Source organism: Streptomyces fradiae (genome assembly GCF_041270065.1).
In the GTDB taxonomy this organism is placed as follows: Bacteria; Actinomycetota; Actinomycetes; order Streptomycetales; family Streptomycetaceae; genus Streptomyces.
This window is the reverse complement of sequence record NZ_CP065958.1, coordinates 7,216,032-7,327,117: the sequence shown is the minus strand read 5'-3', so window position 1 is coordinate 7,327,117 and position 111,086 is coordinate 7,216,032. Positions and strand designations below refer to the sequence as shown.

At 73.0% G+C, this 111,086-nt stretch carries 106 protein-coding genes and 2 pseudogenes (2 of these 108 cut by a window edge); 44 read left to right on the top strand and 64 right to left on the bottom strand.

Annotated elements, in window-relative coordinates:
- A protein-coding gene (locus JAO84_RS33300) for a LacI family DNA-binding transcriptional regulator (RefSeq protein ID WP_370416936.1) crosses the window boundary here: on the bottom strand, positions 1-556 show its 5' portion. It extends 455 nt beyond the left edge of the window; 556 of the gene's 1,011 nt are visible here — the first part of the coding sequence; the start codon lies at positions 554-556; its stop codon lies beyond the left edge, outside the window.
- Positions 557-839: 283 nt separating this feature from the next.
- Between JAO84_RS33300 and chvE the strand changes: the two genes are divergently transcribed.
- The 3 genes from chvE to mmsB all read left to right on the top strand — a co-directional run bounded on the left by chvE (position 840) and on the right by mmsB (position 4,863).
- The gene (gene chvE / locus JAO84_RS33295; RefSeq protein ID WP_370416177.1) at positions 840-1,949 is read left to right on the top strand and encodes a multiple monosaccharide ABC transporter substrate-binding protein; all 1,110 of its coding nucleotides are present in this window, start codon (positions 840-842) and stop codon (positions 1,947-1,949) included.
- Between the two features lie 98 nt (positions 1,950-2,047).
- Entirely contained in the window at positions 2,048-3,619 is a 1,572-nt protein-coding gene (gene mmsA / locus JAO84_RS33290) for a multiple monosaccharide ABC transporter ATP-binding protein (protein WP_370416176.1), read from the top strand.
- The gene (mmsB, locus tag JAO84_RS33285) at positions 3,616-4,863 is read left to right on the top strand and encodes a multiple monosaccharide ABC transporter permease (protein WP_370416175.1); all 1,248 of its coding nucleotides are present in this window, start codon (positions 3,616-3,618) and stop codon (positions 4,861-4,863) included. Before mmsA ends, mmsB begins: the two co-directional genes overlap by 4 nt.
- Positions 4,864-4,986: 123 nt before the next feature.
- Here the strand turns inward: mmsB and JAO84_RS33280 are convergent, their stop codons facing one another.
- The 5 genes from JAO84_RS33280 to rpmG all read right to left on the bottom strand — a co-directional run bounded on the left by JAO84_RS33280 (position 4,987) and on the right by rpmG (position 7,745).
- Positions 4,987-5,691, bottom strand: a complete 705-nt coding sequence (locus JAO84_RS33280) for a DUF6445 family protein (RefSeq protein WP_370416174.1) — start codon at positions 5,689-5,691, stop codon at positions 4,987-4,989.
- Between the two features lie 167 nt (positions 5,692-5,858).
- The gene (rpsR, locus tag JAO84_RS33275; protein WP_370416173.1) at positions 5,859-6,095 is read right to left on the bottom strand and encodes a 30S ribosomal protein S18; all 237 of its coding nucleotides are present in this window, start codon (positions 6,093-6,095) and stop codon (positions 5,859-5,861) included.
- Between the two features lie 44 nt (positions 6,096-6,139).
- Complete coding sequence (locus JAO84_RS33270; protein ID WP_370416172.1) at positions 6,140-7,291, bottom strand: GTP-binding protein; 1,152 nt, start codon at positions 7,289-7,291, stop codon at positions 6,140-6,142.
- Entirely contained in the window at positions 7,291-7,536 is a 246-nt protein-coding gene (locus JAO84_RS33265) for a type B 50S ribosomal protein L31 (RefSeq protein ID WP_370416171.1), read from the bottom strand. The genes JAO84_RS33270 and JAO84_RS33265 overlap by 1 nt, the downstream gene beginning before the upstream one ends.
- 44 nt (positions 7,537-7,580) lie before the next feature.
- Positions 7,581-7,745, bottom strand: a complete 165-nt coding sequence (rpmG, locus tag JAO84_RS33260; RefSeq protein ID WP_099198435.1) for a 50S ribosomal protein L33 — start codon at positions 7,743-7,745, stop codon at positions 7,581-7,583.
- A gap of 86 nt (positions 7,746-7,831) precedes the next feature.
- Here rpmG and rpmB point away from each other — a divergent pair, with 86 nt between their 5' ends.
- The 4 genes from rpmB (at position 7,832) to JAO84_RS33240 (ending at position 9,833) form a co-directional block, all read left to right on the top strand.
- Entirely contained in the window at positions 7,832-8,068 is a 237-nt protein-coding gene (gene rpmB, locus JAO84_RS33255; protein ID WP_370416170.1) for a 50S ribosomal protein L28, read from the top strand.
- Positions 8,068-8,373, top strand: a complete 306-nt coding sequence (rpsN, locus tag JAO84_RS33250) for a 30S ribosomal protein S14 (RefSeq protein WP_265863675.1) — start codon at positions 8,068-8,070, stop codon at positions 8,371-8,373. The genes rpmB and rpsN overlap by 1 nt, the downstream gene beginning before the upstream one ends.
- Before the next feature lie 122 nt (positions 8,374-8,495).
- Positions 8,496-8,666, top strand: a complete 171-nt coding sequence (gene rpmF, locus JAO84_RS33245; protein WP_189853091.1) for a 50S ribosomal protein L32 — start codon at positions 8,496-8,498, stop codon at positions 8,664-8,666.
- Between the two features lie 6 nt (positions 8,667-8,672).
- Positions 8,673-9,833 (top strand): GTP-binding protein, encoded by a 1,161-nt coding sequence (locus JAO84_RS33240; protein ID WP_370416169.1) that lies wholly within the window; start codon positions 8,673-8,675, stop codon positions 9,831-9,833.
- 170 nt (positions 9,834-10,003) lie between these two features.
- On the opposite strand, the gene JAO84_RS33235 is transcribed toward JAO84_RS33240, so the two are convergent.
- The 7 genes from JAO84_RS33235 to JAO84_RS33205 form a co-directional block, all read right to left on the bottom strand.
- Positions 10,004-10,882: an anchored repeat-type ABC transporter permease subunit gene (locus JAO84_RS33235; protein ID WP_370416168.1), complete on the bottom strand. Its 879-nt coding sequence runs from the start codon at positions 10,880-10,882 to the stop codon at positions 10,004-10,006.
- On the bottom strand, positions 10,879-11,634 hold the full coding sequence (locus tag JAO84_RS33230; protein ID WP_370416167.1) for an anchored repeat-type ABC transporter ATP-binding subunit: 756 nt from the start codon (positions 11,632-11,634) through the stop codon (positions 10,879-10,881). Before JAO84_RS33230 ends, JAO84_RS33235 begins: the two co-directional genes overlap by 4 nt.
- Complete coding sequence (locus tag JAO84_RS33225; protein ID WP_370416166.1) at positions 11,631-13,151, bottom strand: choice-of-anchor M domain-containing protein; 1,521 nt, start codon at positions 13,149-13,151, stop codon at positions 11,631-11,633. Before JAO84_RS33225 ends, JAO84_RS33230 begins: the two co-directional genes overlap by 4 nt.
- Entirely contained in the window at positions 13,148-14,692 is a 1,545-nt protein-coding gene (locus JAO84_RS33220; RefSeq protein WP_370416165.1) for an anchored repeat ABC transporter, substrate-binding protein, read from the bottom strand. The genes JAO84_RS33225 and JAO84_RS33220 overlap by 4 nt, the downstream gene beginning before the upstream one ends.
- An 87-nt stretch (positions 14,693-14,779) precedes the next feature.
- Positions 14,780-16,486: a choice-of-anchor M domain-containing protein gene (locus JAO84_RS33215; RefSeq protein ID WP_370416164.1), complete on the bottom strand. Its 1,707-nt coding sequence runs from the start codon at positions 16,484-16,486 to the stop codon at positions 14,780-14,782.
- An 83-nt stretch (positions 16,487-16,569) separates the two neighbouring features.
- Positions 16,570-17,229, bottom strand: a complete 660-nt coding sequence (locus JAO84_RS33210) for a choice-of-anchor M domain-containing protein (RefSeq protein WP_370416163.1) — start codon at positions 17,227-17,229, stop codon at positions 16,570-16,572.
- 134 nt (positions 17,230-17,363) lie between these two features.
- Positions 17,364-19,991: an RICIN domain-containing protein gene (locus JAO84_RS33205; protein WP_370416162.1), complete on the bottom strand. Its 2,628-nt coding sequence runs from the start codon at positions 19,989-19,991 to the stop codon at positions 17,364-17,366.
- 322 nt (positions 19,992-20,313) lie between these two features.
- Between JAO84_RS33205 and JAO84_RS33200 the strand changes: the two are divergent.
- Positions 20,314-20,439 (top strand): annotated as a pseudogene (locus JAO84_RS33200) (RICIN domain-containing protein); the annotation flags it as partial.
- A gap of 71 nt (positions 20,440-20,510) precedes the next feature.
- The gene (locus tag JAO84_RS33195) at positions 20,511-21,476 is read left to right on the top strand and encodes a glycoside hydrolase family 6 protein (protein ID WP_370416161.1); all 966 of its coding nucleotides are present in this window, start codon (positions 20,511-20,513) and stop codon (positions 21,474-21,476) included.
- A 40-nt stretch (positions 21,477-21,516) separates the two neighbouring features.
- Here JAO84_RS33195 and JAO84_RS33190 read toward each other — a convergent pair whose 3' ends face one another.
- Positions 21,517-22,482, bottom strand: coding sequence for a pirin family protein (locus tag JAO84_RS33190; RefSeq protein ID WP_370416160.1), 966 nt, complete (start codon positions 22,480-22,482; stop codon positions 21,517-21,519).
- Between the two features lie 153 nt (positions 22,483-22,635).
- Between JAO84_RS33190 and JAO84_RS33185 the strand changes: the two genes are divergently transcribed.
- Positions 22,636-22,983 (top strand): tetratricopeptide repeat protein, encoded by a 348-nt coding sequence (locus tag JAO84_RS33185; protein ID WP_370416935.1) that lies wholly within the window; start codon positions 22,636-22,638, stop codon positions 22,981-22,983.
- 468 nt (positions 22,984-23,451) lie between these two features.
- On the opposite strand, the pseudogene JAO84_RS33180 reads toward JAO84_RS33185, so the two are convergent.
- A pseudogene (locus JAO84_RS33180) lies at positions 23,452-24,465 on the bottom strand (right-handed parallel beta-helix repeat-containing protein); the annotation flags it as partial.
- Between the two features lie 622 nt (positions 24,466-25,087).
- Positions 25,088-26,599, bottom strand: coding sequence for a hypothetical protein (locus tag JAO84_RS33175; protein ID WP_370416159.1), 1,512 nt, complete (start codon positions 26,597-26,599; stop codon positions 25,088-25,090).
- A gap of 1,141 nt (positions 26,600-27,740) precedes the next feature.
- Here JAO84_RS33175 and JAO84_RS33170 point away from each other — a divergent pair.
- Together JAO84_RS33170 and JAO84_RS33165 are read left to right on the top strand one after the other, a co-directional pair.
- Positions 27,741-28,199, top strand: a complete 459-nt coding sequence (locus tag JAO84_RS33170; RefSeq protein WP_370416158.1) for a DUF6153 family protein — start codon at positions 27,741-27,743, stop codon at positions 28,197-28,199.
- 101 nt (positions 28,200-28,300) lie between these two features.
- The gene (locus JAO84_RS33165; protein WP_370416934.1) at positions 28,301-28,951 is read left to right on the top strand and encodes a DUF305 domain-containing protein; all 651 of its coding nucleotides are present in this window, start codon (positions 28,301-28,303) and stop codon (positions 28,949-28,951) included.
- A 61-nt stretch (positions 28,952-29,012) separates the two neighbouring features.
- Here JAO84_RS33165 and JAO84_RS33160 read toward each other — a convergent pair whose 3' ends face one another.
- The 4 genes from JAO84_RS33160 to JAO84_RS33145 all read right to left on the bottom strand — a co-directional run bounded on the left by JAO84_RS33160 (position 29,013) and on the right by JAO84_RS33145 (position 35,864).
- Positions 29,013-32,762 (bottom strand): choice-of-anchor D domain-containing protein, encoded by a 3,750-nt coding sequence (locus tag JAO84_RS33160; RefSeq protein WP_370416157.1) that lies wholly within the window; start codon positions 32,760-32,762, stop codon positions 29,013-29,015.
- Positions 32,763-32,940: 178 nt separating this feature from the next.
- Entirely contained in the window at positions 32,941-33,345 is a 405-nt protein-coding gene (locus tag JAO84_RS33155) for a VOC family protein (protein ID WP_370416156.1), read from the bottom strand.
- 81 nt (positions 33,346-33,426) lie between these two features.
- On the bottom strand, positions 33,427-34,395 hold the full coding sequence (locus JAO84_RS33150) for a hypothetical protein (RefSeq protein WP_370416155.1): 969 nt from the start codon (positions 34,393-34,395) through the stop codon (positions 33,427-33,429).
- On the bottom strand, positions 34,392-35,864 hold the full coding sequence (locus tag JAO84_RS33145; protein ID WP_370416154.1) for an NAD(P)/FAD-dependent oxidoreductase: 1,473 nt from the start codon (positions 35,862-35,864) through the stop codon (positions 34,392-34,394). The genes JAO84_RS33150 and JAO84_RS33145 overlap by 4 nt, the downstream gene beginning before the upstream one ends.
- Positions 35,865-35,986: 122 nt before the next feature.
- Between JAO84_RS33145 and trxA the strand changes: the two genes are divergently transcribed.
- Positions 35,987-36,361 (top strand): thioredoxin, encoded by a 375-nt coding sequence (gene trxA, locus JAO84_RS33140; protein WP_265867704.1) that lies wholly within the window; start codon positions 35,987-35,989, stop codon positions 36,359-36,361.
- 94 nt (positions 36,362-36,455) lie between these two features.
- On the opposite strand, the gene JAO84_RS33135 is transcribed toward trxA, so the two are convergent.
- The 3 genes from JAO84_RS33135 to JAO84_RS33125 form a co-directional block, all read right to left on the bottom strand.
- Entirely contained in the window at positions 36,456-37,643 is a 1,188-nt protein-coding gene (locus tag JAO84_RS33135; protein ID WP_265867703.1) for a thiolase family protein, read from the bottom strand.
- 175 nt (positions 37,644-37,818) lie between these two features.
- Positions 37,819-38,112, bottom strand: coding sequence for a hypothetical protein (locus JAO84_RS33130; protein WP_370416153.1), 294 nt, complete (start codon positions 38,110-38,112; stop codon positions 37,819-37,821).
- 114 nt (positions 38,113-38,226) lie between these two features.
- A complete protein-coding gene (locus tag JAO84_RS33125) occupies positions 38,227-39,297 on the bottom strand; it encodes a LacI family DNA-binding transcriptional regulator (protein ID WP_370416152.1) in 1,071 nt (356 codons plus the stop codon).
- Between the two features lie 139 nt (positions 39,298-39,436).
- Here JAO84_RS33125 and JAO84_RS33120 point away from each other — a divergent pair, with 139 nt between their 5' ends.
- From JAO84_RS33120 to JAO84_RS33110, 3 genes are all read left to right on the top strand, one after another.
- Complete coding sequence (locus JAO84_RS33120) at positions 39,437-40,675, top strand: MFS transporter (protein WP_370416151.1); 1,239 nt, start codon at positions 39,437-39,439, stop codon at positions 40,673-40,675.
- Positions 40,676-40,771: 96 nt separating this feature from the next.
- The gene (locus JAO84_RS33115) at positions 40,772-40,975 is read left to right on the top strand and encodes a hypothetical protein (protein WP_370416933.1); all 204 of its coding nucleotides are present in this window, start codon (positions 40,772-40,774) and stop codon (positions 40,973-40,975) included.
- Positions 40,976-41,058: 83 nt separating this feature from the next.
- A complete protein-coding gene (locus JAO84_RS33110; protein ID WP_370416150.1) occupies positions 41,059-42,486 on the top strand; it encodes a flotillin family protein in 1,428 nt (475 codons plus the stop codon).
- Positions 42,487-42,541: 55 nt separating this feature from the next.
- On the opposite strand, the gene JAO84_RS33105 is transcribed toward JAO84_RS33110, so the two are convergent.
- Complete coding sequence (locus JAO84_RS33105; RefSeq protein ID WP_370416149.1) at positions 42,542-42,925, bottom strand: hypothetical protein; 384 nt, start codon at positions 42,923-42,925, stop codon at positions 42,542-42,544.
- Between the two features lie 71 nt (positions 42,926-42,996).
- Positions 42,997-43,167 (bottom strand): hypothetical protein, encoded by a 171-nt coding sequence (locus tag JAO84_RS33100; RefSeq protein WP_370416148.1) that lies wholly within the window; start codon positions 43,165-43,167, stop codon positions 42,997-42,999.
- Between the two features lie 122 nt (positions 43,168-43,289).
- On the opposite strand from JAO84_RS33100, the gene JAO84_RS33095 reads away from it, so the two are divergent.
- Complete coding sequence (locus JAO84_RS33095; RefSeq protein WP_370416147.1) at positions 43,290-43,706, top strand: type II toxin-antitoxin system PemK/MazF family toxin; 417 nt, start codon at positions 43,290-43,292, stop codon at positions 43,704-43,706.
- A 70-nt stretch (positions 43,707-43,776) separates the two neighbouring features.
- Here the strand turns inward: JAO84_RS33095 and JAO84_RS33090 are convergent, their stop codons facing one another.
- Positions 43,777-44,613, bottom strand: a complete 837-nt coding sequence (locus JAO84_RS33090) for a TIGR02452 family protein (protein WP_370416146.1) — start codon at positions 44,611-44,613, stop codon at positions 43,777-43,779.
- Between the two features lie 151 nt (positions 44,614-44,764).
- Here JAO84_RS33090 and egtA point away from each other — a divergent pair, with 151 nt between their 5' ends.
- From egtA to egtD, 4 genes are read left to right on the top strand one after another with little or no spacing between them, the layout of a single operon-like run.
- Positions 44,765-46,033 carry an ergothioneine biosynthesis glutamate--cysteine ligase EgtA gene (gene egtA / locus JAO84_RS33085; protein WP_370416145.1) on the top strand — a complete coding sequence of 423 codons (1,269 nt, stop codon included), beginning with the start codon at positions 44,765-44,767 and terminating at the stop codon, positions 46,031-46,033.
- Positions 46,030-47,346 carry an ergothioneine biosynthesis protein EgtB gene (egtB, locus tag JAO84_RS33080; RefSeq protein ID WP_370416144.1) on the top strand — a complete coding sequence of 439 codons (1,317 nt, stop codon included), beginning with the start codon at positions 46,030-46,032 and terminating at the stop codon, positions 47,344-47,346. The genes egtA and egtB overlap by 4 nt, the downstream gene beginning before the upstream one ends.
- Complete coding sequence (gene egtC, locus JAO84_RS33075; RefSeq protein ID WP_370416143.1) at positions 47,346-48,098, top strand: ergothioneine biosynthesis protein EgtC; 753 nt, start codon at positions 47,346-47,348, stop codon at positions 48,096-48,098. Before egtB ends, egtC begins: the two co-directional genes overlap by 1 nt.
- Complete coding sequence (egtD, locus tag JAO84_RS33070; protein WP_370416142.1) at positions 48,095-49,060, top strand: L-histidine N(alpha)-methyltransferase; 966 nt, start codon at positions 48,095-48,097, stop codon at positions 49,058-49,060. Before egtC ends, egtD begins: the two co-directional genes overlap by 4 nt.
- On the opposite strand, the gene JAO84_RS33065 is transcribed toward egtD, so the two are convergent.
- The 3 genes from JAO84_RS33065 to JAO84_RS33055 form a co-directional block, all read right to left on the bottom strand.
- Positions 48,955-50,202, bottom strand: a complete 1,248-nt coding sequence (locus tag JAO84_RS33065; protein ID WP_370416141.1) for a lysophospholipid acyltransferase family protein — start codon at positions 50,200-50,202, stop codon at positions 48,955-48,957. The genes egtD and JAO84_RS33065 overlap by 106 nt on opposite strands.
- Entirely contained in the window at positions 50,199-51,044 is an 846-nt protein-coding gene (locus JAO84_RS33060) for a GNAT family N-acetyltransferase (protein ID WP_370416140.1), read from the bottom strand. The genes JAO84_RS33065 and JAO84_RS33060 overlap by 4 nt, the downstream gene beginning before the upstream one ends.
- Positions 51,045-51,419: 375 nt before the next feature.
- Positions 51,420-52,664 (bottom strand): extracellular solute-binding protein, encoded by a 1,245-nt coding sequence (locus tag JAO84_RS33055; protein ID WP_370416139.1) that lies wholly within the window; start codon positions 52,662-52,664, stop codon positions 51,420-51,422.
- Between the two features lie 269 nt (positions 52,665-52,933).
- On the opposite strand from JAO84_RS33055, the gene JAO84_RS33050 reads away from it, so the two are divergent.
- Positions 52,934-53,149 (top strand): dodecin, encoded by a 216-nt coding sequence (locus tag JAO84_RS33050; RefSeq protein ID WP_265867684.1) that lies wholly within the window; start codon positions 52,934-52,936, stop codon positions 53,147-53,149.
- Positions 53,150-53,194: 45 nt separating this feature from the next.
- On the opposite strand, the gene JAO84_RS33045 is transcribed toward JAO84_RS33050, so the two are convergent.
- Complete coding sequence (locus JAO84_RS33045; protein WP_265867683.1) at positions 53,195-53,683, bottom strand: hypothetical protein; 489 nt, start codon at positions 53,681-53,683, stop codon at positions 53,195-53,197.
- Positions 53,684-53,851: 168 nt separating this feature from the next.
- Here JAO84_RS33045 and JAO84_RS33040 point away from each other — a divergent pair, with 168 nt between their 5' ends.
- Together JAO84_RS33040 and JAO84_RS33035 are read left to right on the top strand one after the other, a co-directional pair.
- Entirely contained in the window at positions 53,852-54,910 is a 1,059-nt protein-coding gene (locus JAO84_RS33040) for an LLM class flavin-dependent oxidoreductase (protein ID WP_370416138.1), read from the top strand.
- Between the two features lie 9 nt (positions 54,911-54,919).
- Entirely contained in the window at positions 54,920-57,322 is a 2,403-nt protein-coding gene (locus tag JAO84_RS33035; protein ID WP_370416137.1) for an ATP-binding cassette domain-containing protein, read from the top strand.
- A 53-nt stretch (positions 57,323-57,375) separates the two neighbouring features.
- On the opposite strand, the gene JAO84_RS33030 is transcribed toward JAO84_RS33035, so the two are convergent.
- Positions 57,376-57,939, bottom strand: coding sequence for a YceI family protein (locus tag JAO84_RS33030; RefSeq protein WP_370416136.1), 564 nt, complete (start codon positions 57,937-57,939; stop codon positions 57,376-57,378).
- Between the two features lie 131 nt (positions 57,940-58,070).
- Between JAO84_RS33030 and JAO84_RS33025 the strand changes: the two genes are divergently transcribed.
- The 4 genes from JAO84_RS33025 to JAO84_RS33010 all read left to right on the top strand — a co-directional run bounded on the left by JAO84_RS33025 (position 58,071) and on the right by JAO84_RS33010 (position 61,726).
- Positions 58,071-58,925: a helix-turn-helix domain-containing protein gene (locus tag JAO84_RS33025; protein WP_370416135.1), complete on the top strand. Its 855-nt coding sequence runs from the start codon at positions 58,071-58,073 to the stop codon at positions 58,923-58,925.
- Between the two features lie 137 nt (positions 58,926-59,062).
- Positions 59,063-59,842: a lysostaphin resistance A-like protein gene (locus JAO84_RS33020; RefSeq protein ID WP_370416134.1), complete on the top strand. Its 780-nt coding sequence runs from the start codon at positions 59,063-59,065 to the stop codon at positions 59,840-59,842.
- A gap of 16 nt (positions 59,843-59,858) precedes the next feature.
- Entirely contained in the window at positions 59,859-61,130 is a 1,272-nt protein-coding gene (locus tag JAO84_RS33015) for a sensor domain-containing protein (RefSeq protein ID WP_370416133.1), read from the top strand.
- Positions 61,082-61,726, top strand: a complete 645-nt coding sequence (locus JAO84_RS33010; RefSeq protein WP_370416132.1) for a response regulator — start codon at positions 61,082-61,084, stop codon at positions 61,724-61,726. Before JAO84_RS33015 ends, JAO84_RS33010 begins: the two co-directional genes overlap by 49 nt.
- 17 nt (positions 61,727-61,743) lie before the next feature.
- On the opposite strand, the gene JAO84_RS33005 is transcribed toward JAO84_RS33010, so the two are convergent.
- Genes JAO84_RS33005 through JAO84_RS32995 form a run of 3 tightly spaced genes read right to left on the bottom strand, consistent with a single transcriptional unit; the run spans position 61,744 to position 65,167 of the window.
- Entirely contained in the window at positions 61,744-62,493 is a 750-nt protein-coding gene (locus JAO84_RS33005; RefSeq protein WP_370416131.1) for a succinate dehydrogenase/fumarate reductase iron-sulfur subunit, read from the bottom strand.
- Complete coding sequence (locus JAO84_RS33000) at positions 62,490-64,445, bottom strand: fumarate reductase/succinate dehydrogenase flavoprotein subunit (RefSeq protein WP_370416130.1); 1,956 nt, start codon at positions 64,443-64,445, stop codon at positions 62,490-62,492. Before JAO84_RS33000 ends, JAO84_RS33005 begins: the two co-directional genes overlap by 4 nt.
- 2 nt (positions 64,446-64,447) lie before the next feature.
- Positions 64,448-65,167 carry a succinate dehydrogenase gene (locus JAO84_RS32995; RefSeq protein ID WP_370416129.1) on the bottom strand — a complete coding sequence of 240 codons (720 nt, stop codon included), beginning with the start codon at positions 65,165-65,167 and terminating at the stop codon, positions 64,448-64,450.
- A gap of 95 nt (positions 65,168-65,262) precedes the next feature.
- Between JAO84_RS32995 and JAO84_RS32990 the strand changes: the two genes are divergently transcribed.
- Positions 65,263-66,159: a LysR family transcriptional regulator gene (locus tag JAO84_RS32990; protein WP_370416128.1), complete on the top strand. Its 897-nt coding sequence runs from the start codon at positions 65,263-65,265 to the stop codon at positions 66,157-66,159.
- Between the two features lie 69 nt (positions 66,160-66,228).
- On the opposite strand, the gene JAO84_RS32985 is transcribed toward JAO84_RS32990, so the two are convergent.
- Both JAO84_RS32985 and JAO84_RS32980 read right to left on the bottom strand, forming a co-directional pair.
- On the bottom strand, positions 66,229-68,400 hold the full coding sequence (locus JAO84_RS32985) for a putative bifunctional diguanylate cyclase/phosphodiesterase (protein WP_370416127.1): 2,172 nt from the start codon (positions 68,398-68,400) through the stop codon (positions 66,229-66,231).
- Positions 68,397-69,209 carry an SAM-dependent methyltransferase gene (locus tag JAO84_RS32980; protein WP_370416126.1) on the bottom strand — a complete coding sequence of 271 codons (813 nt, stop codon included), beginning with the start codon at positions 69,207-69,209 and terminating at the stop codon, positions 68,397-68,399. Before JAO84_RS32980 ends, JAO84_RS32985 begins: the two co-directional genes overlap by 4 nt.
- Positions 69,210-69,740: 531 nt before the next feature.
- Here JAO84_RS32980 and JAO84_RS32975 point away from each other — a divergent pair.
- The 3 genes from JAO84_RS32975 (at position 69,741) to JAO84_RS32965 (ending at position 71,886) form a co-directional block, all read left to right on the top strand.
- A complete protein-coding gene (locus JAO84_RS32975) occupies positions 69,741-70,337 on the top strand; it encodes a hypothetical protein (protein WP_370416125.1) in 597 nt (198 codons plus the stop codon).
- A gap of 51 nt (positions 70,338-70,388) precedes the next feature.
- The gene (locus tag JAO84_RS32970) at positions 70,389-71,153 is read left to right on the top strand and encodes a DUF4239 domain-containing protein (RefSeq protein WP_265867663.1); all 765 of its coding nucleotides are present in this window, start codon (positions 70,389-70,391) and stop codon (positions 71,151-71,153) included.
- Positions 71,154-71,322: 169 nt separating this feature from the next.
- Positions 71,323-71,886 carry a hypothetical protein gene (locus JAO84_RS32965; RefSeq protein ID WP_370416124.1) on the top strand — a complete coding sequence of 188 codons (564 nt, stop codon included), beginning with the start codon at positions 71,323-71,325 and terminating at the stop codon, positions 71,884-71,886.
- A 124-nt stretch (positions 71,887-72,010) separates the two neighbouring features.
- On the opposite strand, the gene JAO84_RS32960 is transcribed toward JAO84_RS32965, so the two are convergent.
- Positions 72,011-72,544 (bottom strand): hypothetical protein, encoded by a 534-nt coding sequence (locus JAO84_RS32960; RefSeq protein ID WP_370416123.1) that lies wholly within the window; start codon positions 72,542-72,544, stop codon positions 72,011-72,013.
- A 344-nt stretch (positions 72,545-72,888) separates the two neighbouring features.
- Here JAO84_RS32960 and JAO84_RS32955 point away from each other — a divergent pair, with 344 nt between their 5' ends.
- Entirely contained in the window at positions 72,889-73,548 is a 660-nt protein-coding gene (locus JAO84_RS32955) for a class F sortase (RefSeq protein WP_370416122.1), read from the top strand.
- Between the two features lie 74 nt (positions 73,549-73,622).
- Here the strand turns inward: JAO84_RS32955 and JAO84_RS32950 are convergent, their stop codons facing one another.
- Entirely contained in the window at positions 73,623-74,519 is an 897-nt protein-coding gene (locus tag JAO84_RS32950; RefSeq protein ID WP_370416121.1) for a polysaccharide deacetylase family protein, read from the bottom strand.
- A gap of 90 nt (positions 74,520-74,609) precedes the next feature.
- Between JAO84_RS32950 and JAO84_RS32945 the strand changes: the two genes are divergently transcribed.
- Positions 74,610-75,056 (top strand): universal stress protein, encoded by a 447-nt coding sequence (locus JAO84_RS32945; protein WP_265867658.1) that lies wholly within the window; start codon positions 74,610-74,612, stop codon positions 75,054-75,056.
- 9 nt (positions 75,057-75,065) lie between these two features.
- Here JAO84_RS32945 and JAO84_RS32940 read toward each other — a convergent pair whose 3' ends face one another.
- Positions 75,066-76,265 (bottom strand): CapA family protein, encoded by a 1,200-nt coding sequence (locus tag JAO84_RS32940; RefSeq protein WP_370416120.1) that lies wholly within the window; start codon positions 76,263-76,265, stop codon positions 75,066-75,068.
- A gap of 229 nt (positions 76,266-76,494) precedes the next feature.
- Here JAO84_RS32940 and JAO84_RS32935 point away from each other — a divergent pair, with 229 nt between their 5' ends.
- From JAO84_RS32935 to JAO84_RS32925, 3 genes are all read left to right on the top strand, one after another.
- Positions 76,495-77,082 (top strand): sigma-70 family RNA polymerase sigma factor, encoded by a 588-nt coding sequence (locus JAO84_RS32935; protein ID WP_370416119.1) that lies wholly within the window; start codon positions 76,495-76,497, stop codon positions 77,080-77,082.
- Positions 77,083-77,102: 20 nt separating this feature from the next.
- A complete protein-coding gene (locus JAO84_RS32930; protein ID WP_370416932.1) occupies positions 77,103-77,516 on the top strand; it encodes a PaaI family thioesterase in 414 nt (137 codons plus the stop codon).
- A gap of 191 nt (positions 77,517-77,707) precedes the next feature.
- The gene (locus tag JAO84_RS32925) at positions 77,708-78,172 is read left to right on the top strand and encodes a hypothetical protein (RefSeq protein ID WP_370416118.1); all 465 of its coding nucleotides are present in this window, start codon (positions 77,708-77,710) and stop codon (positions 78,170-78,172) included.
- 30 nt (positions 78,173-78,202) lie between these two features.
- On the opposite strand, the gene JAO84_RS32920 is transcribed toward JAO84_RS32925, so the two are convergent.
- From JAO84_RS32920 to JAO84_RS32905, 4 genes are all read right to left on the bottom strand, one after another.
- Positions 78,203-78,961 carry a LytR/AlgR family response regulator transcription factor gene (locus JAO84_RS32920; protein WP_370416117.1) on the bottom strand — a complete coding sequence of 253 codons (759 nt, stop codon included), beginning with the start codon at positions 78,959-78,961 and terminating at the stop codon, positions 78,203-78,205.
- Positions 78,962-78,982: 21 nt separating this feature from the next.
- Positions 78,983-79,855: an Fpg/Nei family DNA glycosylase gene (locus JAO84_RS32915; protein ID WP_370416116.1), complete on the bottom strand. Its 873-nt coding sequence runs from the start codon at positions 79,853-79,855 to the stop codon at positions 78,983-78,985.
- A gap of 67 nt (positions 79,856-79,922) precedes the next feature.
- Positions 79,923-82,043: a SpoIIE family protein phosphatase gene (locus JAO84_RS32910; protein WP_370416115.1), complete on the bottom strand. Its 2,121-nt coding sequence runs from the start codon at positions 82,041-82,043 to the stop codon at positions 79,923-79,925.
- Between the two features lie 105 nt (positions 82,044-82,148).
- A complete protein-coding gene (locus JAO84_RS32905; protein ID WP_370416114.1) occupies positions 82,149-83,327 on the bottom strand; it encodes a DUF6777 domain-containing protein in 1,179 nt (392 codons plus the stop codon).
- Between the two features lie 208 nt (positions 83,328-83,535).
- Here JAO84_RS32905 and JAO84_RS32900 point away from each other — a divergent pair, with 208 nt between their 5' ends.
- The 4 genes from JAO84_RS32900 to JAO84_RS32885 are packed head-to-tail and all read left to right on the top strand — an operon-like array spanning position 83,536 to position 86,639.
- Positions 83,536-84,420 (top strand): YndJ family protein, encoded by an 885-nt coding sequence (locus JAO84_RS32900; protein ID WP_370416113.1) that lies wholly within the window; start codon positions 83,536-83,538, stop codon positions 84,418-84,420.
- Positions 84,417-84,962, top strand: a complete 546-nt coding sequence (locus tag JAO84_RS32895) for a DUF1990 family protein (RefSeq protein WP_370416112.1) — start codon at positions 84,417-84,419, stop codon at positions 84,960-84,962. Before JAO84_RS32900 ends, JAO84_RS32895 begins: the two co-directional genes overlap by 4 nt.
- 51 nt (positions 84,963-85,013) lie before the next feature.
- On the top strand, positions 85,014-85,181 hold the full coding sequence (locus tag JAO84_RS32890) for a hypothetical protein (protein ID WP_370416111.1): 168 nt from the start codon (positions 85,014-85,016) through the stop codon (positions 85,179-85,181).
- Positions 85,182-85,199: 18 nt separating this feature from the next.
- The gene (locus JAO84_RS32885; protein ID WP_370416110.1) at positions 85,200-86,639 is read left to right on the top strand and encodes a lipase maturation factor family protein; all 1,440 of its coding nucleotides are present in this window, start codon (positions 85,200-85,202) and stop codon (positions 86,637-86,639) included.
- Between the two features lie 96 nt (positions 86,640-86,735).
- Here the strand turns inward: JAO84_RS32885 and JAO84_RS32880 are convergent, their stop codons facing one another.
- The 3 genes from JAO84_RS32880 to JAO84_RS32870 all read right to left on the bottom strand — a co-directional run bounded on the left by JAO84_RS32880 (position 86,736) and on the right by JAO84_RS32870 (position 89,509).
- A complete protein-coding gene (locus JAO84_RS32880) occupies positions 86,736-86,906 on the bottom strand; it encodes a hypothetical protein (RefSeq protein ID WP_370416109.1) in 171 nt (56 codons plus the stop codon).
- Positions 86,907-87,214: 308 nt separating this feature from the next.
- Positions 87,215-88,708 (bottom strand): SDR family NAD(P)-dependent oxidoreductase, encoded by a 1,494-nt coding sequence (locus JAO84_RS32875; RefSeq protein ID WP_265867645.1) that lies wholly within the window; start codon positions 88,706-88,708, stop codon positions 87,215-87,217.
- A gap of 51 nt (positions 88,709-88,759) precedes the next feature.
- Entirely contained in the window at positions 88,760-89,509 is a 750-nt protein-coding gene (locus JAO84_RS32870) for a (2Fe-2S)-binding protein (RefSeq protein ID WP_370416108.1), read from the bottom strand.
- A gap of 266 nt (positions 89,510-89,775) precedes the next feature.
- Here JAO84_RS32870 and JAO84_RS32865 point away from each other — a divergent pair, with 266 nt between their 5' ends.
- On the top strand, positions 89,776-90,780 hold the full coding sequence (locus tag JAO84_RS32865) for a DMT family transporter (protein WP_370416107.1): 1,005 nt from the start codon (positions 89,776-89,778) through the stop codon (positions 90,778-90,780).
- Here the strand turns inward: JAO84_RS32865 and JAO84_RS32860 are convergent.
- From JAO84_RS32860 to JAO84_RS32830, 7 genes are all read right to left on the bottom strand, one after another.
- Entirely contained in the window at positions 90,661-92,016 is a 1,356-nt protein-coding gene (locus JAO84_RS32860; protein WP_370416106.1) for a transglycosylase family protein, read from the bottom strand. The two genes, JAO84_RS32865 and JAO84_RS32860, sit on opposite strands and share 120 nt — an antisense overlap.
- Positions 92,017-92,107: 91 nt before the next feature.
- On the bottom strand, positions 92,108-92,272 hold the full coding sequence (locus JAO84_RS32855; protein ID WP_265867640.1) for a hypothetical protein: 165 nt from the start codon (positions 92,270-92,272) through the stop codon (positions 92,108-92,110).
- Between the two features lie 144 nt (positions 92,273-92,416).
- Complete coding sequence (locus tag JAO84_RS32850) at positions 92,417-92,767, bottom strand: GNAT family N-acetyltransferase (protein ID WP_370416105.1); 351 nt, start codon at positions 92,765-92,767, stop codon at positions 92,417-92,419.
- Between the two features lie 23 nt (positions 92,768-92,790).
- Positions 92,791-93,216, bottom strand: coding sequence for an aspartate 1-decarboxylase (gene panD / locus JAO84_RS32845; RefSeq protein WP_370416104.1), 426 nt, complete (start codon positions 93,214-93,216; stop codon positions 92,791-92,793).
- Between the two features lie 201 nt (positions 93,217-93,417).
- Positions 93,418-94,473, bottom strand: coding sequence for an ArsO family NAD(P)H-dependent flavin-containing monooxygenase (locus tag JAO84_RS32840; protein WP_370416103.1), 1,056 nt, complete (start codon positions 94,471-94,473; stop codon positions 93,418-93,420).
- Positions 94,474-94,509: 36 nt separating this feature from the next.
- Positions 94,510-95,700 (bottom strand): MFS transporter, encoded by a 1,191-nt coding sequence (locus JAO84_RS32835; protein WP_370416102.1) that lies wholly within the window; start codon positions 95,698-95,700, stop codon positions 94,510-94,512.
- A 6-nt stretch (positions 95,701-95,706) separates the two neighbouring features.
- Positions 95,707-97,068 (bottom strand): NAD(P)-binding domain-containing protein, encoded by a 1,362-nt coding sequence (locus tag JAO84_RS32830; RefSeq protein WP_370416101.1) that lies wholly within the window; start codon positions 97,066-97,068, stop codon positions 95,707-95,709.
- 111 nt (positions 97,069-97,179) lie between these two features.
- Here JAO84_RS32830 and JAO84_RS32825 point away from each other — a divergent pair, with 111 nt between their 5' ends.
- Positions 97,180-97,536: an ArsR/SmtB family transcription factor gene (locus JAO84_RS32825; protein ID WP_370416100.1), complete on the top strand. Its 357-nt coding sequence runs from the start codon at positions 97,180-97,182 to the stop codon at positions 97,534-97,536.
- 72 nt (positions 97,537-97,608) lie between these two features.
- A complete protein-coding gene (locus tag JAO84_RS32820) occupies positions 97,609-97,980 on the top strand; it encodes an ArsR/SmtB family transcription factor (RefSeq protein ID WP_370416099.1) in 372 nt (123 codons plus the stop codon).
- A 66-nt stretch (positions 97,981-98,046) separates the two neighbouring features.
- On the opposite strand, the gene JAO84_RS32815 is transcribed toward JAO84_RS32820, so the two are convergent.
- The 11 genes from JAO84_RS32815 to JAO84_RS32765 all read right to left on the bottom strand — a co-directional run.
- On the bottom strand, positions 98,047-98,967 hold the full coding sequence (locus JAO84_RS32815) for a GNAT family N-acetyltransferase (RefSeq protein WP_370416098.1): 921 nt from the start codon (positions 98,965-98,967) through the stop codon (positions 98,047-98,049).
- An 11-nt stretch (positions 98,968-98,978) separates the two neighbouring features.
- Positions 98,979-101,315, bottom strand: a complete 2,337-nt coding sequence (locus JAO84_RS32810; RefSeq protein ID WP_370416097.1) for a heavy metal translocating P-type ATPase — start codon at positions 101,313-101,315, stop codon at positions 98,979-98,981.
- Positions 101,316-101,469: 154 nt separating this feature from the next.
- Positions 101,470-101,697, bottom strand: coding sequence for a heavy-metal-associated domain-containing protein (locus JAO84_RS32805; protein WP_370416096.1), 228 nt, complete (start codon positions 101,695-101,697; stop codon positions 101,470-101,472).
- Positions 101,698-101,727: 30 nt separating this feature from the next.
- Positions 101,728-102,903: a pyridoxal phosphate-dependent aminotransferase gene (locus JAO84_RS32800; RefSeq protein ID WP_370416095.1), complete on the bottom strand. Its 1,176-nt coding sequence runs from the start codon at positions 102,901-102,903 to the stop codon at positions 101,728-101,730.
- 5 nt (positions 102,904-102,908) lie between these two features.
- Positions 102,909-103,394 (bottom strand): FixH family protein, encoded by a 486-nt coding sequence (locus tag JAO84_RS32795; protein ID WP_370416094.1) that lies wholly within the window; start codon positions 103,392-103,394, stop codon positions 102,909-102,911.
- A 34-nt stretch (positions 103,395-103,428) separates the two neighbouring features.
- The gene (locus JAO84_RS32790) at positions 103,429-103,746 is read right to left on the bottom strand and encodes a hypothetical protein (RefSeq protein ID WP_370416093.1); all 318 of its coding nucleotides are present in this window, start codon (positions 103,744-103,746) and stop codon (positions 103,429-103,431) included.
- A complete protein-coding gene (locus tag JAO84_RS32785; RefSeq protein ID WP_265864249.1) occupies positions 103,739-105,667 on the bottom strand; it encodes an ABC transporter ATP-binding protein in 1,929 nt (642 codons plus the stop codon). The genes JAO84_RS32790 and JAO84_RS32785 overlap by 8 nt, the downstream gene beginning before the upstream one ends.
- Positions 105,664-107,355, bottom strand: a complete 1,692-nt coding sequence (locus JAO84_RS32780; RefSeq protein ID WP_265864250.1) for an ABC transporter ATP-binding protein — start codon at positions 107,353-107,355, stop codon at positions 105,664-105,666. The genes JAO84_RS32785 and JAO84_RS32780 overlap by 4 nt, the downstream gene beginning before the upstream one ends.
- Positions 107,356-107,644: 289 nt before the next feature.
- Positions 107,645-108,892, bottom strand: a complete 1,248-nt coding sequence (locus JAO84_RS32775) for an ATP-grasp domain-containing protein (RefSeq protein ID WP_265864252.1) — start codon at positions 108,890-108,892, stop codon at positions 107,645-107,647.
- The gene (locus JAO84_RS32770; protein WP_370416931.1) at positions 108,889-110,103 is read right to left on the bottom strand and encodes an acetyl-CoA carboxylase biotin carboxylase subunit family protein; all 1,215 of its coding nucleotides are present in this window, start codon (positions 110,101-110,103) and stop codon (positions 108,889-108,891) included. Before JAO84_RS32770 ends, JAO84_RS32775 begins: the two co-directional genes overlap by 4 nt.
- Positions 110,103-111,086, bottom strand: partial view of a GNAT family N-acetyltransferase gene (locus JAO84_RS32765; RefSeq protein ID WP_370416092.1) — the 3' portion only. It continues 144 nt past the right edge of the window; only the last 984 of its 1,128 coding nucleotides appear in the window; its start codon lies beyond the right edge, outside the window; its stop codon occupies positions 110,103-110,105. Before JAO84_RS32765 ends, JAO84_RS32770 begins: the two co-directional genes overlap by 1 nt.

Sequence of the window (111,086 nt, the reverse complement as noted above, 5' to 3'; positions counted from 1 at the left end):
GCCAGTCCTCGGGCCCGGCCACGTGCCAGACCGTGCGGTGCCCGGCGGCGAGCAGATGCTCCGTGACCATACGGGCACCGCGCTCCTGGTCCAGGGAGACCCCGGGCAGATCGAGCCGGTGGCCACCCTCCACCGTCACCACCGGAAAGGGCGCGTCCAGCTCGGCGAGCGCCTGCACGTGCGAGCGCTGCGGGGTGATCGCGACGACCCCCTCCACACCCCAGGCCGCGAGATGGTCGATGGCATCCTTCAGCGCCTGCCCCTCCCCGGTACGCAGACTGACCGTGGAGACCAGATAGCCCTCCTCCCGCGCCGCCTCCTGCAGACCCGTCATCGTGCTCGCCGGGCCGTACAGGGCGGTGTTGACCGCGATCACACCCAGCGTCCTCGTCCGGCGCGTCACCAGAGCCCGGGCAGCGGAATTACGACGGTAGCCCAGCCGCTCGATCGCCACGGTCACCTGCTCACGCGTGGCCGCACGCACATTCGGGTGACCGCTCAGCACCCGCGAGACGGTCTGATGAGAGACCCCCGCCTCCCGTGCGACATCGGCCATCGTCGGCGGGCGGACGTCTTCCGCGGGATGCCCCACGTTCGCCTCCCCTCTCCCTGATCACGGCTGTGCGCCGATATTGCGGCTGTGCATCGATGCGAGAAAAACCTTATCGCCTCTTGTATCACCCAGTTGTGAGCGCTAACAATCTAGCTCGACCGGGGCGCCGACGCCCTGGCCACCCCGCCGGAACGGTGCCGTCCCGGTGGCGCGAGGACACGCGCCGCCGCCGTGCCCGTCCCCCGGCCGGAGCCGCCCTCGACGACGGGATTGCCAGGTAACGCCCATGAAGAAGTTCCGATCCGTATCCGCCCTCCTGGCCGTGACCACCAGCGGTGCCCTGCTCCTGACCGGCTGCGGGCAGAACAGCGAGGGGGGCAGCCAGGAGTCGAAGGACAAGAAGGACCTCACCATCGGCATCGCCATGCCCACCAAGTCCTCCGAGAGGTGGATCGCCGACGGCCGGAACATGACCGCGAGCCTGAAGAAGGCCGGTTTCGCCACGACCCTGCAGTACGGCGAGGACGACCCCGACCAGCAGGTCGCCCAGATCGAGAACATGATCACCCAGGGCGTCGACGCCCTGGTGGTGGCCGCCATCAACGGCGAGGCCCTGTCCAACGTCCTCCAGCAGGCTGCGGACGCCCACATCCCGGTGATCTCCTACGACCGGCTGATCCTGGGCTCCCCGCACGTCGACTACTACGCCTCCTTCGACAACGAGAAGGTCGGCGAGCTCCAGGCCACGTACATCGTCGACAAGCTGGGGCTGAAGGGCGGCGCGAAGAAGGGCCCCTTCAACATCGAGCTGTTCGCCGGCTCCAACGACGACAACAACACCAAGTACTTCTTCAACGGCGCCATGAAGGTGCTGAAGCCCTACCTCGACAAGAAGCAGCTGGTCGTACGGTCGAACCAGACCCAGCTCAACCAGGTCACCACCCTGCGCTGGGACGGCGGGACGGCGCAGAAGCGCATGGACGACCTGCTGACCTCCTCGTACGCCACGGCCCGGGTCGACGCCGTGCTCTCCCCCTACGACGGCATCTCCATCGGCATCCTCTCCGCCCTGAAGTCCGACGACTACGGGAGCGCCGCCAAGCCGCTGCCGGTCGTCACCGGCCAGGACGCGGAGGTCGCCTCCGTGAAGTCGATCATCGCGGGCCAGCAGACCCAGACCGTCTACAAGGACACGCGCGCCCTCGCGCAGGTCGCCGCGGACATGGTCTCCGCCGTCCTCGCCGGCAAGAAGCCCGAGATCAACGACGACACCACCTACGACAACGGCAAGAAGGTGGTCCCGGCCTTCCTGCTCGACCCGGTGAGCGTGGACAAGTCGAACTACCAGAAGGTCCTGGTCGACTCGGGCTACATCGACGCCGGGCAGCTGCGATGACGCCCGCGGCAGTCCCTGCCCAGGCCCCGGGTCCGGACCCGAACCCGGCCCCGGACCGGAGCCCGGACCGGGACCCGGCCGCCGGGCCCATCCTCCAGATGCGCTCCATCGTCAAGACCTTCCCCGGCGTCAGGGCGCTCTCCGAGGTGACCCTGTCCGTGGCGCGCGGCGAGGTGCACGCGCTGTGCGGGGAGAACGGCGCCGGGAAGTCGACCCTCATGAAGGTCCTCTCGGGCGTCCACCCGCACGGGAGCTACGAGGGCGAGATCCTCTTCGACGGCGAGCCGTGCCGTTTCAAGGACATCCGGGCCAGCGAGCAGCACGGCATCGTGATCATCCACCAGGAGCTCGCCCTCGTCCCCTATCTGTCGATCGCCGAGAACATCTTCCTCGGCAACGAGCCGTCCCGGCGCGGGATCATCGACTGGCACGAGGCGCTGCGCCGGGCCGCCGAACTGCTCCGGCGGGTCGGGCTCGACGAGCACCCCGAGACCCGGGTCGCCGACATCGGGGTCGGCAAGCAGCAGCTCGTCGAGATCGCGAAGGCGCTGGCGAAGAACGTCCGGCTGCTGATCCTCGACGAGCCCACGGCGGCGCTCAACGACGAGGACAGCGCGAAGCTGCTGCGGCTGATGGGCGAGCTGAAGAGCCAGGGCATCACGTCGATCATCATCTCGCACAAGCTCAACGAGATCGCCCGGATCGCCGACTCCGTCACCATCCTGCGCGACGGGCGCTCCATCGAGACCCTCGACGTCAGGGACCCGGCCACCACCGAGGAGCGGATCATCCGCGGCATGGTGGGGCGGGACCTCGACAGCCGCTTCCCCGAGCGCACTCCGTACGAGGGCCCGGCCGACGCCGAACCCGTCCTGGAGGTCCGGGACTGGACCGTGCGCCACCCGCTCGACCGCGGCCGCAAGGTCGTCGACGGGGTCTCGCTCCGGGTCCGCCGCGGGGAGATCGTCGGCGTCGCCGGCCTCATGGGGGCCGGCCGCACCGAACTCGCCATGAGCGTCTTCGGCCGCTCCTACGGCCACTACGAGCGGGGCACCGTGCTCAAGGACGGCCGCGAGGTGCGCACCCGTACGGTGCCCGAGGCGGTCGCCCACGGCATCGCGTACGTCACCGAGGACCGCAAGCACTACGGGCTCAACCTCGGCGAGTCCGTGAGCCGGAACATCTCGCTCGCGTCGCTCGGCGCCCTCGCTCGCCGCGGCGTCGTCGACGGGCACGAGGAACGCAAGGTGGCCGAACGGTACCGGCGGACCATGAACATCAAGACGCCGAACGTCCTCGAACCGGTCGGCCGCCTCTCCGGCGGCAACCAGCAGAAGGTCGTCCTCAGCAAGTGGATCCTCGCCGGTCCGGACGTGCTGATCCTCGACGAGCCCACCCGGGGCGTCGACGTGGGGGCCAAGTTCGAGATCTACACCGTGATCGACCGGCTCGCCGCCGAGGGCAAGGCGATCGTCTTCATCTCCTCCGAGCTGCCCGAACTGCTCGGCATGTGCGACCGCGTCTACACCATGGCGGCCGGACGGCTGACCGGCGAGGTCTCCCGCGCGGACGCCACGCAGGAAGTGCTGATGCGGCACATGACGCAGGACACCCCCGCACCACCGGCGGCCGCCGCGGGCGCCGCCTCCAGCGAAGGACACCGGACATGAGCACCGACATCACCATGGACAAGAGCGCCCCGGCGCCCCCGGGCGGCGCGGCACCCGGGCCGCACGGGACACCGGTGGTCCGGGTGCTCCTGGACGGCGTCCGGCGGAACATGCGCCAGTACGGGATGCTCTTCGCGCTCGGCCTGATCGTGCTCCTGTTCCAGATCTGGACGGGCGGCGACCTGCTGCTGCCGCGCAACGTCTCCAACCTGGTGCTGCAGAACAGCTACATCCTCGTCCTGGCCATCGGCATGATGATCGTCATCATCTCCGGGCACATCGATCTGTCGGTGGGCTCCCTCATGGCCCTGGTCGGCGGCATCGGGGCGGTGCTCATGGTGCAGCACCATGTCTCCTGGCCGGTCGCGGTGCTGCTCACGCTGCTCCTCGGCGCCGTCGCCGGAGCCCTCCAGGGCTTCTTCATCGCGTACGTCGGCATACCGTCGTTCATCGTGACGCTCGCCGGCATGCTGCTGTTCCGCGGGCTCACGGAGATCTTCCTCAAGGGCCAGACGCTCGGCCCCTTCCCGGAGGGCCTGCAGAAGATCGCCAACGGCTTCCTGCCGGAGGTGGGGCCGCAGACCAACTACCACAACGTGACCCTGCTCCTCGGCCTGGGACTGACCGCCTATGTGATCTTCCAGGAGGTACGGGACCGCCGCCGCCAGCGGGAGTTCGCCCTGGAGACGCTCCCCACCGGCCTGTTCGCGCTCAAGGTCACGGCCCTCGTCGCCGCGGTCCTGGTCACCACCCTGCTCCTCGCCAGCTACAAGGGCGCGCCCGTGGTGCTGCTGATCCTGGCCGTACTGCTCGTCGGCTTCGGTTACGTGATGCGCAACGCGGTGATCGGACGGCACGTGTACGCGATCGGCGGGAACCTGCCGGCCGCCAAGCTGTCCGGGGTCAAGGACCGCAAGGTGACCTTCGCGGTGTTCCTCAACATGGGAATGCTCGCGGCGCTCGCCGGACTCGTCTTCGCCGCCCGCTTCAACGCGGCCTCGCCGAAGGCGGGCGTGAACTTCGAACTGGAGGCCATCGCCGCCGCGTTCATCGGCGGGGCCTCGATGACCGGCGGTGTCGGCACCATCCTGGGCGCCATCATCGGCGGCCTGGTCCTCGGCGTGCTCAACAACGGCATGAACCTGGTCGGGGTGGGCACCGACTGGCAGCAGGTCATCAAGGGCCTGGTGCTGCTCGCGGCGGTCGGCTTCGACGTGTGGAACAAGCGGAGGGCGGGCGCCTGAGCCCTCCGCGGGCGACGGTTGTGCCCGTCGGCTGTCGAGCCGACGGGCACAACCGTCGCCGCTTTATTCAGCTCTCGCCCTTCGACGGCCCAACGTCGAGGGTGCGGGGGCCACCGTCTGCGGTCACCTGGTGCCGCCGGCGGCCATCCAGAAGAAGACGGCCGTCATCCGCTTGTCCTCCAGGGTGGTGCCGGTGTACCCGGTCGCCGTGTGGATGAGGTTGGCCGAGTACAGCAGCAGGCGGTTGTAGCGGGGCGGGACGCGCAGGTCCTCGGTGAAGGAGTCCTCGGGCACGAAGCGGGTGCCGAGCGCGTCCACCAGGTTGTTGTGCGGGGCGAGCACCTGATTGCCGCCGAGGACACCGCCGGGCAGGTTCTGGCGGTAGAAGCTGGTGCCGCAGTCCTTGGGGAGGTCCGGGCTGAGGTACAGCACCGCCGCGTAGCGGCACAGGCTGCGGGAGTCGGTGTGCGGGCGCGGCTCGCACTCGTCCTTGCCGACGACCTGGACGCAGTTGTGGTTGAAGGTGCCACCGCCGGCCGGGTCCACGGCCCAGATCCGCTGGGCCCCCGTGGCCTTGCGGACCAGCTTCTCCACGTGGGCCAGCTCGGCCGGTTCGAGCCCGGGCATCGTGCGCAGCCCCGGCCACGGCTCGGGCTTGTGCGGGTAGCCCTGCACCCAGTCGTCCCGCTCCAGCATGCGCGCCCGTACGGCGTCGGGGTCGGGCAGGACGTCGTCCAGGATCCAGTAGTCCCGGCCGCGAGTCGGCTTGCGGTACGGGAGGGCCCGGGGCGCGGCCGGGCGTGCGGGGTGCGAGGGCAGAGGCGGCATGACGGGAACGCTAGGCGCCGGAGCGGACGGCGCCTGCCATCGCGCCGCCAAGACTGCGGCAAGACATCGTCATGCAGGCAATCCGGAGGAAAAGAAGGCGCCCGCCGCCGCCGTCGCCGCGCCCACTCCCCCACTCCCCCCCGCTCCCCTCCCTTCCTGGGAAGCGGTCAGCGACCGGCGTACGGCAGCAGGGCCATCTCCCGGGCGTTCTTGACGGCGGTGGCGAGGGCGCGCTGCTGCTGGGCGGTCACGCGGGTGACGCGGCGGCTGCGGATCTTGCCCCGGTCGGAGATGAACTTCCGGAGCAGGTCGGTGTCCTTGTAGTCGATGTACGTGATGCCGGCCGCGTCGAGGGGGTTGGGGCGGGACTTCACGGGCTTGCGGGGGTCGGGGCGTCGGGCCATGTCACGGTTCCTTCGGGTGAGCGTTTCAGTGGGGTCGTACGAGGTCAGGCGGCGTCGAGCAGCGAGTCGAACGCGGCGGGCAGGTGCTTCCACGCCTCGCGGCCCGCCTGGTACTCGGCGTCCGTCAGCAGACAGGAGTCGAGGAGCACTTCGAGCCCCTCCCGGTCGAGGCCGGGCGAGGTGAAGACGAGGTGCTGGCAGCAGTCGCCGTGCTCGGGGTGCCAGTCGAGGGCGGCCGCCGCGCGGCGGACGGGCGGGACCATCTCCCAGGCGGCGTCGGGCAGTGACGCCAGCCAGGGGCCGGCGCTCTCCACGCACAGCGCTCCGCCGGCCGCGTCCCAGGCGAGCAGGGTGTCGGGGCGGTCGGCGAGCCAGAACCGCCCGCGGCTGCGGGCCGCCGCGCAGCACAGGTCCTCCAGTGCCTCGTACAGCCGCCCCGGGTGGAAGGGCCGGTGGCGGCGCCAGACGAAGGTGCTGACGCCCGCCTCGTCCGCGTCCTGGGGCAGCAGCGCGCAGGCGGGGTGCTGGGCGGCCGCCGCGGCCTCGACGTCGAAGCCGGCGAACGCGGCTGCGGCGAGTTCGCCGGAGCCGGCCGGCACGAGCCGTGCGGTGGGATGGAGTTGCGCGAGGAGGGCGCGGTCCTCGTCGTCCGCGTCCGCGCTGTCGACGACGGCGAGGACGGGGGCGTACTCCAGCTGACGGGCCCAGGTGTCCCCGACCGTCCGCTGGTCGGTCGGGGCGGCGGCCAGGCCGGCCTCGGCCAGGTCGTCGCCGTTGCCGAGATACGGCAGGACGAGCGCGGGGTCCACGGCGGTGATCACGTTCGTGAGCGCCAGGCGGTCTCCGCCGTGGGCGGCGATGACCTCCGCCATCGCCTTGGGCTCGACCGAGTCCCACAGCTCGACCACGGCGAGACGGGTCAGACGGCTGTCCGCCAGCCGTTCCAGCTCCGGGACGAGGTCCTCGCGCAGCGCGCAGCAGGCGCAGTCGTTGACCAGGGGCGTATCGCCGGAGGAGAGGGTGCCGGTGGCGTCGCGGATCAGCCGCAGGACGTTGCCGTCGGATGCCCCCGCCAGGTCGTGATGCAGGGCCACGCTGCCGGGGACGGTCTTCAGGAGTCGTTCGACGACCTCCTTGCGGGCGTCGGCGTGCAGTCCGCCGACGAGTACGACGGGGAGCCGGTGATCGCCACGCATCAGCGGGCTCCGTAGCGGCGCTGGAACTTCTCGACGCGGCCGGCGGTGTCGAGGACGCGGGCGGTGCCCGTGTAGAAGGGGTGGCTCGCCGAGGAGATCTCGACGTCGACGACCGGGTAGGTGCTGCCGTCCTCCCACTCGACGGTCTTGTCGCTGGTCATCGTGGACCGGGTGAGGAACGCGGTGCCGGAGGCGGAGTCGCGGAAGACGACGGGCTCGTAGGCGGGGTGGATTCCGGGCTTCATGGCAGGACCTTTCGATGGTCGGGGGTCGGGCGGGGTGGGAGTGGTCAGCGCTCTTCGCGGAAGTCGACGTGGCGGCCGACCACGGGGTCGTACTTGCGGAGCACCAGGCGGTCGGGGTCGTTGCGCCGGTTCTTGCGCGTCACATAGGTGAACCCGGTGCCCGCGGTGGAGCGGAGCTTGATGACGGGGCGGATCTCGTTGCGTGCCATGCCGCAGAGTATATGGGAACGATTTTCATTTTCGATACCGCTACAGTGGTGACCCCACCCCAGCCAGCAGGAAAGGCGCACCACCCATGTCAGCTCACTGCCAACTGACCGGCACCAAGCCGGGCTTCGGCAACGCGATCTCCCACTCCCACCGGCGCACCTCACGCCGTTTCGACCCGAACATCCAGCGCAAGCGCTACTGGCTGCCCAGCGAGGGACGACACGTCCGGCTCACCCTGAGCACCAAGGCGATCAAGACGGTGGACGTGATCGGCATCGAAGCCGCCGTGGCGCGCATCCGCGCGCGAGGAGGGAAGGTCTGATGGCGAAGCGCAGCAAGATCGCGAAGAACGAGAAGCGCAAGGAGATCGTCGAGCGGTACGCCGCCCGGCGTGCGGAGCTCAAGGAGATCATCCGCCGCCCGTCCTCCACGACGGCCGAACGGGACGCCGCCCTCGCGGAGTTGCGGCGCCAGCCGCGCGACGCCAGCGCCACGCGCGTGCGCAACCGCGACAGCACGGACGGCCGTCCCCGCGGCTACCTGCGCAAGTTCGGCCTCTCCCGCGTGGAGGCCCGCCGGCAGGCACACGCGGGCTTCCTGCCTGGAGTGACCAAGTCGTCCTGGTAGACGCGAACGCGTGTGCCCCGCGGGGTCGCGAGGGCCCCCGGGGCACACGCGGGACGAATTGATAATGGGATCCATTTTCATATAGCCTCTGCGGGTCAGCAACCGGACCGAGGAGTCTCACGATGGCCGTCCCCAAGCGGAAGATGTCCCGCAGCAACACCCGTCACCGCCGCGCCCAGTGGAAGGCGACCACGCCCCAGCTGGTGCCGATCACCGTGGACGGCGTCGTCTACCGGGTCCCGCAGCGTCTGGTGAAGGCGTACGAGCGCGGCCTGATCCAGCCGGAGGGCTGAGCGCTCATGACGTCCACCGACCGCCTGCCGGTCACGGTTCTCTCCGGGTTCCTCGGGGCCGGGAAGACCACCCTGCTCAACCATGTGCTCGGCAATCGCGAAGGGCTGCGGGTCGCGGTCATCGTCAACGACATGAGCGAGGTCAACATCGACGCCGCGCTCGTCCGCGGCGGCGAGGCGGCCCTGTCCCGCACCGAGGAGCGGCTGGTCGAGATGACCAACGGGTGCATCTGCTGCACCCTGCGCGACGACCTCCTGGAGGAGGTCGACCGGCTCGCCCGGGAGGGCCGCTTCGACCATCTGCTCATCGAGTCGAGCGGCATCTCCGAGCCCATGCCCGTGGCCGCGACCTTCTCCTTCCCCCGCGACGACGGGGCCACCCTCGGCGACCTCGCCCGGCTCGACACCATGGTGACCGTCGTGGACGCCGCGGGCTTCCTGCCCGAGCTGGGCGGCGGCGACGAACTCGTCGCGCGCGGCCTGGCCCCGTACGAGGACGACGAGCGGACCGTGAGCGATCTCCTCATGGACCAGGTCGAGTTCGCGGACGTCATCGTCCTCAACAAGCTCGACCTCGTCGGCCCGGAGAAGGCGCGCCGGCTGCGCGCCACGCTCTCCCGGCTCAACCCGGAGGCCCGGATCGTCCCGGCCGTGCGCGGCCAGGTGCCGCTCGAACACATCCTGGGCACCGGCCTGTTCGACGTCGAGCGGGCGCAGCAGGCCCCCGGCTGGGTGAAGGAGCTCAACGGCGACCACGTACCGGAAACCGAGGAGTACGGCATCTCCTCGCTCGTGTTCCGCTCCGAGCTGCCGTTCCATCCCGGGCGTCTGTGGGCCTTCGTCACCAAGGGCCTGGACAGCGGCACCTTCGGGCGGGTCCTGCGCTCCAAGGGCTTCTTCTGGCTCGCCAGCCGGCCCCGGGTGACGGGCCTGTGGTCCCAGGCCGGCGCCGTCGCCCGGTTCGAACCGTCCGGCGCCCGCGGCCCGGAGACCACCCAGGGCCAGGAACTCGTCTTCATCGGCACCGCACTGCGCGCCGACGCCCTGCGCGCGGCGCTGGAAGCCTGCCTGCTGGCACCGGGCGAGGCCGTCCCCGCCGACGACGACTTCCCGGTGTGGGAGACGTACGGCATCGAAGACGCCTGCGGGCACGAACAGGCGGCCTGAAACACCAGCCCGACACACTCCGGGCCGGACGGTGGTCGCAGCCACGGCACCGTCCGGCCCGGCCCCTGTACCGGCTCAACCTGTTCCAACTGCCGTAACGTCCAAGCACCGTGGGGCGCCGCGAATTCTCGCGGCGCCCCACTCTCGTTTCTTCCTCTCCCGTCCGTCGCCTAGCCGGTCACCTCCGGTACGGGCAGCGCCGCGGGCGCCGCCCGGCGGCGGGCGCGTGCCAGGAGGCCGTGTCTGGGGGCCAGGCACCAGGTGAGGGCGAAGAGCCCGGTGAGCACGACGACGATGGAGCCGCCGGCCGCCAGGTCGTACGCGTACGAGACGTACAGCCCGCCGAGGGTGCCGGCGCAGCCGAGGCCGGACGCCAGCAGGGTCATGACGCCGAGCCGGTCGGTGAGCATGCGGGCGGTCGCGGCGGGGGTGATGAGCAGCGCGAGGACCAGGATGTTGCCGACCGCCTCGAGGGACATGACGATCGTCGTCGTCACGACGATGTAGAGGAGCAGGTCGAGGCGGAAGACCGGCAGTCCGGCGGCGCGGGCCGTCTCGCGGTCCAGGGTGACGGCGACGAGCTCCTTGCGCAGGAGGAGGACGACGGTGACGAGTACGGCTCCGAGTCCCGCCACCGTCCACACGTCCTCGGGGCCGACGGCGAGGACCTGGCCGAACAGGAAGGACGACAGGTCGGTCGTCCAGCTGTCCCGGGTGGAGACGAGGACGATGCCGAGGCCGAAGGCGAACGCGAAGAAGACGCCGATGACGGTGTCCTCCTTCAGCCGCCGGTTCTGGGAGACGAAGGCGATCAGGACGGCCGTGGTGATGCCGGCGGCCGCGCCGCCGAGCAGCAGATTGCCCTCCAGGGCGTACGCGAGGGCGACGCCCGGGAACGCCGAGTGCGCCACGGCATCACCGATGAAGGCCATGCCCCGCAGGACGACGAAGACGCCGACGACCCCGCAGACCAGGCCGACGACCGCGGCGACCGCGAAGGCGCGCTGCATGAAGGGCAGTTCCCACGGGCCGAGCAGAAAGTCGATCACGCCGCCGCCTCCGCCGCGCTCCCGGCGCCCGCCCGGTCAAGGCCGAAGGCCTGGAGCATCCGGTCCGGATCGGAAAGGAGTTCCGGGCCGCCCTCCGCGACCACCGTCCGGTTGAGCAGGACGACGCGGGTGCAGGTGCGGGCGGCGGCCGCCAGGTCGTGTGTGGTCATCAGCAGGGCCGTTCCGTCCTCGGCCAGCCGGCCGAACAGGTCGTTCAGGAGTTCCTGCGTGGGGACGTCGACGCCGGTGAACGGCTCGTCCAGAAGCAGGATGCGCGGCTCGGCGGCCAGGGCACGGGCCACGAGGACGCGCTGCCGCTGGCCGCCCGACAGCTCGCCGATGGGCCGGCGCCGCAGGTCCGTGAGGCCGCTGAGTTCCAGCGCCCGGTCCACGGCGGCATGGTCGGCCGCCGCCGGTCTGCGCAGCCAGCCGATGCGCCGGGTGCGGCCGGACAGGACGGCGCCGGCGATGTCGACGGGGAAGTCCCAGGCGAACTCGTGACGCTGGGGGACGTAGCCGATCAGGCGCCGCGCCTCCGATACGGGCTGCCCGGCCACCAGGACGCGGCCGGCCGACAGGGTGGTGAGGCCGAGGACGGCCCGCAGCAGGGTCGTCTTGCCGGCGCCGTTGGGTCCGATCAGCCCGACGAGTTCGCCCGCGCCGACGGAGAGGTGCGCGTCCTGGAGTGCGATGCGGCCGCCGAGAGCGACGGTGACGCCCTCGGCCCGCAGGACGGGACCGGCCGCGCTCATGCCCGTACTCCGTTCCCTCGGCCCCTGCGGCGGTTCAGCACGACCAGGGTGGCGCCGGCTGCGGCGAGCGCCACGGCGGCGCTGCCCATGAGCGCCACGTCGCCCGCGCCGGTGTCGGCCATGGAGCCGGATGTGCCCTTGGGGGCCTCGGCGGGGTCTCCGCCGTCTGACGCGCCGGTGGACGGGTCGGCGGACGGGTTGCCGGACGAGTCGGCGGACGAGTCGGCGGACGGGTTGACGGGCGAACCCGAGTGCGTCCCGTCGCCGACCACGAACGTGAGCGTCTCCGTGTCCGTCGAGGCCGAGCCGTTCGCCAGGGTGCCGGTCATCGAGACCGTGAGCCGGTGCACTCCCTCGCCGCCGAAGGCCCAACCGCCGTGGGCATGCGTGTTGGCCGGGACGTCGATGGTGTCCGGCACGCCGTCCTTGCTGTTGAACAGGACGTTCGCGCCCGAGAGTCCGTCGTACGTGTAGAGGGCGAAGCCGCCGGGCCCCTCGGCCTTCGTCAGGGCGAACTTCACACCGCCCTTGAGCGCGCCCGCCTCGACGTTGTCGGTGGACCAGCCCGGCCACAGCAGGCCCTCCTGCTGGACCTGGTCGAGCAGCCAGACCGGCTCGCCGCTCTTGCCCAGGAAGGAGAAGGCGTTCCCGGCCGGGATCTGCTTCTTCGCGGCGGGCCTGACGTGGAGCTCCACCGAGGACGGCTCGCGCCAGGTGGTCTTCCCGGCGACCGTGCCGTCCTTGACCTGGATCTGCAGCTTCCCGTCGACGACGCGGGCGGCGATGTCGACATGGCCTTCCTGGAGGACCTTCTTCTCCGTGGCCGCCTTCGCCCTGGTGGGTGCCGGGGCCGCCGCGCGCGTGACCACCAGGGCGGGCGCCGTCGGAGCGGCCGCCGTGGGCGTGGGCGTGGGTGTCGGCGTAGGCGTAGGCGTGACGAGCGCGGGGGCGCCGACCCGTACCGTCAACGTCGTCGTCCGGCGGACCGGTTCCGACTCCGGGGAGTCGGCGAGGGTGAGCCCGTACGTGCCCGGGGCGGTGAACGCCCAGCGGGAGACGGGCGGCACCGCGATGTCGGTGGCAGCGGCGTCACGTGGCGGAATCGGGTAGCCGTCCTCCGGCAGCCCTTCGGCACCGTCACTGCGCGCCACCAGCTCGGGCGCCGTGCCCTCTCCCCCACGGTGGATGACCAGGGCTCCGGGGCCGTCGACGCCCGTGAGGGTCAGTCCGGCGGCGTCGGCGGGCTCCTCGATGTCCCACACCCGCGCCCCCGGTTCGCCCAGGAACGCGTACGCGGCCTCGTCCGGTACGACCAGGACCTGCGTGTCCGGCGTGACGGCCGGCGGGACCGGGGACTCGGACGCCGAAGTCCCGGACGCCGAGGGCTCGGTCGCCGAGGGCTCGGCCGCGGCGGCGGTCGCGGTGAGGGCCGCGGTGAGGGTCAGCAGCAGGGCCGTACCGAGGGCGCAGCCCAGCGTGATCCGGCCGGGTGTCCCCTTCTTGCGTAGGCTCGTCATCGGGTCGTGCTTCCCTTTCCGCCCAGGCAGCGGGCGAGTTCGTCGGCGTTGTGGCGCATCATCCCGACGTAGTCGTGGACCTTGTCGTCGAAGGAGTCGCCGTAGATCGTGCAGAGGCCCACGCCCTCGTCCTGGGCCACCCGGCGCAGGATGTCGGCGCGTGCGGCGAGGTTGGGTTCGAGGAAGACGGCCGGGACCTTCTTCTCCCGGATGGTGCGGCGCAGTTGCTCGACCTCGGCCGCGCTCGGCTCCTGGCTCGGTACGGGGACGACGAAGCCGGCGACCTCCATCCCGTACGCCTGGGCGAGGTAGCCGAAGGCGTCGTGCGTGGTGATGAGCTTGCGGTGGGCCACGGGGACGGTGGCGAGCGTGGTGGCGACGTTCTTGTGCAGGTCGGCGAGCGAGCGCAGGTACGTCTTGGTGTTGCGCTCGTAGACGGCCTTGCCGGCGGGGTCGGCCTTGGCGAGTTCGGATTGGATGCGGCGGACGTACGCCTCTGCGTTGGAGACGTCGCCCCAGGCGTGCGGGTCCAGGTCGCCGTGGACGTGCTTGCCGATGACGGCCTGGGGCAGGACCCAGATGTCCTGGCCGGCGGGGCCGAGGAAGCGGTACTGCTGCTCCTTGGGCACCTTCGCCTTCGCCCGGTCGGGGACGTTCAGCGCGACGCCCGGGCCGGGTATGCGCATGCGTTCGCCGGTGGCCTTGTCGTCGGTCCGTACGTAGACGGACTTCTGCCGGGCGTTGAGGGTGAGGTCGGCGTGTCCGCCGTCGAGCGTCGTGCGGCCCTGGGCCTGCTTGTTGTGTGCGGCGCCGCCGACGGTGAAGGTGACGGTGCCCTGCCCCGCGTCGGAGGTCGTTCCGTCCAGGGCCTCGACCTGGCCGCGTACGGTCAGCTCGTACGTACCCGGCTTCGTGAAGACCCAGTTGACGTGGGTGTGGGCCTCGGGCGGCAGGGTGAAGGAGTCCTTCGTGTCGAGGCCGTCGGTCGAGTCGATGTAGCTGGTGGGGTTGCCGAGGGTGTCGGTGAGGTAGACGTGCAGGTCGCCCGGGCCTGTGAGCTTCACGGCGCTGGTACGGACATGGGCGCCCTCGCCGGTGACCTCGCCCTCCACGGCCCAGCCGAGCCACAGCACGTCGAGGCCGAGGTCCTCCTCCAGCTTCATGACGTGGCCGCCGAACTGCTCGAGCCTGTCGGCGATCTCGACCTTCGGTGTGCCCTCGCGGGCGTTGTTGTGGATCATCTTCATGATCCCGGGCTCCTCCAGGAGCAGCCCGTTGGAGAAGACGAGGTCGGCCCGCGCGACCTTGGCCGTGTCGCTCGGGCTGGGCTCGTAGGAGTGCGGGTCGCCGTGGTGCGGAACGATGGAGGTGACGTCGACGCGCTCGCCGCCGACCTGGCGCACCAGGTCGGCGATGATGCCGGTGGTCGTCGAGACCGTCAGGGCGGCGTCGGAGGCACCGGGGCCGGGGCCGGAACAGCCGGCAAGGAGCAGGGCACCGGCCAGTGCGAGAGCGGTTCTACGTGGTGCGGTGGTGCGCACGACGGAACTCCTTGGTGGACCTTGTGGTGGGTACGGAGGACCGGCCCCGGGGGCGGGAGGGACGGCTGTGACCCCCGGAGCCGGTGGTCAGGGAGCGTCAGGGGCGAGGTCCGACGGATCCTCGCGCCGGCGGCGGGCGAGCAGGAGGGCCGCCGCTCCGGCGCAGACCGCGGCGATCGCCAGGCCGACGGGCAGCAGGGCGGGGGCGCCGGTGGAAGCCAGGCCGCCGCCGGTCGATCCACTGGTGACCCGGCCACCGTTCCCGGAGTCGCCGCCCGTTCGCGGGGTCTCCTTGCCTGTCGGGCCGTCTGTGGCTTCGGGTGCCGGTGCGGACGAGGACAGGGACGGATCCGGCCCCGGCCGGGACGCGGTCGGGTTGGTGGTGGTCGGGGTCCCGCTGGGCGGGGCGGTCGTGGGGGCGGTGGGGTCGGTGTTCTCCCCCGGCTTCACCGTCGTGGGGTCGACGGCCCCGACGGCCCAGGCGATCGTCGCCGTGTCGCTGACCTTCGTACCGTCGGTGAGGGTGGCTGCGACCGTGAACGTCGTGCGGTAGACGCCTTCCTTGGTGAAGGCCCACGCGGAGTGGGAGTGGCTGCCGGCGGCGTGCTCGAACGCGTCGGGCAGTCCGTCGCCGCTGTCGACGAGGACCGTGCTGTCCATCGAGTTGTCGTTGACGACGGCGAGCGTGCCCGGGCCCTGGAGGGAGTCGAGCCGGTAGGTGATCCTGCCCCTGACCTGGGAGGCGGGGAAGCCCTCGGTGCTCCAGCCGGGCCAGACGAGTCCGGCGAGTTGGCTGGACGGGAGCCACCAGACGGGGTCTCCGGGGGTGCCGAGGAAGGCGTACGCCTCGCTGATACGGCGCTTGGCCGCGCGTCTGACGTGGATGACGACGTCGTCGGGCTCGTGCCACCGCGGGTTCTGGAGGGTGCCGTCCTTGATCTGGAAGGCGAGCTTTCCGCCCTCTCCCGGGCGCGCGGCCAGGTCGATGTGTCCGTCGTCGATCACGTACGCGCCGGGGGCCGACGAGGACGGCGTCGGCGTCGGGGCTGACGGCGTGGAGGACGTGGGCGTGGGTGTCGTCCCGTCACCGGGCCGCACCTGCGTGGGGTCGGTGGACCCCACGGCGACGGCGAGGGTCTCGGTGTCGCTGACCTTGCTCCCGTCGGCCAGGGTCGCGCTGACGGTGAGGGTGAGCCGGTGGACGCCTTCGGCGGCGAAACCCCAGGTGGGCACGGACCGTTCCGTCCCCTGTGGCAGCGAGAAGGAACGGTGGGCGGGATCCTCGCTGTTGAGGTGCTGGACGGGCTCCTGGTCGGACCACTCCATCTCTTCGGTGAAGGTGTAGAGCGCGAACCGCCCCTCCCCCTGGGCCCGGTCGAGGGTGACCTCTGCCGATCGCGCGCCGGCCAGGCCCGCCCAGCCGGGCGTCAGGGCGAAGACGTCCTTCGCGTGACGCCCGTTCAGGAACCATCCGTACAGTCCGTCGCCCAGGACCGGGTTGACCGGCGAGAGGATCGATTCCTTCGCCTCGGGTACGACATGCAGCACCACCTCCGACGGTTCGCGCAGCACCGTCCCGTCGCCGGTGCGGTCGGCGATCCGCAGGTCGAGCCGGCCGTCGGCGAGTTGCGGGACGAAGTCGATGTCCCCCTGCGCCAGTACGACGGCGCCGCTGTCGGCCCGGGCGGTGCCGCTGCCCGCGGCGACCAGTCCGGCGGCGGCGGCGAGCAGCGCGGCGGCCAGGGTGGCGGCGGTCGCCGCGACGGCGCGGCGGCCGTGTGTCAGGACGCTCATGGTCCTGCCTCCTTGCCAAGGCGGTGACCCGCCCGCCCGCGCGGCGGGAACGGGCGGGCGGGTCACCGCGGTCCGGTCGCCGGTCAGTTGGTGACGGTGATGGTGTAGGTGTCGGTGGCCGTCTTGGTCACGCCGCCGACGGTGCCGCTGACGGTGAAGGTCACCTGGTAGGTGCCGGGCTCCTCGAAGGCCCAGTTGGCGTGGTCGTGCGCGCCGACGGCGAAGGTCTTGGTCTTGTACGAGGTGCTGGTGCCGCTGTCGTAGTAGCGGTCGACGGTGGAGCCGTTGACCTTGTAGACGCTGAAGTCGTCGGTGGCGGCGCCGTCGCGGGTCACCGTGCCGAGCTTGTACTGCACGGTGTCGCCGGCGAACACGCCGGAGGTCAGGTGCTCGGTGGAGATGCCGGGCCACAGCACGTTCTTGGCGGTCGCCACGGCCTGGTCCTGCGGCAGGACCCAGACCTGGGCGCCGGTGCCGAGGAAGCCGTACTGCGTGCCGGTCGGACGCGCGACCTTGGCCGCGGCCGGCACGGAGAGCACCGCGTCGGCCGGGCTGTACTCGACCGCGTTCGTCTCGTCGTGCACGTGCAGGGCGAAGGCGGCGCCGTCCCACTCCGCGTCCAGGACGTCGACGTGGCCGGCGGAGAGCGTGGTCGCGGCGAATGCGGAGCTGTTGAGGCCGGCCACGGCGAGCATGGTGGCGGCGACGCCGGTGACGGTCATCAGGCGCTTGCGGGTACGCAAAGGGAACCCCCCATGGGTCATGTCCATGGCCTTCATGGACATGCAGACGATAATCATTTTCATTAAACGTCCGCAACCCTGCCTTGCCGGGGGGCCGCAGGCGTCGTGCCGGCGGCCCCGCTCGGGAGGGGAGGTCAGGAGGGGTCGCCGTACTGGAGGCCGCGTCCGTTGGTGCCGACGTAGACGCGGCCGAAGGTGTCGGGGTCGCCGGTGATGACGCCGACGCCGCCGATGCTGCCCCACTGGTGGGCGTCGTCGTTGACGCGGAGCCAGGTGGCGCCCTTGTCGGTGGAGCGGAAGACGCCGGTGACGTCCTTGACGGTGCCGATCAGATACAGGGCCTGATAGGAGGCGCCCGGTGCGGCCTTGCCGTAGCCGAGGGCGGAGGCGGACTGCACCGTGGTGACCTTGGTGAAGGTGCGGCCGCCGTCGGTGGAGTGCAGCAGCCCCTGGCCGCCGCCGGCGATCCACAGGTCCCCGGCGACGCCGGGGACGGCCGTGAGCCGGCCCGCGGGCAGGCCAGTGGCGCGGGCGGTGAAGGTCGCGCCGCCGTCGGTACCGGCGTACAGCGTGCCGCCGGACAGGGAGTAGAAGGTCCTGGCCGAGGAGCGGTCGGCGACGACCACGGCGTCGGTCCCCAGGCCGCTGACCTTCGACCAGCTCGCCCCCTTGTCGGTCGAGCGGTACGGGACCTGGCCTGCCTCGGTCCAGACGATGGTGGAGCCGTCCGCCGCGAGCGCGACATGCCCGTCCTGGGCACCGGCCACCGGCTCCGCCGTGAAGCCGTGCCAGCTGCTGCCGCCGTCGGTGGAATAGGCACCGTCCTGCGCGCCGCCACGGCCGACGCGGACCATCATCGAAGGGTTGGCCTGGGCGAAGTCGATGTCGGTGCTGTTGGTCATCATCGGGTTGCCAAGCCGCCCGGCAGGCACCCGGGTCAGGTCGTCGTGACGGAAGCCGCCCTGGTCGCCCATGGAGGTGATGACAGTGGCACCGCCCGGCGGGGCGATCGCGTCCATCAGCGCGGTCTCCTCAAGGCCCCGCGCCCCCGCGGCCCAGTGGCTGGTGCCGCCGCTGTCGGTGGCGTCGGCGTCCTTGCTGCGCCAGATGCCGTTGCCCGTGCCGTACAGCACGTGGCCGGAGTCGAAGGGGTCGATGGCGAGAGCGGTCATCCAGTGCCCGGTGTGGGTGCCGACGTAAGGAGCGGCGGAGGCGTCCCGTACCGAGGTCGCGGCCTGCGCCTTCCACGTCGTACCGCCGTCGGTGCTCCGGTACACCTCGTCCTCCGGCCACCAGCGGTCGAGGGTGGTGACCATCACCGTCGAGGGCTTTCGCGGGTCGACGGCCAGTCCGGAGAACCCGTACGAGCCACTGGACGGGGAGATGTTCTTCCACGCGCCGCCGCCACTCGGCGTGTGCTTCCACACCGATCCGGCCGTCACGCCGTTGGGGCCGAGGGCATTGGTGTACGTCAGGTACAGCGAGCCGTCGCCGGAGAGGACGCCGCGCTGCGGGAACTGGCCGGTGGGCTGCCCGGGGACGGCCTGCCAGGTGTTGCCGCCGTCGGTGGAGCGGTACAGGGAGGTGGACTTGTCGGCGACGCCGACGTAGACCGTCTTGCTGCCTGCCGGGCCGTACGTCACGAAGGAGATGGCCGCGCCGCTGCTCGCCCCGTCCTTCACGGGGAACGAGGAGACCTGCCGCCATGTCACGCCGGAGTCGGTGCTGCGCCACAGGCCGTTCTTACGGCTGCCGAGGAGCAGGGTGCGGTGGTCCGAGGGGTCGATCGCCAGCCGCTCCCCCGCCCCGCGGCCGTCCTCGTTGCCGCCCAGTTTGAACGGCAGGTCGGTGCGCTGGAAGGTGCGGCCCCGGTCGGTGGAGCGCAGGATCGCGCCGTTGCCGGCCCATTCGTTGCTGTAGGTGCCCGCCGCGAGATAGAGCCGGCCGGGTTCGACGGGATCGGTGGCCACCGCGTCGATGCCCAGCAGGTTCCAGTCCTTCTCACCGAGCCAGTCCGTCAGCGGGATCCACTGCTCGGCCGCCGTGTCCCAGCGGTAGGCGCCACCCATGTCGGTACGCGCGTACAGCAGGCCCCGCTCCCGCGGGTTGAACACCAGGCCGGTGACGTAACCGCCGCCGACCACCTGGGCGTTCCGCCAGGTGTACGGGCCGGTCGCGGCCGACCCGGCGTCGGGTGCCTTCACCAGCTTCCACTGCTGGTTGGTGCTGCCCTTGCCGGGATACTGGATGATCGCCGCGCCCTGCGCCATGGAACCCCCGGAGACGTCCAGGACCATGCCGCTCCCGCGTGAGGTGAACGTGACGGCGTCGGAACCGCTCACGCCGTCGATCCGCCACTCCTGGGAGGGGGAGGAGCCGTCGGTCTGCTGCTCGGCGACGGCCGACCGGGCGGTCGAGCCGCCCGCTATGCCCAGCACCTTGCCGCTGTTGCGGTTCACCAGCTCGTAGTAGCCGTCCCCGGTCGACCTCAGCCGCCACAGCTGGTTGGCCGTGTTCTGGTCGGTCCACTGCTGGACACGGGTGCCGTCGGCGGTGGAGAAGCCGTTGACGTCCATCACCTTGCCACTGCGCACGGAGACCAGCCGGTAGGAGGCACCGTCGTCGACCGTCGCCGCTTCCGAGTCCTCCTGCGCGAACAGGAGATAGGGCACGAGGACCGCGGGCACACCGATCAGCAGGCCGGTGACGGTCCTGCGACGGCGGTGACGACCGCGGCGACCGCCGTCTGTGGGGTTGTTCATGGGGGGGGTGTTCTCCTTGCGTACGTTCACGGGGCAGGCGGATCCGGGCACCGCAGTGGCCGGATCCGACTCCTTGTCGCCACAGGCACCGCAAAGGGTTGCCCTGCCCCGTGAACTCTTTTCTCAAGGTCCGGCTCTCCACCGCCCCGCGCCGTCCACAGGACCGTGACGTGCGGCGAGTTCACCGAAAGACTTTCGATGAGAACGCGCTCGGAACAGACGGGACTTACTGTCGTCGAAGGACAGAGACATCGAAATATTTCGAAACTCTTGACATGTTTCTTCGAGGTTTCCAGACTGACGCCAGTCGTCCGCGCCGTAGGGATCCATCGTCGGCGTCCAGTCCGGTCTCTGTCTCGACGCCGTCGGCGGCGGCACCGCCAACGGCACGCTGATCCAGCTCTACTCCTGCTGGGGCGGCACCAACCAGCGCTGGACCCGCACCTGACGATCACTCAGTACGCCGCACGCTCGGGACGAGAGCGTGCGGCGCCCCCCACCTGGAATCGAGGTACCGTCATGCGCCGCCGAATCCGCGCCCTCGCGGCAGCCTTCATCGCACTGCCGCTGGCACTCGCCGTCGCGCCGTCCGCCCACGCGGCCGACCCGACCACCATGACCAGCGGGTTCTACGTGGACCCGAACTCGAGCGCGAAGTCGTGGGTCGCGGCCAACCCCGGTGACGGCCGGGCACCCGCGATCAACACGTCCCTCGCCAACACCCCCATGGCGCACTGGTTCGGCTCCTGGAGCGGCACCATCGGCACCGCCACGGGTGCGTACGTCGGGGCGGCGGACTCCCGGGACAAGCTGCCCATCCTGGTCGCCTACAACATCTACCACCGCGATTCCTGCGGCGGGCATTCCGGAGGCGGAGCCGCCTCGCCGTCCGCCTACGCGAGTTGGATCGCGCAGTTCGCCGGCGGGATCGCCAACCGCCCGGCCGTCGTCATCCTCGAACCGGACTCCCTCGCGGACTACGGCTGCCTGAACCAGGACCAGATTCGCGAGCGACAGGGCATGATCAGCGGCGCCCTCACCGAGTTCAACCGCCAGGCACCGAACACCTGGGTCTACCTCGACGCCGGCAACCCCGGCTGGGTGAGCCCCGGAACGATGGCCCAGCGGCTCCACGAAGCCGGTCTGCGCCAGGCCCACGGCTTCTCCCTCAACGTCTCGAACTACTTCACCACCGCCCAGAACACCGCCTACGGCAACGCCGTCAACGGCGAACTGGCGGCCCGCTACGGCTACACCAAGCCGTTCGTCGTCGACACCAGCCGCAACGGCAACGGCTCCAACGGCGAGTGGTGCAACGCGGCCGGCCGCCGCATCGGCACACCCACGCAGCTGGGAGGCGGTGCCGAGATGCTGCTGTGGATCAAGGCCCCGGGCGAGTCCGACGGCAACTGCGGCGTCGGAACCGGCTCCACGGCCGGACAGTTCCTCCCCGAGGTCGCCTACAAGATGATCTACGGCTACTGACCCCGGGGACTCCTGTGGCCCGGCGCCTCGAAATCCCAGCTCAGCGCACCCGACCCCGCGCCTTCAGCTGGGTCGGCGGGACCTCGGGGGCGTCCAGGCGGGGGCCGGCGTAGCCGACCACCTCGCCGAAGCGGTCGCCGGTCATCCACTGCTCGCGCGCCGCACGGATCTCCTCGTCCGTGCGGCCCACGAAGTTCCACCACATGACGATCTCCTCCTCGAACGGCTCGCCGCCGAGGAGCATCAGGCCGGCGTCGGAGGCGGCGCGGAGGGGGAGTTCGGTGCGGCCGCAGCCGAGGTAGAGCATGGAGCCGGGGAGTACGGGGACGTCGTCCACGTGGGCCTCGCCGGACATGGCGAGGACCGCGTACTCGAAGTCCGGGTCGAGCGGGAGGCGTTGTTCGGTGCCCGCGGCCAGGGCGAGGTCGGCGCCGACGAGGGGGGTGTAGGTGGTGCCCGGGGAGGCGGCGCCGTCGAGGGCGCCGAGGATGACGGTCGCGGTCAGGCCCGGCGCGGTGACCTGCGGCAGGTCGGCGTGGTGCTGGAAGTGGGGTTCGACGTCGCGGTGGGCATCGGGGAGCGCGACCCACAGCTGGGCGCCGTGGAGGTAGCGGGCGTGGGACCTGGGGCTCTCCTCGGAGTGGGAGATGGCCCGGCCCGAGGTCATCAGGCCCAGCTCGCGGGGGCGGACGGTCTGCAGGCTGCCGAGGGAGTCGCGGTGCAGCACCTCCCCCTCGTGCAGCCAGCTGACGGTCTGCAGGCCCATGTGGGGGTGGGGCGGGACCTGCATGCCGGGTTCGTCGGCGATGTCGTCGGGGCCGTAGTGGTCGACGAAGGCCCAGGCGCCGACCATGCGGCGGCCGAGGTTGGGGAGCAGTCGGCGGACCTCGGTCGATTCGCCGAGCTGGACGTGGCGGGGGCTGAGGAGCTCGCGCACCGGTTCGGCGACGACGAAGCCCCGGCCACCGCAGACCTGGAGGGTGGCCTGGCGGTCGAGATTGCTCATGACGCTCAACCTATTCCCGTCGGGGTGCGGAGACGGGGCGGACCCACCCATCGAATGGTGGTGGAATGTTCAACGACCCTGCCGTGTTGTCGCCCGCGTAAGAGCCGGACAGCACGGCAGCACGGCAGCACCACCGTACGGAGAGAGTGAGCAGTGAGCGACGAGACGTACTACGAGTTCGGCACGCCGGCCGACCGCTGGAGCCGCGCGCAGCTGTTCTTCGAGGCGAAGGAGTACCTGACGGCGGCGCGGATCCTGCGCGGTCTGGTCGCCGAGCACCCGGACCAGACGGCCCAGCGACTGCTGCTCGCCCGGGCGTACTACCACTCGGCGCAGCTCTCGAAGGCCGAGGCGGAGCTCCGCGCGGTCCTGGAGCGTGACCCGGTCGAGCACTACGCGCGGCTGATGCTCGGCCGCACCCTGGAGCGGCAGGGCCGCGCGGACGAGGCCGCGCCGCATCTGCGGCTCGCGGCCGCGATGTCCGGCGAGACCGTCGACTGACGAGCGCGCCGTGACCCACGCGCCCTGACCCTCATGGCGTGAACCGGAGGTCGGTGCCGCCCCGCAGCAGCGGGGCGTCGCGGCCTCCGTCCATTCCCGGTGGTACAGCAGGTCCTGGACACAGGTCTCGTTCGCCGCCGGAATCACGGCCCCGGGCTGCACGGCGGACGGATAGCGCCGGGTCAGGGCCGTGTTGCCGTGCACGGCCTTGCGTACGGCGGCCAGCGTGACGTCCACGCGGGGCGCGTCCGGGAAGGTGGCCTGGAGCACGAAGACCCCGCCGCCCTTCGCGAACCTCGGCTTCGGCAGGGCGGCGCCGTGCTCGTCGTAACCGGCGCGGTTGCCGGTGATCTCGCTGGCCGCGTCCGTGCGCACGGTGACCTTGGTGACGCCGAAGACCTCCCGGAGGATCGCCGTCCACATGTCCGGCACCCCGCCCATGTTCCCCTCGGTGTCGGCGTAGTGCACGATCCCGCCGCCGGGGCGGTCGGCGGTGGTGTTGCCGCTGATCCGGGTGCCGGTGAGGGTGAGGTCGGCGTTGCGGGCGGAGATCCCGCCGCCGCCCGGGTGCGCCCGGCGCGGCTGTCCGGGCGGCGGGGCGGCCTCCAGGCCCCGGGAGACGTTGTTCTTGATCACGCACCGTTCCAAGGCTCCGGCGGAGCCCATGGTGAGCCGGATGCCGCCGCCCATGCTGCCGGTCCGGTTGCCGCTGACCTCGGTGCCGGTGAGCCGGACCCGGGACAGCACGGAGGCGTAGAGCCCGCCGCCGTCGTCCGCCGCGGTGTTGCCCGTGATCCGGCAGTCGGTGAGCGTGACCGACCGCCGCCGGGCGTCCAGGATCTCCTCCTCGTGCCAGGCCGACCAGCGGTCCAGGCGCAGCGCCGACGCGGCGATGGCGTAGAAGGCGAGCTTGACGGCCTCCTCGATCCGGCCGGTGGTCAGCTCGGCGAGGATCCGCGGGGTCTTGGCGAGCACCGGGTTGGGCTCGAAGGGGTTCAGGAGCCAGCGCAGGAAGTGGTAGAGCTCGGTCGGGGTGAGGGTGACGATCGTGCCGGGGTGCAGGACGGCGGTGCGGGCGGCGAGCGCACGGTCAGCGAGGAACTTGATCAGATCCAGCTCGCTGAGGTCGCGGCCGAGCCGGCCGGGCAGCGAGATCTCGCAGCCGATGCCGCCGCCGTCGAGCCTGCCGCGCCGCCCGGAGGCGTTGCGGTCGATCCAGCAGCCCTCCAGGACCGGCCAGCCGTAGCCGACGACGGCGAGCCCGCCGCCGCGCCCCTCGGCGGTGTTGCCGCGGATCAGGCAGTGCCGCAGGGTGGGGCTCGCCCAGACGGTGGCGACGCCGCCGCCGAAGGACTGACCGGCCAGCCACACGGCGCGGACGCCGGGCGGCACGAGGGTGTCGAAGGTCCGCGCCGCCCGCGTGAGCAGCGCGGCCCGGTCGATCCGGGGCAGCGGGGCGGCACCCCGTACCCAGGACAGCATGGTGTTGACGGTGTCGATCAGACGGTTGGCGGCGGCCACGCCGGCCACCGGCAGGACGTCGCCGAGGAGGCTGACGACGGCGTCGCGCAGCGCGGTCCGGTCGGCCTCCGGCCAGGCCGGGAAGGGCGCGGTCTCGGTGCGGTTGCGGGTGATCGCGCAGCGCTCGACGAGCACGTCGTCGGCGTCGACGACGGCGATGCCGCCGCCCGCGCCGAGCGCCGGATCGCGCGGGGTGTGCGTGGCGTGCCCGCCGGTGATCCGCAGGCCCTTGACGGCGACCGGACCGAAGCCGCGCCGCCCGCCCGGGTCGCCGGGGCCGATGCGCAGGACCCGGTGCCGTCCGCCGCCGTCGAGGGCGGGCAGGGCGCGGGGGTCGAATCCGGGGGCGGCGGGGTCGTCGGCCGGGTGGCCGCGGAGCCGTTCGCTGATGAGCGTGACGGGCCGGTCGAGGACGAGTTCGGGCTCGCGGTAGACCGCGTTGTCGAGGATGACGACGGTGTCGCCGGGCGCGGCGGCCCGCAGCGCGTCGCCGACCGTCCGGGCCGGCTTGCGCTCGTCGTCGTACCGGCCGGACCGCACACCCCGGCTCGCGTGCACATAGCGCGTGGTCATGAGGGACGCCTCAGAGCTGCTGGCCGGTCTTGGGGTCGTACACGACCTCGACGGCCACGACCTGGTCGGTGGGCAGGACCTCCACCCACTGGTCGAAGATCCGGTACGGCTCGGCGGGCCGGAAGCCGCCGGCGAGCGGATCGAAGCCGGTCTCGAAGACCTGCTCGGCGGCGAGGGTGTTGCGGACGCTGGTGTTCGCCGCCTCCAGTTCGGCGGCGAGGAGTTCGAGGACCCGGCCGATGGTCTGGTCGCGGTACGCGTCGGGGTCGCCCTCCTGCCAGGCGTACGGCTTGTCGAGCGCGGCCTCGCCTTCCACGCCGGCCTTCGTGAGCCAGCCCAGGGCCTCGCGCTCGTGGCCCGGCCGGATCGGCAGAACGGCCTTCACCCAGGCCGAGTTGAGGAATTCGTTGCGCCGCTCGTCGCCGTCGGCCTGGACGAGCCAGCCGAGCGAGCTGCCCATGGGCGCGGGCCGGGAGTCGGGGGTGATCAGATAGTCGACGCGCCACTCCTTCGCGGGCGTGTGGGCGTGGGCGTCGGGCGCGTTGTGGGAACTGGTGCGGGAGTACGCGGTGAGCACGGTCTCGCCGGCCAGCGGGTCGTCGGCGTCGCCCTCCCAGCGGGCGGGCGGCACCGGGTAGCGGCCCAGCGAGCCGGCCGTCGCCGGGGCGGAGACGTCGTCGGGGCGCCAGAAGTCGGGCGAGACGAAGTAGAGCATCTGGTCGACGTCGAAGATCTGCCGGATCAGCTCGGCCTCCAGGTGCGTGTCGGCGGGCTCGAACAGGCTGAGCTGGTCGACGAGATGGGCGAAGACGGAGTGCCGCTCCTCCTTGCGCAGGTCCTCGGCGGGACGCGGCTCGACCTTGCTGAGCAGGGTGGTCCGCTCGCGCACGGCCGCCGCGTACGCCTTGCGCTGGAGGGCGGCGACCTCCTTCTCGTACTGGGCGAGCGCGGCCCGGAAGGCGACCTCGGCCGGGTTGACGGCGGGCGGCTCCCAGCGCAGCTGGAGGGTGAAGGTGATGACCGGAGTGCCGCCGAAGTGCACGTTGTCGGCGCGGACCTGGAAGCGGCCGGTGTCGGGGCGCTGGATGACGTACTTCACGAGGAACTTGGCGTCGGTGCCGTGCCCGTTCTTCGCGGAGACCAGCTGCACGAAGTCCGGGTTGGTGCTGAGGGTGTAGCCGGGGGCGGGCGGGATCGCGCCGTAGTCGAAGTCCGCGACGATGTACTCGTCCTCCTCGCCGCGCCACATCCGGTCGAAGCCGTCCTGGCGGCGCCAGTCGGCGTCGTTGTGCGGGGCGTTGGTGCTGTCCGGGTGCTCGGCGATCGGGAAGGTGCCGGTGAAGGTGGACAGGATCGGGGCGAGCGGCTCGGGCGGCTCCGGCTTGCGCAGCACGGTGAGATCGGGCGCCGGCACGATGTCGACGAGCTCGCCGAGGCCGAGCACCCGGCCCGGCGCGTTCACGAAGACCTGCCAGCTCATCCGGGTGCCGATGTGCTGGACCTGCACGCCGACCTTGCGCATCTTGCGGCGCAGCGTTGGCGTTGGACTCCTTGACGGCGTCGGCCACGTCGTTCTGGTCGGTCAGGGTCTCCTCCGACTTGCGGACGGTCTCCTCCGACTGGCTCGCGGTGCGCTCGACCAGGGTGCGGCGGGTGCTGGTCTCGACGAGCTCGACCATGCCGCTGGGGCTGAGCCACAGGTGCCCGGCGGGCGCGCCGAGGAAGGTGTCGAACTCGTAGAAGTACTGCCGGAACAGATTGACCAGGCCGACCGGCGACAGGATGCCCTCGGTGGGCGGCTGCTCCCCCGCGAGGCCCGCGAGCGCGGCAAGCTCCGGGTGCTCCAGGCCGCGCGCCGCCGGCCCGGTGAAGACCGCGGCGGCCGGACGCGGGCCGTGCGGCGCGGTGATCCGGCCCGCGCTGCCGTAGCCCAGCCAGCCGGGCAGCGGCTGGTAGACGCCGAACAGCTCGCTCGCGTACGGCAGGGTGCCGGCGAACTCGGTGACCGGCCGCCCGGCCCGCACCGGCCCCGGCACCGGCGCGGTCAGCACCCGGGACGGACCGCTGGGGCCGCCGGGCGTGGTGGCGAAGGAGGTCACGGTCCACGGGCGGCCGGGGTCGCGGACCACCAGGAGCAGATCGCGCTCGGACTCGGTGGGCGGCGCGACGAAGGAGATCGTCACGGGGCCGGTGCCGGTCACGGTCCGGCCCGCGTACTGCCGGCCCGAGCCGGGGTCGGCCTCGACGAAGGCGCCGTCGAGGGCGGGCACCCCGGGGAACAGCGCGGGGTCGCGCAGGTCGACGTCGGCCGGCAGGGCGAGAGCGACCCGTTGCCCGGGGTGCAGGTCGGCCGGAGTGGCGGGCTGCACCCGATAGGACCAGATCTGATACCAGGAGCCCGCGGTGGGGAGCGGGGTCCGTCCGGCGAAGGTGACGACGATCGACATGCGGGTGCCTCCCGGCGTGTCGGGCCTCCGGCGCTGGGGCCTTTCGTGATCAGGGTCGGGGCGGGGACGGGCCGGTGTCACCGGGGTGGCCGGTGTACGCCACGCGGGTGACGCCGGGGACGGGCCGGACGCCCCGGACGGGTACCCGTACGGGGTATCAGGTACGGTCGGTCGGGACGGACGGAAGACGGATCGAGGGCGGAAGGAGGAGCAGCCGTGCACCCGGGACGAGAGCGCAGCGGCCGGACACGCGCCGGCGGTGCCCTGGCGCATCTGCTGCTCGTCGTCGTGCTCGCCCTCGGTGTGTTCGTGATGCACTCGGTCGGCCACCCGGAGGGCTCCTCCGGCGGCGGTACGGGCGAGGCGGCGGCCCACCACGGCGCCGCGGTCGCCCACGAGGTCAACCAGGCCCACCACGAGGCCGACACCCCCGCCTCCGCTCCCTCGTCCTTAGCCTCGTCCTCGCACGACTCCGGCGGCGGGATGGACATGACCACGCTGTGCGTGGCGGTCCTCGGGGCCTGGCTGCTCGCCGCGCTCCTCCGCGCCGCCCTGCGGCGCGCCCGCCGGGACCGCGCCGTCCCTTCGCCCGCCCGGCTCCTCGCGGCCCTGCGCCCGCACGCGCCGCCGCCCCGGCCGCCGGACCTCGCCACGCTGTCGATCCTGCGGATCTAGGTCGTACCGCCCCGCGGGCGCTCATCGATGCCTGCCCGCAGACGCGTATGACGACCGATCACTGGAACGACACCACACGAGGTGTGACACCCATGCGTGCCATGAACAACGTCAGGAACACCACCGCCCGCCGGCTCGCCGTGACCGGCGCGGTCGCCGCGGCCGGGCTGCTGCTCGCCGCCTGCGGCGGGTCGGGGGAGGGCAAGGACTCGATGAGCGGGATGGACCACGGCGGGAAGACCTCCGCCTCGGCCTCCGCATCCGCCGGCGCCGGCTCCTCCACCGGGTCCTTCAACGACGCGGACGTGATGTTCGCGCAGATGATGATCCCGCACCACGAGCAGGCTCTGGAGATGGCGAAGCTCGCCGACGGGCGGGCCGAGGACGCGGAGATCAAGAAGATCGTCGGGGCGATCGAGAAGGCCCAGGACCCCGAGATCCGGAAGATGAGGTCCTGGCTGAAGGCCTGGGGCAGGCCCGAGGCGATGGAGGGCGGCGGCGGCCACGGCGGCCACTCCATGGCCGGGATGATGTCCGACGCGGAGATGAAGGAACTGGCCGCCGCGAAGGGCGGGGACTTCGACCGCAGGTTCGCCGAGCTGATGATCGCGCACCACGAGGGCGCGGTGGACATGGCGAAGAGCGAGCAGCAGGGCGGCGCCGACCCGGCGGCCAGGAAGGTCGCCGACGACGTGGTGCGGACCCAGGCCGCCGAGATCGCCCAGCTGAAGCAGATCCTCGCCCGGCTCTGAGCCCGCACCCGGCCGGTGCGCTGCGGCAGGTGCGCTCCGGCCGGTGCGTTCCGACCGGCGGTCAGTATCCGATCCGCACGCCGCTGACGGCGTGCCGGTCGGTGCGGCCGCCGGTCGCGCCGGAGAAGCCGACCAGGACGTTCTTCGGGAGGGTCACGGCGACGTCGATGACGCGGCTGCCGTCGACGCTGATCTGGAGGCGTCCGGTGCTGGTCACGACGGCGTCGACGGTGTGGCTGCCAGAGCGCAGGTTGGGCACGTTGGTGGCGGTGGCCGCGTAGCGGAGGGTGTCGGCGGTGCCGCCGGTGGCCACCGCGACGAAGTTCGCCGAGGGGTCGGCCGTGCCGTTGTCGTACGTGTCGAGGGTGACGGCGACACCGGGGAGCCCGCTGAAGCCGAGGCCGCCGCCTCCGGTGCCGAGCGACTTCGGGGTGGCCCGGGTGGCGTCGAGGAGCAGCAGGGCGAGTCCGTCGGCGCCGGTGCCGCCGCCGATGGTCGCGGTGAAGCGGGCCTTGAGGCGGGCGGTGGGGACGGCGGTGGCCTGGAGGGCGGAGCCGCGCTGGGTGGTCTGGGCGGGGGTGAGCTGGAGGGTGGTGCCGGAGAGGGTGGCGCTGCCGTTGTAGGTCCAGCCGTTGGGGCCGGGCGGCGGGACCGCGTAGGCGGTGGCGGTGACGGTGGCCTTGCGGACGGCGTGGATGTCGGTGAGTCCACCGGTGGCCCCGGTGAAGGCGAGCAGGGCGGCCGGCGGGAGCGAGGCGACGGAGGTGCTGAGCCGCTGGGTGCCGTCGACGGAGACCGTGAGGGTGCGGCCGGTGACGACGACGGTCACGGCGTGGCTGCCGGAGCGCAGGTTGGGGACGCTGGTGGTCGTGGCGGCGTAGGTGAGGGCGTCGGCGGTGCCGCCGGTGGCGATGCCGAGGAAGTTGGCGGAGGGGTCGGCCGTGCCGTTGTCGTACGTGTCGAAGGTGACGGCGGTGCCGGGCAGTCCGCTGTAGCCGAGGCCGCCGCCTCCGGTGCCGAGCGCGGTGGGGGTGGTCCTGGCCGGGTCGAGGAGGGCGAAGGACAGTCCGTCGGCGCCGGTGCCGCCGCCGATGACGGTGGTGAAGGTGGCCTTGAGGCCGTCGGTGAGCACCGGCACGGGCCAGACGGCGGTGCCGCGCTGTGCGGCGGTGGCCTGGGTGAGCTGGAGGTCGCCGCCGGAGACCTGGGCGGCGCCGTTGAGCTTCCAGCCGCCGGCGTCGGGGCCGGGGACGGTGACTCCGGTGCCGGCGGCGCCGGTGCCGGTCAGGGTCTCGGACAGGGCGCCCTGTCCGTCGTCGGCGGTGAGCAGGTAGGCGGCGCTCACGGTGCCGAGGGAGGTGGGCGAGAAGGTCACGGACTGGTGGATGACGTCCTCGGGGCCGAGGACCTGGCCCTCGCTGACCGGGTCGGTGACGTGGAAGGGCGCGGCGGGCGCCTTGGCCTTGGTGATGGTGAGCGGGATGTTGCCGGTGTTGCTGATGTCGAAGGTCCTGGTGACGGACTGGCCGACCTTCACGCTGCCGAAGTCGGTGGAGGTCGGGGTGATGGTGAGCCGGGCCCGTCCGGTGACGGCGGTGCCCTTGAGGGCGACGGTGGCGGTGCCGTCGGTCCCGGTCACGGAGAGGTTCGCGGTGTGGTCGCCGGCGGCCGTGGGGGCGTAGCCGATCTGGACGGAGACGGACTGCTGGGGCGGGACGACGGTGCCGTTCGCGGGCAGTCCGGTGGCGGTGAAGGGGGCGCCGGGCGCGGCGGTCGCGGTGACGGTCTCGGCCTGGGTGCCGGTGTTGGTGAAGGTGACGCCGAGGGACTTGGTGGTGCCGGTGGCGACGGTGCCGAAGTCGAGGGCGGCGGGCGAGGCGAGAAGGCCGGGCTTGGTGCCGTAACCGGTGAGTCCGACCGCGCTGTCGCCGAGGTCGGTGGCGAAGGTCAGGACGGAGCTGTCGGCGCCGGGCGCGGTCGGGGCGAAGGAGACGGGCACGGAGTAGGTCTCGCCGGTGCGCAGGGTGCGCGGAAGTCCGGCCGGCCGGGTGGTGAAGGCGCTGCCGGCGGGCGTGGTCACGGCGTTGACGGTGACATCGCGGGTGGCGGTGACGGTGGCGGTCGCGCTGCCCGTGGAGCCGACGGCGACCTGCCCGAAGTCGACGGGGCTGCTGGTGAGCGCGGTGTTGGCGGGGCGGCCGAAGGCGAGGACGTGGCCGTCGCGGGTGCCGACGTAGACCCGGCCGCCGTCGGTGGCGGGGACCGAGAACTTGGCGGCGGTGCCGATGGGTGCGGACCAGCGCAGCTTGAGGGTGCCGTTGACGGGCACGGCGTCGTACGCGCGGAGCTGGGCGTTCGCGCCGTTGGCGCCGTCCGCGGCGACCGCCCAGACCAGGGCGGAGCCGGGGTTGGTGCCGGTGGAGGTGACGACGGGCGAGCCGGAGGTGTAGCCGAAGGTCTCCGGGCTGCGGCCGGTGTTGCTGAACGCGGGCCGGCCGTCGCCGGTCAGCCCGTACGCGAAGGCGCGCAGCGGGCCGCGCGAGCCGATGGTGTAGACGTAGCCGCCCTGCCCGCCGTACGCGGCGGGGTGCCCCCAGACCCCCTCGTACGGTCCGAAGGCGCCGAGCACCTTGTCCGTGCCGCCCGGGCCCTGGGCGCGCCCGCCGAGGTCGTCACGGTCGAGGAGGAAGAACCGTCCGTCCTTGCCGATCTGGACGAGCAGGTTCGGGTGGGCGCTGGTCCCGAAGGGGGCGCCGGGGAGGGCGACGGGGCCGCCGGAGCCGAAGTCGGTGTCGTTGAGGTCGAGTTGATTGGCGTTGGCGGGGCTGAAGAAGTCCTGGGCGGACATGGTGCCGTCGCTGTTGACGCCGAGCCGGACCACGGACTCGGAGAGCTGGCCGGGCGGCGAGGTGCCGGGGCCGGGGGCCGGGGTCACGCCGTTGCCGGTGGAGAACAGGATCCGCCCGGGGCCGTCGGAGACGAGGCCGCCGCCGCTCATCCAGATGCCGGCCATGCCGTTGGCGGAGGAGTCCTCGGTGGCCCAGAGGGTGGTGCGGCGGGTGGCGGTGTTCACGCCGAGGACGTAGCCGACGTAGGGGCCGTGGTCGCAGTGGGAGGCGAAGGCGGCGTACACGGAGCCGCCCATGAGCAGCAGGCCGGGGCGCTGCATCGCGGTGTACGGGTTGAAGGCGCGCCCGGGGTCGTTGACGGGCGCCCCGGCGACCTTGACGGGCCAGCCGGAGCGCTCGGCGCCGGTGGCGGGGTCGAGCGCGTGCACGTACCAGCTCGGGTGCTGGTCGTCGGCGCCGTCGTTCACCTTGGAGGTGAGGTAGAGCGCGCCGCTCGCCGGGTCGTAGACGGGGGTCGAGGTGACGCCGATGTTGGGGGTCAGGTCGCCGCAGCTGATGGCGGCGGCAGGCCAGGCGGCGCCCGTGCTCCTGGTCCAGTTGACCTTCCCGGAGGCCGCGTCGAGTCCGTACACCTTGTTGTTCTCGGTGGCGACGACGAGGGTCGAGCCGACGACGATCGGCTGGGCGTAGACCTGTCCGTCGACGGTGGTCGAGAACTGCTGCCCGAAGTCGGAGCTGGACACCTGGTCGGGCGCGAGGCCGGGTTCGTCCCGGTCCCAGCCGGTGCGGAAGGTGTCGTGCGAGATGGTCGTCTGGTCGGCGGCGAGGCGCGGAGTGGCCTGGACCGGGGCGGGGGCGACGGGTGAGGGCGTGGCGGCGGTCGCCGTGGGCAACATCCCGCCCCCGCCCAGGAACAGACACAACGTCAGCACTCTGGCGAGCGCCCTGCGGCTGCCGGTCATCTTCTCCGCCCTCGGATCCGCGCGTGGGGGCGGAGACCGGAAGCCGTCCCGCCGAGGGCCATGGTGCGGCGCGCCCGGGCCGCACGGCAGGGGTCACGACCCCGACATGGCCCGCTTCACTCCCTAGGGTGGCGCGAACGCCGCCCTCTGGGCGGCGGGATGCCCTCGCTCTGCGGCCTCAGCCCCAGGTGCGGGAGCAGAGGACGAGCCGGTAGCCGTCGGGGTCAGCGACGGTGACGCCGTACTCGTCCCAGTAGGGGTTGTGGGCCGCGACCCGGGTGCCGCCGGCCGCGACGAGCCGCTCGACCATCGCCTCCTCGACGGGCTCGCCGAGGTACACCACGAACAGGTCGTCGACGGTCGGGGCGGGTTCGACGGGCCGCTCCGCGTACGGGTCGCGGGTGAGCTCGAAGTGCCAGCCGCCGCCCGCCGGGCCGACCATGAGCAGCTCGTGCTCGCCGGGGGCGGGGTCGGTCTTGCGCCACTGCACGGCGAGGCCGAGGCCGTCGACGTAGAAGCGCTCGGCGGCGACGAGATCCCGCGAGGGGCGGGCGACGCGGACATGGGCGGTGGGCTCGATCACGCGCCCGACTCTACGATCCGGGCACGATCTCGTGCCAAGGAGCCTCCGGCTCCGGCTCACCGTTGCACTTCTGACGTGTCCTCAAGCCTCCTCCGGGTCCGGTGGTGGCTCCCATGCCTGGGGCGAGAGTTCCTCGAACGGCCAGGCGGGCGCGTCGGGGTGACGTGCCGTCTGTTCTGCGTACCAGAGGATCTGTTCGGTGTGGAGGGCGGGGCGGGAGAGCCGGGCGAGGGGAGGGTACGAGGCGGGGATCGCCTGGGCCAGGGCGAGGGCAGCGGTGGCGTCGGAGGCGGGGTCGCCGGGGTGGGGGTGCGGGATGCCGTACCAGGCCGCGACGGCGTGGAGGGAGCGGGGGCCGGGGCGGTAGCGGTCGGTGTGGCGGTCGAGGACGAGGGGGTCGCAGACCGGCGCGACCCCGGCCGGGACGCGGGCGGTGAGCGGGGCGAGGCCGTGGCGGAGCAGTTCGGCGTGCAGGGTCGTCAGGACGTAGGGGGCGAACCAGACGACGAGGAGCTCGCCGGCCGCCAGGTGGTCGGCGACCAGGACCGCGACCTCGTCGAGGGCGCGGGCCGGGGGCAGAACCGGTGGCAGGGGGCGGCCGGCGGGGGCCGCACCGGGGCGGGGGTGCGCAGGGCCGCCAGGCTCGTGCTCCGCATCGAGGCCCTGGCCGGTCGTACCGGAGCCAGGCTCTCGCTCCGGGGCGTGGTCCGCCGGCTCGGCGTCAGGCACGGAGCCGGTCACCCCGCTCGCGTCCACCGCCCACTCCCGCTCCCAGCCCTCGCTCGCCCGCAGCGCCGCCCCCGTGATGCGGTCGACGGCGAAGCGGTGGCCCGTGGTGGTGATGTCCAGGGAGAGCAGCGGGCGATGGTGCCAGCCGGGGTGGTCCGTCGGTGGGGGTGGGCCGGGGGCCGGGGCGTGTTCCGGGTGGTAGACCTCCCAGCCCTTCGCGGCGTGGCGGAGCAGGCCGGTGCCCGCCGGGACCGGGGCGCCGCAGTGGGCGCAGGTGGCGTCGTACTCGTTGGCGCGCTCCCCGGCGGCCCCGGGGGTCATGAGCCGTCCGCCCCGTCCCCGTCCCGGTACGCCTCCAGGAGGCGGAGCCAGGCCTCGCTGATCGTCGGGTAGGCCGGGACCGCGTGCCAGAGGCGGGCGATCGGGACCTCGCCGGTGACGGCGACGGTGGCGGAGTGGAGGAGTTCACCGATGCCGGGGCCGACGAAGGTCGCGCCGAGGACGACCTCGCGGTCGAGGTCGACGACCATCCGGGCGTGGCCGCGGTAGCCCTGCGCGTAGAGCCCGGCCCCGGCGACCCCGCGCAGGTCGAGGTCGACGGCACGCACGCGGTGCCCGGCGGCCTCGGCCTCGGCGAGGCTCAGGCCGACGGCGGCCGCCTCGGGGTCGGTGAACACGACCTGGGGGACGGCGGCATGGTCGGCGGTCGCCCGGTGCGGCCCCCACGCGACGGCGTCGTCCGCCTTCTCCGTCGCCCGCGCGGCGATCGCGGCGCCCGCGATCCGCGCCTGGTACTTGCCCTGATGGGTGAGGAGCGCCCGGTGGTTGACGTCACCGACCGCGTACAGCCAGTCGAACCCGTCGACCCGCAGACTGTCGTCGACCGCCAGCCAGGAGCCCGGCTCCAGGCCGACCGTCTCCAGGCCGATGTCCTCGGTGCGCGGGCGCCGGCCGGTGGCGAACAGCACCTCGTCGCCCTCGACATGGTCGCCGCCGTCCAGGACGACGGTGACGGGGCCGGCGCTCCCGTCCCGTACGACGGCGGAGACGGACACACCGGTACGGATGTCGGCGCCGCGCTCCGTCAGCGCGGCGGCGACGTGCTCGCCCGCGAACGGCTCCATGCGCGGCAGCAGTCGGTCACCCCGGATCAGCATCGTGACGTGCGCGCCGAGCGCCTGCCAGGCCGTCGCCATCTCGGCGCCGACCACTCCCCCGCCGACCACGACCAGGCGCCGGGGCACCCGTTCGGAGCTGGTGGCCTCGCGGCTGGTCCACGGCCGGGCGCCGGTGAGGCCCGGCAACGGGGGCAGGACGGCGCGGCTGCCGGTGCAGACGGCGACGGCGTGCCGGGCGGTGAGCACATGGCGGTCGCCCTCGGCGCCCTCGACCGTCACCCGGCGCGGTCCGTGCAGGCGGCCCTGGCCGCGGTAGAGGTCGGCGCCGGTGGAGCGCACCCAGGACACCTGGCCGTCGTCCTGCCAGTTGCCGACGACCTCGTCGCGGTGCGCGAGCACCTCCTGGGCGTCCAGCGGGCCGTAGGCGTGGGCGCGCAGTCCGGCCACCCTGCGCGCCTCGGAGCGGACGATGGCCGGGCGGAGCAGCGCCTTGCTGGGCATGCAGGCCCAGTACGAGCACTCCCCGCCGACCAGTTCACTCTCGACCACCGCCGCGCTGAGCCCGGCCGCCCGGACCCGGTCCACCACGTTCTCGCCCACGGGTCCCGCGCCCAGGACCACCACGTCGTACTCGCGCTCGTGCGTCTGCTCGTGTTCCGCCGCTCGTGTCATGAAGACCAGTCTGCGGGCGGCGGCCCGGATCGGCGCGGAATACCGCGGCTCGATACGCCGTTGTGCGGGACGAGTCCCCAGGGGACCGTAAGGCAACCGCCAGGAGACGGAAGGCAGGCAGCATGAGCACCGTAGAGCTCACCAAGGACAACTTCGACGAGATCGTGAGCGACAACGAATTCGTTCTGATCGACTTCTGGGCTTCCTGGTGCGGTCCCTGCCGTCAGTTCGGCCCGGTCTTCGAGGCGGCCTCCGAGCGCCACGACGACCTGGTCTTCGCCAAGGTGGACACCGAGGCGCAGCAGGAGCTGGCGGCGGCGTTCGAGATCCGCTCGATCCCGACGCTGATGATCGTCCGTGACAAGGTCGCGGTGTTCGCGCAGCCCGGCGCGCTGCCCGAGGCGGCCCTGGAGGACGTGATCGGCCAGGCCCGCAAGCTGGACATGGACGAGGTGCGCAAGTCCATCGCCGAGGCGCAGGCCGGCGGCCAGCAGTAAGAACAGCGCATGGCTTACGAGAGGGCGGCCCGGTGGACCGGGGCCGCCCCTCTCGTAAGCCGGTGCGTACGCCGTGCGGATGCCGTACGTCCGGTCAGCGTTCCAGGACCAGCGCCAGGCCCTGGCCCACACCGATGCAGAGCGCCGCGAGGCCCGTGCCGGAGCCGGCCGCCGCGAGCTGGTGGGCGACGGCGCCGGCGAGGCGGGCGCCCGAGGCGCCGAGCGGGTGGCCCATCGCGATGGCGCCGCCGCGCGGGTTGACCACGGCGGGGTCGAGTTCCGGCCACTCGGCGAGGCAGCCGAGGGACTGGGCGGCGAAGGCCTCGTTCAGCTCGAAGGTGGTCAGGTCGCCGAAGCCGCGGCCGGACTTCTCCAGGGCCCGGCGCACGGCCTCCACCGGGCCGAGCCCGAAGAGCTGCGGCTCGATGCCGGTGGCGGCGGAGGCGCGGATCCGGGCCAGCGGCTCGCGGCCGGTCTCGCGCAGGCCGGCCTCGTCGACGAGGAGCAGGGCGGCGGCGCCGTCGTTGAGCGGGGAGGCGTTGCCGGGCGTCACCGTGCCGCCGTCGGGGCGGAACGAGGGCTTCAGGCGCGCCAGGGCCTCCAGCGAGGTGTTGTCGCGGATGCACTCGTCCCGTACGAGGTCCACGCCTTCGTACGGCACGACCTCGCCGTCGTAAAGACCCTTGGCCCAGGCCTCGGCGGCCTTCTGGTGGCTGGCGAGGGCGAAGGCGTCCTGGGCCTCGCGGCTGATGGCGTGCTTGTCGGCGACGAGTTCGGCGCCCTCGCCGAGCGCGACGGTCCACTCGGCGGGCATGCGCGGGTTGGTCATGCGCCAGCCGAGGGTGGTCGAGTGGAGCTGCTGGTGGCCGGCCGGGAAGGCCCGCTCGGGCTTCTGCAGCACCCAGGGGGCGCGGGACATCGACTCGACGCCGCCGGCGAGGGCCACCGAGGCGTCGCCGAGCGCGATGGCGCGGGCGGCCTGGATCACGGCCTCCAGGCCGGAGCCGCAGAGCCGGTTGACGGTGACGCCGGGCACAGAGGTCGGCAGCCCGGCGAGGAGTACGGCCATCCGGGCCACGTCGCGGTTGTCCTCGCCGGCCCCGTTGGCGTCGCCGAAGTAGACGTCGTCGATCAGCGCCGGGTCGAGCTCCGGGGTGCGGGCGACGAGGGACTTCACCACGTGGGCGGCGAGGTCGTCGGGGCGGACGGAGGAGAGCGCACCGCCGAACTTGCCGATCGGAGTGCGGACGGCGTCGACGATGTAGACGTCGCGGATGCTCATCGGTTCTCTCCCACATGCCCTGTGTCGGTACGGCCCGGACGGGCGGACGGACACCGATGACGACATCCGTTCGCCTGGTGAAGGCTTCTTCGCCCTCGCCCGCCCGAGTCTCCGCCCCTCCCGCGCCTCCTGTCAACGCCCACCGGTGCCTCCCGGGCGGCCCCTCGGCAGCCCGTCAGCTCCCGCCACCGGGCGCGCGCCGGCCGGTTTCCGGTCCTCTGATCAGCGCCGTCAGGCCGTAGTCCAGCTCGCGGCCGTCCACGAGCAGCGCCTCCACCGTCCGCGTGTCGGGGTCGATGTCGGCCACCAGGCCGTGGCCCTCGTAGATCGGGTATCCGGTCTCGCCGGTGCGGCCGGTCGCCTCGACCACCGCCGAGCGGACGGCGCTGTCCTCCACGGACGCGGTGCCCCGGTTCTGCACGTGCGCCGGGACCAGCAGGATCTCGAAGCGCTTCGGATGTGTGCTCATGGACCGACGCTAAGCCGCCCGCCCGCGCCCCGCCGCCCGACCGGGACCGTCGGCCGGGACCGCCGGCCGGAGCCGCCCAGCAGGCCGCCGAGGCGGGCCGCCCGGCGCGGACCGTCAGCTGGACTCGCGCACGACCATCCGCGAGTCGAGCAGCTCGTGCCGCTCCGGCCGCGTTCCCGGCTCGCGCACCGCGCGGTCCACCAGTTCGGCGAGCGCCCGGCCGCCGATCATGTCGATGTGCACCGTGCTGAGCCGGGGGCGGAGCAGCCGGCCGAGCAGCAGATCGTCCGAGCCGACGACGGCGGTGTCGTCCGGGACCGCGATCCCGGCGTCCTGCAGGGCGCGCATGAGGAGCATGGCGTACTCGTCGTTGTAGGCGAACACGCCGTCGAGGCCGAGTTCGCGCCACCGTCCGGCGAGCGCCGCCGCCGGCTCCTCCTCGTACGCCAGCGGGAGGGGTACGACGGTGGCCCCGGCCTCGGCCGCGGCGGCCCGCACGCCCTCCAGGCGCGGTACGGAGAACATCTCCAGGCCCGGTTCCTCGGGCATCACCACGCCGATGGCGCGGCAGCCGCGCGCGACCAGATGCTCGCCGGCGTCCCGGCCGACCCGGGTGAGGTCCATGACGACGGAGTGGGTGCCCTCGACCCGCTGCGGGCCGACCGTGATCACGGCGCGGGCGCCTGCCCGCTTGAGCAGGTCGACGCCGGACGGGGTCACTTCGACGGGGCCGAGCGAGACCACCGCGACCGGCCGCAGCTCGGCCCAGGCGCGGGCCGCCGCGTCCCCGTCGAGGCCGACGCTGCCGTACTGCACGACGGTGTAGTCCAGACGCCGCAGGGCCCACTGGAGTTCGTTGAAGAAGCGGCTGTAGAGCGGTCCGATCGGCACGTGCGCGGTGGGCATGAGCACCATCCGGCTGTGGCCGGCGCGCAGGCTGCGGGCGGCGGCGTGCGGGACGTAGCCGAGTTCCTCGGCCGCCTCGCGGACCCGGCGGCGGGTGGGCTCGCTGATCCGTACGGCCGCGGTGTTGTTCAGGACATAGCTCACGGTGGCCCGGGAGACTCCCGCGAGCCGTGCCACGTCGGCGCTGGTGGGGACGGAGCGTCCGGCGGGCGACTGCCCGGCGGGCTGCCGCCCGGCGGACGACGGCCCGGTGGACTGCTGCTTGGGTGACTGGCTCATCGATCCGGCATCTTTCCAGAACGATCCGGCGCAGGGTCTGGCGGATGGCCGGATTCGAGTGCTACACAAGGTTTACACGAGTCACTGACACGTGTCATCACTTCTGTCACCACCACCCCCATCACTCCCGGAGGGCACCGTGGCCCTTTCCTCCCCAGCCACATCCACCGCATCCGCCCCACCCCGCACCACCCGCGGCCTGCTGCCCCTGCTGCTCGCCGGGAACACCGCGATGTACGCGCTGTACATCGGCGTCCCCGGGCTGCTCCTCGCGCTGCAGATCGAGCAGATCGACCCGGCGAACAAGGTGGCCAACTTCGGTCTGGTCTCCGGCGTCTCGGCGATCTTCGCGACGATCTTCAACCCGGTGGCCGGCGCGCTCTCCGACCGCTCCGGGCGGCGCAATCCGTGGATCCTCGCGGGCGGGCTGCTCGCCGTGCCCGTGATGCTGCTGCTCGGCAGCGTGAACACGATCCTGCTGGTGATGATCGCCTGGTGTCTCGGCCAGGCGGTGATGAACGTCTACCAGGCCGCCCTCACCTCCGTGGTGCCCGACCGGGTGCCGCTCGCCGCGCGCGGCAAGGCCTCGGCCGCCGTGGGCCTGGGGCTGCCGGTCGGCTCCACGATCGGCGCCCTGGTCGGCGCCGCGTTCTCGGACCACTACCGCACCGGCTATCTGGTCTTCGGCGCGATCGTCGCCGCCACCGCCGTGCTCTTCACCGTCTGCGCGCGCGAGGAGCGCATGCCGCCGAAGGCGCCGATGCCGGTGCGGGCCCAACTGGGCGCGTTCGGCAGCGCATTGAAGAACCACGACTTCCGCTGGGCGTTCATCGGGCGGGCGCTGCTGATCCTCGGCTACTTCGCGGTGGCCGGATTCCAGCTGTACATCCTGAAGGACCACACCGTGCTGCCGGCCGGTCTCACGCCCGAGGAGGCGGTGGCCGTGCTGATGCCGCTCAACTCGGTGGCGATGGTGGTCTCGACGGTGCTCGGCGGCTGGCTCTCGGACCGTTACGACCGGCGCAAGCTGTTCGTCGGCGCCTCGGCCGCGCTCGCCGCCGTGGCGCTGCTGATACCGGCGGTCTCGTCGAGCTGGACCGCGATGCTGGCCTTCTCCGTCGTCAACGGCCTCGGTTTCGGCTGCTACATGGCGGTGGACACGGCGCTGGTGACGATGGTGCTGCCGAAGGCGGAGGACGCGGCCCGTGACATGGGTGTGCTCAACATCGCCAACGCCGGTCCGCAGATCGTGGCCCCGTTCGTGGCCTCGCTGATCGTCTCGCTCAGCGGCGGCGGCTACACGGCGCTGTTCGTGGTGGCGGCCGTGCTCTCGGTGCTCGGCGCGCTCGCGGTGCGCCCGATCCGTTCGGTGCGCTGACCCGCTCCCGTACCGCCCGGGTCCCGTACCGCCCGGGTCCCGTACCGCCCGGGCGGGGTGCTGACGTACCGTTCGGTCATGGACGACGACGCTTCGATGGTGGGCCTGCTCGGCCGCGTGACCGGCACGGTCGGACCCGGCCTCGTCGGTGAGGTGATCGTCCGCATCCGGGGCGGCGCCGAGCACTTCCTCGCCTACTCCGCCACGGGGAAGGAGCGGATCGAGCCCGGCACGGTCGTGATGGTCATGGAACATCTCCCTCCGCGCACCGTGTATGTCACAGCCGCGTACGACAGTTGACCGATCCATTGAGCGGCGGGGCGCACCGGGCGCACACTCCCTTCACCGGAACCGCACGGCTCCGGTGAAGGGGGACCTGTCCAATGAGCCTCGGGATCCTGGCAGGTGGCGTCGTCGGCGCCCTCGCCGTTCTGATCGCTCTGTTCAAAATGATGTGGCGCGTCGCCGAGCCGAACGAGGCGCTCATCATCTCGGGTTCGAACCACAAGAACGAAGGCTTCGGCGAGGGCATGGGCTTCCGGATCGTCACCGGCCGGGGCACGCTCGTCCTGCCCGGCGTGCAGGCGGTGCGGAAGCTGTCGCTCGACCTCAACGAGACGCAGCTGTCGGTGGAGTGCGTCACGCACCAGGGCATTCCGCTGAAGGTGCGCGGCGTGGTCATCTTCAAGGTGGGCGACGACTTCGTGTCGATCGCCAACGCCGCCCGCCGCTTCCTCGACCAGCAGAAGCTGATGTCGGAGCGGGTGCACATCGTCTTCGCCGGTCATCTCCGCGCCATCGTCGGCGGGTTGACGGTGGAGGACATGATCCGTGACCGGGAGAAGCTGACCGGGCAGGCGCGTTCGGCCTGTGGCACGGAGATGGAGAAGCTGGGTCTGATCGTGGACTCGCTGCAGATCCACGAGATCGAGGACCCGACGGGTTACATCAAGAACCTGGCGGCGCCGCACGCGGCCGCCGTGCAGCGCGATGCGCGCATCGCGCAGGCGGAGGCCAACCGGCGGGCGACGGAGGCGGAGCAGCAGGCCGCCGCGCGCATGTCGGAGGCGACCAGGGACAGTGAGATCCTGCAGGCCGGCTACCAGGCCGAGCGGGACCAGGCGGGCGCGAAGGCCCGCCAGGCCGGTCCGCTGGCGGACGCGGCCGCGCGCCAGGAGGTCGTGGTCCAGGAGACCCGGGTCGCCGAACTGGAGGCCAACCGGAAGGAGCAGCAGCTCCAGGCGGAGGTCCGCAAGCCGGCCGACGCCCTCGCGTACGAGAAGCGCACGCTGGCGGCGGCCGAGCGCGACGCCCGGATCCTCGCCGCCGAGGCGGAGGCCCGCAAGACCGAACTGGCGAGCGCGGCGACGGCGACGGCCACCCGGGTGACCGGTGAGGCGGAGGCCGCCGCGGCCCAGGCCAAGGGTCTCGCGGTGGCCGAGGCGACCCGGGCGAAGGGTCTGGCCGAGGCCGAGGCGATCAAGGCGCGGGCGGCGGCGCTCGCGGAGAACCAGGAGGCCGTGGTCGCCCAGCAACTGGCCGAGAAGTGGCCGGAGATCGTGGAGGCGGGTGCCTCGGCGTTCGGCAACGTCGACCAGATGGTGCTGCTCAACGGCGCGGACGGGATGGCGGAGATGTTCGCCAAGGCGCTCACCATGGGCGGGACGGGTCTGGGTCTGGCCCGTCAGCTGCTCGCCAACATGAGCCCGAACGGTCCGGCGCCGTCCGCACCGGCCGCGCCTGCCGCACCGGCGGCGGAGGCGCTGCCCGCGCCGCGGACGGAGGAGATCACGGTCGGCGACGACTCGTAGCAGCGGAAACGCAGGGTGTGGGGGTCCGGTCGGCCGGACCCCCACACCCTTAGGTTCAGCACTCCTCGGAGTTCTTCACCGCGCCGATGACCATCTCCTGTCCGGCGGTGACCGCGGCGCCGGCCGCCGGGGTCTGGGTGCAGACCTTCCACTCCTCGGCGGCGCCGCTGTCGGTGGGGACGGTGCGGCCCTGGCCGGAAGCGTCCTCGAAGCGCATCGATCCGGACAGCTGCCCGTACGCGCTCATGACGGAGCCGCCGACCAGGTCGGGCATGAAGCCGTCCTCGACCCGCACCGGTGCGGTGGGGGTGGACTTGGTGGGTGCGGCCGCGTCGCCGGGGCCCGCGTCCGGGCCGGGGTCCGTCGAGCTGCAGGCGGTGAGTCCGCCGAGCGTGACGGCGGTCAGGACGAGGACGGCTCCGAAGGCGCTGCGGCGCATGTTCCCCCCAGGGACGAGCGTGAGTGGAGGTACATCATCCACGCACCGTCCCGACGGCGGTCACCCGCCCGTCAGTTGTGCCCGAACTTCTTTTCCTTGCGGTGCGACGGGACGTCGATGGCCGGCCGGGGTGCCTCGGGCATGGCCGACTGCGTGCTCGACTTGGTCTCGGCCGTCGTCGTCCGGTGTTCGTGGCCGCCCGTTCGGGCGCCCTTGTTGACCCGGGTCTGTTTCTTGCCCACGATCGTGCCTCCCGTGGTCGGGGAACTTCCTCCCAGGCTCGCACGCCGGTACGAAAGCCGCATGTCAGGAGCCTGAACGTCAGACCGGGCGTGTCGAAGCGCGCAGCCGCTACGGTGCCCGGATGACGATGCCGATGAACTCCACCAGCGAGGCCGATCCGCGGGCGATCGGCCCGGTCCGCACCTCCTACGCGCCGGACCCCGACGGGGATCCCGACCCCGGGGAGATCGTGTGGACCTGGGTGCCCTTCGAGGAGAACGACGGGCGGGGCAAGGACCGGCCGGTGCTCGTGGTGGCGCGGGAGCCGGAGGGCACGCTGCTCGCCGTACAGCTGTCGAGCAAGCGGCACGACCACGACCGCGAGTGGGTGGCGATCGGTTCGGGGCCGTGGGACGCGGAGCGGCGGGAGTCCTGGGTGGACCTGGACCGGGTGCTGCGGGTGCGCCAGTCGGGGATGCGGCGGGAGGCCTGCGCGCTCGACCGGGTGCGGTTCGACCGCGTGGTGGCCCGGCTCGTGGAGCGTTACGGCTGGTCCTGAGCCGGGCCCCGAGGGTGCCGGGGCGACACACGCCCTGATCCGAAAGACACGGCCTGGCCGTCCCCCGGTCCTAGCCTTCCCCCGGGTGGCCGAGCACCCGGCGGAAGGCGCCGAGGGTGGCCCGGTCGCGGGTGCGGTCGAGGATGCCGAAGACGATCTCGTCGAAGTGGCGGGCGAACCGCCCGTCGCCGGTGAGCAGCTCCTTGAACGCGCCCGCGACCTCGGCGGGGTCGTTCTGGAAGACGCCGCAGCCCCAGGCGCCGAGGACGAGCCTGCGGTAGCCGTGCGCGGCGGCGGTCTCCAGGACGCGTTCGGCCCGGGAGGCGAGGGCGGCGGGGACCCGGTGGGCGAGCTCGGGGGTGCGGCGGCGGATCACTCCCGCGTTGGGCGCGGGTGAGGTGAGGAAGCCGACGGCGAAGGGCTCGTCGAGGAGCGCGCCGCCGTCGTTGCGGAAGACGGGGACGGCCGGCGAGTGGATGACCCGGTCGGTGTAGAAGGCGTCCCTTTCCGCACGGTGGTGGGCGTAGTAGTCGGGGGCGCGCAGCAGCGTGGCGTAGAGGGCGGAGGAGCGGCAGAGGGCCTCTTCCTGGGCCTGGGCGCCGTTGAGGTAGCCGCCGCCGGGGTTGCGGGCGGAGGCGAAGTTGAGGACGGCCACCGGCGCGCCCGGGTTCTCGCGGACCATCCGGCGGGCGGCGGCGAGGCTGCTCTCGCCGGTGACGGTGAGGGCGGGCGTACGGTCGGTGCCGGGGGTGACGGGGACGGGCTCGGGGCCGTACAGACGGGTTCCGGCCAGGGCCGCGGCCAGCGGCTCGGCGAGGGGGACGATCCGGCCGCCGGGCCCGGTGTAGCGGCCTTCGGCGAGGATCCGCTCGTTGTCTCGGGCGAGGGCCCGCAGTCGTGCGCTCATGTCCCGGAAGCATGATCGACGCCGGTGACGGGCGGCAACGGAATTTGCGCCGTGCGTACGCCCGGGGTGCCCGCGGGGCGCGCGAGGCGCCCTTGCACGCCCGTGCCGGGTGGCTTTAGGTGGAAGCAGCGCTTTCCCAGGAGGTGGAGCGATGACGACACCGTCGTCGAGCGGCATACCCCGGGGCGGTCCTCCGCTGACCGAGGAGGAAGCCGAGGGCCTGCTGCGATGTATCTGTTTCAAGACGGGGCCGCCGCGCGCGGTCGGGGCGGAGCTGGAATGGCTCGTCCACGAACTGCGTGACCCCCGTCGTCCCGTGCCGCCGCCCCGGCTCGCCGCGGCGATCGACACCGTACGGGCCGTGCCGCTGGTGGCGGCCCTCACCTTCGAACCCGGCGGGCAGCTGGAGCTCAGCTCGCCGCCCGCCGCCTCCCTCATGGAGTGCCTCGACTCGCTCGCCGCGGATCTGCGGGCGGTACGGGCGGCGCTCGCCCCGCTCGGACTCGGCCTCAGCGGCTACGGGGTGGACCCGTGGCACGCGCCCCGCGAACGGGTGCTGCACGAGCCGCGCTACGACGCCATGGAGCTCGTCCTCGGCCGGACCGGTCCGTCCGGGCGGGCCATGATGTGCGAGTCGGCGTCCGTGCAGGTCTGTCTGGACGCCGGCCTCGACGACGACGGGCCGCTGGGCTATCGCAGCCGCTGGCGGCTCGCCCATCTGCTCGGCGCGGTCCTGGTGGCCGCGTTCGCCAACTCGCCCGTGCACGGCGGGCGCCGGACCGGCTGGCGGTCGACCCGGCAGGCGCTGTGGACGGATCTGGATCCGACCCGGGCGCTCGCCCCGTCGCCGGACGGCGAGCCGCGCGCCGAGTGGGCGGCGCACGTCCTGGACACCCCGGTGATGTGCGTGCGCACGCCGAGCGGCCCGTGGGCGGTACCGGAGGGGCTGACCTTCCGGGACTGGCTGCGCTCGGGCGCGCCGCGCCAGGCGGACGCGGACGATCTGCACTACCACCTGACGACCCTGTTCCCGCCGGTCCGGCCGCGCGGGCATCTGGAGCTTCGGATGATCGACGCACAGCCCGGCCCCGACGGCTGGATGGTTCCGGTGGCGGTCACCACCGCCCTCTTCGAGGATCCCCGGGCCGCCGCGGCCGCCCATCAGGCGGTGGAGCCGCTGGCGGCGCTCGCCGGGGACGGCCCCGCGCCGCGCAACGCTCTGTGGCGGACCGCCGCCCGGGACGGACTCACCGACCCGGCGCTGCACAAGGCGGCGCTGACCGTGTTCGAGGCGGCCCTGGACGCGCTGCCCCGGATCGGCGCGACCCCCGACGTGCTGGGCGCGGTGGCCGCGTTCCACGCACGGTACGTGGTGCCGGGCTGCTGCCCGGCCGACGAGCAGCTGGAGGTGGCCTCATGACCGCGCCCGCCGAGCAGGATCTGAAGCAGCGGACGGCGGTGGCGCTGACCCGGGCCCGCGAGCGCACCGCGCTGCTCACCTCCTGCGTCGAGGACTCCGAACTGACCGCGCAGCACTCGCCGTTGATGTCGCCGCTGGTGTGGGACCTGGCGCACATCGGCAACCAGGAGGAGCAGTGGCTGTGGCGGGCGGTCGGCGGCCGCGAGGCGCTGCGGCCCGAGATCGACTCGATGTACGACGCCTTCGAGCACCCGAGGGCCAGCCGGCCGACGCTGCCGCTGCTCGCCCCCGCCGAGGCGCGGGCGTACGCGGCGGACGTACGCGACCGGATCCTGCACGTGCTCGACGGCACCCGCCTGGAGGGGCGGCCGCTGGTGGACGCGGCCTTCGCCTTCGGGATGATCGCGCAGCACGAACAGCAGCACGACGAGACGATGCTGATCACCCATCAGCTCCGCAAGGGACCGGCGGCGCTGACCGCCCCGCCCCCGCCGGCGACCGCGGACGGAGCACCGGAGCAGCGTGAAGTCCTCGTCCCCGGCGGCCCGTTCACCATGGGCACCTCCGACGAGCCGTGGGCGCTGGACAACGAACGGCCCGCGCACACCCGGATCGTGGCGTCCTTCCACATCGACACCGTGCCCGTCACCAACGGCGCCTACCAGGCCTTCATGGCCGACGGCGGCTACCGCGACGAACGCTGGTGGCAGGCCGAGGGCTGGGACCAGATCCGCCAGCACGCCATCGAGGCCCCGCTGTTCTGGCGCCGGGAGGGCGGGCAGTGGCTGCGCCGCCGCTTCGGGGTGACCGAGCCGGTCGCCGAGGACGAGCCGGTGCTGCACGTCAGCTGGTACGAGGCCGACGCCTACGCGCGCTGGGCCGGACGCCGGCTGCCCACCGAGGCCGAGTGGGAGAAGGCCGCCCGCCACGACCCGGCGACCGGCCGGTCCCGCCGCTATCCGTGGGGCGACGCCGACCCCACGCCCGTACACGCCAATCTGGCGCAGCGGCATCTGGGGCCCGCGCCCGCCGGGAGCTATCCGGAGGGGGCCTCGCCGCTCGGGGTGCGGCAGCTGATCGGCGACGTGTGGGAGTGGACGGCGAGCGACTTCCTGCCGTATCCGGGCTTCACCGCCTTCCCGTACAAGGAGTACTCGGAGGTCTTCTTCGGCCCGGAGCACAAGGTGCTGCGCGGCGGCTCGTTCGCCGTGGACCCGGTGGCCTGCCGGGGCACCTTCCGCAACTGGGACCTTCCGGTGCGGCGGCAGATCTTCGCCGGGTTCCGCACCGCCCGCGACGCGGAGCCCGCCTGATGTGCCGTCATCTCGCGTTCGTCGGGGCGCCGGTGGCGCTCGGCGAGCTGCTGCTGAGGCAGCCGCACTCCCTGGAGCACCAGTCCTGGGCTCCGCGCACCCAGGCCAGCGGGACGGTGAACGCCGACGGCTTCGGGGTCGGCTGGTACGCGGACGGCGACCCGCGGCCCGCCCGCTACCGGCGGGCGGCGCCGATCTGGGGCGATCCCGGCTTCGCGGACCTCGCCCGGGTGGTGCGCACCCGGGCGCTGCTCGCCGCCGTACGGGGCGCGACCCTGCCCGGCGCGGACGGCGAGGCCGCGGCCGCTCCGTTCGCGGCCGACCACTGGCTGTTCAGCCACAACGGGGCGGTGCCCGGCTGGCCCGGTGCGCTGGTGCCGGTCGCGGCGACCCTGCCGGCGGCGGCGCTCCTCGGCCTCGCGGCCCGTACCGACTCGGCCCTGGTGTGGGCGCTCGTCCTGCACCGGCTGCGCGCCGGGGCGGCGCCGGGCGCCGCGCTCGCCGCGACCGTGCGGGAGGTGGCCGGGGCGGCACCCGGCGCCCGGCTCAACCTGCTGCTCACCGACGGCTCGACCGTCGCCGCCACCACGTGGGGGGACTCGCTCTGGTACCTGACCGGGCCCGGCCGGACGGTCGTGGCCTCCGAACCGTACGACGACGATCCGGGCTGGACGGAGGTGCCGGACCGCACGGTCCTCACCACCCGCCCCGGCGGGGTCGTCCTCACTCCGATCGAGGAGCCCTCCCCGTGAGCCCGTTCCAGCTGACCCGCACCCTCGCCGAGGACGCCATGGACGCCGCGCTGCGCGTCGACGTGCTGCACGGCCTGACCCGTACGCCCAAGGAGCTGCCGCCGAAGTGGTTCTACGACGCGCACGGCAGCGAGCTGTTCGAGGAGATCACCCGGCTGCCCGAGTACTACCCGACCCGGGCCGAGCGTGAGGTGCTGATCGCCCGCGCGCCGGAGATCGCGGCGGCGACCGGGGCGCGCACCCTGGTGGAACTGGGCTCCGGCTCCTCGGAGAAGACCCAGCACCTGCTGGACGCGCTGCTGCCCGGCCTGGAGTCGTACGTCCCCGTGGACGTCAGCGAGTCCGCGCTCAAGGGCGCGGGCGACGCGCTGCTCGCCGAGCGGCCGGCGCTCCGGGTGCACGCCCTGGTCGCCGACTTCACCCAGGGCATCGTGCTGCCGCCGACCATCGGCCCGCGTCTGGTCGCCTTCCTCGGCGGCACCATCGGCAATCTCCTTCCGGAGGAGCGGCGGGAGTTCCTGCGGGCGGTGCGCGCGGCGCTGCTGCCGGGCGACGCGCTGCTGCTCGGCACCGACCTGGTGAAGGACGAGGCGACGCTGGTCGCCGCCTACGACGACGCGGCCGGGGTGACGGCGGCCTTCAACAAGAACGTGCTCGCGGTGGTGAACCGGGAGCTGGGCGCCGACGCCGACCCGGCCGACTTCGACCATGTGGCGCTGTGGGACCCCAAGCACGAGTGGATCGAGATGCGGCTGCGGGCCCGGCACGCGCTCGCCGTGAAGATCCGGGAGCTGGATCTCGTGGTGCCGTTCGAGGCGGGTGAGGAGCTGCGCACGGAGGTCTCGGCGAAGTTCCGTCAGGACGGGGTACGGGCGGAGCTGACGGCCGCCGGCTTCGCACCGTCCCGCTGGTGGACGGACGAGCAGGGGCGGTTCGCGCTCTCGCTGGCCACGGTGGTCTGAACCGGGATCGCGGGAAGCGTGAGCGGCACGGGCGCGGCCGGGTCGAGGGCGACGGCCGCCTCCGCGGCGCGCGCCAGGACGCGCCGGGCGAGGTCACGCCGGTCCCGGGACTGGGGGTCCGGGGCCCGGCGGCCCAGGGACTCGGGGTCCGGGGACTGAGCGTCCGGGATCCTGCGGTCCAGGGACCCAGGGTCCGGGGCCGAACAGCCCGGGATCCGGGAACCCCACGCCCGGGAATCCGATGCCTGCCACCCCGGAGCCCGGCGGCCCGGGGACTGACGGTCCCGGGACTGAGAGTCCGGGATCCGGGAACCCCGCGCCCGGGAGTCCGATGCCTGCCGCTCCCGGGCCGGGCGGCCCGAGGCCCGGCCAGCCCGCCCGCGCCCCTCCGCCTCCGCCTCCGGCGAGATCGGCTCCATCAGCCGTATCTCGGCGACGAGTCCACGCGTGGTCGCGATCCGCCAGAGCGAGGCGCCGAGGGAGTCGTCGCCGACGTAGCCGGCGGGGCCGACGGGGGTGTAGTGGAGGCGTACGGGCTGGATCGGGGCACCGGCGTCGACGGCGGCCTGGAAGGCGGCCGGACGGAACGGGCCGCGGGCCCGGCCGCACCAGGTGGAGCCCTCCGGGAAGACGATGACCCGGCCGCCGGAGGCGAGCGCGCCGGCCATGGTGGCGACGGTGCCGGGCAGGCTCCGCAGCCGGTCGCGGTCGATGAAGACGGTGCCGCCGAGCGCGGCGAGCGGGCCGAGCACGGGCCAGCCGCGCACCTCGCGCTTGGCGAGCATCCGGCCCGGCAGTACGGCCGCGACCAGCGGGATGTCCAGCCACGAGATGTGGTTGGCGACCACGAGCAGCGGGCCCGCGCCCGGCACGGGCCGGCCGGTGACCCGGAGCCGTACCCCGAAGGCCCGCAGCACTCCGCGGCACCACAGCCGGACCAGGAGGAGCCGGCCGGCGGCGGGCAGCGGGGCCGCGAGCGGGGCGAGCAGCACGCCCAGGAGCACCGCGGCGAGCCCGGTGGCCAGCCGGAGCGCGCCCGCGGCGGTGCCGCCGCGCGGGGCGGCGGCACCGGGGTGGGCGGCGCACCGGCCGGGCGTGCACGGCGCCGTGGGGAGCCACGGCGAGCCGGCCTGGGTGCTCACCGGCCGGGGGCGAGCGGGGCCGGGGCGAGCGAGAGGAAGTGGCGCAGGTAGCGGGGGTTGGTGCGGCGCAGCGAGAGCAGCACGTAGAGGTCGGCGACGCCGAAGTCGGGGTCGTGGGCGGGGGCGCCGCAGACCCAGGCGCCGAGCCGGAGGTAGCCGCGGAGCAGCGGCGGCAGGTCGGCCCGGCTGCCGGCGGCGGGCGGGGCGGCGCTCTCGGGGGTCCACAGGCGGTGCGGGGTGACCCAGTACTCCTCGGGGGCGAGGTGCTTGGTCCTGACGGTGTCCCAGGTGGTGGCGGCGAGCGCGCCGCCGTCGGCGAGCGGCACGGAGCAGCAGCCGGACAGCCAGTTGTGGCCGGTGCGGGTCATGTAGCGGGCGAGGCCGGCCCAGACGAGGGCGATGACGGCGCCGTTGCGGTGGGCGGGGTGGACGCAGGAGCGGCCGACCTCGACCAGGTCGTGGCGGATCGGGGCGAGCCGGCCGAGGTCGAACTCGCTCTCCGAGTAGAGCCGGCCGGCGACGGCGGCGCGCTCGGGCGACAGGATGCGGTAGGTGCCGACGACCTCGCCGGTGTCCTCCTGGCGTACGAGCAGGTGGTCGCAGTAGGCGTCGAACGCGTCGATGTCGAGGCCGGGCTCGGGGCCGTCGAGGCGGGCGCCCATCTCGCCGGCGAACACCAGGTGGCGCAGCCGCTGGGCGGCGCGGACGTCCTCCTGGTCCCTGGCCAGGCCCACGACGTAGCGGGGCTGCGACTCGCCGTCGGCGCGCGGCTGGGCCGGGACGGCGGCGAGGGGCGCGGCCAGGGGTTCGGCGACGGGCTGGGCGAGGGGTACGGCGGCCATGTCGGGCTCCTCCGGCGGTGCGGACGGGGACGGTGGGAGCCGGGCCGTGCGAGCGGTGGCCCGGCCCCTCGTTTCTTCCGCGACCGACTGGATTCGACGTGACCGGACGGGGGCCGGTTGGTGTGGAGGCGCTGAATGGTGGGCGGAGGCCGTGACCGGAGCCGGGGCCGGAGCCGGGGCCAAGGCGGCGCCGAGGCCGGGGCCGCGACCGGAGCCGGGCCAAGGCGGCGCCGAGGCCAGGGCCGCGACCGGAGCCGGGGCCAAGGCGGCGCCGAGGCCAGGGCCGCGACCGGAGCCGGGCCAAGGCGGCGCCGAGGCCGGGGCCGCGACCGGAGCCGGGTCGACGGCCCCTGAGGCCGGTGGTCTACCGGCGGGCTATTCGCCGAGGACGTCGGTGATCTTCTCGGAGGCGTCCCTCGCGGCCTGCGCGGGGTCCTCGCCGGAGAGGACGGCGCTCATGTAGGGCTTGATCGGGTTGTCGGCCTCGACGTCGGCCCACTTCGGGGAGTTGGGGGTGGCCCGGCCGCGGGCGGCGCCGACGGCCATGGTGGCGGTGGCCTCCTGGCCGGCGACGAGGGGGGCGAGGGTCTTCTTGTTGGGCACGTAGTTCATGGCGCGGGCGAGTTCGCCCTGCCACTTCTCGCCGGCGAGCGCCTTGACGACGTCGAGGGCGGCGGCGCGGTCGGGCGCGTTCTCCGGGATGATCAGGTCGGAGCCGCCGGTGAAGACGGCGCAGGGCTGGCCGGCCTTCTTGCCCGGGATGGGGAAGAAGCCCAGCTTGTCCTTGAGTTCGGGGTTGGCCTTGGTGATGGCGGCGATGGCACTGGGGGCGGCGATCATCTGCGCAACGTCGCCCTTGGCGAAGACCTCGGCCTGCGGCGGGGTCTGCTCGTCGGCGTTCTTGGGGCCGTCGCCGAGGGCCTGGAGGCGCTTGTAGAAGTCCATGCCGCGCAGCGCGGCCGGGCTGTCGAGGGCACCGGCCCAGGCGCCGCCCTTGTCGACGGCGAGGTCGCCGCCCTCCTCCCAGATGAAGCCGGAGAGGGTGTACCAGTCCTGGCCCGCCAGGTAGATGCCCTGGGTGCCGCCGTCGTTGAGCTCGGCGGTGTCGTCGAGCCACTCGTCGCGGCTCTTGGGCGGCTTGACGCCGGCGGCGGCGAACAGGTCCTTGTTGTAGATGACGATGCGGTTGGCGGCGTACCAGGGGATGCCGTACTGCGCGCCGTCGATGCTGCCGGGCTCGGCGAGACCGGGCAGCCAGTCCTCGCTGCCGAGGTCGCGGACCGACTCGAGGGTGAGGTCGTAGAGCTTGTCGGTGTCGGCGTACTGCGCGACCTGGGTGTTGCCGACCTCGATGATGTCGGGCCCGCCGTCGCCGGTGATGGCCTCGGTGACCTTCTTGCCGATGCCGGTCCACTCCTGGATGGTGACTTCCAGTTCGATGTCGTCGTGCTCGGCCTCGTAGGCCTCGGTGAAGCGCTGGAGGAAGTCGTCGCTGACGCTGTCGCGCATCAGCCAGAGGTTCACCGTGCGGGTCTGGCTGCCGCCGGGGAGCAGTCCGCAGCCCGCGAGGGTGAGGGCGGAGACGACTGCCAGCGGACAGACGAGACGTCGGTTCTTCACGTAGGTCACCTTCTGCGGTCCAGTGCGTGACACCTGGTGGGGGCCACGGCATGGGGGCTGACCCGACGTGTGGGGGGACCTGACGGGAGGTTCGCGCGGGTATGTGGCCTGGATTCTGGTCTGGACCAAAGCGGATGGTCAAGTCCTGGACCATCGCCTTCTCGGGCCGCTCCCCGCTCGCCGGACCGGACGCCGACGTGTCGCGGACCTCTCCCGTCTGGGGCACGGTGGAGGGAACCCACCGAGGTCACGAGAGGAGTCCGGCTCCCATGTCGAACCACACCTATCGCGTCACCGAGATCGTCGGCACGTCCACCGAGGGCGTCGACCAGGCCATCCGGAACGGCGTCGAACGCGCTTCCCAGACCCTGAGGGGCCTCGACTGGTTCGAGGTCACCGAGGTCCGCGGCCATCTCGTCGACGGCGCGATCGAGCACTACCAGGTGGGCCTGAAGGTCGGCTTCCGGCTGGAGGAGGAGGGCTAGTCCGCGCACCTCCGCGACGGGGGGTGCGCGACGTGGGGGCGGCCGTCAGGTCCGCCCCTCCGTCTCCTGCGCCTCCCGCAGCGCCTCCGACGGCGCCGCCCAGCGGGCCCGGACCACGGTGAAGCCGGCCGCCTCGGCGGCGTCGCAGACCAGTTCGTCGTCGTCGACGAGCATCCGCACCTCGCGGTCCCTGGACAGCCGGCGCAGCACCTCCAGCTTGGTCTGCCGGGCCGGGCGGAAGTCCCGGTCGCGGCGCATGTGGACGGGGCCCTCCGGCAGCTCCTGGGCTTCGAGCCAGGCGAGGGTGTCCCGGCGGCAGCGCTCGGGACGCCCGGTCAGATAGACCACGTCGCACTCCTCGGCGCTCTCCCGGCACAGGGCGACGCCCTCCGGCAGCGGCGGGTCCTTGGGCGCGGCGGCGAAGAAACCGGCCCAGTCGCGCGGGCGGCCCTCCAGGAAGTGCTGCCGGTGGGCGGTCGAGGCGAGGGTGTTGTCGAGGTCGAAGACGGCCACGGGCCTGTGCTGTCGGGTCACTCCCCCAGCGTAGACAGGCCCGCTGACATCGCCCGTGACCCGCCCGACGGGGCCCGACCGGGGCGTGGTCGGCGCGCGGTCGGCCCACTGTCCGCGCACGGTCCGCACCGTCCGCGCGCGCGGCGGGAATCCCTCGCGCCGTAAGGCGTTGGAACGGGGGTGAGCAGCTTGACGACGCCCTCCGAGGCACTCCGCGGCATCCGCTTCTCGGTGCTCGACCGCTCCCGTACGCGGGACGGCGAGGATCCCGGCCGGGCGCTGCGCGACACGGTGGACCTGGCCCGGGAGGTGGAGGCGCTGGGCTACCACCGCTTCTGGGTCGCGGAGCACCACAGCGTGCCGGGGGTGGCCGGGTCCGCGCCGACCGTCCTTGCGGCGGCCGTCGCCGGGGCGACCTCGCGGATCCGGGTGGGGACCGGCGGGGTGATGCTGCCGAACCACCAGCCGATGGTGGTGGCGGAGCAGTTCGGGGTCCTGGAGTCGCTGTTCCCGGGGCGGATCGACATGGGGCTCGGCCGTTCGGTCGGTTTCACCGACGGCATCCGGCGGGCGCTCGGCCGGGACAAGGAGGACGCGGACCGGTTCGCGGAGCAACTGGACGAGCTGCTCGGCTGGTTCACCGGCACCCAGAGCGCGTATCCGCAGGTGCACGCCCGGCCCGCGGAGGGCCTGCGGGTGCCGCCGTACGTACTCGCGACCGGCGAGGGCGCGGCGATCGCGGCGGCGGCCGGGCTTCCGCTGGTGATCGGCGACCTGCGCGGCCGGGCGCGGCTGCGCGAGGCGGTGGAGACCTACCGGTCCGCGTTCGTCCCCTCGGCGTGGTCGGCCGAGCCGTATGTGACGGTCGCGGGCACGGTCGTGGTGGCCGGCAGCGAGGAGCGGGCCCGGCGGCTGCTGATGCCGGAGGCCTGGTCGCTGGCGTACGCGCGGACGGTCGGCGTCTTCCCGCCGCTGCTGCCGCCGGAGCGGATCGAGGAGCTGCCGATGTCGGAGAAGCAGCGCGGTTTCTACGAGGCGGGGCTCGGCGGGCATGTGTACGGCACCGAGGAGCAGGTCGCCGAGCAGCTGGCGCGGGCGGTCGAGGAGACGGGCGCACAGGAGGTCCTGGTGACGACGAGCACCCACGACCGGGTCGCGCTGCTCGACTCGTACCGTGCGCTGGCCCGGCTGGCCGGGCTGACCGCACCGGCGGGGCTGACCAGGGCAAACGAGGCAAGCCGCCCATAGAATCGGCGGATGCACGACACCGAAACCGGCACCGACCACGGCACCGACACCTTCTCCCCCGGCCCCGCCGCCCCTCATGATCCGTTCGTACGGGTGCGGGGCGCCCGGGAGCACAATCTGCGCGGGGTCGACGTGGACATCCCGCGCGACGCGCTCACCGTGTTCACGGGGGTGTCGGGTTCGGGCAAGTCGTCGCTGGCGTTCGGCACGATCTACGCGGAGGCGCAGCGCCGCTACTTCGAGTCGGTGGCGCCGTACGCCCGGCGGCTCATCCACCAGGTCGGGGCGCCGAAGGTCGGGGAGATCACGGGGCTGCCGCCGGCGGTGTCCCTGGAGCAGCGGCGGGCGGCGCCCAACGCGCGCTCGTCGGTGGGCACGGTGACCACCCTCTCCAACTCGCTGCGGATGCTGTTCTCCCGCGCGGGCGCCTATCCGCCGGGGGCGGAGCGGCTCGACTCGGACGCCTTCTCGCCCAACACGGCGGCCGGGGCGTGCCCTTCGTGCCACGGGCTCGGCCGGGTGCACGAGACGAGCGAGGAACTGCTCGTGCCGGACCCGGGGTTGTCGATCCGCGAGGGCGCGATCGCGGCCTGGCCGGGGGCCTGGCAGGGCAAGAACCTGCGGGACGTGCTCGACACCCTCGGCCACGACGTGGACCGGCCGTGGCGGGAGCTCGATCCGAAGGACCGGGAGTGGATCCTGTTCACGGACGAGCAGCCGGTGGTGACCGTCCACCCGGTGCGGGAGGCGAACCGGATCCAACGCCCGTACCAGGGCACGTACATGAGCGCCCGGCGCTATGTGCTGCACACCTTCTCCGACTCGAAGAGCGCCACGCTGCGGGCGAAGGCCGAACGGTTCCTGACCAGCGCGCCGTGCCCGGTGTGCGGAGGCAGCCGGCTGCGGCCCGAGGCGCTGGCGGTGACCTTCGCGGGACGCACGATCGCGGAGCTCGCGGGGCTGCCGCTGACGGCGCTCGCCCGGACGCTGGCGGCGCACGAGGGCTCGGAGACGGCGCGGGTGCTCACCGAGGACCTGGTGGCGCGGATCGCGACGGTGACCGAGCTGGGCCTCGGCTATCTGAGCCTGGACCGGGCGACGCCGACGCTGTCCAACGGGGAGCTGCAGCGGCTGCGGCTCGCCACCCAGCTGCGCGCCGGTCTCTTCGGGGTGGTGTACGTGCTCGACGAGCCGTCCGCCGGACTGCACCCGGCCGACACGGAGGCGCTGCTCGTGGTCCTCGACCGGCTGAAGGCGGCGGGGAACACGGTGTTCGTGGTCGAGCACCATCTGGACGTGGTGCGGCACGCCGACTGGCTGGTGGACGTGGGGCCGCGGGCGGGCGAGCACGGCGGGCGGGTGCTGCACAGCGGGCCGCCGGCGGCGCTCGCGGAGGTGGCCGGGTCGGCGACCCGTCGTTTCCTCTTCGACCCGGAGCCGGTGCCGGACCGGGCGGTGCGCACGCCGTCCGGGGAGCTGACGGTCGGGCCGGTGACCCGGCACAACCTCGACGGTCTGGAGGCCGTGTTCCCGCTGGGGGTGCTCACGGCGGTGACCGGGGTGTCCGGGTCGGGCAAGTCGACGCTGGTCGGGGCGCTCACCGAGACGGCCGAGGAAAACGGCGACGTGAGCCGGGTGGTGACGGTGGATCAGAAGCCGATCGGCCGGACCCCGCGCTCCAACCTCGCCACGTACACGGGCCTGTTCGACGTGGTGCGCAAGCTGTTCACGGAGACGGAGGAGGCCCGGGAGCGCGGCTACAAGGCGGGGCGGTTCTCCTTCAATGTGCCCGGCGGGCGCTGTGAGACCTGTCAGGGCGAGGGCTTCGTCTCGGTGGAGCTGCTGTTCCTGCCGAGCACGTACGCGCCGTGCCCGGACTGTCAGGGGGCCCGCTACAACCCGGAGACCCTTCAGGTGCGGCTGCGCGGGCTGACCATCGCGGAGGTGCTCGACCTGACGGTGGAGGCGGCCGGCGACTTCTTCGCCGACGTCCCGGCGGCGGCCCGCGCGCTGCGCACCCTGCTCGACGTCGGCCTCGGCTATCTGCGGCTCGGGCAGCCGGCCACCGAACTGTCCGGCGGCGAGGCCCAGCGCATCAAGCTCGCCGCCGAGCTGCAGCGACCGCGCCGCGCGCACACCCTGTACGTCCTGGACGAGCCGACGACCGGGCTGCACCCGGCGGACGTGGAGGTGCTGATGCGGCAGCTGCACGGGCTCGCCGACGCCGGGCACACGGTGGTCGTGGTCGAGCACGACATGGACGTGGTGGCCACCGCCGACCGGGTGCTCGACCTGGGGCCGGGCGGCGGCGCGGAGGGCGGCCGGATCGTGGCCGAGGGGACCCCGGCGGAGGTGGCCCGGACGCCGGGGAGCCGGACCGCGCGGTTCCTCGCGGCCCGGCTCGGGCTCTGAAGCCCCTGGACTCCCCGCCGGAGGTCACCGGCGATCACCGGAGGTACCGGTGGTCAGCGGGGGTCGAGGAACTGCACCTCGAGGGTGACCTTGATGACGTCGCCGAGGACGCCGGGCGCGAAGTCCAGGCCGTAGTCGCTGCGCCGGAACTCGCCGGTGGCGTCGAAGCCGGCGTGCTGGTGCCCGTCCACCGGGTTGTCGACGACCCCGCCGAACTCGACGTCGAAGACGATCGGCCGGGTGACGTCGCCGATGGTGAGCTCGCCCTCCAGGGTCCACTCCTCGCCGTCCCCGGCGATCCGGGTGGAGCGGAAGGTCATCGTGGGCCGCTTCTCGACGTCGAGCAGGTCGGCGGCGCGGACGTGGGCGTCCCGGTCCGGGTTGCCGGTGTCGACGGAGGCGAGCGCCACGGTCGCGGTGATCGAGGAGGTCTCCAGGGTGTCGCCGACGACCAGCTCGGCCTGGAGCTCGTTGAAGCGGCCGCGCACCTTGGAGATCCCGAAGTGGCGGATGGTGAAGCCGACGGCGGAGTGCAGCGGGTCGAAGGCCCAGCGGCCCGGGGCGAGCGGCAGGACGGTGGGCGTGGCGGGCGTGGTGGGGCGGGATTCGGTGGTCATGGCACCCACGCTGCCGCGCCGCCGGGGCCGGAGGAAGGCCGTGCCGAGACGGGTAGTACGGAGCCTGGTAGTGACGAGCCTGGTAGTGACAGGGCCACCCTCGCCCGCGGCCGCGCCCGTACGCTGGACCGATGAGCGACAACGAGCTGGGCGCGTTCCTGCGCGCCCGTCGTGAGGCCGTGCCCCCCGCCGAGGCCGGCCTCCCGGCGGGCCCGAGGCGGCGCACCCCGGGACTGCGCCGGGCGGAGCTGGCCATGCTGGCGGGGATCAGCGTGGAGTATCTGGCCCGCCTGGAACAGGGCCGGGACCGCAACCCCTCGCCGCAGGTGCTCGGCGCCCTGAGCGAGGCCCTGCGGCTGCCGCTCGAAGCCCGGCTGCACCTGCGGAACCTGATGAAGTCGGGCTCCCACCACCACATCTGCACCCGGGCGCCCGCCCCGGCGCAGGAGGTGCGGGCCACGGTCCGGGCCCTGCTCGACCGGCTCGGCCCGACCCCGGCGGTGGTTCTGAACATGCTGGGCGAGGTCGTGGCGCACACCGACGGCTACGCCCGGCTCGCCGGCCCCGTGGGTCTGCTCGACGACGACCGGCCGAGCCTGCCGCGTTTCGTCTTCACCGACCCCAGGGCCCGTACGGTCTACCCGGACTGGGACCGGGTGGCGGACCAGCAGGTGGCGGGGCTGCAGCTGTCGATCACCCGGAACGATCCGCACATGGCCGAGCTGGTCCAGGAGCTGACGGTGACCGCCGGCCCGGCCTTCTCCTCGCGGCTCGACGCGCCCGCGCCCGTACCCTCCCGCTCCGGCGTGGACCGCTTCGTACATCCGGAGGCGGGTGAGCTGCGCCTCGCGTACGAGGTGCTGGAGCCGACCGAGACGGACGCCCAGCACCTCGTGGTGTACCTGCCGGCCGACGAGGCGTCGGAGTCGGCGCTCGACGGCCTGATGGGCCGCCGTCCGGGCACCCTGCGCGCCGTCGGCGCCTGAGCCCGGACTCTTACATCCCTTCCGGGTGTAGGTAGGTACACCCCGATCCGGCACCTGGAGGCAGTGTCCGGGCCCGCTCCCGACGGCAGAGTCGACGTCGACCGATGAGAAGCCGGACGACGGGGAGGCCGAGGGGCATGCGGGTGTGGAAGGCGGAGACGGGGGTGTTCCTCGCTGTCGCATTCGTGGCGGCGGGGCTGCTCGGGGCGGTGCAGCCGGCGACGGGGGTGCCCGCCGAGGTGGTGCAGCTGACCCAGTTCGGGCCGGCGGCTGGGGTCCTGGCGGTGGCCCTGCTGTGGCCGGGGCGGATCCGGGACCGGCTCGCCGGGACGCTGCCGGCACGCGGGGGCCGCGCGCGGGGCCTGGGGCTGCTGCTCACGGCGCCGTTGATCATCGGCCTTGCGGCGGGAGCGTACGCGTTGTGGACCGGCGGTCCCGGGTTCACCGATCCCCGGAGCCTCGCCCACCCCTTCGCGCTGGTCGTGGCGGCGCAGCTGGTCGGCGCCTGCGGGGAGGAGATCGGCTGGCGCTGCTTCCTCCAGCCGCTGCTGGGCGCCCGGTTCGGCCCGTGGGTGGCCTCCGTCCTGGTCGGTGCGGTGTGGGGGGTGTGGCACGTGGGGGTGTTCGCCGAGACGCCGGCGTACGCGGCGGGGTTCTTGGTGGCGACGGTGGCGATGTCGGTGGTGCTCGGCCTCGGTCTGGAGCGGATCCGGGCGAACCGGCTGCTGCTCGCGGGCGGCTTCCACACGCTGGTGAACCTGGGGATGCTGCTGTTCATGGACGAGGAGTCGGGGGCGGCGGCGCCGATGGTGCTGTTCGGTCTCGCGTGCCTGGTCGCGGCGGTGCCGTGGGTGGTGGCGGCCGGGCGGCGGGCGCCGCTGGATACCATCGTGGCGGCGCGGCGGGGCGCGCTCTGACATGGGGGAACGACGGGTGGGGAGAGTGCGGGGCGCCTGGACGGCGCTGGTCCGCTGCCAGCGGGTGTCGCTGCGCACACTCGTCCTCCCCCTGTACGGGAGCGGGGTGGTGTTCGCGCTGCTCCTGCTGCCGGTCGGGCTCGGCTTTCCGCTGCTGCCGCCGGTGGCGGCCGCCCTGCGCCGCCGCTCCGACGCGCGGCGGGCCCGGCTCGCCCGCTGGTCGGGGATCGACATCGCCGCCCCGGGATCCCTCCCCCGTACGGCCAGGGCCGTCCTCGGCGACGAGGGCTTCTGGCGGGATCTGCGCTGGGCGTGGCTGGAGCCGCTGACCGGCGGTCTGCTCGTCGCGGTGCCGCTCTCGCTGTTCTGGTTCGGGGTGTTCGGCGCGGTGGTCCAGCCGTTCGTGTGGCGGGAGTTGGGGGACGGCAACTGGTACGCCTTCGTGCCGGTGGTCTCCCCCGCCACCGCGGTCGCTGCGGCGCTGCTCGGGCTCGGCTTCGTCGCGGGCTCGGTGGCACTGGCGCCGTGGACGCTGGCCGGGTACGCCCGTTGGAGCCGGCGCGCGCTCTCCGTACCGTACGAGACGGTGCTCGCCCGCCGGATCGACCAGCTGACCGGAACCCGGGCCGACGCGCTCGACTTCCAGGCGGCCGAACTGCGGCGGATCGAGCGGGACTTGCATGACGGGGCGCAGGCGCGGCTCGTGGCGCTCGGGATGACCCTGGCGGAGGCGGCCCGGCGGCTCGACGAGGATCCGGCCGCCGCGCGGGCGCTGCTCGCGGACGCGCGGGAGGTGTCCGAGCGGGCGCTCGGGGATCTGCGGGAGCTGGTGCACGGGATCCTGCCGCCGGTCCTGGCCGACCGGGGGCTGGGTGACGCGGTGCGGTCGCTGGCCCTCGACTCCTTCCTCGACGTGGCGGTGGACACCGCCGGTCTGCCGCCGGGCCGGCTGCCGGCGGCCGTGGAGTCCGCGGCCTACTTCGCGGTGGCCGAACTCCTCGCCAACGCGGCCAAGCACGCCGGCGCCCGCGAGGTCCGGATCGTCCTCACGCACACCGGCGGCGCCGACGGGCTGTTGCGGGTGACCGTCGCCGACGACGGGCACGGCGGCGCGGCCTATGCCGCGGACGGGGACGGCGGCGGTCTGCACGGTGTGCGGCGCCGGCTGCGCGCCTTCGACGGAACCCTCGCCCTGGACAGTCCGCCGGGCGGCCCCACCCTCGCGACCCTGGAGATACCGTGCGCGTCGTCCTCGCCGAAGACCTCTTCCTCCTCCGGGACGGGCTGACCCGCACCCTGGAGGAGCACGGCTGTGAGGTGGTCGCCGCCGTCGACAACCATCCCGCCCTGGTCCGCGCCCTGCGCGAGGAGCGCCCGGACGTGGCCGTGATCGACATCCGGCTGCCGCCGGGCTTCACCGACGAGGGGCTGCGGGCCGCCCTGGACGCGCGCCGGGAGCGGCCGGGGTTCCCGGTCCTCATCCTGTCGCAGTACGTGGAGCAGTTGTACGCGCAGGAGTTGCTGGCCGGCGGGGAGGGCGCCGTCGGCTATCTCCTGAAGGACCGGGTGACGCACACCGCTCAATTCGTCGACGCGGTACGGACGGTGGCCGCGGGCGGCACGGTGCTCGACCCGCAGGTGGTGGCCCGGCTGCTCGCCCGCAGCGACGCGCGCGGGAACACGGCCGCGCTCACCCCGCGCGAGCACGAGGTGCTGCGGCTGATGGCGGAGGGCCGGTCGAACGCGGCGGTCGCCACCGCGCTCCACATCAGTGAGAGCGCGGTGGCGAAGCACACGGCGGGCATCTTCGGGAAGCTTCGGATCGAGCCGTCGGCCGACGACAACCGGCGGGTGCTCGCCGTCCTCGCGTACCTGCGCCGGTGAGGGCTGAGGGCTGAGGGCTAGGAGCGGGCGGCCTTGCGGCGGGCCCGCAGCCACTCCTTGTTCATGGCGGCGATCGAGGGCAGCGGGATGCCCTTGGGGCAGGCGGTGGCGCACTCGCCGGTGAGCGTGCAGCCGCCGAAGCCCTCGGCGTCCATCTGGGCGACCATGTCGAGGACCCGGGTCTCCCGCTCGGGCGCGCCCTGCGGCAGCACGTTCAGATGGTTGACCTTGGCCGAGGTGAACAGCATGGCGGAGCCGTTGGGGCAGGCCGCGACGCAGGCGCCGCAGCCGATGCACTCGGCGTGCTCGAAGGCGAGGTCGGCGTCGGCCTTGGGGACCGGGGTGGCGTGCGCCTCGGGCGCGGAGCCGGTGGGGACGCTGACGTAACCGCCGGCCTGGATGATCCGGTCGAAGGCGGAGCGGTCGACGACCAGGTCCTTGACGACCGGGAAGGCGGCGGCCCGCCAGGGCTCGACGTCGATGGTGTCGCCGTCGCGGAAGGACCGCATGTGCAGCTGGCAGGAGGTGGTGCGCTCGGGGCCGTGGGCGTCGCCGTTGATGACGAGGCTGCAGGCGCCGCAGATGCCCTCGCGGCAGTCGTGGTCGAAGGCGACGGGGTCCTCGCCGCGCAGGATCAGCTCCTCGTTGAGGGTGTCCAGCATCTCCAGGAAGGACATGTCGGGCGAGATGCCGTCGACCTCGTAGGTGGCCATGGCGCCCTCGGCGACGCCGTTCTGCTGGCGCCAGACGCGCAGGTTCAGCCTCATGCGTAGCTCCGCTGGGTGGGGTGGACGTACTCGAAGGTGAGGTCCTCCTTGTGGAGGACGGGGGCGGCCCCATCGGCGAACTCCCAGGCCGCGGCGTACGAGAACTCCTCGTCGCGGCGGGCGGCCTCGCCGTCCGGGGTCTGGGACTCCTCGCGGAAGTGGCCGCCGCAGGACTCGGCCCGGTGCAGGGCGTCGAGGCACATCAGCTCGGCGAGCTCCAGGTAGTCGACGATCCGGTTGGCCTTCTCGAGCGACTGGTTGAACTCTTCTCCGGTGCCGGGGACCTTGATCCGGCGCCAGAACTCCTCGCGGATCTCGGGGATGCGGCGCAGCGCCTTGCGCAGGCCCTCCTCGGTGCGGGCCATGCCGCAGAACTCCCACATGACTTCGCCGAGTTCACGGTGGAAGGAGTCGGGGGTGCGGTCGCCGTCGACGGCGAGGAGGAGGTTCAGCCGGTCCTCGGTCTCGGCGAGCACGTCCCGGACGGCGGGGTGGGCGTCGGTGACGGGTTCGGCGTGCGGGTGGCGGGCCAGGTAGTCGTTGATGGTGGCCGGGAGCACGAAGTAGCCGTCGGCGAGGCCCTGCATGAGGGCGGAGGCGCCGAGCCGGTTGGCGCCGTGGTCGGAGAAGTTGGCCTCGCCGATGGCGAAGAGGCCGGGGATCGTGGTCTGGAGGTCGTAGTCGACCCAGAGTCCGCCCATCGTGTAGTGCACGGCGGGGTAGATCCGCATCGGCGTCTCGTAGGGGTTCTCGGCGGTGATCCGCTCGTACATGTCGAAGAGGTTGCCGTACTTCTCCTCGACCTTGGCGCGGCCCATCCGCCGGATGGCGTCGGCGAAGTCGAGGTAGACGCCCTGTCCGCCCGGGCCGACGCCGCGACCCTCGTCGCAGACGTTCTTGGCGGCGCGGGAGGCGATGTCGCGGGGCACGAGGTTGCCGAAGGAGGGGTAGATCCGCTCCAGGTAGTAGTCGCGCTCGTCCTCGGGGATCGCGTGCGGCGGGCGGGTGTCGCCCTGGGCCTTGGGGACCCAGATGCGCCCGTCGTTGCGCAGCGACTCGCTCATCAGGGTGAGCTTGGACTGGTGGTCGCCGGTGCGCGGGATGCAGGTGGGGTGGATCTGGGTGAAGCAGGGGTTGGCGAAGTACGCGCCGCGCCGGTGGGCCCGCCACACGGCGGTGGCGTTGGAGTTCATGGCGTTGGTGGAGAGATAGAAGACGTTGCCGTAGCCGCCGGTGGCGAGGACCACGGCGTCGGCGTAATGGGTGGAGATCGCGCCGGTGATCAGGTCGCGGGCGACGATCCCGCGGGCCCGGCCGTCGACCACGATGAGGTCGAGCATCTCCGTACGGGGGTGCATCTCGACGTTGCCGGCGGCGATCTGCCGGGACAGCGCCTGGTAGGCGCCGAGGAGGAGTTGCTGGCCGGTCTGGCCGCGGGCGTAGAAGGTGCGGGAGACCTGGACGCCGCCGAAGGAGCGGGTGTCGAGCAGGCCGCCGTACTCGCGGGCGAAGGGGACGCCCTGGGCGACGCACTGGTCGATGATCTCGACGGAGATCTGGGCGAGCCGGTGCACGTTGGACTCGCGGGCGCGGAAGTCGCCGCCCTTGACGGTGTCGTAGAAGAGGCGGTGTACGGAGTCGCCGTCGTTGCGGTAGTTCTTGGCGGCGTTGATGCCGCCCTGGGCGGCGATGGAGTGGGCGCGGCGCGGGGAGTCCTGGTAGCAGAACTGGACGACGTGGTAGCCCTGTTCGGCGAGGGTGGCGCCGGCGGAGCCGCCGGCCAGACCGGTGCCGACGACGATGATCCGGTGGCCGCGGCGGTTGGCGGGGTTGACGAGCTTCGCCTGGAAGCGGCGGGTGTCCCAGCGGTCGGCGATGGGTCCGGCGGGGGCGGCGGTGTCGGCGATGGGTGCGCCGACGGTGAAGTCGGGGTTGATCGAGGGGTTGCTCATGGTCAGTTCACCACTCCGGTCATGACGCCGACGGGGACGGCGATGAAGCCCGCGGTCAGCACGAGGGCGAGGGCGTTCGCCAGGAATTTCAGGGCTCGTTCGCGGCGGGCGTTGCCGACGCCGAGGGTCTGGGCGGCGCTCCAGAAGCCGTGCCGGACGTGGAGGCCCACGGCGAGCATGGCGACGATGTAGATGACGTTGCCGTACCAGGTGGAGAAGGTGTCGATCACGTTCTGGTAGGGCTTGCCGTCCTCGAAACCGCCGGTGTGGACGGTGCCGGCGGTGAGGTCGAGGACGTGCCAGACGATGAAGAGGCCGAGGATGACGCCGCCCCAGCGCATGGTGCGGGTGGCGTAGGAGGAGCCCTTGCGCCGGTGCGCGTAGCGGGTGGGGCGGGCCTTGAGGTCGCGGCGGCTGAGCTGGTACGCGGAGACCGCGTGCGCGACGACGGCGGTGAGCAGCGTGATCCGGGCGATCCAGAGGCCCCACTGGTGGTGCAGGACGGGGGCGCCCATGACGCGCAGCCAGTGGCCGTAGCCGTTGAACTCCTCGGGGCCGAAGAAGATCTTGAGGTTGCCCGCGACGTGCGCGACGAGGTAGGCGAGCATGATCAGGCCGCTCACGGCCATCACGGTCTTCTTGCCGAGGGTCGACGCCCAGAAGCCGCGGGTGGGGGCGGGGGGTGGGGCGGTCTGCCGTGCGGACTTCGTTGCCAGAGCCATGGAAAAGACGCTAGGGCCGAAGGACCCGAGAGGTCCAAGACATGGTTCGGCTCATCTCGATAGGCGCCACCTATGAATGCGGGTAGGCTTGACGCATGCAGTTCCAGCAGCTCCTGTACTTCGTCGCCGTCGCCGAGACCCGCCACTTCACCCGGGCCGCCGAGCGGGTGCATGTCTCGCAGCCCTCACTTTCACAGCAGATCAAGGCGCTTGAGCAGGAGCTGGGCGCGGAGCTGTTCAGCCGGGCCCGCGGGAACATCGCGCTCACCGACGCGGGCGAGGCGCTGCTGCCGCTGGCCCGCCGGATCCTCGCCGACACGGACACCGCGCGGCACGAGGTGCAGGAGCTGGTGCAGCTGAAGCGGGGCCGGGTGCGGCTCGGCGCGACGCCGTCTCTGTGCACCGGGCTGCTGCCGGACGTGCTGCGCGACTTCCACGACCTGCATCCGGGGATCCGGCTGCTGATCGAGGAGGGCGGCTCGCACGACCTGGTACGGGAGCTGGCGCGCGGCGCGCTCGACCTGGCGCTGGTGGTGCTGCCGCTGCCGACGCCGTCGCCCGCGCTGACCACGGTGGAGCTGCTGACGGAGGACCTGGTGGTGGTGTCGTCGGCCTCGGCTCCGGCGCCGCGGCGGCCGGTGCGGATCGCGGAGCTGCGGGAGCAGCCGCTGGTGATGTTCCGGCACGGGTACGACCTGCGGGAGCTGACCGTGGCCGCCTGCCGCGCGGAGGGCTTCGAGCCCTCCTTCACGGTCGAGGGCGGCGAGCTGGACGCCGTCCTCGGCTTCGTCCGGGCCGGGCTCGGCCTCGCCGTCGTCCCGGCCATGGTCGCCGCCCGCGCCGGCCGCGACCTCCGCGTCACCGCCCTGGCCCGCCCGGGCCTCCGCCGCACCATCGCCCTGGCCCACCGCAGCGACGTCGCGCCGCCGCGGGCCGCCCGGGAGCTCCAGAAGCTCCTGATGGCCTCACGCCGGGGCGGGCCGCTGGCCTGAGGCCCGCCGTTCGGGGTGGGCACGGCGCCCCGCCCCGCGTGCGGGCACCGTTCGGCAACGCGCCGCCCCCTACACCGCGTCCACCAGCGCCAGCGACCGGATCCGGTCCGGGGCGCCCGGGCGGGCGTAGTACCAGCCCTGGGCCGTGTCGCAGCCGAGGGCGCGGAGTTGCTGGGCCTGGGCGCCGGTTTCGACGCCCTCGACGGTGACGGCGAGTTCGAGGCTGTGGGCGAGCTGGACGATGCCCTCGACGATCTTGATGTCGACCGGGTCCGCCGGGTGCTGCTGCATGCCCTGGGTGAAGGAGCGGTCCAGCTTGAGGACGCTCACCGGGAGGCGGCGCAGGTTGGCCAGGTTGGAGTAGCCGGTGCCGAAGTCGTCGAGCGCGATGTCCACGCCCATCTCGGCGAGTTGCCGCAGCGGCTTCAGGAGGTCGTCGTCGGCGCCGATGAGCGCGGACTCGGTGACCTCCAGGCACAGCGCGCCCGGTTCGAGGCCGGAGCGCTCCAGGACGTCGACGGTCTCGGCGACCAGGCCGGGGTGGTGCAGCTGGGTCGGCGAGAGGTTGACGTTGATCCGCAGCGGCCCGGTCGCGGGGTGCCCGCCGGGCGCCTCGTCCTGCCAGAACCGGGCCTGGCGCACCGCCTCCTGGAGCACCCAGCGGCCCAGCGGCACGATGAGCCCGGTGTTCTCGGCGAGCGGGATGAAGCGGTCCGGGCCGAGCACCCCGTGCTGCGGGTGGCACCACCGTACGAGCGCCTCCGCGCCGTGCACGCTGCCGTCGCCGAGGTGCACCAGCGGCTGGTACTCGATGAAGAACTCGCCGCGCTCCAGGGCGGCCGGCAGCGCGGTGGTCAGCCCGTGCCGGGTGATGGCCCGCGCGTCGGCCTCCTCGTCGGCGTACTCGAAGCGGTTGCCGCCCGCCGACTTGGCCCGGTACATGGTGATGTCGGCGCTGCGCAGCACCTCCGCCGCGGTCCGCTCCCCCGCCGGCCCCTCCACCACGCCGACGCTGCCGCGCACGGTGAGCTCGCGCCCGTCGATGCTGATCGGGGTGGCGAGCGAGGCCAGCATCCGGTCGGCCAGTTCGCCGACCTTGCGCTCGCTGCCGGGGCCGGTGGTGAGCGCGACGAACTCGTCGCCGCCGAGCCGGGCGACCATCTCGCCGGGCGCGGCGACACAACTCTGCAGCCGGTCGGCGACCTCGACGAGCAGCCGGTCTCCGGTGGAGTGCCCGAGGCTGTCGTTGATCACCTTGAAGCCGTCGAGGTCGAGGTAGGCCAGGCCGAAGCCGGCGTCGCCGCCGGGGCCGAGGGTCTTCTCCAGGCGTTCGAAGAACAGCGTGCGGTTGGGCAGCCCGGTGAGCGCGTCATGGGTGGCCTCGTAACGCAGCCGGAGGTTGAGCAGCCGCCGCTCGGTGGTGTCCTCCATCAGCGCGAGCTGGTACTGCGGCAGGCCGGCCGCGTCGCGCAGCAGCGAGACGGTGAGGTTGGTCCACAAGACCGTGCCGTCGCCGCGGTAGTACGGCTTCTCGACGCGGTACGACTCGCGCTCGCCGCGCACCAGTTCGTCGTACAGCCGCCAGACGTGCGGGCCGTCCTCGGGATGCACCCATTCGACGATGTTCTTGCTGGTGACGGTCCCCTCCAGGCCGCCGAACATGCGGGTGAGGGCCTCGTTCACCTCCAGGATGTTGCCGTTGAGGTCGGCGATGCCGATGCCGACGGCGGCGCCGTCGAAGACCGCGCGGAAGCGGCTCTCGGTGGCGTGCAGGGCGAGTTCGGCGGCGCTGCGCGCGGACAGCGCGGAGTGCGCGATGGACTCCTGCTCGGCGAGGGTGCGTTCGCGCAGGGCCTGGGCGAAGCCGGCCGCCATGGCGTGCTGGAGCCGGGCGCAGCGGGCGCGCAACTCCTCGGCGCCGACGCCCTGTTCGTCGCCGCAGTACAGCACCAGGTAGGCGTCGACCACGCCGAGGCTGCGGGCGAGCGCGTCCGGGTCGGTGCAGTGGGCGGCCACCAGGGCCTGCCCGACCCGGTGTGCGGGCGCCGTGTCGAAGGGCCGGGCGTGCAGCGCGTCGCACAGCTCCCGGGCGGGCGGCAGCAGGTGCTGCTCGAACTCCTGGCGGGTCATCGAGGTGGCGGTGACCGGGAACACGGCGCGGCTCCAGATGGTCACGAACCGCCTGAGTCTGTCCTCCGGTCCGTCGGCCACGGAACCGGCAGGCTGGGACGGCACCTTCACGCCTTGCGCCCCACCCCTGCGAACCCGGAGAAGGCGAAGGGATCCTCCTCCTCGTCGGGACTGTCGGGCCGCCACAGGGGCATGGGCACGACGCCCGGCTCGACGATCTCGGTGCCGTCGAAGAAGCGGGTGACCTCCTCGCGGGAGCGCATCACCAGGGGGTTGCGGATGTCGCGGTAGACGCCGACGGCGCCGCCGGCCCGCTCCTCCGGCACGGGGATGCCCTCGTACGAGGCGTGGGTGAGGACCAGCATGCTGCCGGGCGCGAGCCCCTCGAGCAGCTCGGCGACGGCGGCGCCCGGCTCGTCCGAGTCCTCCAGGAAGTGCAGTACGGCGACGAGCAGCAGGGCCACCGGGCGGTCCAGGTCGAGGAGTTCGGTGACCTCGTGGCTGTGCAGGATCTCGCGCGGCTTGCGCAGGTCCGCGGCGACCACGGCGGAGCGGGGGTCGTCGCCGAGCACGGCCCTGCTGTGGGCGACGGCGACCGGGTCGTGGTCCACGTAGACGACCCGGGCGGCCTCGCTGGCGGCCTGGGCGACCTCGTGGACGTTGCCGAAGGTCGGTATCCCCGAGCCGATGTCCAGGAACTGCGTGACGTCGTTGTCAACCGCGTGCCGCACGGCCCGGCGCATGAAGGCACGGTTCGCCTGCATGATCTTGGGGAGTCCCGGCAGGAACTCCATGGCCTTGCGGGCCGCTTCCCGGTCCACTTCGAAATTGTGCGAGCCGCCCAGATAGAAGTCGTACATACGGGACACGCTCGGCACCGAAATATCGATGCCCGGCGGAGCCCAGGCGGGACGCTCCATCAAAGTCTCCAACAAGTCGCCGTGAGATGTGGCCAGGTGTTCGCGGCCTGTGTTCGAGCTGAGGCTACTGATCGCCCGCCGAGAGAGCGAGTGGAAACGGAAATTCTCGATCCGTTCTTGGTCACACGCCAATGGCACGTGCTCCGGGTAAGGAAGAGTTCACGCCTTCAGGTCGTGCAAATTCACGTGCATATGGTCGTGCGGCCCCCTGACCTGCGTTCCGTCGCAGCCCGCGGGCCGGGTGGGCGGATGCCGTGACGCAACGGGCGGCGACTACCGGCCAGTTACCGGATCCGGGCCCGTGGAACGCCGCGCGCCGCCCCCGCACCACCCTCACACGCCGCCCCCGCGGACGGGGCCGATCGGTTGGGAATCCACCGCAACGGAGGGCCCCTTGGCGGCGTTGGGCAGCCCGTGAGACGACAGAATCGGCGGAAACGTCAAACCAGTGCACGCCCAGATCCGCTCCATCCGGGGAATCGGGGGCCGTTCCGGCCCGTCCGGCGCACCCGTCCGATCATGCTGCTCGGCGTGTCTCTCTTGCCTCAGTACCGGTTCTCCCGCTACGGGACGCGGCTGACGCGCCCGCTCGCGGCCGGCGCGCTGGTGTGGTTGCTCACCGCACCGGCCACGCCGGCGACCGCCGACGCGTGCGCCTGGGCCGTGACCGGGCCCGGCGGATCGAGCGGGGTGGCGATCGCGGGGGACGGGCCGTGTCATCCGACCCATCCCCCGCACCCCACGCATCCCCCGCATCCGACCCACCCGCCGCACCCGACCCATCCCCCGAAGCCGACCCACAAGCCCGCGCCGAAACCCCCACCGAAGGCCACTCCCAAACCGAAGCCGCCGGCCCCGCCACCACCCCCGGTGCGCACCACGCCGCCGAGGCCCGCTCCGCCCCCGCCGCCGCGCCCCGCGCCCCCGGCGCCCGAGCCGGAGCCGGCGCCCCCGAGCCCGTCCCCGGTTCCCACGGTGCGGCCCCGGCCCACCCCGGTCGCCCTGCCGCACTACCAGCGCACCGCCCGCGTCAAGCCCAAGAGCACCCCCAACGTGATCACCACGACCCTGCTCGTCACCGCCCCCGCGGTGATCGCGACCGCGATCCTGCGGCCACGCTCCCGCTGACCCCCCGCCCACCCCCTGACCCCTCATCACCCCGCAACGGAGGAAACACCCTTGTCCGAATGGGTTGTGCTCACCATCGCGATGGCCGCCGCGTGCGCCGTCGTGCTGGCCATCGTCGTCATCAACCACCGGCGGATCCCCGAGGACGACGACCCCAGCGAGACCCCCGACGTCATCGAGTACATGACGATGATGATCGGCGTGGTGTACGCGATCGTCCTCGGTCTCGCCATCGCCGGCGTCTGGGAGGCCCGCAGCGCCGCCCAGGAGACGGTGCGCCAGGAGGCCCAGGCGATGCACGAGATCTCGGAGCGCGTCGAGGTCTATCCGCTCGCCACCCGGGAGCGGATCCGCGCCGACATCGACGCCTATGTGCGGTACGTGGTCGAGGACGAGTTCCCGTACATGACCGAGCACGGCGAACTGAGCGACACCGGCACCGAGCTGCTGCAGAAGGTGCGCCGCAGCGTCACGGACTACCAGCCCGCCAACGACTTCGAGGGCCAGGCCTACCAGCCGCTGGTGGACCAGGTCGCGGTCGCCGACGACGCCCGCAACGCGCGCGGCGAGAACGCGGGCGCGACGATGCCCGGGGTGGTGTGGTTCGGCCTCATCACCGGCGCCCTGGTGACCGTGGGCCTGATCTTCACCCTGCAGATCCGGCGCACCGGCCGAGAGGTGCTGCTCGCCGGTCTGTTCAGCGCCCTGATCGCCTTCCTGCTCTTCCTCATCTGGGACTTCGACGCACCGTTCAGCCGGGGCCTGGCGGCCACGGCCGCGCCGTTCGTGGACCTCTTCCCGCAGGTCACGGGCTGACGGAAGGCGCGCGAATGGGCCGAGCGGGGGACATCGGTGCCCCATTCGCGCGTCTGGGATCGCGGCTGTGGTAGGGGGCTCCTAGCGTTTCGGGCATCGAGGTGCATGTCCCGCCTTTCTCGCGGATACCCCTTCCGCGGCTGCTCCTCGGGGACCCGGAGGATTGACCATGCGCGCGATACGTGCCGCGTCCACCGCTCTGCTGGGGGCGGCCGCCCTCGCCCTGGCCGCCCCCCTCGCCGTCGCCGCCGACGGCGCCCCGGCGCCCGCCCGTCAGGCGCCCGGAGCGAAGGCCCCGGGCGATTTCGTCGTGTCGCCCGGGGTCGTCGCGCCCGGCGGCCGGATCACGCTCAGCGCGCCCGGCTGCGCCAGTACGGCGACGGCCTCGGCCGGCATCTTCGACACCGTCACCATCGCCCCGAACTCGCTGGTCACCGCCACCGTGGACGCGGACGCCAAGCGCGGCGCCGTGTACACGGTGACCTTCAACTGCACCGGCGGCATCCAGGGCACCGTCGATCTGACCATCAGCGGCGGCACGCCGGCGACGCCGACGGCCCGGTCGACCGGGCTCGTCACCCCGCGCGGGGTGGCAGGCGGTCTCGGCGGCTCGTTCGACGCCACCGACTCCTGGACCTTCGCGGCCGGCGGAGCGCTTGTGCTCGCCGCGGCGGGCGGTCTGGTCTACGTGATCCGCCGCAGGTCGTCGGCGACCGACGGCCGGCGCCACTGACGGCGCCCGGGAGTGCCGGCGCACCCCGCCCCGTACAAGCCCGTACACGCCCGTCGCCCCCGAGCCCTGGAAACAGGGACTCGGGGGCGACGGGCGTTGCGGGCCGACCGGGAGGTTCGGCCGGTCAGACCCCCGCGCCGGTCGTGCGGCGCCGGCGGGCGATGAACAGCCCCCCGCCCAGCGCCGCGGCGGCGACGAGGCTGCCGCCCACCGCCATCTCGGTGGAGCCCGGGGCGAGCGAGCCGCCCAGACCGCCCTGCGAACCCTGACCTGCAAGCACGCGGAACTGCGTCGTGAGCTTGCGGCCGTTGACGCACGTGGCGGTCACGGTGTGCAGGCCGGGCGTGGCGTTGTCGAAGATGCGGACGCTGACAGTGGAGAACCCCTGGTTGGAGCCCGAGAGGGTGCCGGACGGGAAGGCCGCGGACGAGACCGTGCCCGCGGCGCAGTCCCGGGTGGTGACCAGGAGAAGCGCACCCTGGTGAACCGCGAAGGGGGAGACGGTGATATTGGAATTGTTGTTGTCGCCACCCTTCGGGGCCTGGAAGGAGCCGACGGTCACGCTGCTGGGCCCGTTGGTGGCGGTGGCGAGGGGGGCCGCGAGCCCGAGCGCCGCGAACGCGGTCGCCGTCACCGCCAGAGTGCGTGCAGCACGCATGGTTGAACCTCCAGTGGAAGGCGCCCCAAAGCGGTGCTCCGGGCGATTCGACGAGTACGCCTTCCATGACGAACCATCACAAACCGGAAAAGCCTTCGCATGTCGGCTTTGAGCCGGTCCGGTGAGGAACGACACCGGCCGAATGAGTGGGGAATCTGACGGATCCGCAGGTCACACAGTGTCAGAACGATGATCTGACGATTACTCGGATGGCGGATCACCCGTTCCCCCGGGCGGGGCCGCCGGTACGGGTCGCTCCATCGGCCGACACCCGTTCGCCCCGCTCGGCAGGCCGGTTCGCGTCCGCGCCCTTACCGTTCCCGTGACGCCACCAAGGGAGAACCATGAGCCCCAAGGACTTCAGCCTCTTCGACGCCGCCAGGAGACGCCAACCCTGGGGCGCGCTGGCTCTCGTCATGCTGTCCGGCCTGGCGATAATGCGCAACGGGGTCGGCTTCGAGTCCGGCCCGCCGCAGCCCAGCGCGGCCGCGCGCCCGGTCGCCCGCCCGGTCGCCCCCGCCCCCACGGCCGGCGCCGTCCAGGAGCTGCCGTTCGCCCCCGCCTCACGTATCAGGATCCCGGCCATCCAGGTGGCGGCCCCGCTCATGGACGTGGGCCTGGACGACAACGGCTGGGTCGCCGCCCCGCCGCCCGAGGAGAAGAACCTCGCCGGCTGGTACCAGAACGGCATCGCGCCGGGCATGCGCGGCACCTCCGTCATCGTGGGGCACGTCGACAACCTGGCGGGGCCCGCGGTGTTCTACGGCCTCGGCTCCCTGCAACAGGGCCAGCACATCGAGGTCGACCGTTACGACGGCCGGGTGGCCGTGTTCGAGATCTACGGGGTCGAGGTCTTCGCGAAGAACGACTTCCCCGGAGCCCAGGTGTACGGGGACACCGGACAGCCGGAGCTGCGGGTGATCACGTGCGGCGGCGGCTACTCGCGCGCCCACGGCTACGACGGCAACGTGGTGGTCTTCGCCCGGATGGTCGGTCTCCGCTAGGCGGTCCGTACGGCGGAGGGCCCCGGCACCCACCCAGGTGCCGGGGCCCTTCGCCGTACGTCCGCCGGCTCCGCTCAGCGGCGCGGCACGGTGACGCTGTAGCCCGCGTCGAGGAGCCTGGGCAGATAGCGCTTGAGGGCGGCGACGCTGTGCGAACGGTTGCCGCCCGCGTCGTGGTTGAGGACGACGACGCCCTCGCCCGCGCCGTCCAGGACCCGCTGGACGATGCGGTCGGTGGGCGGCTCCTGCCAGTCGAGGGTGTCCACGGTCCAGGCGAGCGGTTCCATGCCGAGTTCGGCGCCGATCTCGAACGACAGCCTGTTCCACGCCCCGTAGGGCGCCCGGTACCACAATGGCGGTGCGCCCAGGGCCCGTTCGATGACGTCGCTGGTGGAGCCGAGCTCCTCGCGGATGCGCGAGGGCCGCAGTTTGGGCACGAGCGGATGGGACCAGGAGTGGTTGCCGACCACGTGTCCGTCCTCGGCCATCCGCTTGAGCAGGTCCTGGTTGTCGACCGCCATCTCGCCGCAGACGAAGAACATCGCCCGGCAGCCGTGGCGGCGCAGGGTGTCGAGGATCTCCGGGGTGTAGCGCGGGTCGGGGCCGTCGTCGAAGGTGAGCACCATCGAGCGGCCGACGCCGGTGAGATGGAGGAAGGGCCGGGTCCGGACCGGCGGGAGGGCGCGGCGGAAGGCGGGCGGCGCGTAGCCGGTCATCGGCTGGAGCCGGTACGCGGCGGGGCGCAGCCGCGCGGCCCGCGCCTGCGCCTTGGCCGGCGCCCCGCCCCGGGCCTGGCCCTGCGGACCGGCGGCGGGTGCCGGGCGCGCGGGGCGGACCCCGCCCGTCGTGGTCCCCTCGTCCATGCCTCCCAGGCGGTCCGCGGCGAAGACTCCGACGGTGGCGGTGGCGCCCAGGGCGGCGGCGAGGCGCAGCAGCGCCCGACGCCCTGTGGTCGTCTCATCCTTTTTCATGACCAATGGTGCGAACGGTGGACGGCACCGGCCGCGCAGCGACACCGGACCCCCGTCGGAGAACACCTGATGAGCCGATAGCCTCGAAGGGTGAGCGGATTCGAACGAGGTACGGACGGCCCGAAGGTGATCGTCGCCGGGGTCGACGGTTCGGCGTCCTCGCTGCGCGCGGCGGCGTACGCGGCCGGGCTCGCCCGGCGGCAGAACGCGCTGCTCGCGCTCGTGTACGTACAGCCGGTGCTCGCGGCCGGCGCGGCGATGGGGGCACCGGTCTCCGGCGCCACCGAGGAGATCGCCGAGGGTCTGGTGGCCGAGATCCGGGAGTCCGCGGAGCGGGTCAAGGAGATCTTCCAGGTGCGCTGGGAGTTCCACACCTTCCGCGGGGACGCGTACGCGGGTCTGGTCTCGGCCGCCGACGAGCTGAAGGCGGACGCGGTGGTGGTCGGGGCCTCGGAGTCGGCCGGGCACCGTTTCGTGGGGTCGGTGGCGGTGCGCCTGGTCAAGGCGGGCCGCTGGCCGGTCACGGTGGTGCCGTAGACCTCCGGGCTACTCTCCCATGGTCAGTCCGTCGCGGGCCGCGCCCCGGTCGAGGACGACCGAGCGGATGGCGTCGCGGGGCTCGGTGTACTGCGCCTGGCCCGCCCTGATCGCCTCGTTGAGGTTGACCACCCGGCCGCGGGCGGTGTCGAAGAACTGCGGCACGAACTCCGCCTTGGTCACCTCCCAGCGCCGGCCGGGCGAGGTGGGCGGGGCGAAGGTGAAGCGGCCCAGGGTGCCCATGTTGCCGCGCCGGTCGTAGGCGCCCTCGTAGTTGATCATGTCGCCGGCGATCTGGTCGCCCATGCCGTAGACGATCCAGGTGCCGTTCACCTTCTCGTAGGCCTGCGGCACATGGGCGTGGGTGCCGATGATCAGGTCGATGTCGGGGCGGTCGCCGGTACGGGAGGCGGTGAGCGCCCGGCCGAGCGAGAGCTGCTTCTCGTCGGGCGCGGACTGCCATTCGGTGCCCCAGTGGATGGAGACGACCACGACGTCGGCGCCGGCCTTCCGGGCGTCCCGGGCGTCGGAGACGATCTTCTCCGGGTCGATCAGGTTCACGGCCCAGGGCTGCCCCTCGGGGAGCGGATAGCCGTTGGTGTCGTACGTGTAGGCGAGCTGTGCCACGGTCGCCCGGCCGGCCTTGAGCAGGGCGGGACGGGCGGCCTCGTCGGCGCTGCGGGCCGAGCCGGCGTGCCGTACGCCCGCCTTGTCCAGGGCGTCGAGGGTGCGGCGCAGTCCCGCGGCGCCGTCGTCCAGGGTGTGGTTGGAGGCGGTGGAGCAGGAGTCGTAGCCGGTCTCCTTGAGGGCGGCGGCGACCTCGGGCGGGGACTTGAAGGCGGGGTAGCCGGTGTAGGGGCCGCCGGGCTCGCCGTACACCGTCTCCATGTGGCAGATCGCCAGGTCGGCGCGGGAGACCACGGGCTTGACGCCGGAGAGCATGGGGCGGAAGTCGTAGCCGTCGCCGCCCGCGTCGGCGGCGGCCTGCCGGATGATCGAGTCGTGCGGGAGGACGTCGCCGGAGGCCACCAGGGTGAAGGGGGCCGGGGCGGAGGCACCCCCGGGCGCGGCGGGGCGCTGGGGCGACCTGCTCTGCGCGGGACCGTCGCCGGGGCGCTCCGGGGCGCGGTCGGCGACGGCGCAGCCGGCGGCCGTGGTGAGCAGGACGGCGGCGAGGACGGCCGTGCCGGGTCGGGTGCGTGGGGTCATCTGCCGGACTCCGCTGGTTCGTAGGATGAACAGCTGTTCCTATGAATTCACCGGGGGCGATAAGCCTCAGTCAAGGTTCAATGCCGCAACAGGCGATAAACCCGCTGAATCGGACGCACGCCTTCCGCCCGTCCGTTCACCGCACCATTCACCGCTCGGTGCGACCGTTCGTCGCAGATCCCGGTTCGTTCCCTGTCGTCCGGCGTCCGGATGCGTTCACATACGGCGCATGACGACGGCACTGACGCCACCGACCGCACCGGCGGCGACCACCGACGAGCGGGCCCTGAAGGAGCTCCAGCGCGAACACGGCCCGGCCCTGCTCTCCTTCCTGCTCGGACTGACCCAGGGCGACCGGCAGCGGGCCGAGGACCTGGTGCAGGAGACCCTGGTCCGCGCGTGGCTGCACCCCGAGGCCTTCGACTCCTCCTACACCTCCATGCGGCCCTGGCTGTTCACGGTCGCCCGGCGGCTCGCCATCGACGCCCGCCGCTCCCGGCTCTCCCGGCCCACCGAGATCGGCGACGAACTGCTCGCCGTCACCGCCGACCCGGCCGACGCCACCGAGTCCGCCGTCGCCGCGCTCGACGTCCGGGCGGCGGTACGCGGACTGCGCCCCGAGCACCGGGCGGTCCTGGTCCGGCTCTACTTCCACGGGCTCACCGTCAACGAGGCCGCCGCCGATCTCGGCATCCCGGCCGGCACCGTCAAGTCCCGCTCCCACTACGCCCTGCGCCAGCTCGGGCACCGGCTGCCCGGCTACCGGCCGCGCCGTCGCGGACCCGTTGCCCGGTCCGCGGCCGGGGCCCCACAATGACGCCCGTGACAACGACGCCCGTGCCGCTGGCCCCCGCCGCCGCCGAAAAGATCCTCGCCGACAACTTCGCCCCCTGGGTGCTCGACCTCGGACTCTCGGTCGAGTCCGTCGGCGAGCGGGAGGCCGTCCTCCGGCTCCCCTGGTCCGACCGGCTCGCCCGCGAGGGCGGCGGCCTGTCCGGCCAGGCGCTGATGGCCGCCGCCGACACGGCGACCGTGATCGCGGTGGCCGCCGCCCGCGGCGGCTTCGTCCCGATGACCACCGTGCAGCAGTCGATCAGCTTCCAGCGGCCGGTGGTCGGCGCCGACGTCCTGGTGCGGGCCCGGCTCACCAAGACCGGCAAGCGGATGGCCTTCGCGGACATCACCATGACGGCCGAGGGCGGCGAGGACATCGCCGCGCACGCGACCGCGGTCTACGCGCTGCTCGGCTGAGCCGCGCCTCCCCCGCCCCGCTCTTCACCCCCGTCACACGGCGCCCACCAGCACCGATGCGGCGGGGACGGACATCCGAATCCCCCCGGTCCAGTTCGCCGAACCGGCCCCGCGCGCGGCCTTCTCGGAGGAGGCTCGTCCCCGGGGCGAACAGGACCTGGGGTCCAGGAGAACCGGGAGAAGGTGGAACCGTGCTGCCCGAGAGCACGAACGGCGCCGGTGGCGGCGGAGGCGGACTCGCCGTACCGATGGACTGGCTGTGCGCCGAGTACGTTGCTGATGACGTGATGCGCGCGAGCGGGCTCGTCGCGCCCGGCTCGCTGGAGTTCCGGGCGGGGGTGCGCACCCTCGCCCTGACCGTCCTGCTCGACGGGCCGGGCCTCGACGGCTGGCTGCGCCGCACCGCGCACGACCACCCGTGGGACGCCTGGGTGACCGCCCGCCTCGCGGCCCCGCCCGCCGCCACCCCGGCGCCCGATCTTGCCCTGGCCCGGGACACCTGGCGGCTGCTCCGGGACACCGAGCTGCGAGCCGCCGATCTGGCCGGGCTCGCCGGTCTCGGCGGGGTCCGCGCCCTGGACGAGGAGCGCCAGGTGTGGCTGCCCGCCTGGCAGTTGGGCGTGGCCCTGAGCCATCTCGCGCTGCACCTCTGCTGACCGGCCGGCGGACCGCCTGATCAGCCCAGGTCAGCCCCGGGCGCGCCGCATCAGCAGGTCGCGCAGTTCCCGGGCGTGCCGGCGGGAGACGGCGAGGACGGCCTCGCCGACCCGGACCGAGGTCGCGCCGCCGTCCAGGCGCAGTTCGTCGATCCGGCCGAGCGCGACCAGATGGCTGCGGTGGATCCGTACGAAGCCGCGCGCGGCCCAGCGCTCCTCCAGGACGGAGAGCGGGATGCGCACCAGATGGCTGCCCTGGTCGGTGTGGAGCCGGGCGTAGTCGCCGTGCGCCTCCACGTACGCGATGTCGTCGACGGCCACGAAGCGGGTGACGCCGCCGAGTTCGACCGGGATCTGCTCGGCCGCGGGCGCCGCCGCCGGGGCGGCCGCGGCACCGGCGTGCACCAGGTCGCGGACCCGCCGTACGGCCTCGGCGAGCCGTTCCCGGCGGACCGGCTTGAGCACATAGTCGACGGCCTCCAGGTCGAAGGCCTGGACGGCGAAGCCCTCGTGGGCGGTGACGAAGACGATCAGCGGGGGCCGGGCGAGGCCGCCGAGCAGCCGGGCCAGGTCCAGGCCGCCGAGGCCGGGCATGTGGATGTCGAGGAAGACCACGTCGATGCCCTCGGGCCCGTCGGGCCCGGACTCGACGGCCCGGCCGATCCTGCGCAGCGCCTCGGTGGCGTCGCCCGCGCCCTCGGCGGTGCGCACGCGCGGGTCGGCCCGCAGCAGGTAGAGCAGTTCCTCGAGGGCCGGCGCCTCGTCGTCGACGGCCAGTACGCGCAGCATGCCCGCGAGTGTATTTCAGCGCTATTTGAGCAGCTTGGACAGGCGGCGGTCGGCGAGCGGCCTGCCGCCGGTCTGGCATGTGGGGCAGTACTGGAGCGAGGAGTCGCTGAAGGAGACGCTGCGGACGGTGTCGCCGCACACCGGGCAGGGCTCGCCCGCGCGGCCGTGCACCCGCAGGCCGCTCTTCTTCTCGGCCTTGAGCTTGCCGGCGGCGAGCCCGTGGGAGCGGTCGACGGCCTCGGCGAGGGTGGTGCGCAGCGCCTCGTACAAGGCGGCGGTCTCCGCCGCAGTGAGGTTCTGGACGGGCTTGAACGGGGACATCTTCGCCGCGTGCAGGATCTCGTCGCTGTACGCGTTGCCGATGCCGGCGATCAGGCTCTGGTCGCGCAGCGCGCCCTTGATCTGGCGCCGTTCGCCGGCGAGCAGGGCGGTGAAGGCGGCGAGGTCGAACTCCGCGGCGAGCGGGTCGGGGCCGAGGCGGGCGACGCCGGGCACCTCGTGGGGGTCGTGGACGACGTACACGGCGAGGCGTTTGGTGGTGCCGGCCTCGGTGAGGTCGAAGCCGTCGCCGCCGGTGAGCGCGACCCGCAGCGCGAGCGGCCCCTTGCCCGGTTTCGGCGGGCCGGACGGCAGGACGTCCTTCCAGTGCAGCCAGCCGGCCCGGGCGAGATGGGTGACCAGGTGCAGCTCGCCCGCCGGGCCCTCGGTCGCGAGGTCGAGGAACTTGCCGTGCCGGGCCGTGCCGGTGACCCGGGCGCCGTCGAGGGCGGTGACCGGCGGATCGTAGGTCTTGAGCACGCTGATCGCGACGGGCAGCACGCGGGCGATCTCCTTGCCCACGAGGTGCTCGTCGAGGAACGCGCGGAGGGCTTCGACCTCGGGCAGCTCGGGCATGCCCCCACCCTGCCGTACGCGCCGGGCGCGCGCCCGTCGGACGCGCGCCCCGCCCCGTACCGCCGGGTCAGGACCCTTCGGCCCACTCCCCCGGCTGCTCGGTGGCGAACTCGCACCACACGCATTTGCCGCCGCCGCGCGGTTCGACGCCCCACGCGTCGGAGAGGCGTTCGACCAAGAGCAGTCCGCGGCCGGAGACCCCGGACTCGCCGGCCTCGCGGCGGCGCGGCAGGGCGCTGGAGCGGTCCTCGACCTCGACCCGGAGGCGGCGTTCGGGGCCGGTCAGCATCCGCAGGGTGACGATGGCGCCGCCGTCGGTGTGCATCAGGGCGTTGGTCGTCAGCTCGTCGGCGACCAGCTCGATCTCGTCGGAGCGGCTGCCGGCGCCCCAGGCGCGGACGGCGGCGCGGATCATGTGGCGGGCGGAGCTGAGGGCTTCGGGGTCGTTCTGGCCGACGTGCTGCTGGAGCCGGCCGCCGGCCTGCGGCGAGCGGTCGCCCTCGCGGCGCAGCAGCAGCACGGCGACGTCGTCCTCGCCGCCGCGCTCGTCGACGACGTCGCAGAGGTGGTCGGCGAGCAGCCCGAGGTCCCGGGGGCCGCGCCGGACCAGCGAGGTGAGCCACTGCAGGCCCTCGTCGAGGTCGGCGCCCGGCTTCTCGACCAGGCCGTCGGTGTAGAGCAGCAGGGTCTGGCCGGGGTCGAGCTCGACGGCGGTGACCGGGTATTCGAGGCGCCCGAACTCGGCGGACAGGCCGAGCGGCAGTCCGCCCTCGACGGGCAGCCGGCGGGCACTGCCGTCGCGGTCCTGGAGCATCGGGTCGACGTGCCCGGCGCGCACGATCTGGACGAGTCCGGTGGCGGGGTCGGTCTCGGCGTAGGTGCAGGTGGCGAAGCGTTCGGTGTCGAGTTCGTGGAGGAAGACGGAGGCGCGGGCCATGACGGTGGCGGGGGTGTGGCCCTCGGCGGCGTAGGCGCGCAGCACGATCCGCAGCTGGCCCATGACGGCGGCGGCGTGGGTGTCGTGGCCCTGGACGTCGCCGATGACGGCGCCGACCCGGCCTCCGGGCAGCGGGATGATGTCGTACCAGTCGCCGCCGATGTCCCGGCCGAGCCGGGCGGAGCGGTAGCGGACGGCGATCTGCGCGCCAGGCACGTCGGGGATGCGGCGCGGCAGCATCGCCTGCTGCAGGCCTTCGGCGAGGTCGTGGTCCTGCTCGTAGAGCATGGCGCGCTGGAGGCTCTGGGCGATGGAGCTGCCGAGGGCGACGAGCAGGTTGCGCTCGTCGGGGCTGAAGCCGGTCCGGTCGCTGTAGAGCAGGCCGAGGGCGCCGATGGGGCGGGCCTGGGCGATCAGCGGGAGGTAGGCGGCGGAGGTGATGCCGAGGCCGCTGATGTGGGGCCACAGGATCGGGTAGGAGGCGGCGAAGTCCTCCGGGGACTCGATGAAGCGGGGGTTGAGGGTGCGGACGACCTCGCTCATCGGGTACGGCTCGTCCACGCGGGTGAACCGGGTGCCCGGCACGAAGGCGCCGGCGGGTCCCTCGGCCACCAGGTGGATGCGGCCCGATTCGAGCAGGCCCATGACGAGGCTGGCGGCGCCGAAGTGTGCCAGGCCCTGGGAGTCGTTCAGGAGGTCGATGATGTCCTGCACGGTGCGGGCGTGGGCGAGGGCGGCGGTCATGCCCTCGACGACGCTGGTGCGCTGTCGGCGGCCCTCGTCGAGGCCGAGCCGGGCGGCGGACTCGGTGAGCTCCTCGGAGGCGTCGCGGACGAGGCCGATGATGCGCACGGGGCGCCCGTCGGCGTCGCGGCGGACCACGCCCTGGGTGTGGGTCCAGCGCTGGACGCCGTCCCGGGTGCGGATGCGGAAGTAGGCGCCGTAGTGCGCGCTGCCGTCCTTGAGGGCCTGGGCGACCAGGGAGTCGAGCCGGCGGCCCTCGTCGGTCAGGACGCGGGAACCGAGGGTCGCCGGGTCGCCGTCGTACTCGTCGGCGGGCATGTCGAAGACGTCGAGGGCGCCCTCGTCCATGGTCATCCGGCCGGTGAGCAGGTCCCAGTCGAAGCTGCCCATCCGGAATTCCCGGCCGAAGTCGTGGAGGAAGCAGCAGGTGGTCCCCGCCGAGCCCGCCGCGTCCACCGTGCAGCGGCACGGCTCGGCCGCCGTCCCGCCCCCTCTGCCCGCAGTCATGGGGCCACGCTAGGCGTCGCGTCGGCCGTACGCACGGCGAAGATCGGCACAGGTTCGCAACAACGTTCGCAGCCAGGTCGGCGACAAGGTTCGCGACAAGGTCCGTCAGCCCTCGAAGGTCTCGGGCTGATGGGGCGCGGTGTCGCCGGGGAGCAGTTCCTCGAACGAGGGCGGCGGCTCGGGCTGCGGCTGCTGCTCGCCGGGCCCGTCCGGCACGACCGGCAGCTCCGGCCCGACCGGACCGTCGGGGCCTGGCGGTACGTCGGGGGTGGGCGCGGGTGCGGTGTCGTCCGGCATCGGCGGGGCGACGGGGTCGCCCGGCCGCTCGTTCTCGCGGGGCGCGGAGGGGGTGTGGTGCGGCACGACCGGGACCGAGGGGGCGGTGGAGGGGGCGTTGGGGTCGGGCACCGGCTGGGGCGGGTTGGTGACCAGGTCGCAGGAGGCCGGGTCGCAGGAGGGCAGGACGTCGGGCCTGCGGTCCTGGTCGCCGTCGGTGCCGGTGCGGCGCTCCAGCCAGGTGTTGTCGGCGGCGCTGGCGATCACCAGGCTGCCGACGGTGCCGCTGGTGGGGGTGATGACGACGACCCGTTCGGGGCGGTAGCCGGGCCAGGGCTCGCCGGTGTGCACGGCGCCGTCGGCGGCGGCCGGGGAGCGCAGCGGGTTACCGCAGGCGCAGCGGACCCGGGGGGTGCCGTACTGGTCGACGAGGACGGCGGTGCCGGCCTGGAGCACGGACTGGAAGGAGGTGGCGCGGCCGTTCTGGAAGCCGTGCCCGGTGACCCGGGTGTCGGCGCGCAGCAGGACCGGGGTGAGGCCGCGCAGCCAGTCGGCGAGGTTGCTCTCGGGGATGCCCGCGGACTCGGCGAAGGCGCGGGCCTTGCCGGGTTCGGCGGTGAGGTAGGAGACCTGCTGCTCGACGTTGCAGCTGGCGACGGAGCGGGTGCCGCCGTAGAGGCCGGGGGTGGAGCCGGTGAGGGCGTGCCCGGCCGGTGCGGGGTCGGAGACGCCGGTGACGGGCGGCGCCTCCTGCTGCACGGGGGCGCCCTCCTGGGCGGTGGAGGGGGTGAAGGGGGCGGGGCCCTGGCTGCCGGCGGGCTGGAGCAGCACCTCGCGGGCGGGCCCCGTGGCGCTCTGCTCGGCGCCGGGCTCGCCCGGGTCGCCGCCGGAGCAGCCCGCGAGGAGGAGGGCCGAGGCCAGTGCGGCGAGCGTGCGCGCGGCGGTGCGCGAGGGCCCTCGGCCGTGTCCTGGTGGTGTCGAGGGCCGTGGTCTGGCTGCGTCGCGCACTGGGTCTCCCGCCTATCCGCCCCCGGTCGTTCCTTCATGTCTGCCGCAGGCCCCGGGGCCCCGCAATCCGGGCGCGTCCATCCGGCGCCGCACCGCGTGCGCCCCGTCACCCGAACCGCCACTTGAACACGTTCAAGGAAGGCTCTAGGCTCATCACCGAAAGGGTTGAACATGTTCAACCGATCTCGCTCGTGGGGGTGACGGTGCCGTGTCCGTGCTCGTCGGACTGATCGTGATGCTGGGGATGCTGGTCGTCGTGCCCGTCGGGCTCCGGCTGCTCGACGGACCGCAGCCGGCCACCCTGCGCCTGCTGCGCCGCGCCTGGCCGCTGCTCGCGCTGCCCGGCGCGGTCGCCCTGTGGCTGCCGCGCTCACCGCTCGCCGTCGCCCTCGCGTCGGTCTACGCCCTGGCCACCCTGGCCCTCGCCCTGCACGCGCCGGTCCGGCTCGCGCTCACGCGGTCCATGGCCCCCGCCGAGATCGCGGCGCTCACCGCGCTCGTCACGCCGGCCGTCGCGGGGCTCGCCCTGGCCGCCGAGCGCGCCGGGTACCAGCTGTTCGGCTTCGAGCTCGGCATCCTGGCCCTCACCGTGCCGCACTTCCACTTCGCGGGCTTCGCCGCCGCCCTGGTCGCCGGCCTCGTCTGCCGTACGGCGGACAGCCGGGGCACCCGGTTCGCCGCGCTCAGCGTCCCGCTCGGCACCCTGCTCGTCCTCCTCGGCTACTTCGTCGACGACTGGGCCGAGCTCGCCGGTGCCCTCGTCCTCACCGCCGGGATGTGGGCCGTCGCCCTCGCCACCTGGCGCGAGCTGCGCGCCGACGCCCCCGACCGGGTCACCAGGTCGCTGCTCGCCACCTCGGCCGCCGTTCTGGTCGCCACCATGCTGCTCGCCCTGAGCTGGGCGCTCGGCGAGGCCACCGGCGTGCCGCACCCGAGCCTGACCTGGATGGCCGCGACGCACGGCCTCGGCAACGCCCTCGGCTTCGCCCTCTGCTCGCTGCTCGCCTGGCGCCGGCTCGCCCCGGCCCGTACCGCCGCCCCTGCCCGTACCCCTGTCGCCGTCCCCGCCCACCGAACGGAGCTCCCGGCATGACCCGCCTCATCCGCAGTCTCTCGGACACCCCCACCCCCGGCACCAGCTACCCCGAGGTCGGCGCCACCCGCACCGGCCCGCTGCCCGCCGGCTACCACCACCTCCACCACACCGTCCGGATCGGCCACGGCCGGGCCGTGTACGAGGCGGCCGGCGCCGCCGTCACCACCTGGGCGATGCACCGCGCGACCGGCGCCCGGGTGCACAGCGCGGCCGACCGCGCCGCGCCCGGCGTCACCCTGGAGGTCTCGCTCGGCCTCGGCCCGGTCCGCTTCACCGCGCCCTGCCAGGTGATCTGGACGACGTACACGGAACGCGAGACCGGCTTCGCCTACGGCACCCGCGCCGGGCACCCGGAGTGCGGCGAGGAGTCCTTCGTGGTCGACCTGCACGAGAACGGCGACGTGTGGTTCACGGTCACCGCCTTCAGCCGCGCCGCCGCCTGGTACACCCGGCTCGGCGGGCCCGTCGTGCGCTTCCTGCAGCACGCCTACGCCCGCCGGCTCGGCCGCGCCCTCACGGCTCTCGCCGCCGGCCGATGAGAGTTACGCTCGTTCCGTACTCACCCCGCGCACCTCTTCGAGGAGGCGGCCATGAGCCAGTACGACGAGTACACCAGCCCCTCGCAGGCCGAGGGCGAGCGCCTCGACGAGGACATGGACGAGCAGCAGAAGGCGCACGTCCACCCGCAGGTCACCCGGACCACCCCCTCCCAGGCCGAGGGTGAGCGGACCGCGGACGAGGACGAGCGAAAGGGCTGACCGCCCGCGCCCGGCGCGATGGACTGGTTCACCGCCCCCGACTACTGGCTGAGCCGGATCGTCTTCCAGCGGGGGCTCGCCGGCCTCTATCTCGTCGCCTTCCTGTCGGCGGCGCTGCAGTTCCGGGCGCTGATCGGCGCCCGCGGCATGCTGCCCGTGCCCGACTTCGTACGGGCGGTGCCGGCCCGCCGCGCGCCCAGCCTCTTCCAGTGGCGCTACTCCGACCGTCTCTTCGCCGCCGTCGCCTGGAGCGGCGCCGCCCTCGCCCTCGCCCTGGTGGCGGGGGCCGGTGACGCGGTGCCGCTGCCGGTGTCGATGCTGCTGTGGCTGCTGGCCTGGGCGCTCTATCTGTCGATCGTGAACGTCGGGCAGACCTGGTACTCCTTCGGCTGGGAGTCGCTGCTCCTGGAGACCGGCTTCCTCGCCGTGCTGCTCGGCAACGACGACACCGGGCCGCCGGTCCTGGTCCTCTTCCTGCTCCGCTGGCTGCTCTTCCGGGTCGAGTTCGGCGCCGGGCTGATCAAGATCCGCGGCGACCGCTGCTGGCGCGACCTCACCTGCCTGTACCACCACCACGAGACCCAGCCGATGCCCGGCCCGCTGAGCTGGTTCTTCCACCACATCCCCGGACCGCTGCACAAGGTCGAGTGCGCCGCCAACCATGTCGTCCAGCTCGGCGTTCCGGTGCTGCTCTTCGCCCCGCAGCCGGTCGCCACGATCGCCGCGGGCCTGATGATCGTCACCCAGCTGTGGCTGGTGCTCTCCGGCAACTTCGCCTGGCTGAACTGGATCACCATCGTGCTCGCGCTCTCCGCCGTGGACGGTTCGCTCCTCGCCGGCGACGACCACCCGCAGCCGGAGGCGCCGCTCTGGTACGTGGTCGTGGTCTGCGCCGCCACCGCCCTGATCCTGGTGCAGAGCCGGCACCCGGTGCGCAATCTGCTCTCCAGGCGGCAGGCGATGAACCGGTCCTTCGACGTGCTGCACCTGGTCAACACGTACGGGGCCTTCGGCACGGTCGGCCGGGTGCGCGACGAGATCGTGGTCGAGGGCACCGCCGAGCCCGGGCTGCCGCACGCGGGGACCGAGTGGCGGGAGTACGGGTTCAAGGGCAAGCCGGGCGACCCGCGCCGGATGCCGCGCCAGTTCGCCCCGTACCATCTGCGGCTCGACTGGCTGATGTGGTTCGCGGCGCTCTCCCCCGGCTACGCCCGCGACTGGTTCGGCCCGTTCGTGGAGCGGCTGCTCGCCGGGGACCGGGACACCCTGCGGCTGCTCCGGCACAACCCGTTCCCGGACGAACCGCCGGTCTATGTGCGGGCCCGGCTCTACCGCTATCGCTTCACCACCTGGAGCGAACTGCGGGAGACCGGGGCCTGGTGGCACCGGACACTGCTGCGCGAGTACCTGCCGCCGGTTGCCCTGCGGGAGCCCGCCGGGCGCAGGCCGGCCGGTTGACAAGGGGCCCGGTCGGGGCCCGGCACGCCCGTGCCCCCGCACCGCGTGGGGCGGGCGGGGGCACGGGGGACGCGTCGGTCAGGACGCGTTGGTCGCTCAGTCGATGCCGGGCAGGATGTGCGGCTCGGCGAGGTCGTCCTCGTAGCCGGCCAGACGGATCGGGGCCGAGCGGGCCCACACTTCGAGGCTGCCGAGTTCTCCGGAGCGGCGCGGCCGCTCCTTGGGTTCGGACGGGCTCTGCTCCTGCTGGGTCACTTCGGGTGTCACCGCGCACTCCTCTGTGTCGCGAGTCAATGGGTCTGGGCCGGTCGGTCGCGGTGGCGCCGTATCGGGGCGGGACCGCGGCCTTGATGTCAGGCCTGTCCCCTGGCCGGCCGTGGGGGTTCGGTGGAACCCCCGGTGGCCGACCGTGGACATCAGATTAACCATCTGAGCGCGCGGGCGCTCTATGGGGCGCGAAAGTGTGACGCGATCGAGTGAAAGCGGCTCGTTCGGCCCCGTTTACCGAGGTCAGCGGGCGTTTGGATGCCCGATCATCGATCAAATCGACGGCCTGCCGGAACGGCGGGCGCGGCTCACCACTTGCCGGGCAGGTAGTCCTTCATGAACACGCCGTACAGGTCGTCGCCGTCCTCGCCGCGCACGATCGGATCGTAGACCCGGGCCGCGCCGTCGACCAGGTCGAGCGGGGCGTGGAAGCCCTCCTCGGCCAGCCGCAGCTTGTCGAAGTGCGGGCGCTCGTCGGTGATCCAGCCGGTGTCGACGGAGGTCATGAGGATGCCGTCGGACTGGAACATCTCCTGCGCGCTGGTCCGCGTCACCATGTTGATCGCGGCCTTGGCGGCGTTGGTGTTCGGGTGCCCGGCGCCCTTGTAGCCGCGGCTGAAGACGCCCTCCATGGCGGAGACGTTCACGACGTACGCGCGCCCGCTCTTCGCCCGTGCGGCGGCCTCGGCCATCGCCGGGCGCAGCTTGCTGATGAGGATGAAGGGCGCGGTGTAGTTGCAGAGCTGGGTCTCCAGGAGCTCCACCGGGGAGATCTGGTCGATGGTCTGCACCCAGGTGTTGGTGTCGACGACGTCGGGCACCAGACCGCCGGCGTCGATCGCGGTGCCGGCGTGGTGCCGCTCGATGCTCGCGTTGCCGGCGACCAGGGCCAGGTCGGCGACGGCCTGCGCGTCGATGGCGCCGGTGCCGAGCGGGAGCGCGGCCAGACCGTCGACGGCGCCGGAGTTGAAGGCGCCGATGACGTGGTGGGCGGGCAGCTCGCCGGCGGGCAGCGGCGCGCTCTCGCCGTCGACCAGGGCGGCGTACGCGGACGGCAGCCGGCGCACGGTCTGCGTCGCGTTGTTCACCAGGACGTCCAGCGGTCCCGCGGCGGCGACCTGGTCGGCGAGGGCCACGGCCTGGGCCGGGTCGCGCAGGTCGATGCCGACGACCTCCAGGCGGTCCATCCACTCCGCGGAGTCCTCCATCGCCTTGAAGCGGCGGATGGCGTCCTTGGGGAACCGGGTGGTGATCGTGGTGTGGGCGCCGTCGCGCAGCAGCCGCAGCGCGATGTACATGCCGATCTTGGCGCGGCCGCCGGTGAGCAGCGCGCGCTTGCCGGTGAGGTCGGCGCGGGCCTCCCGCTTGGACCGGTTCAGGGCGGCGCAGTCCGGACAGAGCTGGTGGTAGAAGTAGTCGACCTCGACATAGCGGGTCTTGCAGGTGTAGCAGGAGCGCGGGCGCTGGAGTATGCCCGCGATCTTGCCGGCCTCGGTGACGGACGAGGGCAGGATGCCCTCGGTCTCGTCGTCGATGCGCTGCGCGGAGCCGGTCGCGGTCGCCTCGGTGACCGCCTTGTCGTGGGCGGTCTTGGCGGCCCGGCGCTCCTGGCGGCGGCGCTGCTTCACGGTCCGGTAGATGCCGGCGGTGGCACGGCGGACGGCGATCGCGTCCGGGTGGTCCACGTCGATCGTGTCCAGCTCGTCGAGCACGCTGAGGCAGACGGCCAGTCGCTCCGGGTCGATGCCCGGCCCGTACTCCTGGGCCTCCCCGAGGTCCTGGGTCTCTTCGGTCACCGTCATGGCCTTCGTCGTTCCTCGATCGCTCGCGCCTGCACTCCCGAAGAGGCAACTTTACGGAGCCGGGGGCCGTCGCTCCAAACCCTTACGGGGCGGGTGGTCGAACACACAGTCGCCGCACAGGCCTCCGGACGGGGCGCGGTAGTAGAGGCAGCAGGTGGTGCGGCGCAGCGCCGGGCCGCGGACGGTGCGCTCCAGGTCGGGGTGGGCGAGCAGCCCGCGGGTGAGGGCGACGGCGCGTGCGGCGGCCTCGGGCCGGTCGTGGGCCCGGGTCCAGCGGAGCAGTTCGCGCAGGGCGCCGGCGAGCGCGGAGCCCGCGTTGCCCCACAGCAGCCGCGGGGAGATCCGTCCGTCGCGGGCGAAGGCGGCGTGCAGCGGGACCAGGTGGGCCTCCTGGACGGCGGCCCGCAGGTCGTCGACGGTGGCGGGCCGGCCGGCGGTGCCGGACCACCACAGCTCGTCGGGGGCGCCGAGGGTGCCGTCCCAGTGGAGGGTCTCGGGCGTGAGGTCGGGGAAGCGGCCGAAGAGCGCGGCGGGGCCGAGCGCGACGGACCAGAGCCGGGCGGCCAGACCGAGGTGGGCGGCGGAGGCGGCGACCCGGCGCTCGGAGGTGCCCAGGCCGGCGGCGACCCGGTCGACGCGGGCGGCGAGGGCGGCGTCGGCCCCGCCCGCGTACAGGAGCGCGAGGGGCACGGCGGCGGGTCCGGACGGCCGCGGCGGGGCGGGCGCGGTCTGCGGGGCGGGCGGCGGGCTGGTGCGCAGGGCGAAGAAGCCGCCGATCCGGGCGCTCTGGTCGAGGTCCACGGCGCACACGGTACGGGCGGGCGCCCGGTGCGGGCCAATGTGGACCGGGCGGGGGCGGCGGTGGCTCGGAATCCGGACCGCCGGGGGCGCGGGGCGGGGCGCGCGGGGCGCCGGACGCGCCCCGTAGGGGTTGCCCGCCACCGTCCCTGACCTGCGCGGGCGTACATCCAGAGGTGTACGGGGCAGCCTCGTACTCCGTTCGCGGTACGCGAGATCGCGTTCCCAGGTACGACGACGCGAACGCCCGGAAGAGAGATCGTGGAGGTATGAGCCCCCTCGTGCTGTCCGTGCTCCTCGCCCTGGTCTCCGCGGTCGCCTACGCGGCCGCGGCGATCGTGCAGGAGCGGGTCGCGGCCGCGGCCGACGGCCCGCGCTACGCACCGCTGCGCCGCCCCGCCTGGTGGGGCGCCGTCCTGCTCAACGGCGTCGGCGCCGCGCTGCACGTGGCGGCGCTCGCGTACGGCCCGCTGAGCCTGGTCCAGCCGCTCGGCGCGCTCACCATCGTCTTCGCGCTGCCGATGGCGGCGCTCTTCGTGGGCCGCCGGGTCGGGCGCACCGCCTGGCGGGGCGCGCTGATGGCGACCGTGGGCCTGGCCGGGCTGCTCAGCCTCACCGGCGGCCCCGGCACCCACCCGCTGTCCGACGCCGACCGGCACCTGCTCGCGGCGCTGACCTTCGGCGCGGTGGCGCTGCTCTTCGTGCTCGCGCACCTGGTGGGCCGCTCCGCGCTGCGCAGCGTGATCCTGGCGACGGCGGCCGGCGGGGCCTTCGGCATCGCCTCGGTGTTCACCAAGACGGTGGCCGAGGAGTGGACGGCGGACGCGCCGCTCGCCGAGTGGACCAGCCTGCTCGTCCTCTCGGCGCTCGCGATCACCGGTCTGCTGCTCTCCCAGGCCTCCTACCGGGGCGCGGGCCTCGCCGCGCCGCTGGCGACGCTCACCGTGGTGAACCCGGTGATCGCCGCGGCCGTCGGCCTCACCCTGTTCGGCGAGTCCTTCCGGTACGGGGCGGCCGGCACCGTCGCCGCCCTGATCTGCGGCGCGGTGGCGGCGGGCGGCCTGGTGCAGCTCACCCTGGACCGGCTCGGGCGGCCCGAGGACTCCCCGGCGGTGTCATCGGTGTCCTCGGTGTCATCCGCGCCGGGCGGCAGGTCAGATGCTGACGCCGCGGGCCCTGAGGTAGGCCAGGGGGTCGATGTCGGACCCGTACCCGGGACCCGTGCGCATCTCGAAGTGCAGATGCGGTCCCGAAGTGTTGCCGGTCGATCCTGACCGCGCGATCCGCTGCCCCGCGGTGACCCGCTGGCCCTCGCGGACCGAGAGCGCCGAGAGGTGCGCGTACTGGCTGTAGCGCCCGTCGTGGTGCCGGATGACGATCTGGTAGCCGTAGGCGCCGCCCCAGCCGGCCGACACGATCGTGCCGTCGGACACGGCCCGTACGGAGGTGCCGGTGGGGACGGGGAAGTCGACGCCCGTGTGATAGCCGCTGGACCAGGAGGAGCCGGCCTTGCGGTAGCGGGTGCCGATGTCGGCGTCGGCGACGGGGGTGGCGAAGCGGGCGCGCTCGGGAGCGGGCTTGGCGGCGGGTTTGTGTGCCGGCTTCGGGGCGGGCCTGGCGGCGGGCTTCGCGGCGACCGGCTTGGTGACGGGCTTCGGCGCGGGTCTCGGGGCCGGGGCCTTGGTGGCGGGCGGTGCCGGGGCGGGCGGCTTGACCGGGGTCTTCGCGGTCGGCGGCTTCGGGGTGGCCGGTTTGGTCTCCGGCCTGGGCCTGGGCTGGGGCTTGGACTTCTGCGGCGCGGCGGGGGCGCTGATCCGGAGGGTGAGCCGCTGGCCGGGGAGGATCAGGTCGGGGTCGTCGCCGACGACGGTGCGGTTCGCCGCGTAGAGCCGGGGCCAGCCGCCCCGTACGTGCGCGTCGCGGGCGATCTTCGAGAGCGAGTCGCCGGGCGCGACGGTGTACATCTCGCGGACGGTCGGCACGGTGGTGGGGCTCGCCGGGTTGGCCGGGGCGGCGGTCCGCTGGGCGGGTAACGCGGCCTGCCGGGCCTTCGGGGCGTCCTTGAGCGGCCGGGTGCGCTCGGTCTGGGTGGTGACGCCGGGGGCCTCGCCGCCGCGCTCCAGGCCGGCGCGCGGCGCGCAGGCCGGCCAGGCGCCGGGGCCCTGGCCCTTGAGCACGCGCTCGGCGATCTCGATCTGCTGGTCCTTGGAGGCCAGGTCGGCGCGCGGCGCGTAGTGCGTCCCGCCGTACCGCTCCCAGGTGGACTGGCTGAACTGGAGGCCGCCGAAGTAGCCGTTGCCGGTGTTGATCTGCCAGTTGGAGGAGGACTCGCAGGACGCGAGCTTGTCCCAGACGTCGAGCGAGGCGGCGTGCGCGGTGCCCGCGCCGATCAGCGGCAGGGCGATTCCGGCGCCGCCCGCGGTGACGGTCAGCGAGGCACGGTTGATCCGGCTCGGCTGGTACCGACGGTGTTTCCCGCGATTCTCGCGATTCCCGCGTACGGCTGGCATGGGCCCCCCTCGAACGCATCGGCAGTCGCCCACGGTAGGGGCTGGCAACCGTGCGTGACAAGGGCTTCGGCCCGATCCCTCGCCTGGCCTGTCACAACCCGGCGGGTCCGGGCTGTGGCTGCGGTTCGGGCTCCGGTACGGGTACGGGGTTGGGCGGCGGCACGGGCGGCGGGACCGGCGGGGGCACCGGTGACGGCGGGCCGGGCGGCACGGGGCCGGGCGAGGGCAGCGGGTCGGGGATCGGGGGCTGGGTCATGACGGACTCCCGGTCTGGGGGTACGGGCGGGGGTGCGGGTGCCGGGCCCGAGCGGGCCCGGATCCCAGCCTCCCCCCCGTCCGTGTGCCCCGGCGCGCCGGACCCATTCCTTCGGGTGGCGGCGCGGCCGGGGCACGGGCCGCGTCACCAGAGTTCCGGGCTGGCCTTCAGCTGTCGCTTGGCCGCGCGGACGACCTCCGCCGCCGGCACCGGGGCCTCGTCGGGGTGCCGTTCGGCCCACTTGGCGGCGTACGGGCAGAGCGGCACGACGGGGACGCCCGCGGCGGCGGCGATCCGGTAGAACTCCTTCACCAGCGCGCCGGCGACGCCCTTCCCCTCGTGCGTGGCCTCGACGACCGTGTGCACGGCGACGAGGGCGTGCGGCTCCTCGTCGAGGACGAAGTAGACGACGACGCCGGCGTAGTCGCCGTCGTCGAACGCCTCCAGGCGGCCCTTCTCCCGGTCGTCGCGGATGGTCAGGTCCAGCTCTGCCATGCTGCGGGCCTCCTCGGCCGTGGTCAGATCTGCGCGGGTACGGCGTGCGGCGGGCGCACCGTGTCGGTCCCGGGCACGGGCGCCGACGCGTCGCCCCCGAGCTCCACGATGCGGTTGCCGGCGTCGACGTGCACGACGCGCGGCACGAGGGCGCGCGCCTCGGCGTCGCTGACCTGCGCGTAGCTGATGAGGATGACCAGGTCCCCGGGGTGCACCAGATGCGCGGCGGCGCCGTTGATCCCGATCACGCCGGAGCCGCGCTCGCCCTCGATGACATAGGTCTCCAGGCGGGCCCCGTTGTCGATGTCGACGATGTGGACGAGCTCGCCGGGCAGCAGGTCGGCCGCCTCCATCAGCTCGGCGTCGACGGTCACGGATCCGACGTAGTGAAGATCGGCCTGCGTCACGGTGGCGCGGTGGATCTTCGACTTGAACATGGTGCGCATCATGGACGTACTCCTGGACTTAGGCTCCCTGCCTGCGTTTTTGCAGGTCAAGGGCTGTTTCCTCACCCTACAACGAGTCGCATGTCCGGGCAGCGTTCACTCTCCCTGCCCCACCGCGACGACCCCACCAAGCGTACGCAGCACTCCCCCAAGATCCCTCGTGACCACCGTCACCCCGACGAGGCGGCAACGATCGCGCTGAAGTCATCGCAGGTGCTCGGCGATGGCCCGGGCCGCCTCCCTCGCCGTGCGGCCCACGCCGATCAGCGTTGCCGACGCCGGGCCGGTCCAGTCGCCGTAGCCGAGGAGGTGGATGCGGGGGTCGGTGGTGCACTGGGTGCCGTGGGTGGGGATGTGGCCGTCGGGGGTGCGGAGGGCGAGGGGGGTGAGGTGGGTGAGGGCGGGGCGGAAGCCGGTGCACCAGATGATGGCGTCGGCCTCGGCGGTCATGCCGTCGGCCCACGCCACGCCGGTCGGGGTGAGGCGGTCGAACATCGGGGTGGCCTTGAGGAGGCCGGCGTCGCGGGCTTCGCGGACGGGAGGGACGGCCACGATGTCACCGAGGGCGGAGACGCCGCCGGTGTCGGGGCGGCCCTCGTCGAGGGCGCGGCGGCGGGCGGTGGCGGCGTCGAAGAGGGCGCGGCCGTCGATGTCGTCGGGGAGGTAGCGGGGTTCACGCAGGGTGGCCCAGGTGAGGTGGGTGTCGTGCGCGAGGTCGGCGGCGATCTGGGCGCCGGAGTTGCCGCCTCCTACGACGATGACGCGCTGTCCGGCGAAGCTCGCGGCGTTGTCGTACTCGACGGTGTGGAGTTGGCGGCCCTGGAAGTCCGTCCGGCCGGGGATCGACGGCACGAAGGGGCGGGACCAAGTACCGGTGGCGCTGATGACGGCGCGGGCGTGCCAGGTGTCCGAGTCGGTCTCTATACGGAGGAGTTCGCCCTCGTCATGGACGCCTCGGACGCGCACGGGGCGGACGACGGGGAGCTCGTACCGCTGCTCGTAGTCGGTGAGGTACTCGACGACGTGTCCCGCTTCGGGGAACTGCTCCCCCGGCTGCGGCGGCATGATGCGGCCCGGCAGGGAGGAGTACGCCGCCGGGGAGAACAGGTGGAGGGAGTCCCAGGCGTGCCGCCACGCGCCGCCGGGTGCCGTGCCCGCGTCCAGGACGACGAAGTCGAGTCCGGCTCGGCGCAGATGGTAGCCGGCGGCGAGTCCGGCCTGGCCTCCACCGATCACCACAACGTCGAACGTCCTGCTCATGCTGGGGACTTCCCTTCTTCCGAGGCTTGCGAACGACTACGTACGGAGGGCGGCGAGGGCGGCGACGGCCGCGACCGCCGCCAGCAGGGCGAACAGGTGAGGGTATCCGCCCAAGGAGACCGCGAGCGCCGCGCTCGCGAAAGGGGCGAAGGCGCCGGCTGCGGTCGGAAGCGCTCCGAGGAGCCCGGACAGCCTGCCGTAATGGGCCGCTCCCCACCGGTCCGTGACGGCGGTGGCCTGGGCGAGGGTGAGGTTCCCCCGGATCATGCCGGCGGTGATGGAGAGCGCGACGACCAACGGGTAGGGGCCGGGGATCGCGGCAAGGGCCGCTGTCGTGAGGCCGCCGCACGTGATGAGCACGGCGAGGCGCAGGCGGGGCCCGGTGCGGCGGGCCAGCAGCGCGTAGAAGAGGCGCCCCACGGTCTGGCCCGCCCCGCCCAGGCCGAGGGCCAGGGCGGCGGCCGACAGGGAGAACCCCCGCTCGGCCATGAGGGGTACGAGGGCGATGACGACCGCGTACGTCGCGAAGGCCGAAAGCGTCATCGCGACGACGAGCATGCCGAACGCCCGGCTTCGCGCGATGCCGGAGGCGTCGGCGTGCTCCTGTGCCGCCGGCACGGCAGCGGGCCACGGGGCGTTGAGAGCGGTCGCGTGTGCGGGGATCGTGACGGCGGCGAGCACCAGGGCGAGGACCAGGTACGTGTCCCGCCAGCCGAACCGGTCGGCGAGGGCCGCGGTGAGCGGGGCGAAGACGGTGGAGGCGAGTCCGCCGGCGAGGGTGACCACGGTGAGTGCGCGGACGTGGTCGGGCGCCCACCAACGGGTCAGGGCGGCGAAGGCCGGCTGGTAGAAGGTCGCGGCCATGGCCGCGCCTGCGAGGGCCCAGCCGACGAAGAAGGCGCTGAGGTCGGGTGCGGTGGCGATGACGACGAGGCTGATCCCGCCCAGAACGGATCCGGCCGTCATGACCATCCGGGGGCCTCGGCGGTCGATGACGCGGCCCACGAAGATGCCCGAGACGGCCGAGACGACGAGAGCCAGTGAGAAGGCACCGGTGGTCGCCCGTGCGGACCAGCCGGTCGTGGCGGTGATCTCCGCGTTCAGCACGGGGAAGGCGTAGTAGAGGATGCCCCAGCTCGTGATCTGGGTGAGGCAGAGCGCCCACAGCGCCCGGCGCGGTCGCCCTTGGGGTGGGGCGAGCGGCCGGGCGGCTGCGACCGGTCTCATCGGGGGTCAGCTGCCGACGGGACGGCCGGCCAGCCCGATGGTCTCGATCTGCAGGGTCTCGGGGGCGCCGCAGCAGCTGCCGCCCTCCTCCTCGGCGGGGGCGTCGAAGAGGCCGGAGCCGCCGCACACGCCGGTCTCAGGCAGCGTCAGCTCGACACGCTCGGCGGCCTCGTGGTCACCGGCGAGGGCCGCCGCGATCGAGCGGACCTGCTCGTAGCCGGTCATGGCGAGGAAGGTGGGCGCGCGGCCGTAGGACTTCATGCCGACGAGGTAGACGTTCTTCTCGCCGTGCGACAGCTCCTTGGCGCCGTGCGGGTAGACGGTGCCGCACGAGTGGACGTTGGGGTCGATCAGGGGCGCGAGCTCGACGGGCGCCTGGAGCCGTGCGTCCAGGTCGAGGCGGAGCTCGTCGAGGAAGGAGAGGTCCGGGCGGAAACCGGTGAGGGTGATGACCTCGTCGACGGGCTCGGTGCGCGTGCCGTCCTCCGCGACGAGCGTGAGCGTGCTGTCGGCGTTCGCCTCGATCTCGGCGATCCGGAAGCCGGTGACGGCGTCGGCGTGGCCGGCGTCGACCGCGGCCTTGGCCGCGAGGCCGAGAGCGCCGCGGGCAGGGAGCTGGTCGGACGAGCCGCCTCCGTACGTGGCGGAGGTGACGCCACGGCGCAGGACCCACAGCGCACGCGTGCCCGGTTCGGACGCGGCCAGTTCGGCGAGGGCCACGAGAGCGGTGAAGGCGGAGGCGCCGCTGCCCACGACAGCGGTGCGCTTGCCGGCGTAGCGGGCGCGGGTCTCGGGGTCGCGGAGGTCGGGCACGCGGTAGGCGATGCGCTGCGCGTGGGCGCGCTCGCCCACGGCGTGCAGGCCGTTGCCACCGGCGGGGCCGGGCTTGGCCCAGGTGCCGGAGGCATCGACGACGGCGCGGGCGAGAAGCCGGAGCTCGCTCCCGTCGGCGGCGACGGCGTGGACGGTGAACGGCTGCTCGTCGCGGTCGGCGTCGACGACGCGGTCACGGCCGGCGCGGGAGACGCCGGTGACGGTCGTGCCCAGACGGACGCGGTCGCCGAGTGCGTCGGCGAGGGGCTTCAGATACGACTCGACCCAGTCGCCGCCGGTGGGGTACGTGGCGCCGTCGGGCCGCTGCCAGCCGTTCGCCGCGAGGAGCTTCTCGGCGGCCGGGTCGATGACCTCGTCCCAGGTGGAGAACAGCCTGACGTGGGACCAGTCGCGCACGGCGGCCCCGGCGGCGGCCCCGGCCTCGAACACCAGCGGGTTCAGGCCCCGTTCCACGAGGTGAGCTGCGGCGGCGAGGCCGATCGGGCCGGCGCCGATGACGACGACGGGGAGTTCAGCGGCATCGATGGAGGTCATCGGGCTCTGTCCTTCGCTGTCGGCGGGAGTGTCCCCCCGCTGCACTGATTAGACGGCTATCTAATCTGAGGCCAGCTTGCCGCACACTTCGACAAGTGTCAACATAGAAGAATGTCGAATAAACGTCCCACGGTCACCATCGAGGCGGCATCGGCAGCCTGCTGCGAGCCACTGGACTCCGGCGCCCTCTCCGAGGCCGACGCCGAGTACGCGGCAACGCTGTTCAAAGCGCTCGCCGATCCGGTCCGCCTACGCCTGTTCTCTCGCGTCGCCTCCCACCCCGCCGGGGAGGCCTGCGTGTGCGACATCTCGGACGTCGGCGTCTCGCAGCCGACGGTCTCCCACCACCTGAAGAAGCTGCGCGAGGCCGGGCTGCTCACCTCGGAGCGGCGCGGCACCTGGATCTACTACCGGGTCGCCCCACAGCCCGTGGCGACCATGTCCGCCCTTCTCGCACTGGGCAGTTGACGCCCCACCGGCGCGCACGCGGAGCCGCCGAACCCATTGCGGCCGTAATTCGACGCATGCAAAAATAGAAGAATGTCGAACCTGAGTATGGTTCCCGAGGCCGCCCCTCCGTCGCAGGGGGCAGTGCCCTGTTGCACTCCGCTCATCTCGGCGGAGCTCTCCACGCCGGACGCCGAGCGGCTGGCCACCGTCTTCAAGGCGCTCTCAGATCCGGTCCGGCTGAGGCTGCTGTCGCGCGTGGCCTCTCACCCCGCCGGCGAGGCGTGCGTGTGCGACATCGCGGACGTCGGTGTCTCGCAGCCGACGGTCTCCCACCACCTGAAGAAGCTGCGCGAGGCCGGACTGCTCACCTCCCAGCGGCGCCGCACCTGGGTCTACTACCGGGTGGACCCGGACGTCTTCGCCGCCCTGGCGTCCCTCCTGGCCATGCCGGCCCGCACCTGACGGCGGACAGACGTGAAGCGGGCGGGCATCGTGTACGGGGGATGATCACGATGCCCGCCCGCGGTCTCAGGTGGGGCGTACGGTGTGCACGGTGGTGCCGGCGAGGCCGACGCCACGGTAGGGGCCGGTGTCCAGTTCCTCCGACGGGGTGCACAGGTTCAGTTGGAGCGGGGCGGCAAGGGCCGCCGCCTCCCCGGCCACCGGCGCGTAGGACAACAGCAGCGTCGGGTCGGTCAGTTCCTTGAAGCGCACGACCCGGTCGGCCTGGTGCGAACCGCTGCCCGGCTCCAGCAACTGCCCCGGCACGGCGGCGAATCCGAGCCTGGACTTGAAGCTGAAAAGCCCGGGCTTGACCACGTGGCCGTAGAGGTTGATGTCCCGGCCGAGCGAGGCCCAGCGCCGCTTCCTTCCCCGCGCCTCGCGCAGCATCTCCCAGTAGAGCAGTCGCGCCAGGCTGTCGTGACGATGGTCCGAACTCACGGCCGAGAAACGTGCACGGATCTCGTCCTTCGCCGGGACGTCCTGGTTCAGACAGCCGGCCACGAGCGTGCCCTGCGAACGAACCATGACCGCGCAGTAGCTCTCGGCCTCGGCGAGGATGTTCCGCCGCTGCTCGACGGCGACGGCCCAGCCGTGCCGCATGGCCGCCACCTGACGCTCGTACAACTCCAGGAACTCCTCGAGCAGTCCGGCCGTCAGCGGCTCCGTCCCCACCCGAAGGCCGCCCTCCCCGGCCCTCCGATAGGCGGTCCGGATGTCGTAGCGGTCCTTGCGGGGAAGCGTGCCGAGATACCGATCCTCGGAGTCCAGGACCTCGGCCCGCCAGGCCACCACCTGCGGCTTGGGCAGGAATCCGGCCTCTCTCAGCCGGGTCCAGGACTCCACGGGCGGGTCCTGGACCCTGATGAGGTCCACCTTGCCCTCGTACTCCCGCCAGTCGCCGCTCAGCGCCTGGTCGACGTCGACGAGGGCCATCGGCAGGCCCATGGAGCTGACGATCACGAGACCGCCGCCGGGCTGGGGCTCGCGGGGGCCAGGAGCTCGGCCTCGGCCTTCGCGTCGTCGTGCCGGGAGGACGACTTGAAGCGACGCAGCCTGAGGCTGTTGGTCACCACGAAGATGCTGGAGAGCGCCATGGCCGCACCCGCGATCATCGGGTTGAGGACGCCCGAGGCCGCGAGCGGAATGCCGGCGAGGTTGTAGACGAACGCCCAGAACAGGTTGCCCTTGATCGTGCCGAGCGTGCGCCGCGAGAGGCGGACCGCGTCGGCGGCGTCGCGGAGATCGCCCCGCACGAGGGTGATGTCGCTGGCCTCGATGGCGGCGTCGGTGCCGCCGCCGATGGCGATGCCGAGGTCGGCCTGGGCGAGCGCGGCGGCGTCGTTGATGCCGTCGCCGACCATGGCCACGTTCCGGCCCTCGTCCTGCAGTCGGCGCACCACGGCCGCCTTGTCCTGGGGCAGGACCTCCGCCTCGACTTCGGTGATGCCCATCTCGTCGGCGATACGGCGGGCCGCGCCCTTGCTGTCGCCGGTCAGCAGAATGGGGTTGAGCCCCAGGCTGCGCATCTCGTCGATGGCACGGCGGCTGGTGGGCTTGGCCTCGTCGGCGACGAGGAGGAGTCCGCGCAGGCGCCCGTCCCAGCCGACGGCCACGGGGGTGTGGCCGCTGCCCTCGATCTCGGTGAGGCGGCTCCGGAGACCGTCAGGCGTGCTCATCCGCTCGCCGACCCACCCCGGGCGACCGACGATGATCTCGCGTCCGTCGACCGTGCCGACCACACCGAAGCCGGCGCTGGCCTGGAAGTCGGCGACCGCGGGCAGGTCCGGGGTCACTGCCCTGGCGGCAACCGTGACGGCCGTGGCGATGGGATGCTCGGAGGAGTGCTCCAACGCCCCCGCGAGGGTGAGGAGTTCGTCCCGGGTGGTGCCCTCGGCGCAGACGGTCTCGACGAGCCGCATCTTGCCGGTGGTGACCGTGCCGGTCTTGTCGAGCAGGACGGTGTCGATGCGGCGGGTGGATTCCAGGATCTGGGGTCCGCGGATCACGATGCCGAGCTGGGCGCCACGCCCGGTGCCGACGAGGAGGGCGGTGGGGGTGGCGAGCCCGAGCGAGCACGGGCAGGCGACGACGAGGACGGCGACGGCCGCGGTGAGCGCGACGGCCGAGTCCCCTCCGTTGCCGATCCAGAAGCCGCCGACGCAGAAGGCGATGGCGACGACCACGGGTACGAAGATGGCGGCGATCCGGTCGGCGAGCCGCTGCACGGGCGCCTTGCCCGCCTGGGCGTCGGAGACGAGGCGGCTGATGTGGGCGAGCTGGGTGTCCGCGCCGACGCGCTCGGCCCGTACCGTCAGTCGGCCGCTGGTGTTGACGGTGGCGCCGACGACGCTGTCGCCGACGGTCACCTCCTGGGGGACGCTCTCCCCCGTCAGCATCGACGCGTCGACGGCGGAGGTGCCGTCCACGACGACGCCGTCGGTGGCTATCTTCTCGCCGGGCCGGACCACGAACTGGTCACCGACGCGGAGTTCGCCGATCGGGATCGTGACCTCCTGGCCCGCGCGCAGGGCGGTGACGTCCTTGGCTCCGAGTTCGAGCAGGGCGCGTACGGCGCTGCCCGCCCGGCGCTTGGCGCGGTGTTCCGCGTAGCGGCCGACGAGGACGAAGAGGGTCAGGGAGGTCGCGACCTCCAGATAGATGTGGTGCAGGCCCTGGCCCGGGGTGGGGGTCATCAGGAACGGCATCTGCATGCCGGTGATGCCCGCGTAACCGAAGAACAGGGCGTACAGCGACCAGCCGAAGGAGGCGAGGACGCCGACGGACACCAGCGTGTCCATCGTGCCGCCGGCCTGCTTGAGGTTCTTCCAGGCGACCGTGTGGAACGGCCAGGCACCCCAGACGGCGACCGGTGCGGCGAGGGTGAGCGAGAGCCACTGCCAGTTGTCGAACTGGAGCGGGGTGACCATGGCCATGGCGATGACCGGCACGGTGAGCGCGAGGCAGATGAGGATGCGCCGACGCATGGCCGCGAGTTCGCGGTCCGCGGCCTCCTCGGCCGACTCGCCGGGGGCCGACGCCGCCGAGGCCGCCGCCTCGGGGGGCGGCGGCAGCTCGGCGGTGTAGCCCAGCTTCACGACCGTGTCGATGAGGTCGTCGACCGAATGCCGCTCGTCGAAGCTGACGTGGGCCCGTTCGAGGGCGAAGTTGACCTCGGCGGTCACGCCTTCGAGGCGGTTGAGCTTCTTCTCTATTCGGGCCGAGCAGGCACCGCAGGTCATGCCGCCGATGTCGAGCGTGACCACGGCCGGTGCCGTCGTGGCAGTGCCTGCCATGACTGCGTTCTCCTTAGGACGGTGGACGGGTGAACGGTGGACTGGACATAGGGGGGTTACAGGGGCGGCAGCGTGCTGCCGAGCAGGTACGAGATGCCGAAGCAGGCGACGAGGCCGACGGCGAAGAGGGCGAGCTTGGCGGGCGGGTTCACGGTCAGGCGGCCGTTCCGGCGAACTCGTATCCCGTGCGCTCGACGGCGGCCTGGACCGACTCGGCGTCGACGCCTCCGGGCGCGGTGACGGTGACCCGGCCGGCCTTGTGGTCGACGACCACCTCGGTGCCGTCGCCGAGGTCCGTCTCGATGGCGGTGCGGATGCGCTTGGCGCAGCCGCCGCAGGTCATGCCGCGGACGTCGAAGACGGTGGTCGCGGTGTCGCTCATGAGGTGCTCCGTTCGCTGATGGTCTTCAGGTCAGTGGTTCTTGAGACAGGTGCCGATGCGGTGCAGCGCCTGGGAGATGTCGTCGGTGCTGACCGCGTACGACAGACGCACGTGGTCGGGGGCGGCGAAGTCGCGCCCGGGCATGACCGCGACACCGGCGTGCTCCAGGAGGTCGCGGGCGACGGTGGCCGCGTCGTCGTCGGGCCGGGTGTAGAGACCCCGGACGTCGACGAAGGCGAAGAATCCGCCCTGGGGTTCGGCGGTGAGCCGCAGGGGTGGCAGGCCGGCGAGGCCTTCACTCATCAGCGCCCGCCGTACGTTGAGCTCCGCCGCGCGCCGGGCGAGCTCCGTGTCGGTGTCGCCGGTCAGGGCGGCGAGCGCCGCGTACTGGGATATGGAGGAGGGGGCGGAGCTGGTGTGTCCCTGTACGGCCGAGAGGGCGGCGGCGACGGGTGCGGGAGCGGCGGCGAAGCCGATGCGCCATCCCGTCATCGCGTAGGTCTTGGAGAACCCTCCGATGGTGACCGTCCGTTCGGCGACGTCCTGGCCGAGGGAGGCCACGCTCGTGAAGGCGGCTCCCTCGTGGACGAGGTCTCCGTAGATCTCGTCGCTGACGATGACGAGGTCGTGCTCGACGGCGACGGCCGTCAACGCCTGGAGCTCGGCGCGGTCGTAGACGACGCCGGTGGGGTTCGAGGGGCTGTTGAGCAGGAGGACCCTGGTCTTCGGGGTGATCCGCTCCCGCAGCGCCTCGGGGGTGAGCTTGAAGCCGGTGCCGGCCGTGTCCACGACGACCGGGACGGCCCCGGCGAGGGCGATCATGTGCGGAAAGCTCACCCAGTACGGCGCGGGCAGGATCACCTCGTCGCCGGGCTCGCAGAGCACGGTGAAGATCTGGGCGAGGGCCTGCTTGGCGCCGTTCGTGGTGACGATCTGGTTCGCCTCGTACGGGCAGCCCCAGTGGGTGGCGAGCCGCCGGGCGATCGCCTCACGCAGCGGTCCGATCCCGGCGACGGGGGTGTAGCGGGTGTGACCTTCGGCGATCGCCCGTCGCGCCCCGTCGGCCGCCTGTTCCGGGGTGGGGAAGTCGAGCTCGCCGCCGGTGAGGTTGATGATGTCGGCGCCGTCCGCGAGCAGGGCTTTGATGTGCGCGTCCAGGGCTGCGGTGCTTGAGGCGGGCAGGGTCCGCGCTCGGGTACTGAGCACGGCGCCTACTCCGCCTTCACGTCGAACGCGGCGGTGGAGGCCTTGCCCGACGCCGGCGTGACGACCACGGAGACCAGCCAGTCGCCGGGCATCCCCAGGACGAGCTTGGCCTCGTACCCGTCGCCCTTGGCCTCGGCGGACTGGTTGCCGCCCTTCATCTTCATGTTGGGCATCTCCGGGTTGATCTCGACCTTCGCGCCCTCCACGGCCTTGCCCGCCGCGTCCTTGACGGTGATGGCCGCCGTGGCGGCGGCGCCACCGCCCTTGGCGGGGCAGGGGCTGACCGCGAGCGTGATCTCCAGGCCCGCCTCGGTCTTCGTACCGCGACAGCTGGCGTCGAGAGCGGTGCCGCCCGCGCCGCCGCCGGCCGAGGACGCGGGGGTGCTGCATCCGGTGAGGACCGCGGCCAGGGCCGCGCTCGTCACGGCGGCCAGGCGCACTGCCTTCGTGCCGCGTACGGCGGGCCGGGTGGTGGCCGTGCGCCGGGTCATCTGTGCTCCTTCGGGAAGGGTGGGCGGGTGCGGGTCAGCCGCAGCAGGACGACTTCTTCGGCGCCGCGGCCTCGGCGGACGCCGCGGTCTCGGCGGTCTCGGCCGCGGGCTTGGGGCCGCAGCACGAGGACTTCTTGGGGGCCTCGGCGGCGTCGGCGGCGGGCTTCGGGCCGCAGCAGGACGACTTCTTCGGCGCGGCGGCCTGCTCGGTCTTCTCCGCCTCGGCGGGCTTGGCGGCGTCGGCGGCCGGCTTGGGGCCGCAGCACGACGACGCCTTCGGCGCCTCGACGGTCGCGGCCGCGTTCCCCTGGGCGGCGTCCCAGAACATGTTTCCGAGGTTGGTGTCAGACATGGGCGTTGTCCTTTCCGGTGGTGTTCTTGCGGGTGCGGCCCTCGTGGGCCTGGCAGAGTTCGGTGAGCCGTCCGCCCGCGGTGAGCAGTTCGACGGGGCGGCCGGACTCGACGATGCGGCCGTCCTCCAGGACGAAGACCTGGTCGAGGTCCTCGATGAGGGTCAGCCAGTGGGCGACGACGATCGCCGTCCGGCCTTCGAGGAGGCGGCGGATGGCGGCGAAGACCAGTCGCTGGCGATCCGGGTCGACGCTGGAGATGGCCTCGTCGAGGACGATGACGCGAGGGTCGACGAGCATGGCCCGGGCGAGGGCGATGATCTGGCGCTCGCCGACGGAGAGGCGCGAACCCCGTTCGCCGACCCGGGTCTTGTAGCCGTCCTTCAGGCCGGAGATCACCTCGTGGGCGCCGACGGCCCTGGCCGCCTCGACGACCTGCTCCTCGGTGGCATCGGGCCGGCCGAAGAGGATGTTCTCGGTGACGGTGCCGTCGAAGAGCTGGGCCTCCTGGGTGACCAGGAGCACCTGGGAGCGCACGGACGCGCTGCTGATGTCGGCGAGGTCGTGGCCGTCGATGCGTACGGTGCCGTGGGTCGGCGTGTACAGCCGGACGAGCAGCTGCATCAGGGTGCTCTTGCCGGCACCGCTGGTGCCGACGATGCCGATGTGCTGGCCGGGCTCGGCGTGCAGGTTGATGCCGTGGAGGACGTCGGGCCCGTCGCCGTACGCGAAGGTGACGTCGTCGATGTCCACCGCGCCCTCGACCGGCGGCAGGGTGCCGGAGCCGCTCTGCTCCTCCTCCAGGTCGAGCACGTCGAGCATGCGCTGCGCGGAGGCGGCGATGTCGGAGGCCTGGCCCATCTGGTTGGCGAGGTCGCGGACGGGGTTGAGCATGCGCTTGACGAAGAGCGCGAAGGCGGCGAGGGTGCCGGCCGCCAGCGCGGTGCCGGAGGCCATGCCCATGGACGCCATCATGGTGTCGGTGCCCATGAGCATCCAGGTCATCGGCATCATGCCGGAGGCCATGTCGAAGAAGAACCCGGAGCCCAGCTGGTGCCCGTTGATGATCTGGAGGCCGCCGAAGAAGATCAGCAGGGCGAGGGCCAGGAAGACGCTGAAGCCGAGGTGCGAGGTGAGCCAGAGCCGCTTGCGGGAGAGCCGGTTGTGGACCTCGCTGTACTCCTCCGAGCGCTCGCGGAGCTGGGCGAGGACCGCCTCCTCCTGGCCGAAGGCGCGGATGTCCGCGAGGCCGTCGATGCGCTGGTTGAGGTAGCCGACCATCTGGTCCCAGCCCTCGCGCTGCGCACGGGTGTCGGGTCGCAGGCGTGCCGTCCACTTCACCGCGATCCACACCATCAGCGGGATCGTGAAGAGTGTGGGCAGGGCGACCAGGGGGCTGAGGGCGAGCAGGAAGACGGCGAACGCGATGAACCAGATGGCGCTGTTGGTGAACTCCATCAGCGTCTTGGTCAGGAAGCCGCGGAAACGATTGGCCTCGAAGAGGATACGGGTGACCCACGCGCCGCTCTCCTGGGCGACGTGCCGCGAGAGCTGGACGTTGTGCAGGCGGGCCACGAGGTCGTTGCGGATGGTGATCGTCAGGCGCTCGTTCACCCGGATCATCGCCGCGTTGTAGGTGATGCGGATGACGTTGTCGAGGACGGTCAGCAGGACGAGGTTGAGCGCCGTGGACCGGACGGCCTCCATGTCGCCGAGGACGATGTGGCCGATGCCGGCCATCACCGTGTACATCACGGCGATCGTGACGATGGTGTTGACGACGGCCATGGACGTGGCGATCGTCAGCCAGCCCCAGTGGGGACGCAGGTAGGGAAGGAAGCGACGTACGGCGAGGAGGAGCGTCCTTCGTGCCGCGCGCTCGTCCGGGAGTTCTGCGGTCGCCTGGGTCGACGTGGTGGTCATGATTCCTTTCCTCCGTCCGCGCTGGTCGCGCCCGCGAGGGTGGCCGTGGCGCCCGCGGAGGGCTCTGAGGAGGCGAGGCTGACGGTGCGGTCGACGTAGCCGGCGACGGCGGGCTGCTGGGAGGCGATGACCAGGGTGCGGCCCCGGCGGACCCGGAGGACCGTCTCCAGGAGCGCGGCCTCGGTCTGGGCGTCCAGGTTCGCCGTGGGGTTGTCGAGCAGCAGGATGTCGGGGTCCACGAGCAGGACGCGGGCCAGGCCGATGCGCTGGCGCTCGCCTGCGGACAGGTCCAGGGTGCTGGCGCCGAAGCGCCGGTCCAGCGGGATGTGGGAGAGTCCGGCGGCCTCGACGGCGTCGGCCGTCTCCTGGCGGGTGGCCTCGGGGCGGGCGAAGCGGACGTTCTCCTCAAGGGTGCCCTCGAAGATCCACTGGCGCTGGGGCAGGCAGACGATCCGGCGGCGCAGCGCCTCGGAGGCGTACGTACGGGCGTCGACGCCGTCGTAGGTGACGCTGCCGGCCTCGGGGTCGCGCAGTCGGGCCAGCACGTGCAGCAGGGTGGACTTGCCGCTGCCGGTGGGGCCGGTGAGCAGGACGGCCTCGCCGGGTTCGACCCGGAACTCGGCCCTGTCGAGGATCCGCCGGCCGGCGACGTCGACGACGATGCCGGAGGCGTGGATCCCGCCCACGGCGGGGACGTCGGTGCTGCCCTCTCCGGTGGCGAGGACGGAGCGGGCGTCCATGACGCGGAGCAGGCGCTGTGCGGTGACGACGCTGCGGAAGGCTCCGTTCACGTGCATGGCGAGCATGTGGACGCTCATCTGGAACATCATGACCAGGGCGACGACGGCGACGAGGTCTCCGACGGTGCTGGTGCCGTCCAGGACGGCGTTGCCGCCGGCCCACAGGGCGATCGGGGTGGGCAGGCCTCCGATGACGTTCAGGACGGCTTCCCAGCGGCTGTACGTGCGCTTCATCTGGCCGTCGCGGGTCGTGTGGGCCTCGTTGACCTTGTTCAGGCGGTCGGAGGCGTCCGCCTCGCGGCCGTACGACTTGACGACGTTGATGTTGGCGAGCGACTCGCCGACGCCGGCGAGGAGCTTGGTGAACTGGCTCTTGAGCTCGATGAAGGCCCGCTGCAGGCGGAGCTGCACGGTGAAGTTGCCGATGACGACGAAGACCATCGGGATGCAGGCCAGCAGGGTCGTGCGCGGGTCGATGATCAGCGCCGTGACCAGCATGGCGAGCATGACGAGCAGCTGGTTGGCCAGTTCGAGCAGGCCGCCGTTGGTGAGGCCGCGGACCGAGACCGCGTCGGAGATGAGCCTGGTGAGCGCACGGCCGCCGGACGCCTCGGCCACGTCCGCGGGACCCAGGTGCATCATCTTGCGCACCATGTCCTCACGCAGGTCGTTGACGGCCTTGCTGGCCACGTTGAACCGCATGCGCTTGCCGTAGTGCAGCAGGGCCGTGGTGGCTATGCCGGCGGCGAGGACACCGACCGAGGTCACCAGCAGGCTGCCCGACTTCCCGCCGAGAACGCCGATGTCGATGGCGTAGCGGGTGAGGAGCGGCACGGCGATGTTGCCCAGGAGGCCGATGAACATGATCACCGTGGCGGTGATGATCTCGCGGCGGTAGCGCAGCGGGTAGCCATAGATGAAGCGCAGCGCGCGAAGCGAGTCGTTCAACGTCGAGCCCCCTCTGATGTGTGGTGGTTGGTGGTGTTCAGCGGACCGCACCCGCCGGGTGCGGTCCGCCGTAGCGTCCCGGGACGGGATCAGTCGCAGCAGGCGCAGGCGCAGCCGCACTCCTGGCCGTCCTCGGCCACGTCCTCGGCGCCGCTGGTCTCGCAGCAGCCCGAGCCGATCATGTCGTCAGCCATGCTTCCTCCTCCCAAGTCCTTGATTCGATGATTTCAAAAGTATCGAATCACGTGTTCTGGTTGACCGTCAACAGATCTTCATCAAGCAGAAGTTGTCAGCAGCAGCTGGTGTGCGCGCGGTCCACCGCGGCCTCCGAGGCCGCGTCGTCGACCAGCCGGACGGCGAGCTGCTCCCGGACCTTGGCGTAGTCCCGCTCCAGCTGCTCCAGGCTCTCGCCGGCGAGCACGATGCGGCCGAACGCGCCGCCCTTGGGGTGCTCGACGGGCAGCACGGCGTCGCCGGGCTTGACGTCGAACTCGACGAACGGGGGAACCGGGGATTCGAGGCCGCTCAGCGATCCGGCGGCCTGCGCGTCGTAGTCGATGCGCCCGCTCCCGTCGAAGACGATGCTGCGGTAGAGCCCGAACGGCGCCTTGGGAGCACCGGGTCGGGCGTGCCGCCCCAGGGCGGCCTCGGTGGCGATCAGGCTCGGTTCGTACCCGGTGGTCGACCGGATCATCTCGACCGCCTGGCCGCCGGGCACGCGGGGGTTGACCTCGCCGGCGCGCCAGCCGTCCGAGGTGAGGGTGAACTGGAGGGCCGCGACCCAGTCGTCGAGACCGACGGCCGCCAGGACCCGGTCCGCGAGGTCCTCCAGTTCGGCGAGCTGTCCCTCGTCGAGGCGGCTCGGGAAGAACCCTCCGACCTTGACGAAGGTCGGAGGAGGTCCGACCTCGCCCTCGACGACCCACACGACCTGGGTCCGGCCGCCGACCCGGGAGGCGAAGACGCCGATCTCCGGCCCGGTCACGTACTCCTCGATGAGCGCCGTGTCCCGGCCCCCCTTCAGGATGTCTCCCACCGCCTGTTCCACCTCCTCGCGGCTCGCGCAGTACTTGAGGCCGGCGGCGCTGGAGGCGTCACGCGGTTTGACGACCACGGGGAGGCCCAACTCCTCGGCGGCCTCGGCTCCTTCTGACGTGCCGGCGACCACTCGGTTACGGGGCACGGGGACGCCCGCCTCCGCGAGGAGCCGGTGGGTCGCCGCCTTGTCGATGCAGTCGCGGGCGGACTGTTCCGTGATGCCGTGGCCGAGCTCCAGCTCGGCGCGCAGCCGCCCGGCGAGCGGGACGAGGCGCTCGACTCCGGTGACGACGGCGTCGATGGGCTGGTCGGCGTGGGCCGCGGCGACCAGGGCGATCACGTCGTCCCAGTCGTCGAAGTCGACTTCGAGGGGGTAGTCGGCGAGCATCAGCTGCTCGATCGTCATGTTCTCCTCGGCGAACACGACGTCGTAGTCGGTGTGTTCCTTCAGCTGCTGGACGGTGCGCTGGCCGCCGAGGACGAGGACGCGAGGGGTCAAGGGAGCATCACCTGCTGGTGGTCGGGCTCGACGTGGAGTCGGAGCGATTCGAAGATGGCGCGGTACCGGCTCTCGAGCTCCGCGGGGTCGTCGCCGTAGACCACGATGCGGCCGTAGCTGCCGCCGTCCGGGTCGTCGACACTGCGGACGCTGTCGCCGGGCTCGACGTCGAGCGTGACGGCGGGTGCGTCGATGCCGTCGAGGTCGTACCAGGCCGTGCCGGGGTTTTCGGAGGTGACGCACCGGTACAGGACCCGGGTTGCGGTGGGCGTCCCCCGGGTGACCGGCATCCCGAGCGCGATCTCGGCGGCGGCACGCGTGAGGTCGATGCCGCTGACGCGTTCGGTCGCGGCACACAGCTGCCCGCCCGGGGGCCGGGCGGCCACGTTGATGAGCACGGGGCCGTCCGCCGTGAGGCGTACCTGTGTATGGGAGACGGCGTGGTCGAAGCCCAGGACGGCCAGCGCCCGGGTGACGAAGGACGCCACCTCGGACTCCCGCTCCGGGCCGAGACCGCTCGGGAAGTCGTACCCGGTCTCGGCCTGCCGTGGACCGGGGCCGACGTGCTGGGCGAGGATGCCGACGACCTCGGTCCTGCCGTCGCTGGTAATGCTCTGCACGGCGTATTCAGGTCCTTCGACCGCGCGCTCCACGAGGAGCGCGCCGGGTCCGAACAATTCGACGGCGCGGGCCACGTCCTCGGGGTTGCGGCACAGCATGCTGCCCCGCCCACCGGACCCGGTCGCCTTCTTCACGACCACGGGCACGGCGGGCATGCCGAGGCGCTGGGCGGCGGCCGCGGCATCGGCCGGGTCGGCGGCCGGCAGGTGGTCGGGGACCCGCACTCCCCCGCTGGTGAGCACCATCCGCATGCGGATCTTGTCGTGGCAGGCGAGCGCGGCCTGGAGGTCGAGGCCGCGGGTGCCGAGTCGTGCGGCCAGATAGCTGGCCAGCGGCAGGTGGGCGTCATAGACGCTGAAGACCGCGTCGAGCGGGCGGCCGGCGTGGAGCCAGCGGAGCGCCGCCTCGGCGGCGTCCCAGTCGTCCAGGTCCACGTCCAGGGGGACGTCGACCTGGCAGGCGAGGTCGAGCGGTGTGGGGTTGTCGAGGAGGACGGACCGCACGTCGAGCCGGCTGAGGACGTCGACGACGCGGCGTCCCGAGACGCACGCCACGCTCGGTCGCGTGTCGGCGGTGAGGTCGGTGTTCATCAGCAGCACCGCCTGACGATGTCGAGTTGCTCGTCGGCGCCCTGGCACCGTTCTTCGAGGCGTCGGCAGGCCGCGTGCAGGGCGGCTCGTTCGGCGCGGTCGGAGGTGTTGAGGGCGAGGTAGAGCGGGACGGGATGGGCACCGAGCTTGCGCTTCTCCACACCGTTGGACCGGCCGAGGTCGATGGAGCCGACCTCGGTGGCGATGGCACCCTCGATGAGCAGGGCGGCCATGGCCCGGTACGGCACGAAGTGGGAGAGCCGCTCGGCATCGAGTCCGGCCAGCCACATCGACCACTTCCCGGCGAACTGCCAGCCGGCGAAGACCGCAACGGTCCGCCCGTCGGCGTCGACGGCGGTCACCATGCGCTCGTACGGCGCGAGGCGGGCCTTGATGGCATGGAGGAAGGTCCCGGGCAGCACGTCCGTGGGCGTGCCGCGGTTCTCCAGGATGGAGTGCAGGAGGCGTACGAGGGTGTCGGCGTCCGCCGGCGCCTCCGCCACGGTGAACTCGCGGCCCGAGACCCGGCGTTCCTTCTCTCGCTTGCGGCGCAGCCGCCCGGAGGCAAAGCCCCAGTAGTCCGCGACGGAGGGCACATCGGTGGAGCAGCGGTACGAGGTCGTGATGTGGGCGGTGGCGTAGCCGTGCCGCAGCAGCAGCCCGCCGAGGTCGCCGGCGGGGGCGTTCGCCACGCCCCAGGTCCGTACGCCCTCGTCCCCCGCGGTCGCTTCCAGCGCGCCGAGCAGAGAGACGAGCGCGTCCTCGTGGCCGGGCACGGCGAGCGGACCGCCGTCGAGCGCCGCGAGGCTGTGGGCCAGGAGGACGGGACCGCCGAGGTCGAGCTGGGCGAGGTCCGTCAGGTACGAGAGCCGGGGGCACTCGTGCACGACGTACGCCGGGCACACGCCCACGAGGGTGCTTCCGCGGTACGCAAGGAGATGGCGGGGCTCGAAGCGGCCCGGCGGGGCGTCCTCGAAGGCGGC

Bases quoted from the DNA above. Each gene is read 5' to 3' on its own strand.
- chvE (WP_370416177.1), top strand. From the start codon at position 840: ATGAAGAAGTTCCGATCCGTATCCGCCCTCCTGGCCGTGACCACCAGC.
- mmsA (WP_370416176.1), top strand. From the start codon at position 2,048: ATGCGCTCCATCGTCAAGACCTTCCCCGGCGTCAGGGCGCTCTCCGAG.
- mmsB (WP_370416175.1), top strand. From the start codon at position 3,616: ATGAGCACCGACATCACCATGGACAAGAGCGCCCCGGCGCCCCCGGGC.
- JAO84_RS33280 (WP_370416174.1), bottom strand. From the start codon at position 5,691: ATGCCGCCTCTGCCCTCGCACCCCGCACGCCCGGCCGCGCCCCGGGCC.
- rpsR (WP_370416173.1), bottom strand. From the start codon at position 6,095: ATGGCCCGACGCCCCGACCCCCGCAAGCCCGTGAAGTCCCGCCCCAAC.
- JAO84_RS33270 (WP_370416172.1), bottom strand. From the start codon at position 7,291: ATGCGTGGCGATCACCGGCTCCCCGTCGTACTCGTCGGCGGACTGCAC.
- JAO84_RS33265 (WP_370416171.1), bottom strand. From the start codon at position 7,536: ATGAAGCCCGGAATCCACCCCGCCTACGAGCCCGTCGTCTTCCGCGAC.
- rpmG (WP_099198435.1), bottom strand. From the start codon at position 7,745: ATGGCACGCAACGAGATCCGCCCCGTCATCAAGCTCCGCTCCACCGCG.
- rpmB (WP_370416170.1), top strand. From the start codon at position 7,832: ATGTCAGCTCACTGCCAACTGACCGGCACCAAGCCGGGCTTCGGCAAC.
- rpsN (WP_265863675.1), top strand. From the start codon at position 8,068: ATGGCGAAGCGCAGCAAGATCGCGAAGAACGAGAAGCGCAAGGAGATC.
- rpmF (WP_189853091.1), top strand. From the start codon at position 8,496: ATGGCCGTCCCCAAGCGGAAGATGTCCCGCAGCAACACCCGTCACCGC.
- JAO84_RS33240 (WP_370416169.1), top strand. From the start codon at position 8,673: ATGACGTCCACCGACCGCCTGCCGGTCACGGTTCTCTCCGGGTTCCTC.
- JAO84_RS33230 (WP_370416167.1), bottom strand. From the start codon at position 11,634: ATGAGCGCGGCCGGTCCCGTCCTGCGGGCCGAGGGCGTCACCGTCGCT.
- JAO84_RS33225 (WP_370416166.1), bottom strand. From the start codon at position 13,151: ATGACGAGCCTACGCAAGAAGGGGACACCCGGCCGGATCACGCTGGGC.
- JAO84_RS33215 (WP_370416164.1), bottom strand. From the start codon at position 16,486: ATGAGCGTCCTGACACACGGCCGCCGCGCCGTCGCGGCGACCGCCGCC.
- JAO84_RS33205 (WP_370416162.1), bottom strand. From the start codon at position 19,991: ATGAACAACCCCACAGACGGCGGTCGCCGCGGTCGTCACCGCCGTCGC.
- JAO84_RS33195 (WP_370416161.1), top strand. From the start codon at position 20,511: ATGCGCCGCCGAATCCGCGCCCTCGCGGCAGCCTTCATCGCACTGCCG.
- JAO84_RS33190 (WP_370416160.1), bottom strand. From the start codon at position 22,482: ATGAGCAATCTCGACCGCCAGGCCACCCTCCAGGTCTGCGGTGGCCGG.
- JAO84_RS33175 (WP_370416159.1), bottom strand. From the start codon at position 26,599: ATGCGCAAGGTCGGCGTGCAGGTCCAGCACATCGGCACCCGGATGAGC.
- JAO84_RS33165 (WP_370416934.1), top strand. From the start codon at position 28,301: ATGAACAACGTCAGGAACACCACCGCCCGCCGGCTCGCCGTGACCGGC.
- JAO84_RS33160 (WP_370416157.1), bottom strand. From the start codon at position 32,762: ATGACCGGCAGCCGCAGGGCGCTCGCCAGAGTGCTGACGTTGTGTCTG.
- JAO84_RS33150 (WP_370416155.1), bottom strand. From the start codon at position 34,395: ATGACCCCCGGGGCCGCCGGGGAGCGCGCCAACGAGTACGACGCCACC.
- JAO84_RS33145 (WP_370416154.1), bottom strand. From the start codon at position 35,864: ATGACACGAGCGGCGGAACACGAGCAGACGCACGAGCGCGAGTACGAC.
- trxA (WP_265867704.1), top strand. From the start codon at position 35,987: ATGAGCACCGTAGAGCTCACCAAGGACAACTTCGACGAGATCGTGAGC.
- JAO84_RS33135 (WP_265867703.1), bottom strand. From the start codon at position 37,643: ATGAGCATCCGCGACGTCTACATCGTCGACGCCGTCCGCACTCCGATC.
- JAO84_RS33130 (WP_370416153.1), bottom strand. From the start codon at position 38,112: ATGAGCACACATCCGAAGCGCTTCGAGATCCTGCTGGTCCCGGCGCAC.
- JAO84_RS33125 (WP_370416152.1), bottom strand. From the start codon at position 39,297: ATGAGCCAGTCACCCAAGCAGCAGTCCACCGGGCCGTCGTCCGCCGGG.
- JAO84_RS33115 (WP_370416933.1), top strand. From the start codon at position 40,772: ATGGTGGGCCTGCTCGGCCGCGTGACCGGCACGGTCGGACCCGGCCTC.
- JAO84_RS33110 (WP_370416150.1), top strand. From the start codon at position 41,059: ATGAGCCTCGGGATCCTGGCAGGTGGCGTCGTCGGCGCCCTCGCCGTT.
- JAO84_RS33105 (WP_370416149.1), bottom strand. From the start codon at position 42,925: ATGCGCCGCAGCGCCTTCGGAGCCGTCCTCGTCCTGACCGCCGTCACG.
- JAO84_RS33095 (WP_370416147.1), top strand. From the start codon at position 43,290: ATGACGATGCCGATGAACTCCACCAGCGAGGCCGATCCGCGGGCGATC.
- JAO84_RS33090 (WP_370416146.1), bottom strand. From the start codon at position 44,613: ATGAGCGCACGACTGCGGGCCCTCGCCCGAGACAACGAGCGGATCCTC.
- egtA (WP_370416145.1), top strand. From the start codon at position 44,765: ATGACGACACCGTCGTCGAGCGGCATACCCCGGGGCGGTCCTCCGCTG.
- egtB (WP_370416144.1), top strand. From the start codon at position 46,030: ATGACCGCGCCCGCCGAGCAGGATCTGAAGCAGCGGACGGCGGTGGCG.
- egtC (WP_370416143.1), top strand. From the start codon at position 47,346: ATGTGCCGTCATCTCGCGTTCGTCGGGGCGCCGGTGGCGCTCGGCGAG.
- JAO84_RS33060 (WP_370416140.1), bottom strand. From the start codon at position 51,044: ATGGCCGCCGTACCCCTCGCCCAGCCCGTCGCCGAACCCCTGGCCGCG.
- JAO84_RS33050 (WP_265867684.1), top strand. From the start codon at position 52,934: ATGTCGAACCACACCTATCGCGTCACCGAGATCGTCGGCACGTCCACC.
- JAO84_RS33035 (WP_370416137.1), top strand. From the start codon at position 54,920: ATGCACGACACCGAAACCGGCACCGACCACGGCACCGACACCTTCTCC.
- JAO84_RS33030 (WP_370416136.1), bottom strand. From the start codon at position 57,939: ATGACCACCGAATCCCGCCCCACCACGCCCGCCACGCCCACCGTCCTG.
- JAO84_RS33025 (WP_370416135.1), top strand. From the start codon at position 58,071: ATGAGCGACAACGAGCTGGGCGCGTTCCTGCGCGCCCGTCGTGAGGCC.
- JAO84_RS33020 (WP_370416134.1), top strand. From the start codon at position 59,063: ATGCGGGTGTGGAAGGCGGAGACGGGGGTGTTCCTCGCTGTCGCATTC.
- JAO84_RS33005 (WP_370416131.1), bottom strand. From the start codon at position 62,493: ATGAGGCTGAACCTGCGCGTCTGGCGCCAGCAGAACGGCGTCGCCGAG.
- JAO84_RS33000 (WP_370416130.1), bottom strand. From the start codon at position 64,445: ATGAGCAACCCCTCGATCAACCCCGACTTCACCGTCGGCGCACCCATC.
- JAO84_RS32995 (WP_370416129.1), bottom strand. From the start codon at position 65,167: ATGGCTCTGGCAACGAAGTCCGCACGGCAGACCGCCCCACCCCCCGCC.
- JAO84_RS32990 (WP_370416128.1), top strand. From the start codon at position 65,263: ATGCAGTTCCAGCAGCTCCTGTACTTCGTCGCCGTCGCCGAGACCCGC.
- JAO84_RS32980 (WP_370416126.1), bottom strand. From the start codon at position 69,209: ATGGAGCGTCCCGCCTGGGCTCCGCCGGGCATCGATATTTCGGTGCCG.
- JAO84_RS32965 (WP_370416124.1), top strand. From the start codon at position 71,323: ATGCGCGCGATACGTGCCGCGTCCACCGCTCTGCTGGGGGCGGCCGCC.
- JAO84_RS32960 (WP_370416123.1), bottom strand. From the start codon at position 72,544: ATGCGTGCTGCACGCACTCTGGCGGTGACGGCGACCGCGTTCGCGGCG.
- JAO84_RS32955 (WP_370416122.1), top strand. From the start codon at position 72,889: ATGAGCCCCAAGGACTTCAGCCTCTTCGACGCCGCCAGGAGACGCCAA.
- JAO84_RS32950 (WP_370416121.1), bottom strand. From the start codon at position 74,519: ATGAAAAAGGATGAGACGACCACAGGGCGTCGGGCGCTGCTGCGCCTC.
- JAO84_RS32940 (WP_370416120.1), bottom strand. From the start codon at position 76,265: ATGACCCCACGCACCCGACCCGGCACGGCCGTCCTCGCCGCCGTCCTG.
- JAO84_RS32935 (WP_370416119.1), top strand. From the start codon at position 76,495: ATGACGACGGCACTGACGCCACCGACCGCACCGGCGGCGACCACCGAC.
- JAO84_RS32920 (WP_370416117.1), bottom strand. From the start codon at position 78,961: ATGCTGCGCGTACTGGCCGTCGACGACGAGGCGCCGGCCCTCGAGGAA.
- JAO84_RS32915 (WP_370416116.1), bottom strand. From the start codon at position 79,855: ATGCCCGAGCTGCCCGAGGTCGAAGCCCTCCGCGCGTTCCTCGACGAG.
- JAO84_RS32910 (WP_370416115.1), bottom strand. From the start codon at position 82,043: ATGACTGCGGGCAGAGGGGGCGGGACGGCGGCCGAGCCGTGCCGCTGC.
- JAO84_RS32895 (WP_370416112.1), top strand. From the start codon at position 84,417: ATGACCCGCCTCATCCGCAGTCTCTCGGACACCCCCACCCCCGGCACC.
- JAO84_RS32890 (WP_370416111.1), top strand. From the start codon at position 85,014: ATGAGCCAGTACGACGAGTACACCAGCCCCTCGCAGGCCGAGGGCGAG.
- JAO84_RS32885 (WP_370416110.1), top strand. From the start codon at position 85,200: ATGGACTGGTTCACCGCCCCCGACTACTGGCTGAGCCGGATCGTCTTC.
- JAO84_RS32875 (WP_265867645.1), bottom strand. From the start codon at position 88,708: ATGACGGTGACCGAAGAGACCCAGGACCTCGGGGAGGCCCAGGAGTAC.
- JAO84_RS32865 (WP_370416107.1), top strand. From the start codon at position 89,776: ATGAGCCCCCTCGTGCTGTCCGTGCTCCTCGCCCTGGTCTCCGCGGTC.
- JAO84_RS32860 (WP_370416106.1), bottom strand. From the start codon at position 92,016: ATGCCAGCCGTACGCGGGAATCGCGAGAATCGCGGGAAACACCGTCGG.
- JAO84_RS32855 (WP_265867640.1), bottom strand. From the start codon at position 92,272: ATGACCCAGCCCCCGATCCCCGACCCGCTGCCCTCGCCCGGCCCCGTG.
- JAO84_RS32850 (WP_370416105.1), bottom strand. From the start codon at position 92,767: ATGGCAGAGCTGGACCTGACCATCCGCGACGACCGGGAGAAGGGCCGC.
- panD (WP_370416104.1), bottom strand. From the start codon at position 93,216: ATGATGCGCACCATGTTCAAGTCGAAGATCCACCGCGCCACCGTGACG.
- JAO84_RS32840 (WP_370416103.1), bottom strand. From the start codon at position 94,473: ATGAGCAGGACGTTCGACGTTGTGGTGATCGGTGGAGGCCAGGCCGGA.
- JAO84_RS32835 (WP_370416102.1), bottom strand. From the start codon at position 95,700: ATGAGACCGGTCGCAGCCGCCCGGCCGCTCGCCCCACCCCAAGGGCGA.
- JAO84_RS32830 (WP_370416101.1), bottom strand. From the start codon at position 97,068: ATGACCTCCATCGATGCCGCTGAACTCCCCGTCGTCGTCATCGGCGCC.
- JAO84_RS32825 (WP_370416100.1), top strand. From the start codon at position 97,180: ATGTCGAATAAACGTCCCACGGTCACCATCGAGGCGGCATCGGCAGCC.
- JAO84_RS32820 (WP_370416099.1), top strand. From the start codon at position 97,609: ATGTCGAACCTGAGTATGGTTCCCGAGGCCGCCCCTCCGTCGCAGGGG.
- JAO84_RS32815 (WP_370416098.1), bottom strand. From the start codon at position 98,967: ATGGGCCTGCCGATGGCCCTCGTCGACGTCGACCAGGCGCTGAGCGGC.
- JAO84_RS32810 (WP_370416097.1), bottom strand. From the start codon at position 101,315: ATGGCAGGCACTGCCACGACGGCACCGGCCGTGGTCACGCTCGACATC.
- JAO84_RS32805 (WP_370416096.1), bottom strand. From the start codon at position 101,697: ATGAGCGACACCGCGACCACCGTCTTCGACGTCCGCGGCATGACCTGC.
- JAO84_RS32795 (WP_370416094.1), bottom strand. From the start codon at position 103,394: ATGACCCGGCGCACGGCCACCACCCGGCCCGCCGTACGCGGCACGAAG.
- JAO84_RS32790 (WP_370416093.1), bottom strand. From the start codon at position 103,746: ATGTCTGACACCAACCTCGGAAACATGTTCTGGGACGCCGCCCAGGGG.
- JAO84_RS32785 (WP_265864249.1), bottom strand. From the start codon at position 105,667: ATGACCACCACGTCGACCCAGGCGACCGCAGAACTCCCGGACGAGCGC.
- JAO84_RS32770 (WP_370416931.1), bottom strand. From the start codon at position 110,103: ATGAACACCGACCTCACCGCCGACACGCGACCGAGCGTGGCGTGCGTC.